General features: G+C 41.9%; 95 protein-coding genes, 1 tRNA gene, 1 other RNA gene and 1 pseudogene (1 of these 98 running past the window's edge). 43 read left to right on the plus strand and 55 right to left on the minus strand.

The window, feature by feature from the left end; genetic code table 11:
- From ABWP91_RS08240 to ABWP91_RS08275, 8 genes are all read left to right on the plus strand, one after another.
- Positions 1-435 carry the final stretch of a fimbria/pilus outer membrane usher protein gene (locus ABWP91_RS08240; RefSeq protein ID WP_353242865.1) on the plus strand. The gene continues 2,055 nt to the left of window position 1, outside the view, so only the last 435 of its 2,490 coding nucleotides appear in the window; its start codon lies beyond the left edge, outside the window; the stop codon is at positions 433-435.
- A gap of 13 nt (positions 436-448) precedes the next feature.
- The gene (locus ABWP91_RS08245) at positions 449-1,177 is read left to right on the plus strand and encodes a fimbrial biogenesis chaperone (protein ID WP_353242866.1); all 729 of its coding nucleotides are present in this window, start codon (positions 449-451) and stop codon (positions 1,175-1,177) included.
- Between the two features lie 28 nt (positions 1,178-1,205).
- The gene (locus tag ABWP91_RS08250; protein ID WP_353242867.1) at positions 1,206-1,556 is read left to right on the plus strand and encodes a hypothetical protein; all 351 of its coding nucleotides are present in this window, start codon (positions 1,206-1,208) and stop codon (positions 1,554-1,556) included.
- Positions 1,549-2,076 carry a fimbrial protein gene (locus tag ABWP91_RS08255; protein WP_353242868.1) on the plus strand — a complete coding sequence of 176 codons (528 nt, stop codon included), beginning with the start codon at positions 1,549-1,551 and terminating at the stop codon, positions 2,074-2,076. The genes ABWP91_RS08250 and ABWP91_RS08255 overlap by 8 nt, the downstream gene beginning before the upstream one ends.
- A gap of 11 nt (positions 2,077-2,087) precedes the next feature.
- A complete protein-coding gene (locus ABWP91_RS08260; protein WP_353242869.1) occupies positions 2,088-2,597 on the plus strand; it encodes a fimbrial protein in 510 nt (169 codons plus the stop codon).
- 14 nt (positions 2,598-2,611) lie between these two features.
- Positions 2,612-3,667 carry an MrpH family fimbial adhesin gene (locus ABWP91_RS08265; RefSeq protein WP_353242870.1) on the plus strand — a complete coding sequence of 352 codons (1,056 nt, stop codon included), beginning with the start codon at positions 2,612-2,614 and terminating at the stop codon, positions 3,665-3,667.
- A 76-nt stretch (positions 3,668-3,743) separates the two neighbouring features.
- On the plus strand, positions 3,744-5,090 hold the full coding sequence (locus ABWP91_RS08270; protein ID WP_353242871.1) for an O-antigen ligase domain-containing protein: 1,347 nt from the start codon (positions 3,744-3,746) through the stop codon (positions 5,088-5,090).
- Between the two features lie 62 nt (positions 5,091-5,152).
- A complete protein-coding gene (locus tag ABWP91_RS08275; protein ID WP_353242872.1) occupies positions 5,153-5,416 on the plus strand; it encodes a helix-turn-helix domain-containing protein in 264 nt (87 codons plus the stop codon).
- Between the two features lie 112 nt (positions 5,417-5,528).
- Here ABWP91_RS08275 and ABWP91_RS08280 read toward each other — a convergent pair whose 3' ends face one another.
- The 3 genes and pseudogenes from ABWP91_RS08280 to ABWP91_RS08290 all read right to left on the minus strand — a co-directional run bounded on the left by ABWP91_RS08280 (position 5,529) and on the right by ABWP91_RS08290 (position 8,675).
- Positions 5,529-6,806: a glycosyltransferase gene (locus ABWP91_RS08280; protein ID WP_353242873.1), complete on the minus strand. Its 1,278-nt coding sequence runs from the start codon at positions 6,804-6,806 to the stop codon at positions 5,529-5,531.
- Positions 6,807-6,842: 36 nt separating this feature from the next.
- Complete coding sequence (locus ABWP91_RS08285) at positions 6,843-7,697, minus strand: TauD/TfdA dioxygenase family protein (protein WP_353242874.1); 855 nt, start codon at positions 7,695-7,697, stop codon at positions 6,843-6,845.
- 25 nt (positions 7,698-7,722) lie between these two features.
- Positions 7,723-8,675, minus strand: a pseudogene (locus ABWP91_RS08290) (L-tyrosine/L-tryptophan isonitrile synthase family protein).
- A gap of 455 nt (positions 8,676-9,130) precedes the next feature.
- On the opposite strand from ABWP91_RS08290, the gene ABWP91_RS08295 reads away from it, so the two are divergent.
- Genes ABWP91_RS08295 through ABWP91_RS08310 form a run of 4 tightly spaced genes read left to right on the plus strand, consistent with a single transcriptional unit; the run spans position 9,131 to position 11,685 of the window.
- The gene (locus tag ABWP91_RS08295) at positions 9,131-9,688 is read left to right on the plus strand and encodes a LemA family protein (RefSeq protein ID WP_353242875.1); all 558 of its coding nucleotides are present in this window, start codon (positions 9,131-9,133) and stop codon (positions 9,686-9,688) included.
- A gap of 20 nt (positions 9,689-9,708) precedes the next feature.
- On the plus strand, positions 9,709-10,749 hold the full coding sequence (locus tag ABWP91_RS08300) for a hypothetical protein (protein ID WP_353242876.1): 1,041 nt from the start codon (positions 9,709-9,711) through the stop codon (positions 10,747-10,749).
- Between the two features lies 1 nt (position 10,750).
- Positions 10,751-11,293: a LemA family protein gene (locus ABWP91_RS08305; protein ID WP_353242877.1), complete on the plus strand. Its 543-nt coding sequence runs from the start codon at positions 10,751-10,753 to the stop codon at positions 11,291-11,293.
- Positions 11,290-11,685 (plus strand): hypothetical protein, encoded by a 396-nt coding sequence (locus tag ABWP91_RS08310; protein WP_353242878.1) that lies wholly within the window; start codon positions 11,290-11,292, stop codon positions 11,683-11,685. The genes ABWP91_RS08305 and ABWP91_RS08310 overlap by 4 nt, the downstream gene beginning before the upstream one ends.
- Before the next feature lie 51 nt (positions 11,686-11,736).
- Here the strand turns inward: ABWP91_RS08310 and ABWP91_RS08315 are convergent, their stop codons facing one another.
- From ABWP91_RS08315 to ABWP91_RS08350, 8 genes are all read right to left on the minus strand, one after another.
- Entirely contained in the window at positions 11,737-12,960 is a 1,224-nt protein-coding gene (locus ABWP91_RS08315; protein WP_353242879.1) for a RhtX/FptX family siderophore transporter, read from the minus strand.
- Position 12,961: 1 nt separating this feature from the next.
- Positions 12,962-14,377, minus strand: a complete 1,416-nt coding sequence (locus tag ABWP91_RS08320) for a PepSY-associated TM helix domain-containing protein (protein ID WP_353242880.1) — start codon at positions 14,375-14,377, stop codon at positions 12,962-12,964.
- A complete protein-coding gene (locus ABWP91_RS08325; RefSeq protein ID WP_353242881.1) occupies positions 14,374-14,625 on the minus strand; it encodes a hypothetical protein in 252 nt (83 codons plus the stop codon). The genes ABWP91_RS08320 and ABWP91_RS08325 overlap by 4 nt, the downstream gene beginning before the upstream one ends.
- Entirely contained in the window at positions 14,625-16,766 is a 2,142-nt protein-coding gene (locus ABWP91_RS08330; protein ID WP_353242882.1) for a TonB-dependent siderophore receptor, read from the minus strand. The genes ABWP91_RS08325 and ABWP91_RS08330 overlap by 1 nt, the downstream gene beginning before the upstream one ends.
- Before the next feature lie 108 nt (positions 16,767-16,874).
- Positions 16,875-17,744, minus strand: coding sequence for a helix-turn-helix transcriptional regulator (locus ABWP91_RS08335; protein ID WP_353242883.1), 870 nt, complete (start codon positions 17,742-17,744; stop codon positions 16,875-16,877).
- A 96-nt stretch (positions 17,745-17,840) separates the two neighbouring features.
- Positions 17,841-19,022 (minus strand): cyanate transporter, encoded by a 1,182-nt coding sequence (locus ABWP91_RS08340; RefSeq protein WP_353242884.1) that lies wholly within the window; start codon positions 19,020-19,022, stop codon positions 17,841-17,843.
- On the minus strand, positions 19,022-19,486 hold the full coding sequence (locus ABWP91_RS08345) for a nucleoside deaminase (RefSeq protein ID WP_353242885.1): 465 nt from the start codon (positions 19,484-19,486) through the stop codon (positions 19,022-19,024). The genes ABWP91_RS08340 and ABWP91_RS08345 overlap by 1 nt, the downstream gene beginning before the upstream one ends.
- On the minus strand, positions 19,486-20,172 hold the full coding sequence (locus tag ABWP91_RS08350; protein WP_353242886.1) for an ankyrin repeat domain-containing protein: 687 nt from the start codon (positions 20,170-20,172) through the stop codon (positions 19,486-19,488). Before ABWP91_RS08350 ends, ABWP91_RS08345 begins: the two co-directional genes overlap by 1 nt.
- Before the next feature lie 84 nt (positions 20,173-20,256).
- Between ABWP91_RS08350 and ABWP91_RS08355 the strand changes: the two genes are divergently transcribed.
- Positions 20,257-21,111, plus strand: a complete 855-nt coding sequence (locus ABWP91_RS08355; RefSeq protein WP_353242887.1) for a LysR substrate-binding domain-containing protein — start codon at positions 20,257-20,259, stop codon at positions 21,109-21,111.
- A gap of 2 nt (positions 21,112-21,113) precedes the next feature.
- Positions 21,114-21,479: a nuclear transport factor 2 family protein gene (locus ABWP91_RS08360; protein ID WP_353242888.1), complete on the plus strand. Its 366-nt coding sequence runs from the start codon at positions 21,114-21,116 to the stop codon at positions 21,477-21,479.
- Between the two features lie 150 nt (positions 21,480-21,629).
- Here ABWP91_RS08360 and fbaA read toward each other — a convergent pair whose 3' ends face one another.
- The 13 genes from fbaA to dnaQ all read right to left on the minus strand — a co-directional run bounded on the left by fbaA (position 21,630) and on the right by dnaQ (position 37,358).
- Entirely contained in the window at positions 21,630-22,706 is a 1,077-nt protein-coding gene (gene fbaA / locus ABWP91_RS08365; protein ID WP_219245785.1) for a class II fructose-bisphosphate aldolase, read from the minus strand.
- 59 nt (positions 22,707-22,765) lie between these two features.
- Positions 22,766-23,929, minus strand: a complete 1,164-nt coding sequence (gene pgk, locus ABWP91_RS08370; RefSeq protein WP_219245784.1) for a phosphoglycerate kinase — start codon at positions 23,927-23,929, stop codon at positions 22,766-22,768.
- A 98-nt stretch (positions 23,930-24,027) separates the two neighbouring features.
- A complete protein-coding gene (epd, locus tag ABWP91_RS08375; protein ID WP_353242889.1) occupies positions 24,028-25,056 on the minus strand; it encodes an erythrose-4-phosphate dehydrogenase in 1,029 nt (342 codons plus the stop codon).
- 316 nt (positions 25,057-25,372) lie between these two features.
- On the minus strand, positions 25,373-27,364 hold the full coding sequence (gene tkt / locus ABWP91_RS08380; RefSeq protein WP_353242890.1) for a transketolase: 1,992 nt from the start codon (positions 27,362-27,364) through the stop codon (positions 25,373-25,375).
- 501 nt (positions 27,365-27,865) lie between these two features.
- Entirely contained in the window at positions 27,866-28,546 is a 681-nt protein-coding gene (locus ABWP91_RS08385; RefSeq protein WP_353242891.1) for an iron-containing redox enzyme family protein, read from the minus strand.
- Between the two features lie 224 nt (positions 28,547-28,770).
- Complete coding sequence (locus tag ABWP91_RS08390) at positions 28,771-29,451, minus strand: fimbria/pilus periplasmic chaperone (RefSeq protein ID WP_502935797.1); 681 nt, start codon at positions 29,449-29,451, stop codon at positions 28,771-28,773.
- Entirely contained in the window at positions 29,438-31,054 is a 1,617-nt protein-coding gene (locus ABWP91_RS08395; RefSeq protein ID WP_353242893.1) for a fimbrial adhesin EcpD family protein, read from the minus strand. The genes ABWP91_RS08390 and ABWP91_RS08395 overlap by 14 nt, the downstream gene beginning before the upstream one ends.
- Before the next feature lie 7 nt (positions 31,055-31,061).
- On the minus strand, positions 31,062-33,560 hold the full coding sequence (locus ABWP91_RS08400) for a TcfC E-set like domain-containing protein (protein WP_353242894.1): 2,499 nt from the start codon (positions 33,558-33,560) through the stop codon (positions 31,062-31,064).
- A 19-nt stretch (positions 33,561-33,579) separates the two neighbouring features.
- On the minus strand, positions 33,580-34,263 hold the full coding sequence (locus ABWP91_RS08405; protein WP_353242895.1) for an EcpB family pilus assembly chaperone: 684 nt from the start codon (positions 34,261-34,263) through the stop codon (positions 33,580-33,582).
- A 91-nt stretch (positions 34,264-34,354) separates the two neighbouring features.
- Complete coding sequence (gene ecpA, locus ABWP91_RS08410) at positions 34,355-34,960, minus strand: common pilus major fimbrillin subunit EcpA (RefSeq protein ID WP_353242896.1); 606 nt, start codon at positions 34,958-34,960, stop codon at positions 34,355-34,357.
- A gap of 120 nt (positions 34,961-35,080) precedes the next feature.
- Positions 35,081-35,404, minus strand: coding sequence for a helix-turn-helix domain-containing protein (locus ABWP91_RS08415; protein ID WP_353242897.1), 324 nt, complete (start codon positions 35,402-35,404; stop codon positions 35,081-35,083).
- A 956-nt stretch (positions 35,405-36,360) separates the two neighbouring features.
- A tRNA-Asp gene (locus tag ABWP91_RS08420) sits at positions 36,361-36,437 on the minus strand.
- A 159-nt stretch (positions 36,438-36,596) separates the two neighbouring features.
- The gene (gene dnaQ / locus ABWP91_RS08425; RefSeq protein ID WP_353242898.1) at positions 36,597-37,358 is read right to left on the minus strand and encodes a DNA polymerase III subunit epsilon; all 762 of its coding nucleotides are present in this window, start codon (positions 37,356-37,358) and stop codon (positions 36,597-36,599) included.
- A 54-nt stretch (positions 37,359-37,412) separates the two neighbouring features.
- Between dnaQ and rnhA the strand changes: the two genes are divergently transcribed.
- Positions 37,413-37,883: a ribonuclease HI gene (rnhA, locus tag ABWP91_RS08430; protein ID WP_206084630.1), complete on the plus strand. Its 471-nt coding sequence runs from the start codon at positions 37,413-37,415 to the stop codon at positions 37,881-37,883.
- Here the strand turns inward: rnhA and ABWP91_RS08435 are convergent.
- Entirely contained in the window at positions 37,880-38,611 is a 732-nt protein-coding gene (locus ABWP91_RS08435) for a class I SAM-dependent methyltransferase (protein ID WP_353242899.1), read from the minus strand. The two genes, rnhA and ABWP91_RS08435, sit on opposite strands and share 4 nt — an antisense overlap.
- A 34-nt stretch (positions 38,612-38,645) precedes the next feature.
- On the opposite strand from ABWP91_RS08435, the gene gloB reads away from it, so the two are divergent.
- From gloB to hha, 4 genes are all read left to right on the plus strand, one after another.
- Complete coding sequence (gene gloB / locus ABWP91_RS08440; RefSeq protein ID WP_353242900.1) at positions 38,646-39,401, plus strand: hydroxyacylglutathione hydrolase; 756 nt, start codon at positions 38,646-38,648, stop codon at positions 39,399-39,401.
- An 80-nt stretch (positions 39,402-39,481) separates the two neighbouring features.
- Positions 39,482-40,855, plus strand: coding sequence for a murein transglycosylase D (gene mltD, locus ABWP91_RS08445; RefSeq protein WP_353242901.1), 1,374 nt, complete (start codon positions 39,482-39,484; stop codon positions 40,853-40,855).
- Between the two features lie 532 nt (positions 40,856-41,387).
- Positions 41,388-41,756: an Hha toxicity modulator TomB gene (gene tomB, locus ABWP91_RS08450; RefSeq protein ID WP_219245770.1), complete on the plus strand. Its 369-nt coding sequence runs from the start codon at positions 41,388-41,390 to the stop codon at positions 41,754-41,756.
- 72 nt (positions 41,757-41,828) lie between these two features.
- Positions 41,829-42,032, plus strand: coding sequence for a hemolysin expression-modulating protein Hha (hha, locus tag ABWP91_RS08455; protein WP_004905417.1), 204 nt, complete (start codon positions 41,829-41,831; stop codon positions 42,030-42,032).
- A 354-nt stretch (positions 42,033-42,386) separates the two neighbouring features.
- On the opposite strand, the gene ffs is transcribed toward hha, so the two are convergent.
- An RNA gene (ffs, locus tag ABWP91_RS08460) (signal recognition particle sRNA small type) lies at positions 42,387-42,483 on the minus strand.
- 153 nt (positions 42,484-42,636) lie between these two features.
- Positions 42,637-43,095 carry a YbaY family lipoprotein gene (locus ABWP91_RS08465; RefSeq protein ID WP_353242902.1) on the minus strand — a complete coding sequence of 153 codons (459 nt, stop codon included), beginning with the start codon at positions 43,093-43,095 and terminating at the stop codon, positions 42,637-42,639.
- Between the two features lie 237 nt (positions 43,096-43,332).
- Between ABWP91_RS08465 and tesB the strand changes: the two genes are divergently transcribed.
- Entirely contained in the window at positions 43,333-44,199 is an 867-nt protein-coding gene (gene tesB, locus ABWP91_RS08470) for an acyl-CoA thioesterase II (protein ID WP_353242903.1), read from the plus strand.
- Positions 44,200-44,335: 136 nt separating this feature from the next.
- Here the strand turns inward: tesB and amtB are convergent, their stop codons facing one another.
- The 5 genes from amtB to ABWP91_RS08495 all read right to left on the minus strand — a co-directional run bounded on the left by amtB (position 44,336) and on the right by ABWP91_RS08495 (position 50,200).
- On the minus strand, positions 44,336-45,640 hold the full coding sequence (amtB, locus tag ABWP91_RS08475; RefSeq protein WP_353242904.1) for an ammonium transporter AmtB: 1,305 nt from the start codon (positions 45,638-45,640) through the stop codon (positions 44,336-44,338).
- Positions 45,627-45,965 (minus strand): P-II family nitrogen regulator, encoded by a 339-nt coding sequence (locus ABWP91_RS08480; protein WP_353242905.1) that lies wholly within the window; start codon positions 45,963-45,965, stop codon positions 45,627-45,629. Before ABWP91_RS08480 ends, amtB begins: the two co-directional genes overlap by 14 nt.
- A 172-nt stretch (positions 45,966-46,137) precedes the next feature.
- On the minus strand, positions 46,138-47,922 hold the full coding sequence (locus tag ABWP91_RS08485; RefSeq protein WP_353242906.1) for a SmdB family multidrug efflux ABC transporter permease/ATP-binding protein: 1,785 nt from the start codon (positions 47,920-47,922) through the stop codon (positions 46,138-46,140).
- A complete protein-coding gene (locus ABWP91_RS08490) occupies positions 47,919-49,664 on the minus strand; it encodes a SmdA family multidrug ABC transporter permease/ATP-binding protein (RefSeq protein WP_353242907.1) in 1,746 nt (581 codons plus the stop codon). The genes ABWP91_RS08485 and ABWP91_RS08490 overlap by 4 nt, the downstream gene beginning before the upstream one ends.
- Before the next feature lie 74 nt (positions 49,665-49,738).
- A complete protein-coding gene (locus ABWP91_RS08495; RefSeq protein ID WP_353242908.1) occupies positions 49,739-50,200 on the minus strand; it encodes an Lrp/AsnC family transcriptional regulator in 462 nt (153 codons plus the stop codon).
- A gap of 276 nt (positions 50,201-50,476) precedes the next feature.
- On the opposite strand from ABWP91_RS08495, the gene queC reads away from it, so the two are divergent.
- The gene (gene queC / locus ABWP91_RS08500; RefSeq protein ID WP_353242909.1) at positions 50,477-51,172 is read left to right on the plus strand and encodes a 7-cyano-7-deazaguanine synthase QueC; all 696 of its coding nucleotides are present in this window, start codon (positions 50,477-50,479) and stop codon (positions 51,170-51,172) included.
- Between the two features lie 55 nt (positions 51,173-51,227).
- Here the strand turns inward: queC and ABWP91_RS08505 are convergent, their stop codons facing one another.
- From ABWP91_RS08505 to bolA, 9 genes are all read right to left on the minus strand, one after another.
- Positions 51,228-51,653, minus strand: coding sequence for an acyl-CoA thioesterase (locus tag ABWP91_RS08505; protein WP_353242910.1), 426 nt, complete (start codon positions 51,651-51,653; stop codon positions 51,228-51,230).
- Between the two features lie 181 nt (positions 51,654-51,834).
- Positions 51,835-52,206, minus strand: coding sequence for a ComEA family DNA-binding protein (locus ABWP91_RS08510; protein WP_353242911.1), 372 nt, complete (start codon positions 52,204-52,206; stop codon positions 51,835-51,837).
- 144 nt (positions 52,207-52,350) lie between these two features.
- Entirely contained in the window at positions 52,351-54,222 is a 1,872-nt protein-coding gene (ppiD, locus tag ABWP91_RS08515; protein ID WP_353242912.1) for a peptidylprolyl isomerase, read from the minus strand.
- Between the two features lie 175 nt (positions 54,223-54,397).
- Positions 54,398-54,673 carry a nucleoid-associated protein HU-beta gene (gene hupB / locus ABWP91_RS08520; RefSeq protein WP_206084605.1) on the minus strand — a complete coding sequence of 92 codons (276 nt, stop codon included), beginning with the start codon at positions 54,671-54,673 and terminating at the stop codon, positions 54,398-54,400.
- A 234-nt stretch (positions 54,674-54,907) separates the two neighbouring features.
- Positions 54,908-57,343 carry an endopeptidase La gene (gene lon, locus ABWP91_RS08525; protein WP_353242913.1) on the minus strand — a complete coding sequence of 812 codons (2,436 nt, stop codon included), beginning with the start codon at positions 57,341-57,343 and terminating at the stop codon, positions 54,908-54,910.
- A 205-nt stretch (positions 57,344-57,548) separates the two neighbouring features.
- Positions 57,549-58,826, minus strand: a complete 1,278-nt coding sequence (gene clpX, locus ABWP91_RS08530; RefSeq protein ID WP_206084603.1) for an ATP-dependent protease ATP-binding subunit ClpX — start codon at positions 58,824-58,826, stop codon at positions 57,549-57,551.
- Positions 58,827-58,945: 119 nt separating this feature from the next.
- Positions 58,946-59,566, minus strand: a complete 621-nt coding sequence (gene clpP, locus ABWP91_RS08535) for an ATP-dependent Clp endopeptidase proteolytic subunit ClpP (protein WP_206084602.1) — start codon at positions 59,564-59,566, stop codon at positions 58,946-58,948.
- Between the two features lie 542 nt (positions 59,567-60,108).
- Complete coding sequence (gene tig, locus ABWP91_RS08540) at positions 60,109-61,413, minus strand: trigger factor (RefSeq protein ID WP_353242914.1); 1,305 nt, start codon at positions 61,411-61,413, stop codon at positions 60,109-60,111.
- Between the two features lie 352 nt (positions 61,414-61,765).
- A complete protein-coding gene (gene bolA / locus ABWP91_RS08545; protein WP_353242915.1) occupies positions 61,766-62,104 on the minus strand; it encodes a transcriptional regulator BolA in 339 nt (112 codons plus the stop codon).
- Between the two features lie 265 nt (positions 62,105-62,369).
- Here bolA and ABWP91_RS08550 point away from each other — a divergent pair, with 265 nt between their 5' ends.
- From ABWP91_RS08550 to ABWP91_RS08590, 9 genes are all read left to right on the plus strand, one after another.
- Positions 62,370-62,951 (plus strand): YajG family lipoprotein, encoded by a 582-nt coding sequence (locus ABWP91_RS08550; RefSeq protein ID WP_353242916.1) that lies wholly within the window; start codon positions 62,370-62,372, stop codon positions 62,949-62,951.
- Positions 62,952-63,073: 122 nt separating this feature from the next.
- Entirely contained in the window at positions 63,074-64,576 is a 1,503-nt protein-coding gene (locus ABWP91_RS08555; RefSeq protein WP_353242917.1) for an AmpG family muropeptide MFS transporter, read from the plus strand.
- A gap of 273 nt (positions 64,577-64,849) precedes the next feature.
- Positions 64,850-65,623: a nucleoside-specific channel-forming Tsx family protein gene (locus ABWP91_RS08560; protein WP_502935800.1), complete on the plus strand. Its 774-nt coding sequence runs from the start codon at positions 64,850-64,852 to the stop codon at positions 65,621-65,623.
- A gap of 437 nt (positions 65,624-66,060) precedes the next feature.
- Positions 66,061-67,011 carry a cytochrome o ubiquinol oxidase subunit II gene (cyoA, locus tag ABWP91_RS08565; RefSeq protein WP_353242919.1) on the plus strand — a complete coding sequence of 317 codons (951 nt, stop codon included), beginning with the start codon at positions 66,061-66,063 and terminating at the stop codon, positions 67,009-67,011.
- Positions 67,012-67,015: 4 nt separating this feature from the next.
- On the plus strand, positions 67,016-69,007 hold the full coding sequence (gene cyoB / locus ABWP91_RS08570; protein WP_353242920.1) for a cytochrome o ubiquinol oxidase subunit I: 1,992 nt from the start codon (positions 67,016-67,018) through the stop codon (positions 69,005-69,007).
- Complete coding sequence (locus ABWP91_RS08575; RefSeq protein WP_219245750.1) at positions 68,997-69,611, plus strand: cytochrome o ubiquinol oxidase subunit III; 615 nt, start codon at positions 68,997-68,999, stop codon at positions 69,609-69,611. The genes cyoB and ABWP91_RS08575 overlap by 11 nt, the downstream gene beginning before the upstream one ends.
- The gene (locus ABWP91_RS08580; RefSeq protein ID WP_206084593.1) at positions 69,612-69,944 is read left to right on the plus strand and encodes a cytochrome o ubiquinol oxidase subunit IV; all 333 of its coding nucleotides are present in this window, start codon (positions 69,612-69,614) and stop codon (positions 69,942-69,944) included.
- A 12-nt stretch (positions 69,945-69,956) separates the two neighbouring features.
- Positions 69,957-70,844: a heme o synthase gene (gene cyoE, locus ABWP91_RS08585; RefSeq protein ID WP_353242921.1), complete on the plus strand. Its 888-nt coding sequence runs from the start codon at positions 69,957-69,959 to the stop codon at positions 70,842-70,844.
- Positions 70,845-71,341: 497 nt separating this feature from the next.
- Entirely contained in the window at positions 71,342-72,703 is a 1,362-nt protein-coding gene (locus ABWP91_RS08590) for an MFS transporter (protein ID WP_353242922.1), read from the plus strand.
- Positions 72,704-72,921: 218 nt separating this feature from the next.
- Here the strand turns inward: ABWP91_RS08590 and ABWP91_RS08595 are convergent, their stop codons facing one another.
- The gene (locus tag ABWP91_RS08595; RefSeq protein ID WP_042846924.1) at positions 72,922-73,413 is read right to left on the minus strand and encodes a YajQ family cyclic di-GMP-binding protein; all 492 of its coding nucleotides are present in this window, start codon (positions 73,411-73,413) and stop codon (positions 72,922-72,924) included.
- Between the two features lie 183 nt (positions 73,414-73,596).
- Here ABWP91_RS08595 and panE point away from each other — a divergent pair, with 183 nt between their 5' ends.
- The 4 genes from panE to ABWP91_RS08615 all read left to right on the plus strand — a co-directional run bounded on the left by panE (position 73,597) and on the right by ABWP91_RS08615 (position 76,037).
- Positions 73,597-74,508 carry a 2-dehydropantoate 2-reductase gene (panE, locus tag ABWP91_RS08600; RefSeq protein ID WP_353242923.1) on the plus strand — a complete coding sequence of 304 codons (912 nt, stop codon included), beginning with the start codon at positions 73,597-73,599 and terminating at the stop codon, positions 74,506-74,508.
- The gene (gene yajL / locus ABWP91_RS08605; protein WP_353242924.1) at positions 74,471-75,070 is read left to right on the plus strand and encodes a protein deglycase YajL; all 600 of its coding nucleotides are present in this window, start codon (positions 74,471-74,473) and stop codon (positions 75,068-75,070) included. Before panE ends, yajL begins: the two co-directional genes overlap by 38 nt.
- A gap of 266 nt (positions 75,071-75,336) precedes the next feature.
- Positions 75,337-75,480, plus strand: coding sequence for a Hok/Gef family protein (locus ABWP91_RS08610; protein WP_219245744.1), 144 nt, complete (start codon positions 75,337-75,339; stop codon positions 75,478-75,480).
- A gap of 413 nt (positions 75,481-75,893) precedes the next feature.
- On the plus strand, positions 75,894-76,037 hold the full coding sequence (locus ABWP91_RS08615; protein WP_219245744.1) for a Hok/Gef family protein: 144 nt from the start codon (positions 75,894-75,896) through the stop codon (positions 76,035-76,037).
- 71 nt (positions 76,038-76,108) lie between these two features.
- Here ABWP91_RS08615 and thiI read toward each other — a convergent pair whose 3' ends face one another.
- The gene (gene thiI / locus ABWP91_RS08620) at positions 76,109-77,560 is read right to left on the minus strand and encodes a tRNA uracil 4-sulfurtransferase ThiI (protein ID WP_353242925.1); all 1,452 of its coding nucleotides are present in this window, start codon (positions 77,558-77,560) and stop codon (positions 76,109-76,111) included.
- 219 nt (positions 77,561-77,779) lie between these two features.
- Here thiI and xseB point away from each other — a divergent pair, with 219 nt between their 5' ends.
- The 4 genes from xseB to caiF all read left to right on the plus strand — a co-directional run bounded on the left by xseB (position 77,780) and on the right by caiF (position 81,983).
- A complete protein-coding gene (gene xseB, locus ABWP91_RS08625; protein WP_219245742.1) occupies positions 77,780-78,031 on the plus strand; it encodes an exodeoxyribonuclease VII small subunit in 252 nt (83 codons plus the stop codon).
- 3 nt (positions 78,032-78,034) lie between these two features.
- The gene (gene ispA, locus ABWP91_RS08630) at positions 78,035-78,952 is read left to right on the plus strand and encodes a (2E,6E)-farnesyl diphosphate synthase (protein WP_353242926.1); all 918 of its coding nucleotides are present in this window, start codon (positions 78,035-78,037) and stop codon (positions 78,950-78,952) included.
- A gap of 234 nt (positions 78,953-79,186) precedes the next feature.
- Positions 79,187-81,052, plus strand: coding sequence for a 1-deoxy-D-xylulose-5-phosphate synthase (dxs, locus tag ABWP91_RS08635; protein WP_353242927.1), 1,866 nt, complete (start codon positions 79,187-79,189; stop codon positions 81,050-81,052).
- Between the two features lie 538 nt (positions 81,053-81,590).
- The gene (gene caiF, locus ABWP91_RS08640; RefSeq protein ID WP_206084583.1) at positions 81,591-81,983 is read left to right on the plus strand and encodes a carnitine metabolism transcriptional regulator CaiF; all 393 of its coding nucleotides are present in this window, start codon (positions 81,591-81,593) and stop codon (positions 81,981-81,983) included.
- Positions 81,984-82,213: 230 nt separating this feature from the next.
- Here the strand turns inward: caiF and caiE are convergent, their stop codons facing one another.
- The 6 genes from caiE to caiT form a co-directional block, all read right to left on the minus strand.
- On the minus strand, positions 82,214-82,807 hold the full coding sequence (gene caiE, locus ABWP91_RS08645; RefSeq protein ID WP_353242928.1) for a carnitine operon protein CaiE: 594 nt from the start codon (positions 82,805-82,807) through the stop codon (positions 82,214-82,216).
- A 23-nt stretch (positions 82,808-82,830) separates the two neighbouring features.
- The gene (caiD, locus tag ABWP91_RS08650; protein WP_206084581.1) at positions 82,831-83,616 is read right to left on the minus strand and encodes a crotonobetainyl-CoA hydratase; all 786 of its coding nucleotides are present in this window, start codon (positions 83,614-83,616) and stop codon (positions 82,831-82,833) included.
- Between the two features lie 85 nt (positions 83,617-83,701).
- Positions 83,702-85,261, minus strand: a complete 1,560-nt coding sequence (caiC, locus tag ABWP91_RS08655; protein WP_353242929.1) for a crotonobetaine/carnitine-CoA ligase — start codon at positions 85,259-85,261, stop codon at positions 83,702-83,704.
- A gap of 72 nt (positions 85,262-85,333) precedes the next feature.
- On the minus strand, positions 85,334-86,554 hold the full coding sequence (gene caiB / locus ABWP91_RS08660; RefSeq protein ID WP_206084579.1) for an L-carnitine CoA-transferase: 1,221 nt from the start codon (positions 86,552-86,554) through the stop codon (positions 85,334-85,336).
- A gap of 72 nt (positions 86,555-86,626) precedes the next feature.
- On the minus strand, positions 86,627-87,769 hold the full coding sequence (caiA, locus tag ABWP91_RS08665; RefSeq protein ID WP_102139025.1) for a crotonobetainyl-CoA dehydrogenase: 1,143 nt from the start codon (positions 87,767-87,769) through the stop codon (positions 86,627-86,629).
- A gap of 34 nt (positions 87,770-87,803) precedes the next feature.
- Complete coding sequence (caiT, locus tag ABWP91_RS08670; protein ID WP_219245734.1) at positions 87,804-89,321, minus strand: L-carnitine/gamma-butyrobetaine antiporter; 1,518 nt, start codon at positions 89,319-89,321, stop codon at positions 87,804-87,806.
- A gap of 503 nt (positions 89,322-89,824) precedes the next feature.
- On the opposite strand from caiT, the gene fixA reads away from it, so the two are divergent.
- The 5 genes from fixA (at position 89,825) to ABWP91_RS08695 (ending at position 94,570) form a co-directional block, all read left to right on the plus strand.
- On the plus strand, positions 89,825-90,595 hold the full coding sequence (gene fixA / locus ABWP91_RS08675) for a putative electron transfer flavoprotein FixA (protein ID WP_353242930.1): 771 nt from the start codon (positions 89,825-89,827) through the stop codon (positions 90,593-90,595).
- Between the two features lie 11 nt (positions 90,596-90,606).
- Positions 90,607-91,548, plus strand: a complete 942-nt coding sequence (locus ABWP91_RS08680; protein ID WP_353242931.1) for an FAD-binding protein — start codon at positions 90,607-90,609, stop codon at positions 91,546-91,548.
- Between the two features lie 52 nt (positions 91,549-91,600).
- A complete protein-coding gene (gene fixC / locus ABWP91_RS08685; RefSeq protein WP_353242932.1) occupies positions 91,601-92,887 on the plus strand; it encodes an FAD-dependent oxidoreductase FixC in 1,287 nt (428 codons plus the stop codon).
- Positions 92,884-93,171 (plus strand): ferredoxin-like protein FixX, encoded by a 288-nt coding sequence (gene fixX, locus ABWP91_RS08690; protein WP_219245730.1) that lies wholly within the window; start codon positions 92,884-92,886, stop codon positions 93,169-93,171. The genes fixC and fixX overlap by 4 nt, the downstream gene beginning before the upstream one ends.
- 73 nt (positions 93,172-93,244) lie before the next feature.
- Positions 93,245-94,570, plus strand: a complete 1,326-nt coding sequence (locus ABWP91_RS08695) for an MFS transporter (RefSeq protein WP_502935798.1) — start codon at positions 93,245-93,247, stop codon at positions 94,568-94,570.
- 69 nt (positions 94,571-94,639) lie between these two features.
- On the opposite strand, the gene pgpA is transcribed toward ABWP91_RS08695, so the two are convergent.
- From pgpA to nrdR, 6 genes are all read right to left on the minus strand, one after another.
- Entirely contained in the window at positions 94,640-95,152 is a 513-nt protein-coding gene (gene pgpA / locus ABWP91_RS08700; protein WP_353242933.1) for a phosphatidylglycerophosphatase A, read from the minus strand.
- Complete coding sequence (gene thiL / locus ABWP91_RS08705; RefSeq protein WP_353242934.1) at positions 95,142-96,134, minus strand: thiamine-phosphate kinase; 993 nt, start codon at positions 96,132-96,134, stop codon at positions 95,142-95,144. Before thiL ends, pgpA begins: the two co-directional genes overlap by 11 nt.
- A gap of 252 nt (positions 96,135-96,386) precedes the next feature.
- Entirely contained in the window at positions 96,387-96,803 is a 417-nt protein-coding gene (nusB, locus tag ABWP91_RS08710) for a transcription antitermination factor NusB (protein ID WP_353242935.1), read from the minus strand.
- Positions 96,804-96,895: 92 nt separating this feature from the next.
- On the minus strand, positions 96,896-97,369 hold the full coding sequence (gene ribH, locus ABWP91_RS08715) for a 6,7-dimethyl-8-ribityllumazine synthase (RefSeq protein ID WP_206084570.1): 474 nt from the start codon (positions 97,367-97,369) through the stop codon (positions 96,896-96,898).
- A 91-nt stretch (positions 97,370-97,460) separates the two neighbouring features.
- Positions 97,461-98,573, minus strand: coding sequence for a bifunctional diaminohydroxyphosphoribosylaminopyrimidine deaminase/5-amino-6-(5-phosphoribosylamino)uracil reductase RibD (gene ribD / locus ABWP91_RS08720; protein WP_353242938.1), 1,113 nt, complete (start codon positions 98,571-98,573; stop codon positions 97,461-97,463).
- A gap of 8 nt (positions 98,574-98,581) precedes the next feature.
- Positions 98,582-99,031 carry a transcriptional regulator NrdR gene (gene nrdR / locus ABWP91_RS08725; RefSeq protein ID WP_206084569.1) on the minus strand — a complete coding sequence of 150 codons (450 nt, stop codon included), beginning with the start codon at positions 99,029-99,031 and terminating at the stop codon, positions 98,582-98,584.
- Positions 99,032-99,345: the final 314 nt, after the last annotated feature.

A 99,345-nucleotide genomic window follows, 5' to 3' on the forward strand; every position in this document is an offset into this window, starting at 1 on the left:
CCGCTCAGTGGTGGCGTGTATCAAACGAACCACTTTGGCCTTGCCGTATTACCGAATGTGAGCAGTTACCGGAAAACCAGCGCATCGATTAATACCAGCAAGTTACCAAAGGATGTGGAAGCGTTAGAGACCGTTGCAGATGCCACACTAACCCGCGGTGCTATTGGCTATCGCAGCCTAAATGTCATTCAAGGTGAAAAAACCTTTGCGCGCTTAAAACTCGCCGATAACAGCTACCCCCCGTTTGGTGCCAGCGTCCGTAATAGCAGCAATATTGAGCTCGGCATTGTCGGCGAACAAGGCATTACATGGATTGTCGGCATTCGAGCCAAAGAATTATTAAATATCTATTGGGGAAACAAACTTCAGTGCAGTGCACACGTTCCTGACGTGATTAACCCTCAGGACGTTTACCCCACTATCATTTGCCGTTAAGAAGAGAACTAAGATGAAATTGAACCGCCCTTTTTTACAGTTGACTACCGCATTGACACTCACGGTCAGCGTCTTGAGCACCGCTCAAGCTGCTGTCACGCTTGACCGTACGCGGATTATTTTTGATGGTAATCAATCCTCTATCAACATTACTATCCGCAATGACAACCCAGAACTGCCTTACTTGGCACAATCATGGTTAGAAAATGCGTCAGAGCAAAAACTCGAAACGGGCCCGATTATTGCCACTCCGCCGATTCAACGTATGGAGCCCAAATCCACCAGCTTAGTGCGTTTAAGTACCGCACCTGACGTGGCGAAATTACCCCAAGACAGAGAATCGCTGTTTTATTACAACCTGCGTGAAATTCCGCCGAAATCATCCGAAGCGGGTGTGTTGCAAATTGCATTACAAAGCCGCGTCAAACTGTTTTATCGCCCAGAAAGTATTGTGGCGCAAAGTAAAACAGATTGGCCGAAACACATCACGCTAACACCTACGGGCACGGGCTACACGTTGAATAACCCCACACCGTTTTATATCACGGTGATTGGGATTGGCAATAGCCAAAAGCAATCGGAAGAGAGTGATTTTGAAGCCATTATGGTGCCACCAAAATCGAACCAAGTCATTAAATCGGTCAAGTTTTCAACCCCTTACCTGACCTATATTAATGATTATGGCGGGAAGCCGTCACTGGCATTCAAGTGCCAAGCGTCACAGTGCCGTGTCACAGAATAAGATATCAAAAATGGATAGGAGCAGGACAATGAAATTAGGTTACTTCGCGCTCTGGGTCTTTGCAATTCCCTCGTTTGCAAAATCCACAGCGCCTGTCACAACGGGCACCGTCTATGTCAACGCACGTATTGTGACTGCGCCTTGTCTACCTGCTATTTCATTGAAATTAAATGAAAACACGTTACTTGCACAGACCTATCAATTGGAAATGAATTTTTCCCGTTGTCGTCAAGTGACACAACAGCACGCTTGGGTTCCTTTTACCTTGAAACTAGGCACGCAAAAATATGTATTCTCACAACCCCAGCGTAATAACGCCTTCGTGTTATCGCTTCCTGCCAATAAAGCGGCTCAACGTTTGGAAATAAATTATGACTAAGTACACAATCTTTTTATTTAGCCTTTTATTCCTTACGGCGAATAGCAGTTTTGCCAACAGCCTCACAGTGTATTTTGAAGGCGTACTCGTGCCGTTGGGCTGTCGCCTCAGTGATGATGATGCACAGAAAAAAATATATCTTTCTGGGCTGCGCTTTTCATCCCTCGAAACCTTAGGGCGCTCTGATATGCAGCCTTTTCAGCTTGATATCGTGGATTGTTCCGAGATGGCATTAAATAAAACCATCAAAATTACCTTAAACACCCAAAACACCGAAGTACACAATGGCATTAACTACCTTAAAACAACCGGTGAGTCCAATGTGTTATTGGCGCTTACGGATAGTAACGGCAAAGAACTCGACCTGAATACCCAAATCGATGTCAGCACCGTCACTGTATCTGGTAAGGGGTCAGTGAATACCCTGTCGTTTGGGGTGTATGCACAAAAGCCCTTTAACGCACGTCTAAAAACGGGTGGGTTTGCCTCGACCGTGACGTTCAACCTGGATTATCAATAAGGCGAATGAACATGAAACTGACACGTTTTATCTTCCCTTTCATGGGGCTATTGATTTCCTTCGGTACTCAAGCCGATGTACTGGTATCACTGTCGGCCAAATTAGTGCGACCACCTTGTGTGTTAACGGCAGAAGATGGTGAAAAAGAACTGTTTATCAATTTCCAAGAAGTCGCCTTAGATAGATTAACGGAAGAAAAACGATCGTTTGGTATTTTGATTAAGCAATGTGAACTGCGTAAAAATTTGCAGGTTTACCTTTCGCCAAGGGAAGGCAATACCCTGACCGTCAATAACGAAACGGTACTGGCGACCTCAATTAATGGGTTGGGTATTCGTTTCTCAGAAGAAAATAAAAGCACGGCATTGAACTTAAATAAATGGGAAAGGATCGCCCCCACCGTCAGTGGAGACACAGGGAAAATCGTTATTCAGTCACAACTGGTGACTAACCAAGCCGTAGAAAACCTGACCGCAGGGCCATTTAGCGCGGCCTTATCGGTGATGGTTGATTACCTGTAATAGTGGGAAACCGTATGAAAATGTTAAGAATTTATTCGCAATTACTTTTATTATTACCCCTGTGTTTAAGCAGCCTACATGCGCAGGCCACCCGCTACTCAGGTGCTGGCGGTGGTTATAAAATGAATTTAGTTTCAAACAATTCGGTTGTTGCGAGTACCCCAACAATTGGCTCAGATAATAATGAATATTTTCTAATTGCCCCTCCCAATAAAACAGGAATTGTTATCGATGACACCAGTTCACAGCCATTTGGCCAAGTTAAATGCACGGTTAACTACCTCGAGGGGAACTACAGTGCAGGGCTCTCTTGGAGCTATGCTTATCACCGTGTATTTGCTTATATGCCAGAAGCTGGGTTTTCACTTAAAGGGTTAACAGCCTATAAAATCAACTCAAATACTTTTTTTACGCTTTATTCCGATAACGGTATCACTAGTGGGTGGCGAAATATTTCAGGGCGCGGATGTTCAAATGAGGAAATGGGGCCATTAGATACTTCTTTCTTTACTGTACATTTTCCATTTGAAGTGAGGGTTTATGTTAAAGATATTCCTGTCGATGGAAAAATTGTTATCCCTAATGCAATGATTGCAGGTTATACCCGTTTATTCCAAGATTATGGTACACCAACTCTTTACGTCCCTGCGGATAAGTCTAGTGTGAAACTAGACCTCACTACATCGGTGGTTAATTACCCCTCAAATTGTCGCTCCAACATTGATAATCTCAATATTGACCATAAAACACTGGATGCCTATGAATTTAACAGTAAGGAAACACGCACCGTGACTTACACTTGTGAACGTGTCCAGCCCGTTAAAATAAAATTAAAATTAGATTATGTCACTGATTCAGATCCAGAAAAACGCGTTCCGCTAAAATCGGGCAATAATACGATTTATTCAGAAGTCACGCTTTATGACGAGCAAACAAATCAAAGTGGTAAAACCATCGAAACAACCATTGATAAAGTCAAAAACATTCGCATTGAGAGCCAGCTTTCGGGCTCAGATGCAGAACCAGGAGACTACAAGGGTAATGCTTGGCTAATCGCTACCTTTATTTAATGCATGGTAATGCACTATGATTATGATATCTCGCTCATTATTTATTGGTATATTTGTTATTTGGCATTTAGCCAGCTTGATTTACATTGATAGCTTAGGAAGTTTACGCCAATCACTTCCACAAAATATCATTAGTTGGCTTGCTATTGCCATGTTGATTTCGACTGTTTCATTTACGGTATTTTATCGAAAAAATAAAATTGTGATTACCGTGCCTGCAATTTGCTTTTTTATTGCGTTAATTTTTTTAGCATTAGGGCTTGCTTATTCAAATGACATAAATAGTGAATTAATTTTTTGGTATTGGTCTGGCATTACCATTGGCGTATTGTTTTATATTACTGGGCTGCAAATAAAAGATAGGTGGCGAGTACAATCGTTTTGTATCTATTGCACGATTGCATTTTCCGCTATTCAAGCATGTTTGACGGGTTACCAGTTTTTTACTCAGCCAGATATTTTTTATTTTGCAACAGATATGCGGTCAAATGGTTTATCGCAACAAATTAATATATTGTCGGTAAGTGTGGCGGCATCATGCTTACTCTCGATGATGACACTTATTTTGTCACAGTTTACCTTAGTAAATTCCAAGTATGAAAATATAAGGGCGATTGTTTTAGGTTGCGCAATCTTTTTATTTACCTTAACACTTGTAACCTTGCAATCCGTCACTACATGGTTAAGTTTTATTGTGGCCATTTTTATATTTGCGTGTCTTTTCTACAAAAAGAACCAGCTAAGGGTAATTGCTAGCTACTTTATTATGGCTGTAGCAATGTTTATTGGTATTTATCTTATCAAGTTATGTCCACAGTTTATCAGTACTGAAGTGATTAACCAGTTTCATTTGAAACAGATGTTACGGTTTTCGGTTACCCTCTTTTTAGAGCAACCTGATGATATATGGGACCCTTCGTTAATCCCTAAAGATGGCTATGGTAGAACGCCGCTCCCATTTTTAAGTTCAGAACAATATATTGTTCCGCATTCACATAATGAGATTTTTCTTTGGATTATGAAAGGTAGCAATATTAATTTAATTTTTATGGCACTACTGATAACGGGGAGCATTTACATTATTTTTCAATCGTTTATTAAATACAAAAAAAACGGTAATGGATACTCATTAGCGATGATTATTGCCATATTTCCCATTGTGATCCATAACAATGTTGAATACCCGTTTCTTTTATCGGTATTACACTGGGGAACTATTATATTATTTTTATCTTTTTCAGATTCCGCATTTTCATTAAAAGAACAATCATTATTTTATATTAACAGGAATTTATCAAAATTATTTAGCATTATGATATCGATTATTGGGCTTAGCGTATTTATTGTAGGGATAGCTTTATTTAACGGAGATAATAATATTTATTCCAATAATGATATCGAATTAACAAGCCTTGAGAGGTAATTAAATATATACCTGCTATCTCTCGCGGATTTGATTCATTATTAATTGATTAGAGTTATATTATGACAAAATACCATACAGACATCTCAAATTCTTATATTGGGCAGAAAATGCGCAAGCGTCGCTTACAAATGGGCTTAACTGGCGACAATTTAGGTAAACAATCGGGGTTAAGCCAACAGCAAATATCCCGTTACGAGCGAGGCGTGCAAAACTTCACAATTCGCCGACTTTGTATATTCGCTAACATTCTACAATGCGATTTAAACTATTTCCTTGAACAAAATTATTCTGAAATAGACTCCACTGTAGATAAGTTCTTTTAATGTTTCTTCAATATGCATGGCTAACATCATTCTAGTTTAGGTGTTAGCCCACATATTCCCCTGAAGTGACCCATAAAGTTGGACACTTCAATATGAGGTTTTTCTTTTTTTATTATACTAAAAGACGATTAACATGCGATGTAATGCTCATTAGTGCATCATAGGATTCACTGTCTTCTTTCATTATTTGTGCTTGTTGGCGCCATAGCGGTGATGAAAGTATCTCAGTTATTGCCTCAAGTAATTGTTTTTCACTTGGCGAATCCGTTTGTAAGCTGATGCCACAACATGCACGAACAACACGAGAAATAGCCTCTAATTTTCCATCGCCAACTCCTGCCATAACCATCGGCACGCCATGACGGATAGCTGAGGTCAATGAACCATATCCACCATTAGTGACGAAAACGGATGCTTTAGGTAACCAATATTCAAAATCAATATATTCAACAATACGTGCGTTAGCAGGAATACCTTTACGCCCAAAAGAAGCACTTCGCCCCCCAGTCACAGCAAGCACACGGACAGGTAAATGTGCTAATGCATTCAAGGTTGGTACAACCAACTGGTTAAAATCAATATTCGCCAGTGTTCCTTGTGTCACTATTACTAAAGGCGCTTTTTCATCAGTCCAATTTATTTTTAGATGATTTTTATCTAGTTTTACAGGTAACATGCCAATAAATTCGACGTGATCTGGTATATCTGGATAGCAAAATTCAAAAGACTGAGTCGATAATTGTAAGTAACAATCCACCCCCTCAATTAATACCTCGTTATGTTCCTTGTTTAGTGGTTTTCCTCCAGACTTAACAATCGCTTGAGAAAATGTCACTCTAACTTGATCAATTAATGCCTGTGTCGCCTCATCCACAAGCTGCTCCCGAGTTAAATCCACAGGTAGTCGTTCTGGAGGTATCTTCGCCCCCCAAAATACGCTATCTTTTGCACGCCATGGGAGTGGAGTAACGCCAATAGCAACAACAGGTATACGCTCCGTAACGGCTTGTTGTAGTAAGGGTAAAGCGGCATAAAATGTATTATCAATAACGAGCAACTCTGCACGATTTTCATTAATTAATTGCATTAATTGCTTGGATAAAATCGAAATAGGCCCTGCAAAAAACTGCATTAAACCTTGTGCCATCTGTTCATTACCTGCGGAGAGTTTGTCTCTCTCAGGGAAAAATTCGCCTAAATGGCGGTAATCCACATCAACTTGCTGATCAAATGCGACAAAATTTGCACCAATCTCTACAGCTAAAGGCTGAAATACTGCGCCACTAAAAATAGTCACTTGATGACGCAACCCAATAAGATGTTTAGCAATAGTTAAAATAGGAAAAATATGCCCTGGCGTAGCAATGGCAGCGAAAACAATTCGGCTCATTTGTGATCCTTTTAGTATTGAATCAACCCATAGAATTTATGGGCAACAAAAATGTGGATTAACATAAATTGGTGAGCTGTGAATATGAACACGTTGAATATGACGAGGTGCTTGAGAAAAAAAAGCGTCACGGCCATGTATTAAGGTAAAATTATCACACATTAATATATCCCCAGCTTCCCATTGATGGGCATAGCAATATTGAGGGTCGTATAACAGCTTATTCAAGTTCTGTTTAAAGTGGTTTTGCTCCCCGACGGCTATTCCACTGAAAGATAACGAATGATGTTCTGAATATTTTTCATCTATTGTTCTCATTGGCTCATTATATCGCATGACCCATTTGTGCCCATTTGGATGTAAACAAATGAGAGGCGAAGTGACCTCGCCACCGTAATGTGTGACCTGTTTTGTTTTATAGGTGATAACCGTATTTTTCCATAATGTGCAAGTGTCATCATTCAATTCATTAATCAGTTTTTCTGTATTAACGAACGTGGTACAGCCCCCTTGGCCTACCATCGGGGCCAATACGCAATGAAAAATTTGAAATTCGGGTACGGTCTCCCGATACATTCCATCCCAATGTAAGGGAATATGGCCATTATCAAGAATATGATCTGAAGGGTTCGCTTGTTCTTGAACATCTAACACTTCACCAAAGGGCCACATCATAATTTCCCCCCATTGTTGAGAATACGCCACCAATTTTTGAGTATTCGCAAAGCCAGATTGAAAATAACGAAGTATCACCAATCCGTGTTCACGCGTTAATTGTCGTAATCGATTAATGGGGAGTACGGAAATATCTTGATATGCCTTATTCGATGTTATCAATAAGCCAAAAGGCTTAATAAGTTCAATTTGGTTGTTAAGGGAATCAATATTCATCTATTTTCTCTATATTTAATAATTCTTAAGCTATTTCAATTTCGTAATGGCTAGGCTGACCAAAAACATCAATAAGCTTTCCATTCATTTTTTGCGCAGTTTCATTCTTCATTAATGTAAATTGACCATTTATATTGACAGCAACACCATGCCAAGGTGTTAGCCAATTATCCTTTGTTGGCATCATATGAATGCCTATTTTTAAACTTTCAGCAGGCTGCGGATGAATAGAAAGGCGGATGGCAGTTGGAAACGAGGCGGATAGAAGTTCGCTCCATGCTTGGCTGCGCTGAATAACAGCAACGGCAAGCTGACGAGCTCGCTTTTGTAGAGCCGTCTTAGAATCTGTGTGATCAGGCAGCAAGCTATCTTCATAAAGAAACCGAGTAATTGCCCTATATAAGGATATCCCACTTTCCGTTTCTTTAAGCTCACATCTTATATCATCAATAGGTCTACCATAAAACTCAATTAATAATTCCCTCAGTTTCTCATAATCGCCGAAAGCATGTATTTCTAACAGATCAGAATCATATAAGTTAAATAATGAAAGATGTGACAAATTCAATTCCCTTAATAAATTAGCCATTTCAATCTGGTAATTATTAACCGAATCATCATCAACACAAATTAGATCACAAAAAACATGCCCATCAGAACAAATGATAATTTCCGCACCTGGCGAATAAATACATTGTATTTTCCGGCAAAGGTCATTCAAAAAAACCAATGATAGTCTCTCTCCCATGTCTGGTTTTTTCCCTATAACTTTCTTTGGGTTAGGCGATTTAAAAGGAAATGCAGGTAAAATAAATACAATTTTCGCCCTTGCTCCACAAAGGCACGAATACGAGGGAGTTGTACCTTTGAAACCATTTCCTCATCAATAAATTGAATACTATCGGTAAAGTATCTACGATATTTCAATAGTTCATCTAAAATTTTTTTTGATATATTTTCCATTTCTAAAAAATGCATAACCATACCTTAACCTAGATATTACTAATTAAAATAGAATCATGTATCAACATTTATGATTAATAATTCCAATAATAGAAAAAGTACATCTAGTTTAATCATTAAAAAATAATTTCATACTTCATAAAAAACAAATAAAGGAATAAAAACTAAATAATAAAATTACATCTATATCTAATAAATTAGAATGAGCATCTCATACACGCCGAATTAGCACGAATGTTTATCAATACTCACCACAAAATGCGTCACTCAGAACCTCGGCTGACGTTTAGTCTTCAAGAGCCCGTTTATCTTTTTAATATGCATTTTAGGTACCCCACTGCTTTAGATGTTTGCCTGCATATCATCAACCCAACAAACTATCCCTTTTCTGATTGCATAATTTATCGCCCTCTTATACGTTTAAGCTCAAATCCTAAACTCGCACCATTTTCTGGTTAAAAGGCTCGAATATGACAATCACCCTTATCGTGGTATTTATTGCGCTATTACTTTTAGTCGGCTGGGGAATTTCTATCTATAACCGCCTAATTAGTACACGTAACCAAGTCAGCAACCAGTTTGCCAATATCGATGTGATTTTAAAGCAGCGAGCAGACCAGATCCCTCAACTTGTCACCATCACTGAAAAAGCGATGGAGCATGAAAAAATATTATTTACCTCATTAAGTGACGCACGCCAAAGCTACTTTAATGCCAAAGGGTTAAATGAAAAAATTACTGCATCGAATGAGATGAGCAGCGCTCTACGCAGTATTATCGCTATCGCAGAAAATTACCCAACGCTAATTTCAGGCGAACAATTTACCCAATTGCAAATCGCCTTAAGTGATGTGGAAAATAAAATAGCTCAACGCCGTGAAGGCTTTAATGACGCAACAACCGAATACAATACGGCAATCCAAATGTTCCCTGACAGCATTATTGCCAATGCATTTCGTTTTACGCAATTACCCTTATTGGAAATTGCCGAGGACGAAAAACAATACCATGGTGTTCAATTCAAATAGCCTTCACTGGGTGAACAAAAATGTATTTTTTATTAGGTGCCGCAGTCGGTGCGTTAATTTTATTTCTTGATAAGCAATTTTCGATAAATAAAAAAGTTACTTGGGGCATCATTCCCTTTTTTAGCATGGCCTGTGGTATGTGGGTGTCTATCTCCCCGACTCAGGGGGATTACCCGAGCATCCTGTATTACGTTGTTGTGATGGTGATTACCTTTTTTGTTTCCCACCATTTGGTTAGGATCACAGAATCGGGTATTCAGGCCTACCAACGGATGCAAAATGAAGGCTCATCGAAATTTGCTGCGTTCGTTAAAGTTGTGGTGGGAACATTATTAGCCACCTGTTTAATGGCAGGCTTTTTTATCGACATGCGTATATTTTTCCTCGCATTTGTCCTCACCTTTGTTTTTAAATTTATTGAAAGCACCCCCACCAAACGTTTTTTAAAATTCCAAAAGAACTTAGCCACCTCAAAAATACGTTCCGTTGCCATAGGGTTAGTGGAAGTTGAAGGGAAGATCACGTCTGGCACAGAAATCAAAAGTGAATTGGGCAATAAAAGCTGCTATGGCTCATTTTATTTTGAATATTCCGTTTCCAAAGATAAAGATGGCAAAAAAAGTTATACGCTGCAAAACAGTAAAAAACGCATGCATCACTTTACGTTGACTGATGACACGGGTTCAATCAACGTTGAGTGTGACCCTGAATATTTTGTCTACCCAGGGTTATCAGCACACATCGACAGAGAAAACGGCAATCGCCGTTATACTGAATATATTTTAGAGCCCAAAACTAATTATTTATTAATCGGTACCGTTGATTCTGATGAGAACGGTAAACCCATTATTATTCGCAAAGCTCCGCATTTATTGCTGGGTGTTTCACCCTCAGATTTCGTAGTCAGTTGGAACAAAGCACGGCCTTTGCGCCGTAATTTAGCGCTCACCGTTATTGCTGCACTTTTACTGATTGGAACGATTATTATCACGCCAATGGATTACCAAAATGGTCAATTACGTATGCATTTCGACCAAATTTCATGGCTAGGTGATGACTAATATGGAAAAAGTTATTTTCTTTCTCATCATCGGGATCGTCGGTTTTATTTTTTTACGTTATTTGGTGAACACTTATAACAACATTATTTTCTTAAGAAATAACTGCTATAAAGCGTTCGCCAATATTGATGTGTTATTAAAAAAACAGGTGGAATTATTGCCTGCGCTGACCCAAGTTGCAGACCAAGCCATGGCGCACGAAAAGCAGCTATTTAGTGAATTAATTCAGAGCCGACAACGCTATCTAGACAATACAAAAATAGAAAGCAAGGTCGATACAGCAAATCACATCGCCCCTAAAATAAAACCATTAATTGCCATTGCGGAGAAATACCCGCAGCTCATCAGTAAATCGGCGCTATTAGAATTGCAAAAACAAGCAAAACTCGTTGAAGACCAAATCGCTGACCGCCGTGAGTTCTTTAACCAAACCGTTACGCTCTACAATACGGATATCCATCTATTCCCCAATCTGATTTTTGCTGTGTTATTTCGCTTTAAGGATATCCCTTTGCTGTATGGTCAACAGGAGTCTACATCATGATTAGCATCCCTTTTTCTTGGCTGGGTTTTACCGATTGGTTATTAAATCAAGAGGCGGGAATTATTATCATGTTTGCCACATTTGGCACTCTGTTTGCGTCTATTGTCAGCTTAATTATTCTCAATGTATTGGGGCTAAAAAAACTGTCAGGCTATGTGGCAGGCTCGTTGTTTTGCTCTGTTTTTATCAGCATGATTGTCATGATCCCTTTAATGTTATTGTTTGGCCTTGAAGAAACCATTAAATTCCAACTAATCTGGCTGGTGATTGTTGGCAGTTGTTTGCTGTTTTTCTTAACCAACCAAAATTATTTAAATAGCTACTTCAATAAAGCCGTAGACAAAGCTAACAATGAAATCAAAAATAAACAGAAAAAATCTAAAAGCAAATAACATACAAAAACAGAGCAAGGCTCTCTTGCTCTGTCCAATTATTTTACAGGTTTAAGCTTGCTCTGTTTCCAAACGTTGCACATAACGATAATGTGAAAACGTCACAAAAAGTGCCACTAAGGCGATTAACGCCCCTAAAATAAAGCCACCTGAATAACCAACCGCAGCCGTCAGCCCAACTAACATCATTGAACTGACGAGTTCACCAATATCCCGCGTACTTTGTACCGCCGTCATGTCTGTTCCTGCTTGGTGATATTGGGATGCAAATTGCATCCCTGCCGTCATAATAGCGACCGATGTCACTCCCGCAGATAATGAGCCAAAAGTAATACACAGTGCAACCATGCTAATGGATACCCCATTAAATGATTGCAACATCCACAATAAAGAGGAAATCAACGCAAACAATAAGCCAAACGAAAAAGCACGCCAAACGCCAATCTTACCAATCAACCATGCCCCTCCGCCGCAGCCAAGCACTAAGGTGACCATACCTCCCGCCATCCCCATCTTGCCGATTTGTGCCAACGACCACCCAGCATCGTTTAAAAACAGTTTCGCTAGCCCAAACCCTGAAACCGCCGTCACCGCAGACAATAAGGTCAACAGTAATAAACGCGTTGCCCCACGGCGCTTAAACGTGTTGAATAAGCTCGCTTTTTCGTCCGAATTTGCGGTTACCACGGTATTTTTTAAAGGACACAACGAGATGAATAATAAGCTGAGTAACGGCACGCAGGCTAATACCCCCAATGCCATATGCTGACCTAAGCTTTCGCTCATGATCATTAAACCGGCTCCGCCAATAAAGAACCCAGCTATCACACCCGCAATCTGCACCGCATTAATTTTTGACAACATCGTGCCACTGACTTGTTCCGCGGCCATTCCGTCTGTTGCAATGTCCTGCGTCGCACTTGCCAGTGAAGCAACAAATAGCAACACCACACAAGGGAGTGCATTTTCAACGGATAAGCCTATTGTGCTCAGCGCAAACATCGCCAGTGTGACAATAATTTGCATGGGAATGATCCAGCTTTTTCGACGGCCAAGCTTTTTACCCCAATGGTTATCCACAAATGATGCCCATAAAAATTTTACCACCCATGGCAAACCCACCAGCGGTAAAAACGCTAATACTTTCAATTCCCCGCCATCATGGCGTAAAAAAGTTGGCAATGCGTCCATCGCAATCCCCATCGGGATCCCTTGGGCAAGGTAAAGCAGGCCGAGCGTCAATACTAACTGTTTATTTTGTAAAAGATCTTTCATATTAACTCCGTACACGTTTTACTGTGCATGACAATGTCTGACAACCGAAAAAACTGATAAGCAGCCCCACTGCGCTACACAACACAGTGAGGTCAATACGTGAAAATGGGGTTAAATGGGAAACCCAAGAAGCAATAAATGCGGCAAATAATAGGCTGGCCGATAACACACAAACCATGGCTAAACTGGCGCGTACATTTTTATACAGCAAACACAGTAGCAAGCAGGCTGCCCAACACAGGAAAAAATAAGAGGATGACAGCAACAAAGGCCACGGAGCCAGTGCAAATAAAAGGCTACTTGCCAATAGCAACCCGCCACAACTCCCCACAATGAAACGCGCTGATAGCGTCTCCATTCGCCGCCAACACCACATGGCCAACCCCGCCGACACTAATATCAAGGCACCGATGCCCCCCATAAAATGCAACGTACTGGCAAGGTTTTCACCTTGAGGCCACCATTGGTATTGCCCATAATGCACAGGCTGGACGGCAATAAAAGCCCTTGTCCACCCGCTTTGCTGGGCAGAATCGCGTATACCGACAAGCTGTTTTGTGGTGCTATCAAATTGGTATTGTTCAAAATTTGCAGTGGAAAGCTGCCCTACACGTACCCCGCCAATAATCCACTTTTCTCCTTGGAACCCAACGGTTTGGGGAATAAAAGACGGTACGATTTCCTCTAACGTCGCAATAACGGATGCCACCGTGCTTTCAGCTACAGCCGTCGGGATTTCTATTGCATCAAACCCGCCCATCAGGTTTTTCATTATCATTTGGGGGGATTCAGGTGCCGCCCTTTGTGCCAATGAAACCGTGCCCAAGGCACCTAATCCAGACAGTGCTCCAGTCAACGCAAAAAGAATCAGCCATGGGTAACACCAAAGCCCCAGCCAACTATGCAAATCATGAAAAAATAACCGTAAACTTGTTCGCCTCGGCAAACGCAGCATCATAGCAATCCGTTTGCGTTGAATGAACCACCCCGTGATCAGCAAAACAGCCAACGCAAAACCAAATAAACTGAGAAAAATACGCCCGGGAAAATCAAGAAAGAGGTTTTTATGCAGTGTGACCAACCACATCGCGGGGGTATTTTGTTCGATTGGCTTACCGGTAATGGCGCTAAAGCTGGAAGCGCACTGCCCCATGCCTTGGCAAAAGGTGATAACAGGGTTATTCCCTTGGGGCAATTGGATCATTTTTGTATCAGGCTGCAAAGCAACTAGCCTATCCATCGGTAATATTTGCCCTGACAATGGTGCGCCATTCCACCATAAGCGCAATGCATCACTGCCTAAACTCCAACAGCCGCTAAATAAAATGATAAATAAAAAAATGCCGAAAAATGCCCCTGCACTACGGTGCAACGCATCTAAACGGTGCGTTAAAGTTAGAGTTTGACGAAGGCTCATATTACGCCTCCTAACATAAATGCCAGTGGTAACGGCCACCAGCTATAGCTGCGTAATAACTCGCGCTGCCAAGATGGCGCTGTTAGGTTGTACACTAATAGCCCCATCGTGACCAAACTGCTAATAAAAACAGCTGCATATAATCGGTTAAGTGGGTCTAATGACGGGTAAAAGCGTGCTATCAGCATCGATAGCACGGCACCGCCCATAATTGTCCCTACAACTGACAAGGCACTCGCTAATTTCATTAAAAATCAGCCTTTAAGGTGAACATCACATTCCGTGGGTCACCATAGCGGTTATTCCATTGTGGGGAGAACAGCCCTGAATAATAGCGACGGTCAAATAAGTTGTTCACGTTCACCGCGGCTGACCATGTTTCATCAATTTGGTAGCCTAGACGCGTATTGAAAATGGCGTAGCCACCTTGGCGTAAGGTCACGTTTCCATTGCTGGTGCTATACGCACTTTGTGCCTGCATACCACCGCCTAAGCTCCACTTACGTTCATCCCAAGGGAGGTCGTAATTTGACCAGACACGTAACATATGGCGAGGCGTCAAGGTGTTGTAAGAATCCCCTTTGTGCTGGCTATCATCACGGTATTTCGTGTCGGTATAGGTATAGCCCACAGATAAGTCCCAGAATGGCGTGATATACCCAATACCTTCAAGTTCAAAGCCTTGGCTACGCACTTTCCCGCCACTAATGAAATAGTTATTAAAGCCGCCCGTTGGGTGCTCAGGGTCAATTTGTGGGTTATTTTTGATATCGATTTGGTAAACAGCGCCCGATAAATTCAAGCTACCATTTAGCAAGGAACCTTTAATTCCCGTCTCTAAGGTTTGGCCTTCAACAGGCTTGAGCATTTTACCGCTCCATGTTTTCCCTGTTTGAGGTTGGTACACGGTGGAGTAGCTGTTGTACCAAGACCATTGCGGTGCAAAGTCCCAAATCACCCCACCATAAGGGGTAATGCGGCCATTTTCTGTGAAATTCGCCGTTGGTGTTTTGACGTCCCACCAGCTATCACGCGCCCCAACAATCACCGTGACAGGCTCAACCACTTTAATGCGGCTCATACCGTATACGCCTTTTTGGGTGGTTTTGGTGGCACCCGCTGAGCTATAGGCACCAATTTTCGGTTTCGGCACACTGTGTGGATCCCAGCGATACACGTTCACAGGGACATTTAACGCAGGGTCGAGACTGGCACTGTATTGTTTTTCACTGGCATGAGAATAGCTCGCGCCGACGATGACATCATGCTTTAAACCCCAAGCATCTACTTTGCCATTCACGCTGGTGTCTAAACTGGTTTGTTCATTACGGAATTTATAAGCACCACCCATCAACATCGCGCCATCACCGGTGACTGGGTCAATGTTCCCCCATGCCCCCGCGTATAAGAGACGTGCGTTAACATGTTGATATTCAGCGTTTAACTTATATTGCCAGTCGTCATTAATCTGGTGCTCAATGCCCGCAAAACTGCGTGAGGTATCCCATTTAAAGCGATCCCAATCCACATCCAAATAGGTTTTACGTGGAAGATGCAAATCACTGCCATCTTTCCCCATCGGTACACCTGCCATATTGGTCACTGAATCAATAGTTTGGAACTGAGCGCCCATACGTAATAATGTGTCTGGGGTGATGTCAATATCGACCGTGCCGTACATCAGGCGAGTTTGTTGGTCAGACACATCATAGAAATAATCTTTATCTTCCCACGCCATGACAAAGCGCCCGCGCACGGAGCCTGAGTCATTGAGCAAGCCGCCCACATCCACTTCACCACGGTAGCGATCCCAGCTGCCCGCACTAAGGCTCAATTTCGCCATGTTCTCTTTCGGAGCGTGTTTACGCACCATATTGACCGTTGCCGCAGGGTTTCCCATGCCATGCAATAAACCATTTGAGCCACGCAAAATTTCCACGCGCTCATACACCGCCATATCTTGAGGTGAGCTTGCCATATTCCCTAAAAGTGCAGGCACACCATCAATTTCGAATGAATCGATTTGGAAACCCCGCACATAATAAGCGGTGGTCAGCTTCACATAAGGCGCACTGGTCACCCCTGTAGCACGTTGCATAACATCATCAAGAGTTTGGAGATTCTGTTTCTCTATTTGCTCTCGGTCTATCACACTCACTGACTGAGCGACTTCGCGTGGCTTAAGTGTCATTTTGCCTAAGGTCGTAACACCAGGCTCGATATAGTCATCATCTGAAGCCGAAGATGCCGTCACTTGAATGGCGTCGTGCTTAGGTTGTACTGTGGGCTCAGCATATGCCATCAAAGACCAACTTGCAGTGGCACACAGTAGCGCACAAGGCGTTAGACGGGGGATCCCAAATGATTTGATGTTAGACACGGACAGCATTTCCTACCCTTAAAAAGTTAAATGATAATTGTTATCAATTTAGCAATTAATGACAGGGGATACTTTCGACCGCCGGAATTTGTCTATGGTTTTCCGGCGAGGTATTTACTATTTTTTAAGTTGATTGGGGGACATACCAAAACGTTTGCGAAATGCGACAGAGAAGTGTGCGGGGGTATAACCCACTTGATAGGCGACTGTTGAAATATTGGCATCATTCAAGCTAAGCAACTGAAACGCAGTTTCTAACCGATATTCCTGCAACCAGCCATAGATGCTATTACCAAATAACTGGCGAAACCCTTGAGTCAATTTGCGGGTATTCAGCCCCAATCGCTTAGCTAATTCATCTAAACTGGGTGGAGACTCCATTTCCTGAATCAATATGTCTTTTGCCATATGCAAGTTATCAATATCCCTTTGCCGCAATGTGGTCAACGAGCGACTGTCTTGGTGAGATAATGAATGATGTAGGCACAATGCTGTAATTTCGGCGACCTTTGCCCCTAAATAGAGCTGACGAACAGCCGAATGGATTGGCTGGCTAAACAGTTGGTGCGTCATTGCTAACACATTGGGCGGTATCGACAAGCGTAATAATTTGGGTTTGTGGGGGTGGTAGCAAGATGTCGGCAATTTGAGTTGTTGCAGCTCTAGCCATTGAGGTGAAATATCAATCATGGTGTACTTCATGGGCTGCTGGCTATAAAACTGGTTATTCAGCTGGTAGCTGTTTGCACTGCTGGATAAAATCAATGAGGGCGAGTTCACATCCACCCGCTGCCCTGCACTGCTGTGGCATGCCATCATACCTTGGTGGATAGCCACAATTTTTAGTCCTGCACTTTGTTCTTCCTCAACCCCTAAATCGCGGTTAATGAAAAACTCCCCTCGGCGAACGCGAATAAACTCCCCAACACAGTGTTCTTCCTGTGTTGAGTGAGCTTGAGCGAATGTTTTTTCGATATGCTGCGACATAGTAGCTCTTGTAAAGTGAACAAATATGCAGCTATCTTGGCAAAAAAACATTAAAATAACAATAATTATCATTCGCAATAAAACAAAAGAGATTTTTTATTTTATTGTGAAGATTTGGCTATATCCTTTCGGGTTTAAACGCAAATAAAGCAGTAATGTCACTACCACAAAAATAACATGCATCCCCCACACCCATGTAAAGCTTTGGCTTAATTGGTGCAACCACGCCGCGAGTAGTGGGCCAAATGCGGCGATAATAAACCCGCCCGCTTGCATTAATGCGGTTAATGCCCCCGCACTAACCGGGTGGGGAATATGATCCAGTGCTGTAATAATGCTAAGCGCAAAACAACCGCCTAACCCAACGCCTAATAATGCTATCCATAAGAAAGGCATTTCGCGAGCAAACAACATTAATCCAATAAACCCGATAGCTTGGCAACTTAGCGTCGCAATAAGCCAGAAACGGCGGTCAATATTATGGGAGGCGAGTACAGGGATCATCAGCGCTGACAAGGCTTGAAACACGGTCAGCATCGCAACAAAAGACCCACTTTGTGCGGCACTCATTCCCTGCTCTTGGAAAAAAGGCGCTAACCACGTTACGACTGTTCCATAACCCGCATTGATTAACCCAAATCCCGCCATCAATAGCCAAGCCCGTGGCTTTTTAAAAAATGCCAATACCGAAACGTGACCAACACTCGTTTTATCCATCGTGCGAATATTTAGTAGGATAGCAATTAACGCAATCAGTGCCGGTAATGCAAGCCATGCCAAAGCACTTTGCCAATGGCCTGTCACACTTTCTAAAATCGGCGTTAGCTGTGCGCCTATCGCACCGCCCGCCATTAACGTCGCAGAATAAAGCCCCGTCATCATGGCCATTTTTTGTGGAAAATGCGTTTTAATAAAACCGGGGAAAACGGCTTGAATATAGGCAGCCCCTGCGCCACACAAAAATGCTGTAAACAGCAATATGTGGCCACTTTCGGCGAAATAGCGCAAAAACGAACCCAAAAATAGCAATAACATCGCCAAAGTAATTCCGCTTCGCTCGCCTATTCGTTGGTTTAATGTGGGCACAGCCAATGCACCAATCCCCATCAATAACATCGGTAATAACGTGAGGAGCGAAATACTTTGGTAGCTCATTCCTGTGGTGTGAATAATATTGTCGATGACAGGGCCGGGACCTGTCATAAAGGGCCGTAAATTCAGCCCAACTAACACAATTGTGACCACTAACGCGAGGGAGTTCGATGCTGCTTTGCCCATTATTCTTGCTGTTCCCACCACATTTGGTACAACGCTGAACGCGGTGCAGCGTTAGGCCTTAACTGCTCAAATTTAAAACCCAATTGCTGCTCAGGCGCCACACGCAGCGCCTTGGCAATCTCCGCGGTTGATAAGCCAAACGGTTCGGCATCTTGGTTTGAATAACCATATACCACACGGGAAATTCCCGCCATACGCATTGCAGCAAGGCACATTGGGCAAGGTTGCCCACTGGCGTAGACAACACATCCATCCAGTTTAACCTGATTCAATGCCTCACCAGCTTGGCGTAATGCCATTAACTCCGCGTGCGCAGTAGGGTCGTGTAATTCAAGCATTTGGTTTACACCCGTCGCCACGACTTTACCTTGGCTAACGACAACAGCGCCAAATGGACGACCACCCGCCTGTACATTTTCTTCCGCAAGGGAAACGGCTTGCTGTAAAAATTGTTTATCCGACATTATTTCGCCCCCGCGTTTTCAAGGATTTCAATCAAATTACAGTAGCCTTTGCTTTTTGCTAACGTTAAAGGTGAAATTCCTGAGCCATCCGCTAAATTCACATCAGCACCGCCATCAATCAACAACGTGACAATCTGCGCGTATTTGTCGCTCCCATCCCCCAAAATAATCGCTTCAATCAGTGCCGTCCACCCTAGGCGATTAATATGGTTTACATCTACGCCTGCATCTATCAACGTTTTGACAGTAGCGATATGGCCACGCTCTGACGCGGGGATCAGCGCAGTACCGCCATAACGGTTGGTACTTTTTAAATCAGCCCCATTTTGCAGGGTTAATAGTAAAATATCTTGCAGCCCACGCGCCCCAGCATAGAGGTACGGTGAGTCTTGCATATTGTCCTTCGCATTCACATCCGCACCACGCTCAATTAAATAGCGCGCCACATCCACACGGTTTTCATGGGTAGCCGCCATTAATGGGGTACGTTGGCGCAAATCCCGTTGTTCAATGTTAGCCCCTTGATCGACTAACGTTTGGACTTGGCGTAAATCCCCTTGCTCAGCCGCACTAACTAGCGTATCAGATTGTGATTTTGCCATTCCTTTCACCATAAATATCAATGAAATTGAAAGAATACCCAGTAAATAAACCAACCACTTAACACCTAACACAGTTGTTTTCATGATTTATCTCCTTCTCTTCTCTTTAATCTACTCAAAAAGTATGCTATTTAGAAATTAAATAACCAAATGATAGGTATTAAATAAATGAATCCGTTGCTCAATTTAGTGCTGTTGAACACCTTTGTTGCCGTTGCCGAAACAGGGAATTTTACGGTGGCTTCGCAACATTTAAATTCAACACAATCAACTTTGAGCCAACAAATTCAGCGGTTAGAAACCTTGGTAGGGCAACCACTGTTTGTTCGAGGTCACCGTATTTTAACCTTAACAGAAACCGGTGAAATCCTACTAAGCTATGCAAAAAACATCCTAGCATTAAACGATACCTTTTTTATGAAGATCACCGGCAGTGCCGTGATCCACACTCTGCGCCTCGGTTTTCCTGAAGATCTGGCATCAGGGCAAGTCACCCCCACCCTCGCTGCTTTTATGCAGGCGAATCCAAATGTGCGATTAGAAGTCACCAGCGGTTTAAGCCGCCAGCTCCATCAACGCTATCAACATGGGGAGCTGGATTTAATTATCGTGAAGCAGAAAAAAGGGGAGTTTAAGAGTGACTACTGTTGGCCGGAGCCACTGTGTTGGCTAACCAGCAATCAGCGCCAATTACGCAATAGCGATTCTGTTCCGCTCATTGTTTTCCCGGAGAATGGGTTATACCGCAATGATATGTTTAAATTATTAGATAACGAACAACGCCCTTGGCACATCACCTATACCTGTTCCAGCCTTGCGGGCATTCAAAGTGCCATTACCGATGGCCTAGGGATAAGCCTGCTCCCTCTGCGTGCTAAATTGCCACAGCACCGTATTTTAACCGAAGACGACGGGTTCCCTGCCGCACAAGAAATGGAAATTGCCATGCACTTTCATAGCAATGCCTCAGATACCCTCGCGGAACTCGCTAAAAAACTGGCACAACAACTGGAGCAACGTTAATCGTGGAAACGTTATTTAATACCTTGATTGAGTTAGAAAAAAAGCTGCACTTTTCCGTCAATCGGCAAAATATCGATTTTCTTCAAGATATCCTGCATCCCGACTTTTTTGAATTTGGCCGTTCTGGTGACACAACGGATAAACCCGATACTTTGGCCTCTTTAATCGATGAAGCAGCAAAAACGATTTATTCCGAAGGCTATCACTGCACATTATTGAGTGAGAGTACGGTATTGATGACATATATGAGTTATGAATTGCATCAGGGAGAAAAAACAAGGCAGACTAATCGCTCGTCTATTTGGTTAAAGAATTCAGCAAATCATTGGCAATTAAGGTTTCATCAGGGGACCCCAGCAGATAATTAATAAAGACATTAACACTCGTCATGCTCTCGTTGAAGTTACTAATTCCCCTATTTTTAAAACTGCCTTCACAGGCTAATGAAACACCATAAAAAAATCCCCCAGCAAGCTACCTCACAGGGGGATTTCAATGCAAAACTTAGTCTGTATTAATTACAGAACATCAACACAGTTCAATTCTTTGAAAGCTTGTTCTAAACGAACAACCATTGAATCTTGTGCTTTACGCAGCCATACACGTGGGTCGTAGTATTTTTTGTTAGGTTTATCCGCACCTTCTGGGTTACCTAACTGACCTTGCAGATAGCCTTCGTTCTTTTTGTAGTACTGTAAAATACCATCCCAAGTTGCCCACTGAGTATCAGTGTCGATGTTCATTTTGATAACACCGTAGCCAACTGCTTCTTTGATTTCAGCAGCACTTGAGCCAGAACCACCGTGGAATACGAAGTCTAAACTGTTATGTGGCAGGTTATATTTTTCTGAAACGTAGTCTTGTGAGTTACGCAGAATTTTTGGTGTTAATTGAACGTTACCTGGTTTATAAACACCGTGAACGTTACCAAAAGAAGCAGCGATAGTGAAACGTGGGCTCACTGCATTCAGTTTTTCGTATGCGTATGCAACGTCTTCTGGTTGAGTATACAGCTCAGAGCTGTCCATACCTGTGTTATCAACACCGTCTTCTTCACCACCAGTACAGCCTAATTCGATTTCCAGCGTCATATCGATTTTAGCCATACGCGCTAAATATTTAGCACAGATTTCGATGTTTTCTTCCAGTGATTCTTCTGACAGGTCAATCATGTGAGAAGAGAACAGTGGTTTGCCGGTTTTCGCATAGTGTTTTTCACCTGCATCTAACAGGCCATCAATCCATGGCAGTAATTTTTTCGCACAGTGGTCAGTATGTAGAATAACTGGCACGCCATAGTGCTCAGCCATTTGATGCACATGATAAGCGCCAGAGATCGCACCTAAAATTGCAGCTTGTTGGCCTTCTGCTTTCAAACCTTTACCTGCGATAAATGCGGCACCGCCGTTTGAAAACTGAACAATAACTGGCGCACGCACTTTCGCGGCCGTTTCGAGTACGGCGTTAATTGAATCCGTACCAACACAGTTCACCGCTGGCAATGCAAAGTTATTTTCTTTGGCAACTGCGAAAACTTTCTGTACATCATCACCCGTGATAACACCCGGTTTAACAAAATCAAAAATTTTAGACATGTGAAAAGGTCCTGTGGTAAACAGGCAGCCTACGCTGCCTGTTGTGTATGAACAATTAATTACGCTTTAGCACGTTCTTCTAGCATCACAACGGCAGGGAGCTTTTTGCCTTCAACGAACTCAAGGAAAGCACCGCCACCCGTAGAGATATATGAAATTTTGTCTGCAATACCGAATAAATCGATAGCGGCTAATGTGTCACCACCACCCGCGATAGAGAATGCATCACTTTCGGCGATAGCTTTTGCAACGATCTCTGTTCCTTTACGGAAGTTAGGGAATTCGAATACACCAACTGGGCCATTCCACAGAATGGTTTTGGCATTTTTCAGGATTTCAGCCAGACGTTCCGCTGATTCATCACCTAAGTCCAGAATTTGTTCGTCGTCTTTGATTTCAGTACTTGATTTCAGCGTCGCTTCTGCGGTTTCAGAGAACTCGGTGGCGACACGGACATCTGTCGGTACTGGAATTTGGCAGTTAGCCAGTAATTTTTTCGCTTCAGGAATTAAGTCAGCTTCATATAATGAACGACCAACATTGTTGCCTTCTGCTGCGATAAAGGTGTTTGCGATACCGCCACCGACAATCAGTTGGTCAGCGATTTTAGACAGTGAATCTAACACAGTCAGTTTTGTGGAGACTTTAGAACCACCGACAATCGCAACCATTGGACGCGCTGGGTTACCCAGTGCTTTGCCTAATGCTTCTAACTCATTGCTTAACAGTGGGCCTGCACACGCAACAGGAGAGAATTTTGCCACGCCATGAGTTGATGCTTGAGCACGGTGAGCCGTACCAAACGCATCCATCACATATACATCACATAATGCAGCGTATTGTTTTGACAGTGTTTCGTCGTCTTTTTTCTCGCCTTTGTTAAAGCGAACGTTTTCCAGAACGACTAACTCGCCAGCGGCAATATCAACGCCATTTAAGTAGTCTTTGACTAAACGAACTGGGTAATCGATTTTATCTGTCAGGTAGTCAACAACAGGTTGCAGTGAAAACTCTTCGTTGTACTCGCCTTCAGTCGGGCGACCGAGGTGAGAAGTGACCATGACTTTAGCGCCTTGCTTTAGAGCAGCTTCGATTGTTGGTAATGAAGCACGGATACGTGCATCAGAAGTAACTTTGCCATCTTTTACAGGAACGTTTAAGTCAGAACGAATAAAAACACGTTTACCCGCTAAGTCTAAATCGGTCATCTTAATTACAGACATGGTGAATCCTCTTGTTGATTCTCTATAAAGTTTCCATCAACTACTGGGCAGAGGCGAAAAGGTTATCATGCCCTGCTGTCTGTCAGTAGCCAATTAGTTTAAACCTGTTCGTCGAAACCGACAGCTGCCATCGCTAGCGTTGTATCTAGCATCCGGTTAGCAAACCCCCATTCGTTATCACACCAAACCAGGGTTTTTATTAAATGTTTTCCGCTAACTCGCGTTTGCGTACCATCTATAATAGCACTGTGTGGATCATGATTAAAATCCATCGAGACTAACGGCAATTCTGTGTAGTCCACTATACCACGAAAATGCCCCTGTGCGGCGCTTCGCAGTTGTTGGTTCACTTTTTCAACACAGACATCGTCATGTACGGTAACACTCAAATCAATCGCTGTCACATTGGTTGTCGGCACACGGACAGAGATAGCTTCAAAACTACCTTTAAACTTCGGAAAAATTCGCGTAATACCCGCCGCTAATTTGGTATCAACCGGAATAATAGATTGGCTGGCAGCACGCGTTCTTCGTAAATCTTTATGATAAGCATCGATAACGGGTTGGTCATTCATTGACGCGTGGATCGTTGTAACGGTCCCCGACTCAATCGTAAATGCTTCATCAAGTAATTTAATAATTGGGATAATGCAGTTCGTGGTGCAAGATGCGTTTGACACGATATTGTCTGAAGCCGTTAAGCTTTCGTGGTTAACGCCATAGACAACTGTGGCATCAAGGTCATCAGTGCCTGGGTGGGAGAATAGCACTTTTTTAGCGCCTGCCGCGATGTGCATTAAGCCATCGTCTCGCGAACCATAAGCACCACTGCAATCAAGGACAATATCAATACCGAGTTCTTTCCACGGTAACCCCGTGATATCGGCTTGGTGAAATAAGCGGATGTTATCATCGCCGACTTGTAAGAGCGAGCCATTCAGTCTTACATCCCACGCAAAGCGCCCATGGCTGGAATCATACTTCAGCAAATGCGCGATACCTTCCGGTTCAGCAAGTTCGTTAATTGCAACGACGACTATCTCTGCCCGACGGCTCGATTCATATAACGCTCTTAAAACGCTTCGACCTATTCGACCAAAGCCATTTATTGCCACCCTGATTGCCATTCCACACCTTGTATCTGAGCAAAATCACACGGTTGCTAAGGATAACTGACTCGCACTCACTCTACTGCTCATTTTAGCTGTTAAACATCAAAAGTGTGCTGTAACCGACACTTTTAAAATATTTTTTCATTGATTTTCATTTCACTGAAACGGTTCAGCTAATCTAGAATTAGATTAAGGGATAAAGTGATAGAACGCAATAGGAAATCATCGATTGGTGCACAAAAAAACAACGCCTAACGATCTGCTAGGCGTTGTTCAGCAAAATAAGATTATGCGGGGCATTCAATACATGAATGCCCCATCATTAACTCACTTATTTCAGAAGCGATTTCGCTGCTTCAACGGCTTTTTCTACCGTGATGCCGAACTCTTTGTACAGTTCTTCCGCTGGCGCAGATTCACCAAAGGTATGCATTCCGATGATAGCACCGTTTAAGCCTGTGTACTTGAACCAGTAATCAGCAATACCCGCTTCGATAGCCACACGAGCGCTAACATTTGCAGGTAAAACAGCTTCGCGGTACGCAGCGTCTTGTTTATCAAATGCATCCGTAGATGGCATTGAAACAACACGAACTTTGCGACCTTCAGCAGTCAGTTGGTCAGCAGCCTTAACCGCTAATTCAACTTCAGAACCTGTTGCGATGAAGATAAGCTCAGGTGTACCTGCGCAATCTTTCAGAACGTAAGCCCCTTTCTCGATATTCGCTAATTGCTCAGCGGTACGAGGTTGTTGCTCTAAGTTCTGGCGAGAGAAAATCAGCGCGCTTGGGCCATCTTTACGCTCAACTGCATATTTCCATGCAACCGCAGACTCAACTTGGTCACACGGACGCCATGTGCTGACGTTTGGTGTCACACGCAGGCTTGCCAGTTGCTCGACCGGTTGGTGAGTTGGGCCATCTTCACCCAGACCGATAGAGTCGTGAGTGTAAACGAAGATGCTGCGAATTTTCATCAGTGCGGCCATACGCACAGCATTACGTGCGTATTCAACGAACATCAGGAAGGTTGCACCGTAAGGAATGAAACCACCATGTAATGCGATACCATTCATGATGGCAGACATACCAAATTCACGAACACCGTAATGGATGTAGTTACCCGCTGGGTCTACGTTCAGTGCTTTAGAACCTGACCACATGGTTAAGTTACTTGGTGCTAAGTCAGCAGAACCGCCCATAAACTCAGGTAATACTTTACCGAAAGCTTCCAGTGCGTTTTGTGATGCTTTACGGCTAGCGATGTTGGCAGGGTTTTGTTGCAATGTTTCAACGAATTTTTTCGCTTCTGCATCAAAGTTTGCCGGTAATTCACCGTTCATACGACGGGTAAACTCAGCCGCTAATTCAGGGAATTTCGCCGTATAAGCTGCAAATTTCTCATCCCACGCTTTTTGTTTCGCTTCGCCCGCTTTACGTGCATTCCAAGCTTCATAGATATCTTGTGGAATTTCGAAAGGACCAAATTTCCAGCCCAGAGCTTCACGTGTTGCTGCAATTTCAGCATCACCTAATGGCGCACCGTGAACAGCTTCAGAACCGGCTTTGTTTGGTGAGCCAAAACCAATGATGGTTTTGCACATAATCAGCGTTGGTTTGTCTGCTTTTTTCGCTTCATTTACCGCAGCATTGATTTGCGATGCATCGTGACCATCGATATCACGAATAACATGCCAGCCATAAGACTCAAAGCGTGCAGCGGTATCATCAGTAAACCAACCTTCAACTTCACCATCGATAGAGATGCCGTTGTCATCATAGAATGCGATCAGTTTATTTAATTTCAGTGTACCCGCTAAAGAACATGCTTCATGCGAGATACCTTCCATCATACAACCATCACCCATGAAGACATAAGTGTGGTGGTCAACAACATCATGGCCAGGACGGTTGAATTGCGCCGCTAATGTGCGTTCTGCAATCGCAAAACCGACTGCGTTTGCAATACCTTGACCTAAAGGACCGGTTGTTGTTTCAACACCTGGAGTATAGCCATATTCTGGGTGGCCCGGTGTTTTAGAGTGTAATTGGCGGAAGTTTTTTAACTCTTCGATAGATAAGTCATAACCAGTGAGGTGCAGCAAGCTATAAATCAGCATTGAACCATGGCCGTTTGACAGTACAAAACGGTCACGATCTGCCCAGTGTGGGTTTGCTGGGTTATGATTCATATGGTCACGCCACAGTACTTCAGCAATATCAGCCATGCCCATTGGCGCGCCAGGATGCCCTGATTTTGCTTTTTGAACCGCATCCATACTTAGAAAGCGGATAGCATTAGCAAGGGTTTTACGAGTCGTCATCAGTATACTCCAGGTAGGATAAAAACGTACTTAAACCAATTTTTACAACGCAATACGGATAGTGCTACTTTGATTTCGCCACAACGAAAAACGTCAATTTGCCGATGTAGCGCGATTGAAAGTAACCCAATTCTACCCATACCGCAATATTTGCTATGTTCATGGCAGCAGATCGCGAATAAATTGAACTGCCGCAAAGCTGAATCCATTCCATTGCGCAAAATATCCCTTAAGGCTTACATTTTTGCGCAAGTGACTAACCTTATTAAACCTGAGTTCACTGTCTGGGATCAAGGTGATTTATGCATCTAGCACATTTAGCTGCCACATTAGTGATAATTGGCAAACTTTTAAACAAAAAAGTGCTTCAATATGCCCGAGTATTTTTGTTTTGATTTAAGTAGAAACACACACTCCCTTCTAATGACGGGTCAATGAGCACAAAAAAGGTGCCGTTATTGCACCTTTTTTAATATAAAATTTTAGAGAGTTCCCCTCAGGTCACGACAAACTGTAATAAAAACTCGTATAGGCATTCGTTAGCAAATGGCTACCAAATTTAATTCCGTCTTTAATTAAATATTGAACCTCTGGTTCAAGCCAGTTTTCATTAACAACTTTCAAAAAATCTTCCGCATGCTCAATATCAATTTCTTTATGCAATCCATAATGGGTAATTTGGCTCTCCTCTAGCCAGCCCTGCTCCTTGATTGCCTCATAAATCAGAGTTGACGCGTCAACAAATGTACGCTCAATACCCGCATATACGGCTGATGCAAAACGGTAATCTGAGAATGAAGAAACACTACGAATCGTTTCGTTAAACACACGCGCATTCAACGGCGGCTGGTGAATGTTAACTTTGCTAGGGTCACCACCGAGACGAGAAATTAACGTTAAGATCGTATTCCCATGAACATTTTCTTTAATGCCTTGCCCATGTTCTTCCCAAAGATTTTCTACAATGGCAATACGCGGTATTGCATCAGGAACATTCGCGATAATTTGAGCCATTGGGCGACTAAAGAAAAAAACCATTGTTGCGAACTCATTTTGAGTTTCTACAAATTGCTCTTGAGACAACTCACCAGCACATAAAGCTTTAAAATAAGGAGTTTCAGATAAATTTAAGGCATTGATCGTCGATTCTAAATAATTTTTCAACTCACTATTTAATGCCATAATTATTTTTCCTCTAATTTACCAGATAAAGAAAAGCAGCCTTATTAAGTTCCAATGAGAACCTAATAATTAGATGAAAATTAATTCTCACATAATTCGCATGTCATACATTAAAACGAAGAATATTAGTCATTATTAAAAAGAGAGGCGTAGCATGAATTGAAAAAAAAACCAGTAACAATAAGTATTACTGGCTAATCATATAATATGAAATTTTAAACAGGCTAATCGCAGTTGCCTATAGAATGGTATTTATTAAAGATAACAATGTACTTACGGCTTTTTTTCTTTAAAGCTGCATTGCGAAATTCTTGCTGGGGCAAAAGGTGAAGAACCAATGGCTGCTCGTCATCACTCACCTCGCAATTTTCGTGAACTAATACCCTAAAATAGGTATTCCCCGTATTTTTTAATACGCCCGCATTTGCATCCATGGCATATTGGAAATCAATATTTTTCGGTCTAACCACAAAGTAGGTTTCTAAACTCACCGTGGGGTAAAATAACGATTGTTGATTCAAAGCTGGATCCGTATCCACATCCAACGCCGTTTCGCTAATCACAATCTTATAATAACGCTCTTTATCATCCTCTTTACCGCGATAAAAAATCTTAAAATACTCTTGTTCCCCGGGTAATAAGATTTTTTTTAAGGGAGTAAAAATAATTTCGCCCTCTTCAATTGGCTTCCCCTGCTCATTATTATCTGGTTTATCTATTTGATAGGCGCTAAATGTATATAAATTCACCTTTTTTGTATCATTGATATAAGATTTTGAGAAAAAGCTTTTACTTGGTTCAAGTGCTGAAATATCCGAGCTTAAATACAACGCCTGCGCTTTACCAAAGAATAATAATATCACCCCAAATAATATGAGCTCGTAAAATCGCTTATAGATGCACATCAGGTCCCGTCCAAATCGCCTTCACAACGACAGTTCCACTAGCCGATACCGTTCCTAACCAATCAATGCCATCCAAAGTAAACAACGAATTCGATTCATTCATTGGGAAGCGTAAATCTAAATAAGTCCGATAAAATGACCCTAAGTCTTGGTTAGGTATATCCCACGGCGTTTCTGCCCATAAGGCATTATTCATTGATATTTCCGTACCATCACAGCTTGAGCGGTAAGATTCTTCAGAACCTGACGCATTTTTAAATGACAGATAAGCCGAGAATGGCACGCGAAATTTGTCATCGTCAGAGCTGAACAAGCAAAAATTTTGCCCGCTGACATTAACGGTTGGGCCTTCGACCCTCGCCGTAATAGAATCAGCCTGCCGAGGGCCACTGGTCGTCACAATATAATTAAACTCAATCGGCGGTTCTTCAGGGCCAATTTTACCTGTCTTTGACGGGTTTGGAATATAATCCGCGGGCACAATACTGATGCTATAATCCCGAGGCTTTATCACTAATTGATTTGACGGTGTAAATTCATAGTACCCTGATTGTGGGGCAGCCGCAGGGTTAGTAAACGAAAAGGTAAAAAAGTCTTGGCTATTGGTAAAATCCACATTATTGGTTATTAACTGCTTAAAAAACGTATTGGAAAAAAAGATAGAAACATACTGATTCGAACTTTTAAAATACGTATTGGCAGCATAGGTTGAATTATAATTACGCCAAATATTCGAACCGTCATCAGGCCCAATTTTTATTGATGCCCCCGCAACAGTAAATGGGATCAGGGTTGAGTTAACTTTTAAGCTCAATAGCACATTAGCAAAAACATCCCCAGATGTTTCATGCTTCACCACTTGGCAAATCAAACCATTCACATTAGCGACAATGCCAATTCGGCAAAATTGCTCCCCCGGCCCTAAGCTTGGGTTCCCATTACTGTCAATGTAAACCTCTTGCATTGCCCCAGTAGAGCTGAGCTTAATATGGGCAGATTTAGTAATCGTAAATTCGTGGGATGCAATAATTCGCCCGCCGACACTTTGGCAGCTTTCCCCTTTCGCTGGGTCATAATCCAAGTCGGTCATGCATGCACGGTAGCTATATGTTTCAACCGCACCAACAGCCATCTGCCTAAAATATTGATAGGTTGATTCGCTAAAAATACCTCGCGCATATGCCCCTTCTCCCAATGTATTATCCTGCACAATTTTATATGCGCCATTTCGACCAACATATTGTGCAGGCCAATACCCCGTATCACGGTTGCAATAATTACGCATACAGCGGTTGCCGATAAATGGGCCATCAATAGGCGAGTTTTCAAACCAAATATCCACATTCTGATTTGCTCGAATCGAAGTATTGGTGTAGCCCATATAGCCTAAACTTTCTTGGCTTTTTGCTGAATAACGGGAAAATTTATTCGCGCCTGTAAAGCGAGGGTCTAACGACCTCGGCGTGACAAAATATTCATCATCCACGCCATTCTCAACAAAAACAATGGAATTACTTAGTGCAACGGCACCCGCCGCTGAACTGAATAACATACTGAAAATAATGCTACTAAGAGAAAAAAAAGAAATTGGTTTAATCATCATAAAATTCTCATTGCCTCAATGCGACTGTGCGCTGCGGGTCACAAGTCACATCACCCAGCCACAATGCGCCGCGAGCACCCTCTAAATTTAAATCAGCTTCGCAAATGGTTTGCTCATCTTCTTGTAACAATGAAATAACCGGATAACGCACATCCACATCCATTGAAAATTCACCATTGTGGTCTGTTTTGGTTCGACCAATATGATTGCGAATAGACGCATATTTAATAAATTCACCATTAGGCGATTTTAAACGGCCAAATACCGTCACTAACTGCCTAACTTCGGGTTTATATATAGCAATATTCCCAGGGTATAAAGTGACTGACTTATTTCGCCCAGACACAATGTCAAAACTGTCTTTAGACTTCGCATCATTCATTAATTGGATGTCGTAATCTGAATAAGGCGATAAAGGGATAAACGTATTTGTTCCGCTAATCGGGTAACTTTGCCCATTAACACGTGCAGTCATACTCCCTGCCCCATAAATATCCGAATTAATGATGACGCCCGACTTCCCTTGTTGCCCGCTTGGCATAATAGTGCCATCGCTATAAGCTAACGAACCGCGAGACGTAAAGTTACCATTTAACCTTTGGTTATCAGGGCGATTAACCGTCAGCATCCCTGAGTTGTATTTTGTCTCATAGGAGGCATAACCCATCGTTGAGAAATCAGATTCCCCATTATTTTTATCGCGGACCAATTTAGAAACAGATCCACCAATATCGGTAATCACCGAATCTTCAAAGCGTTTATTCGCGTAAATATTGGCTTTCATATTGCCATTACTTGACGATAGGCCGGTACTCAACCAAGTCGATAACGGCAATGAAAAATCAAGGCTAATAAATTTTTCATTGATACTTTTTTGGTCATCATAGTGGTAACGTTGAACGCCCGTTCTTAAACCAACTGTGCCATAGCGGCCTGAAAATAAGGTATTTGAATACTCATAGTTAATTGAGTCACTACCAATACGTTTATCTGTTGTGCTGCTAATGGTAAATGATCCAGCGCGGTCAACCACCTTATCAAGGTTCAACGTTGCACCATAAGAATAGCTATTTGAATCATAAACTGGCAGGTCACCTTTGATGATGGCTTTTTCTTTTGAAGCCCAAATAGAACCATAGCCATCTGGTACGCTGGTAGATACTGTAGCAATATTCCTAAAGCTGCCATGGTTCTCAACCATGCCTTGCCAAGAAATAGAAATATATTGATTTAATGAAAGATTAATACTGCTTTCATTAATTAAAAAATTGTCATAACTGTAGTTCGACATTTGAACATTTAACCCAGACAACACAGGGAAGCTTTTTGCAACAGACGCTCCCAACAAATAACTTTTTTCTAGTGGTTGACGGTCAGCTTGTTTCCCTCTGACATAACGTTTTTTATCAAAGTCGATATATCCGCCATAAACTTCCCAGTTAAGCTTGTCAAAATCAGCACCACCTGAACTAAATGACTTATTAATTGTTTGTCGCTGCGAAGTCACAATATTGCCATCAACAACGGTTTCAATCGTGACGTCATAAATACCAAAGGGCAAAATACTGGTATCCACCTCATAACTCCCCATTGGAAAGTTTTGGATATTGAGTAATTTTTCATCACGGTAAATACGCACTTCACCCGGACTATTTAAAAAAACATAAATCGGAGTCAGGGAGTATTTTTTGTTAACGACAACACTTGAAGCATTATTACCAATAGATGCCGCATATATTTTACTGCGATTTAAAGTGGTTAAACTCGCTATAGACTGTAAGTTCCACGTACTCATTAACCCAATGGCAAAGCGTAGGCCAGCAAAGTCACGCTCATACATCGCACGGTAAAGCTCAATATCAGAATTCGATTTCCCAATACTGTATGCCGATGCGTTTATGTTTATATGGTGCTCAGCAATCGCAAATAATGTATCTAAGTTAAAATAGCTACTTGATGAGTTTTTCCCTTTTTTTACCTGACTTTCAAAAACCCCTAAATCATAGTTCGCAACCGTCGAAAACGCATCAACAGAAGAATCACCCAATGAAAACTGCCTAATTTTTTCATTTGGCGCAATGGCCTCTTTATCAACATCCAGAGATAAATTAAACGACGCAATATTCAATTGCAGTACGGCATTTTTATCAATATTGATGTTATTAAGCTCATTAAAGAAAGCATCTTTTTTCTGCTCTAAATTTTCAATCAGCAAGGGCTGTATTCTTGGGCCTTTATTTGCATCGATAAAATGAATATTGGCAAGTTTAATCTTTCCCTGTTCTATTATTATGATGGCATCTGCAATTTTACCTTCACTCTGGTTTTTTTTATCATCTGATTTTAAACGCAAAAATACAGGAACAGACATTCCTTCTTCTAAAGCCAAGACAAAAGCTGGAGGAATAATATACCCACCAATTTTAACTCGTTTAATATCTTTAGCAGAAAGAGTGCTTGAAAAAATAAAGCTCATTATTGATAAAGCGATAACACTTTTACGCATAATTAAGACCCAATCCTAATTATTTGACAACAATAAACTCCCCTTTGTGCCAAATACCAATACTTGTTTTTTTATTGTTTATATCAACCAACTGAAGGTTAACCGCTAAATTAGGTAGGAGATAATAACGCTCACGACAAACACCTTCTGCGCCATATTTTAACTTTTCAGTTAAACAAGGACCTGATGCGACAACGCGAAAAGAACTATTTCCTAAATTAGCCACTTTATTTTTTTCATAGTTATATTTGAAATTTTCAATCCTTGGTGCAATAACTAAAATCGTACTTATTGTTGCTGATGTTGTTGCAGAAGCTGATTTAGTACTTTTCGTCATTCCACTTTCACTAATTGGATCATCTGTCCAGTTTAACCGATAATAACGTTCCTGCTCGTCTTTTGGGCCTTGATAGATAATTTTAAAAATATCCTTTGATTTACCTGGCAGTATAATATTCGCTGGTGTTGACAGTATTTCGTTAGGATCGTTAATAGGAATAACCTTCCCACCTTCAAGTGGAGAATCAATTTTTTCAATACTTAAATTAACTAATCTTGCTGCATCAACAGTATTTTCAATTTCTTTTGCTAAGGTTTCTTCACCTGAAGAAATAATTTCCGTAATATTACCAACATTAACAGCCAAACTATTTTTTAGTGGTAGCATTGATAATAAAATGACTGCAAATGTAATTTTATTCATTATAAAAACTCAAATAGAAAACGATAAAGATCAACATCCTTATATTCTCTTTATCGTAATATAAGATTTATTATTTAACTCATGGAGCAGTTTATGGAGTAACGAAAGTGCCTTCCCAGTTTGCAGTAAACTGAACTTTCACGTCACCATCCCAAACACCATCAGCTAAATCTTTAAATTCAGCGGTTGCGCCTGCGGCTTTAGCATTAGCAATAACGAAAGTGAACTCACCACGGTCAGTTGAACGGTCTGAACCATCCCAAATACCTTCTGCGGCTAAGTTATCTAAACCTGAAGTAATACCTTGCGCAACATCAATTAGTGTTGTGTCAGCAGTGGTATCTAAGTCAGTACCATTCCATTTAACACCCACTTCTAATGTCGAATCATCAGTGGTTCTTGCTAACGTGTTTGCAATGATTTTTGACGTTAATTTAAAATCAGTTGCACCTGATTGGCCTTGAATAGCAACATCAAATGCGCCATTTTGTTGGTTAAAGCTTTTTTGACCTTCCGCATAATTAAAGGTTAAGCTTTTCAGAGGGGTAACAACTAACATACTTGTCGTATCTTTAATTGCAGTCGCTTGCCACGTAGCTGTCGCTTGAGCAGTACGCGTATCCGCGTTTGCAACGGTAGCAAAAGAAGCAGCAATAACCCCAGATAATAATACAGATGCCATTTTTTTATTAAACATATTGTTCTCTCTAATTAATATTAAAAATATAACAAATAGAAAATTACATAGTATAAAAAACACTTAACTGTGTTTTTTATAAAATATAATCTGACCACCTTTAAAGTTTATTTAATATAGTTATTGTTCTTTGCTAGAAACGAAATCCATTAAATACCGACTTAATGTATAGTTTTCTTTTTTATCCATTTCATTTTTTAACTTATTCTCATTCTCTTTTTCATTTTGAACAAAGAGAATGAGATCCACCCAACTTTTATCGAGAAAAGTTAATAGTTGGTGTAATTGATCAAGTGTTAATGGCGTTTTTCCTGTTTCATAACGAGAAATCTGTTGCTGACTTACGTGCATTAACTTTGCTAACTGCTTGCCGGTTAGATTTTTTTCTCGTCTGGACTTTCTCAAGAAAAAACCAGCATAATAACTTAACTTATTTGATTCCATAAGCATTTCCAAAACTTTCCCAACGGTGAAATAAAACGAATAACTCGATAAAAACGATTATTAATATATTTATGTTACTAGCTAAATAATTCAAAACTTAATTATTCGTAACTAATTTGTTCTTAATAATATAAATGGATACAAAATCGTGTAAAAATGTTTAAAGCTATTAAAAATGGATTAATCCATAGCCAAATTCTATCTAAATATTTTTCTCGCAACATTTACCCGGCCAAAAATGATAAAAAACACGTAATCAGAGTATTGAATTAAGAAGTAACTATGTGATTAATAGATTAATTTTAAATGTTAAAATAATGTTTTTAATATACGAAAAATAAGTTATAGCTATAATTACTTATTTTTTGAAATATATATTATGGACACCTAATTTAATAGGTATTTTCATTTTGTTACAAATTGGCATGAAGTGTATTATTTGGGCAGGAATTTAACACCAAATACGAGTATTAAGGTTTTTCACCTGAATAATATTCGATATCTAGTGTTAAGATCGAGTACACCAAGCTTATCCTTGGGGAAGAGAAATTGTACTCTTTGCTTTTCAACTTTTCAAAGCATTATAAAAATACCAACAATGGCTAAAATAACATTTCCAAATGAAATAGTTCATCAATGATATAAAAAAAAATGCATTTTTGATCGTCACAATAGCGCATAAAAAAACATCTAATTCCCGCTATTATATTAATAATGAAATAAAATGAGTTACTGTTCGAAATCAAAAATAGGCGCCTTACTAGCAGTATGCGTTGTAAAATCGTCATATACAAAAACAATAAACGCATTTTATGCGTATACCGCCTATTCATTACGATATGAATCAGTGAAATAAAATGTATCCAGGAGACAGGTATCGGTGATGAAACTGAGTGACTAGCACAAATAAAAGCCATAAAAAAAGCCCCGAGCAAATTGCTCAGGGCTTCAATATTTGGCGGAACGGACGGGACTCGAACCCGCGACCCCCTGCGTGACAGGCAGGTATTCTAACCAACTGAACTACCGCTCCGAATGTTCCCTGTTGGGAACGCATGCATATTACGAAGACTTCATTATGCAGTCAATACTTTTTCTTGAAAAATCGTGCAGTTGAACAGTTTTTAGCCTTAAAGTGATGTAATAACTAATGCTTTCTTTATTAAGCTTATTTATTTCAAATCAACCACACTTAATGCAAGTTTTCTTCTTCTTCATCTGACTGCCGCCACAGGCAAGGTTTCCCACCTTTCTTATCAACAATATCAAGGCGGGCTTCATGGGCAATAAGTTCTTCGTCGGAAGCATACAACACCTTTAAACCACTTGATGGGCGCTCAATACGCTGAATTTCATACGCTTGCTCATTATTTGCTGATTCGGCATCCATCGAAAATGATAACGATGTTTGCCCACCCGTCATCGCAAGATACACATCCGACAAGATTTCAGCATCGAGTAACGCGCCATGCAGCATACGTTTAGAGTTATCAATTAAATATCGGTCACATAAAGCATCCAAGTTATTTCGTTTACCTGGAAACAACTTGCGCGCTAACACTAAGCTATCAGTGATAGTACAAAAATCAGCGGTTGGTGGAATACCTTTATTGAGCTTACGAAATTCATAGTCCATAAAGCCAATATCGAAGGGAGCGTTATGAATAACGAGCTCTGCGCCACGAATAAATTCAAGGAACTCATCGGCAATGTCTGCAAATACAGGTTTATCCTGTAAAAATTCATCACTGATCCCATGCACTTCAAATGCTTCGGGGTCGACTAAACGGTTAGGTTTGATATACACATGAAAATTACGGCCAGTTAAGCGCCGATTAATCACTTCAACTGCACCAATTTCAATAATGTTATGGCCTTCATAATGAACACCAAGCTTGTTCATACCTGTGGTTTCAGTATCGAGGACAATTTGTCGGGTTATCGCCGTGCTCATAATGGTATTTTGTGTCAAACTAGAGGTGAATGAATAATATAGAGTGTACCAGAAATGACAAAGCAGGTAGAAATTTTCACGGACGGTTCCTGTTTAGGTAACCCTGGTCCTGGAGGATACGGTGTTGTCCTTCGTTATCAACAACATGAAAAAACACTTAGCGATGGCTATTTTATGACGACCAATAATCGCATGGAACTGCTTGCCGCTATTGTCGCGCTTGAATCCCTTAAAAGACCGTGCGACATCATCTTAACAACCGATAGCCAATATGTTCGCCAAGGTATTACTCAGTGGATCCATGGCTGGAAACGCAAGCAATGGCGAAAAGCAGACAAATCCCCTGTGGTTAATGTCGATTTATGGAAGCGTCTCGATGAGGCAATCCAGCCTCATACCATTGATTGGCGCTGGGTTAAAGGCCATGCAGGTCATCCTGAAAATGAGAAATGTGATGAGCTTGCACGTGAAGCCGCTTCGTCTCCAACCAAAGAAGATACAGGTTACCAACCCGCCAAAGACTAATCGCACACCTTTTCAGTGCGCTTACTTAACTCCTTTGCCGCGCCTAGTGCCGTCCCAATTTTTACTTTTGGCTGTTTAAATTTTAGCGGTGTTGGCGTGAGCGGGTAGGTCCGTTTTCGCGCCACGATGACACTCAGCACACCAATTCCACCACAATTTTTATTGACCCGCCGCTGCGGGCTCATCCAAGGAATGACATGGCAATTCCGATGATATAGAACCTCATAATTTAATAAGCTCAGCCAATCAAATACCCTAACCGACGGAAAGAAACGGCTACAATAAGGCTGTTTTTTACGTAAAACAGGAACCAACTTCGCTAACCCTGCAAGGCTAAATGGATTAAACCCCGAAATAACTAACCATCCATCATCCATTAATACCCGATCAACCTCTCTCAATAACCAATGCGGATCGTGGCTATAAGCTAAACAATGTGATACTAAACAGGCATCAATCGACTTTGCAGTAAAGGGTAAGGCATCGGGTTGCGCAATAAGGTTAAAGCGGGGATCATTCTCCCCCACATTAAACTGATGGGAGATTAAACATTCTTCGGTATGGATTTCAGTGCTTAAATGCCCTAACTTAAGGAGATGAAAACCAAACATTTTCGGCCACCAAGGGCGAAGCTGGTTTTCCAGTGCTTGCCGATATTGTTCGCCAAAAGGAATATCAGACCAACTAACGGGCATTTGAATTTTTTTATCAATACGCGCAGGTTTCATGAAATCCCCCTATTAAACAGTTTTTGAGGTCATTATGGAGTTAATCCGAGTCCCCGCTTTAAATGATAACTATATTTGGGTTTTAGCGGATAACCAAAAGCAGTGTATCATCGTTGATCCTGCTGAGGCAGAGCCTGTGCTCGAAATAATCACCCAGAAGCATTTAACCCCTGTGGCTATCTTACTTACTCACCACCATAATGATCATACCGGTGGTGTGGAAGAAATTTTAAGCAAATTTACAACGTTACCTGTATTTGGCTCAAAAGAAACCGCCGATAAAGGCGCAACTGAATTAGTTGAAGAAGGCGGCAATGTTGTCATCAATCAATTCAACTTCCGTGTAATCTCTTTATCTGGGCATACGACTAACCATATTGGTTTCTATCAAGCACCTTATTTATTCTGTGGTGATACTTTATTTTCGGCAGGTTGTGGCCGCATTTTTGAAGGTACGCCTGAACAAATGTATCAATCTATTCAAAAAATTGCTGTGCTACCCGATGACACCCTCGTTTGCTGTGCCCACGAATATACCTTATCAAACTTAAAATTTGCTCATCACATTTGGCCTGAAAATGAAGCAATTACACAATATTTACAAAAAATAACGCAAATGCGTGACAAAAATCAACCTACAGTTCCTACTACATTGAAAATAGAGAAAAAAATAAATATTTTTCTTCAATGCGATAATCAACAATTACAGAGAAAATTGCAAATTAATATGCAAAATCCGCCTTTAAGGGCCGTTTTTACCCTGTTACGTCAATTAAAAGACCAATATTGAAGTTTATTGATTGTCATCTCGGGGTGGGATAAGTATTATTGTTCGACTTTTAAACATTAAAATGAAGAACAATAGAAAAAATGAAGATAATCGCGACGCTTATCGCCATTGTTCTGCTGGCTGGATGCCAAACTGCCCCAAAAAAAGTTAAGCAGAATAAACCCACAGTAAATCATACAATTGAAACCATTGCTTCACATAACCAAGCGGCTAGCCGACAACAATCTAAAGTTGATTATGATTTATGGGGCTATATTAGTGATGAATTAAAAATGGATATCCCTGATAACCCACAAATTAGGGAAATGGCCAACAGTTATATGAATAAACAAAGTTTTGTCTACGATGTGGCATTAAGGGCTGAGCCTTATATGTACCTCATCGTAGACGAAATTAATGAACGTAACCTCCCCATGGAGTTAGCCTTAATTCCAATTATTGAAAGTTCTTTTAATCCAAAAGCGACCTCTCCTGCACAAGCGGCGGGTTTGTGGCAAATTGTGCCAATTACAGCCCGTTCATATGGGTTAAAACAAACACAGTGGGTTGACGAACGCCGAGATGTTCTTTCATCCACTAATGCAGCATTTGATTTACTTGAGAACCTAAATGTAATGTTCGGTCATGATTGGGAACTCACCTTAGCGGCATATAATTGCGGTGAAGGCTGCGTACAAAACGCGATTAAAAAGAACGAAGCAGCAGGCCTACCAACTGATTTTTGGTCATTATCATTACCGAAAGAAACCAAGCAGTATGTGCCTAAAATTTTAGCGCTGAGTAAGGTGTTAAAAAATCCAGAGCAGTACCAAGTAAATTTACCGACAAGCAATAAAAACAGAGCACTAACACAAGTGGATGTTGGCCAGCAAATTACTTTATCCCAAGCAGCAGAGCTGGCAGGGTTAACGGTTGAGTCTGTCAAAACCTATAATTCAGGTTACACCCGTGGAATTACATCCCCCACAGGGCCACACTATATTATGTTACCCACCGCAAAAGCGGAGCAATTCAAAACCTCATTGACAGACCAAGAGGTGCTAGAAACGATCCGCCTTGCAGCAGTGCAAAACCAACAAACTAAAGCAATAGCGCAACCAACAGCCATTTCAACGGCTCGCCAAAATCGCGCCAAGATCACCACATATAAAGTTCGTAAAGGTGAATCTATTGCCAGTATTGCTAAAAAATTCAATACGACAGCAAAAAACATTCAACAGCTAAATGGCCTAAAAACAGCCAGCGTGATTAAACCCGGCCAAACCCTCAAAGTTACAGGTGTAACCCCAGCCGCTAATATCCGTAAAAGCACAGTATACAAAGTTCGCAAAGGTGATTCTTATTACAGCATTGCAAAACGCCATGGTATCAAGCTTAATGATTTAATGACTTGGAACTCTGGTGTGAAAATGGCAGATCTGAAACCTGGAGTTACCTTAAATCTCTATCTCTAAGTTGCAACCTAATTTAAAAACCTTTACTTCCTATCGTGAAGGTTTTTAAATATTTAAATATCTTATCTCATTAGTTAAATAAAATTATTTAAATACCCTAAATGGAGTAATACTTTTTGTTCCGTGCTTTGTATGAATTTTTATCTCTGATTGCATTAAAATACACTGAGCACTTAAACGATTTAAATATACTATAAAATTGTGTTTAGTCAGAACATACCGTAAAAGCTCCCTCACAGCCTCCCACGAAAGTAGAAAAAAGTAGTTAATAGAGGGTGACTTATGTGATAATAATGATATTATTATATCTAACCTAAAGCGGTTCTTACTGCTAGTCTGTATTTGAATATCACTTATGTTAATAGTATAAACTTTCAGGCATTCAATGTTTTTATAATAATTTTATATTATTCAATATATTAACAACCTATGTTTTCATATTGAACACAAGTGCTTTTAATTCGTTATTATGGCTGTTTTATTGATATAAAAAGATACATAGCAAAAGTCAGATTCGCCTGCGGAGGTGATTATGGATGAATACTCACCCAAAAGACATGATATAGCAGAACTTAAATACTTATGTAATAGTCTGAATCGAGACGCTATTTTAAGTTTACAACAAACAAATACACATTGGATTAATGACTTAAGCTCTGAGCAGAGTGCAGCGCTTAATGAGCTCATAGAGCATATCGCCGCATTCGTTTGGCGATTTAAAATCAAATATCCAAAAGAAAATCTTGTTATCTCATTAATCGAAGAGTATCTCGATGAGACTTACGATTTATTTGGAAGCCCAATCATCACATTGAGTGAAATTATTGATTGGGAAACGATGAATCAAAATCTTGTCGCTGTGCTGGATGACGATCTAAAATGTCTAACCAGCAAAACTTAAGACTTTATTTATCTTTAGTCTAACTATCACATTGTATATTACCGAGTTATTTCTCATAAAAGAAAGGGCGTTATGACCAAATCTGATTATCTGATGCGTTTAAGAAAATGCACAACAATTGAAACACTTGAGCGAGTGATTGAAAAAAATAAGTATGAATTATCTGATGATGAGCTGGAACTGTTTTACTCAGCAGCAGACCACCGTCTCGCTGAACTAACAATGAATAAGCTCTACGATAAAATCCCTGCTTCTGTTTGGAAATTTGTTAGATAATATTTTATAAACACGCACAGATAGTAAATGGTTATAGCCGGTAACCACATTTATCGGCTGAACTCATTATCACTCAAGCACAATTATTGGCATTATTTTAATGCTAATACCCTCTTTTACCGTTTATTTCTTACCTTAAGCTTAAACCTCGTCCCACTTTAACAATTAATGCGTTTTTTTAACTTTTTGCTATTTATATATTAGGCATTATTTAAAAAAATAAAATCCAATTTAACATTTATCTAAATTTAAATGTTAAATAAGTTAGACGTAAATTATTACGTTATCAGTAATGGATTTAATGCTTTTAAATAATATTAAAGGATGAATCAAGAAAGGAATTTTGGGTGGGAGCCCTGCCAGCGACATCCCGGCACACACGACCCCTGCTATGGCTGCTTCCTTCCGGACCTGACCAAGTTAACAAGTTAGCGTTGCGGGAGAACCAACAGAGCCCCCATTGAATGCTTCTCTCGAAGCAAGGGCATTATGCTCGATAGTCGCTTAAATAGCAAGAATGCTGCGGCTAAGTGCTGATTTATTACACAAATCAGGCAATGTATCCCCTAAATAGTCAAAACATTAGGTTGTCGTTAAAATAGTGCTAATTTGCAGGCACCATTAATAATTCAACATTTTTGGTTACGCCGTTATTAATCACTTCAACCACAGAATCTGTGATATAGAGTAGCTTACCATCGACATTAACCGTTGCATTCACAGTCAATTTACCTTCTGGCCTTACTTCATTCTTATGATACGTTAACTCAAAAGGTATCGTCGGGCGATTATTCAGCGAGTCGTAATATTTTTGAGACAAAATGAGCGCGGGTAAATCCGCAATAGAAGTATCTGCTAATGTGACGGTCACAATCGCCCCCGAGGGGATAACAGAACTCTGCACAATCACAACACGCCCTTCGATTTTTCCTGAATCAACAGTTTGGTTGTTATGGCTCGCTTTACTATTCAACATTTTTTCACTTGGCTTTGTGCTATTCCCTTCACAGCCGATTAAAGAAAAAACAAATAGTAAGCTGATAAAGTAGCGTAAAAACATCATAGTTATTACCTATAAGACAATGTTTTTTAAAACATTTTAAAAAATTGAAATTAGAGAGTCTTTTTTTGATATGGGAATTGAAAAAAGTATAACTAATTTGAATCAAATAATAAAATAATATTTCAAATTGTAACCATAAGTAAGTGTAAATTTACCATACACAATCTACCTACCTATTTTGGTAAAATAATGGGAAAATACTGGTATCTCATTATTTTTAACTGTATTAAGGTAATTATGAGCCCAGAATTACAGAACTTAATTAGCCTCATCGAGCTAGAAAAAATAGAAGAAGGCATTTTCAGAGGGCAAAGCGAAGACCTTGGTTTGCCACAAGTTTTTGGTGGCCAAGTAGTTGGGCAAGCTATGTATGCAGCCGAACAAACACTCCCTGAAGATCGCTTTATTAACTCTTTTCACAGTTATTTTTTGCGTCCTGGTGATAGCTCTCGCCCTATAGTGTACGACGTGGAGATTTTACGTGATGGTGGGAGTTTTAGTGCGCGACGTATCAGTGCCATCCAAAATGGCAAACCTATTTTTTTTATGACTGCGTCATTTCAGACCCAAGAAGAAGGCTACTCGCATCAAAATTTAATGCCTGACGTTCCACCACCGTCTCAATTAATTTCTCAAGATGATATTGTGCAAGCGTTGGCCAATAAATTACCCGAAGCTGTCAAAAAATATGCATTGAGGCCTAACCCTTTCGAATTTAGACCCGTGGAATTCTATAGTCCATTCGATGCTCCACCTCAAGAACCCTTCCGCTATATCTGGTTTAAAGCGAAAGGGCAATTACCGAATATACCGTCACTACACCATTATTTATTAGGCTATGCTTCTGACTATAATTTCTTACCTGCGGCTTTACAGCCCCATGGTCGTGGTTTTATGGAAAGAGACTTACAAGTTGCCACCATTGATCACTCAATGTGGTTTCATCGCCCTTTTAAAATTGATGATTGGTTACTTTATGCCGTCGAAAGCCCGTCAGCATCAGGTGGAAGGGGTTTTGTGAAAGGGCAAATCTATAATCCTCAAGGTGACCTTGTTGCAACTGCCGTGCAAGAAGGTGTTATACGCCAGAGACAACCACGCTAGGCAACATTCTTGAGACGTAAGTGATTACTCACTTATTCGGCTAAAAAGGTAATGGCAGCGTCATGCATACTGCCATTATCAATTTGAATAGAACACAGCTTTATCCTGAATTCATAAGTAGAAAAACGTGATGGCCTTAGTTATAAGCACTTTCACCGTGGGAAGTAATGTCCAAACCTTCTCTTTCCTTTTCAACACCAATTCTTAGCCCTGATGTCTTAGCTGCAACCATAAAGGCAATAAACGCAACAACAGCGGTCCATACAACACAGACTAAGATGCTAAATGCTTGGATGCCAACTTGTTTTAGCATTGTGATACCTTCCGCGAAACCACTTCCACCTAATGCACTTGAAGTGAACACCCCCGTCAGCAAACAGCCTAAAATACCACAGACACCATGAACGCCAAAAACGTCACAAACATCATCAACTTTCAGCTTACGTTTCAGTATTACCACGCCCCATAAACCTGCAATCCCTGAAAGCAACCCAATGATCAATGCACCGCCTACGCCAACGGTTCCTGCCGCAGGCGTCACACCGACAAGACCTGCTAAACAACCTGAGCAAGCGCCTAATAAGGAAGGCTTTTCTCTAAAAATCCACTCTGCTAATGTCCATGATAAAATCGCGCCAGACGCCGCAGCAACGGTGTTCACAAAAGCTAAAGCCGCAATACCATCTGCGCTTCCCGCAGACCCTGCATTGAAGCCAAACCAACCAATAAACAAAATGGATGTTCCCATAAATACCATCGGTAAGTTATGGGGTTTAATCGCCTCTTTCCCTAAGCCTGTACGATGACCAAGTAAGTAAGCGCCAACTAAACCCGCAACTGCCGCATTAATATGTACCACAGTTCCTCCCGCAAAATCCAATGCACCGTCTTGCGAAAGAATACCGCCGCCCCACACCATGTGCGCCATGGGCAAATAAGCAAAAGTAGTCCAAATAACAGTAAAAATTAAAACGGCTGAAAATTTGATCCGCTCACCTAAAGCACCGACCACCAACGCCACGGTTAAACAGGCAAATGCGCCTTGAAATGCCACATGGACAAACTGCGGGATCGTGGCAGATAAGCTTTCCACCGTAATACCGTTTAACATAACTAGGCTAAATCCCCCAAAAAAGGCATTCCCTTCACTGAACGCTAAACTGTATCCATAAATAATCCAAATAACAGAAACTAACGCTAAAATCACAGTCGTCTGCGCCATGAGTGAAAGGACGTTTTTACTTCTTAATAACCCGCCATAAAACAACGCAATCCCTGGGACAATCATGAAGATCACCAAGGCCGTCGCTATCATCATAAAAGCATTGTCTGCTTTATCTAGTCCCCCTTGCGAAGCCAAAACGCTCATTGGAAAACCACCCACTGCTACTAATGTGTATTGAAACCATTTACGCATCGTCGTTCTCCTAAAGTGCTTCATCTTGTTTTTCGCCAGTACGAATTCGTACGGCTTGCTCTAATGGCAAAATAAATATTTTCCCATCACCAACTTGGCCGGTATGCGCTTTTTTCTCTACCGTTTCAATCACTAGCTCGACTAGCTCATCAGGAACAGCAATCTCCATTCTCACTTTAGGTAAAAAATCGACAGTATACTCTGCCCCCCTGTACAGTTCTGCATGCCCCTTTTGCCTACCAAACCCACGTACTTCTGTTATGGTCATTCCTTGAATGCCAATTTCAGATAGCGCTTCACGCACTTCATCTAACTTAAATGGTTTAATGATTACGATGATATATTTCATTTTTACTCCTATAAGTCATGCTAGTAACGACTCACTCTCGATGAGCTGCACTAACTTAAGAGCAAAACCCATGCCAAAAAATATTTATCGTTTAAATTCAATTAGAAACCACAAAATAAAAAACCACTCAAAAGAGTGGTTTTCAGGTGTGCATTATAATAGTGCAGAATAATTAGCTAGGAACTGCCTCAACCTCAGCATCACAACGGGCATTTAAGGACTCACCAACCTGTTGCAACTGGTACATTTGGTAATAACGCCCTTTTTGTTGTAAAAGATGCGAGTGAGTGCCTTTCTCAACAATTGCACCGCGATGTAGCACAATCACTTCGTCAGCATCAACGATGGTTGATAAACGGTGTGCAATGACCACTAATGTTGTATTTTCACGAATAACACGCAGCGCCTTTTGAATCGCTTGCTCTGTACCTGAATCGATATTAGCGGTGGCTTCGTCTAAAATGAGGATTTTAGGCGTCACCACTAATACCCTCGCCATTGCCAATAACTGTCGCTGCCCAACCGATAATGTATTACCTTGCTCACCAAGTACCGTATCTAAGCCATCAGGAAGCTGACGAACTAAGCCCGCAAGCTGCACAGTTTCCAGCACTTCCCATACTTTGTCTTGGCTGACATCACGCCCTAACGCCACATTATCAAAAAATGAAGATGCTAATACGACAGGGTCTTGTTGAACCATCGCAATTCCATTACGTAACGCTTGGTGCGATAACGTATGCAAATCACGGCCATCAAGCAATATTTCACCTTCTTGCCACGGGTAATACCCCATAATCAAGTTAGCAATCGTGCTTTTACCGCTACCCGTATGACCAACCAACGCAATAAAATGGTTATTCGGCACATGCAGGTTAATATCCTTCACGACTAATTTGTCGTCACGGTAGGCAAAAGAAACGTGATTAATGGTGATTGAGCCGCCTTGTAATGGTGCAATACTTTCGCCGTACCCTTGCTGTGGGCTATCCATTAATTCAAAAACACGCTCGCCAGAAACCACCGCCTGCTGCAACATTGATTGCTGTGAGGTTAATTCAATCAGTGGCTCATTTAATCGACCTAAATAATTGATAAAGGCGTATAACACCCCGACACCAATGGTTGTAGTCCCTTCAACCCCAAATAGAAATAGCAATCCACACAAAATAGAGGCAGAAAACAAACTCAGTAATGGACGTAACAACAAGCCATCCAACTTTAAGGCTTTCATTCTTGCTAGGTAGTGATTTTGGCTCACATCCTGCATTTTTGCGCCAAACCGAGCTTGCTGCAAAAATTGTTGGATTACCGTCATGCCGTTAATCACTTCGTTAAATCCGTTATTAATATCCGCAAGATATGAACGAACTCGTCGAATAATCGGTGTACTTAAGCGCTGATAAGCAATCATCACAACAAGTACCGCAGGGAAAATCATGACGGCAACAGATGCCATTCGCCATTCAAGGGAAAACATTGCCACTAACATGGCACAAATCAGTGCTAAGCTACGAAATACGGTGGGAACAACCATAACAAATAGGTCTTTGATCACCTCAGTATCATTGGTGACGCGAGAAATTAGCTGCCCAACTGGTTGTTTATCAAATGCACTTAATGGCTGCCTAAGCGCTGCATTCATCACGTCAGTTCGCAAGTTTTGCACCACACCAACAGCTGCCTTATTAAATAAAATAATTTGATAATAATGAAGTAGTGCAGCAATTACTTGTAGCAATATGAAGCCAACAGCCATGTATAAGGTCAATGGCATGATGATTTCTTTTTTAGCGACCATATTATCAATAAAATAGCTAACGAGCAGGGGCCCACTGACCTCCGCGATTGCCGCTAGCCATAACATGCCGATGGCGATCCCCATCGTGCTACGATAAGCCTTTCCATAAGAAAGAAGCCGTTTCAGCGCAGGCCAAAGTGGTTTTTTCTGGCTCATAGTTCACCATCCAAAGCCGCTTCAATCTGTTGATAATGGTACATATCTTTATACCAGCCCGACTGACCTATGAGGGACTCATGCTCACCTTGAGCCGTAATTGTTCCTTGGGATAGCACTAAAATGTTGTCAGCTTCCACTAAGGCAGATAAACGATGCGCACTAATAATGAGTGTTCGTCCTTGTCGCCAGCGGCTTAAATTCTGCAAAATAGTAAATTCTGTCTGCCCATCTACTGCGGAAAGGGAATCATCCAATACCAGTATTTCGGCATTTTGCAAAATCGCCCGCGCAATGGAAATACGTTGTTTTTGCCCGCCTGAAAGCATCACGCCCCGCTCACCCACTTGTGTGTCGTAACCTTCTGGCAAACGTAAGATATCATCATGCACACAGGCAATTCGTGCCGCTTCTTCAATTTCAATTTGCGTGGCACCTGGCCTGCCAAGAGCTATGTTTCCTGCCACAGTATCTGAAAACAAGAAAGGAGATTGGTTCACAATCGATAACCTTGCACGCCATTCATCTAATTTGATTTCAGGTAACGGCAAACCTTGATAGCAAATACGTCCTTCCGTCACATCAAATTGGCGCTGTAATAATGTTAATAACGTGGATTTCCCTGAACCAGTCGGCCCACAGATTCCTAAAAACTGCCCTGGTTTTAAATTGAATTGTACGTTGTGCAATGAGGTTCGAGCTGTTTCTGGGTAGCTAAAAGCGGTAATATTCACACTCAATTCACCTTTTTCGGGTTGCAATGAATGTGAGCCGTCGTTAATCACCAGAGGCTCATTTAATAAACTTAAAATTCGGCTATAAGCGGCACTACCCCGCTCAACAATATTAAACATCCAAGCCAATGCTAACATCGGCCAAATCATTAACCCTAAATACATAATGAAGCTGGTTAACTCACCTAATGTTAGCGTTCCTTCTAAAACCATCCAGCTGCCACCCGCTATGGCAAGTAGATTCGCCATACCTATTGCCATAAATATGGTTGGGTCAAAACGCGCATCAATTTTTGCGACATGCATATTACGGCGGCCAGCTTCGGTTGCCACTTGCTCAAACTGGTTAGATTGATGGTCTTCAAGGCCAAAAGCTTTGATCATACGAATGCTGGTTAAGCTTTCTTGTGCATGGTTATTTAATGATGAAAATGCACCTTGGGCATGCTTAAACCGATGGTGAAGCTGGTCCCCGTAGCGTTTGATGACGACTGCCATAATTGGCATTGGGATCAACGCCAGTAAGGTCAGTTGCCAACTTATTTCAACACTCATCATAATTAAGACAGCGCATCCCATAACCAGCGAATCAACTAACGTTAATACCCCTTCACCCGCTGCAAATACGACACGGTCAACATCATTTGTCGTGCGTGCGATCAAATCCCCTGTACGGTATTTCAGGTAAAACGCTTGGTTTTGCAGGCTTAATTGACGATAGAACTTCTGGCGTAATTGAACGGCTAATTTATAAGAGGCACCAAATAGCCAAAGCCGCCAAACATATCGCAAGCCATAGACAATTAATGCAATGAACAACATTAGCAGGACATAGTTGACCAACTGGCTTCTCTGCATGGTTTCTTTGCTAACCCCATCAACCACTACCCCAACGATGCGAGGCGGAATGAGCTGCAAGATAGCAATGACAATCAAAAAGCAAACAGCGCCAAGATAGCGCCGCCATTCACTTAAAAAATACCATTTGAGTTGTGAAAATAATCGCACGTATTACTGCCTTGAATAATGTTAATTAGTTTATACGCTTTAAGCTGCCTTATATCGCCTTTTCTACTGACAATCTAATCAGGGATCGGTAAAACAGTTGTGTATTTAATTTTTTCCATCGCAAAACTTGAAGTCACATCAATTAAGCCATGCACGCCATTAACCAGTTTTTTATAGAAAAGGTCATAGGATTTCATATCATGTACCTCAACTTGCATCAGGTAATCATACTCCCCCGCCATACGGTAAAACATCAGTACCTCTGGCATCTGACTAACAAATGACACAAATTGCTCATACCATTCACTATTATGGTGCTGTGTTTTTATCGTTACGATAACTGTCAGGCCTAAACCAAGCTTTTCGCCATCAAGCAGCGTGACTCGTCCGCGGATATACCCGTCATCCTCAAGGCGTTTTAGGCGCTTCCAACAGGGCGTAGAGGTTAAATTAACCGCTTCGGCGAGCGTATTGAGGGATAAGCTACTGTCATTTTGCAATAAACAAAGTAACTTTTTGTCTATTTTATCTAGCATAATTGCTCTCTTGGCTTAGCTGTGAATGCTTTTGTTATGTTTTTAGTATTGGAAACCTTATTATGCAAAACACCATCAGTTAAAAACAATAATAATGTCACCAATTCGCTTTATTATAGAATAATTTTATACAAATTAAAGAATAATAGAATAAATAACACACTAAATGGATTAAACCTGTAAAAATAAGTCTGTTAATTGTGTTATCACCTCGCTAACATAGAAAACTGAAATCTCGTTTTCTTGAATGACATGAATTATCACCAAGGAGTGACTATGAAACGCGCCGTTGTCGTCTTTAGTGGCGGACAAGACTCAACAACTTGTCTGATCCAAGCCTTAGAAAATTATGATGAGGTGCATTGTGTCACCTTCGATTATGGGCAACGACATCGTCAAGAGATTGAAGTTGCACAGAAACTTAGTGCATCATTAGGTGTAGCAGCTCATAAAGTTTTAGATGTCACATTACTCAATGAGTTAGCGGTTAGCAGTTTGACGCGAGACAACATCCCTGTTCCTGGTTTTGAAGAAAGTGAGGCAAGTGGCTTACCAAGTACCTTTGTACCTGGGCGCAATATCTTATTTCTGACCCTAGCGGCAATCTATGCTTATCAGGTCCAAGCAGAGGCGGTGATCACTGGCGTATGTGAAACCGATTTTTCAGGTTACCCAGATTGCCGAGATGAGTTTGTTAAAGCACTTAACCACGCTGTCAGTCTTGGTTTAGCAAAAGATATTCGCTTTGAAACGCCCCTTATGTGGTTAAATAAAGCCCAAACATGGGCGCTAGCTGACAGTTATGGTCACCTAAATACCATCAGAGAACAGACGCTGACTTGTTATAATGGTATCCAAGGGGATGGTTGCGGTGAATGTGCAGCCTGCCATTTAAGAAGCAATGGTTTAAATGAATACTTAAGCCAAAAAGAAGCTGTTATGAATTCATTAAGGCAGCTACAAACCAAATAAATATCACCATCCCATCAGCCTACTTAATAAACAATATTAAGTAGGCTTCACTTCACTAGCTAATAAAATCATCCACCACCGAGTTAAATGATTCCAGCTTCTCACGCAATTCTTCATCAATCACAATGGCTTTATTGGTTAGGTTGTCAATAAATACGAATGTCACATAAGCATCCGAAACGACCTCTGATTGTCCAGCTTTATTACGAATGATTTGTTGATAACATACTGCACTTTTAGAACCGATTTTATCCATGCGTGTCACAACAGTGAGTTCGTCTCCCAATAAAACTCCCTGAATATAGTTCACATTGATATTTACGGCAGCCATGGTCAAATTGCTTTGTATTGCCCAACTAATAAAGTTGCGTTTATTCATCCACTCCCAGCGGTCTGCTTCGTAGAACTCTAAATAGCGTGCATTGTTCACATGCTGGAATACATCAATGTGATAACCATGAACTTTAATCTTTGTTGTCATAACTACTCCGACCAGTTTATTTTCTGATAACATAAAAATAACAAATGTACGGAAAATATGCTGAATAAATGTCACGAATAAGACTTAGCTCTCAAATTATTTACCACCAAATAATAAATATGATTAATAAGTAGCCATAACATAAGTTACTCCCCAATCATTTGAATGAGGAGCTGTGTTATTAAAGCATCAGTTTATTTTTATTTTTCTCTAAAAATGCAGGGCCAATCCCTTGTACTTCCAAAATATTTTCAATGGAATTAAACGCACCATACTTTTCCCGATACTCAACAATTGCTTTTGCTTTTTGTTTTCCTATTCCATTCAATTTTTCAGCGAGTTCTTCCGCACTGGCGTGATTAATACTCACTTTGCCCGATTGGTTAATATCGGTGCCTTTTGTGTTTTCAGTAGCCTCGGTTTGTTGAGAGAGTGTTGTGGCAGGTTTTTCTGCTGTATTTTTTTTCGCCCATGTTAAAGGTGATAATCCCCCCAATAAAAATAAGCATAATGTTGTGACTAAACTACGCTGAACAATTGTTTTCCATGACATGATATTTCTCCTTTGTGTGTAGAAACATCACAGTGCCAGAGAAAAATTATTGGCGCATTTAGCGAAAAATAAAAATGCGAAAGGCCACCCAGAGGTGGCCTTTTAATAGCATGCTTACAACTTAAGTTGCGAAGCTACTCGCAATTATTCAAGGTTCAGCACTTCTATTTTTGCGTTTTCACGTAAGTTAAGCATCAGCGCTTCATTCACAGCTGAGCTCATTACACCTTGGTATTCACGAGATAACTGTTTCAGTTCATCTTCTGTTGGTTGACCTAAAGTGACTTTATCCAGTTGAATAACCACGTAGTTATCAGACTCATCACGTGCAATTGAGTACGCAGGCTTACCATCAACAGGTTGAGCCATTTCCATTGCAGCGTTAATCGTCGCAGTTTGTGGCATTAAACGAGAAACAGTTTGCACGCCAGCAAATTTAACACCCGCTGTATTCAGGGCCTCTTCACCTTTACCTGCTTTCAAGTCAACCAGTAGCTTATCTGCAGTTGCTTTGAGTTCTGCATCTGCTTTTTGGCGCTTAACAAGTGCTTCAATAGCAGGTTTAACTGTTTCAAACGGCTCTGTGCTTTCTGGTTTATATTCTGTCACCCGGACAACAAATGCACGGTCGCCTTCAACGTTAATCACGTCGGAGTTAATCCCTTTAGAACCGTTTTTATCAACCAGACGGTCGCTAAAGACTTCATTGATAACTTTAGGGAAGTTCAGAGCCGCTGGTGGATTGTTACGATCAAACCAATCTGTTGTTACGGCTTTTAAGCCAGAAACAGATTCAACTGAAACTAATGATTCCATATCACTCGTAGCAGCTTCACTGACTTTCTGTTGTAAGTCATAGAACTGTTTGATGTTTTTATCTTGAAGCAAGCTAACTTTTATTGTTTCAACAACGTCTTCAAACGGTTTTGTTGATTCTGGCTTAATATCATCTAAACGAAAAACAACATAGTTATCCTGTGCTTTAACAGGTGCCGAAAGTTGGCCTTTTTCTGTTAAATTTGCAGTAATAATCTCACTCGGCGTTGAAGCCGCTTCCATCCAGCCAATCAAGCCTTTGTTACCCGCACTGAATTTATCAGTCGATTTTTCAGCGGCTAGCGTTGCAAAGTCTGCACCTGCTTTGATTTCATTGATGATGTCGTTCGCTTCTTTTTCAGAAGCCACTTGAATCATACTGTATTGTTTTTGCTCTGCCTGAGTATAGTTTTTCAGGTTTTGCTCATAATACGTTTTCACTTCTTCATCAGAAACCGTAGCTTCTGGCATAGATGCTGCGTCCATTTCAACATAGCTCACCTGGACTTTTTCAGGTGAGATAAAGCTATTTTGGTTAGCATCGTAATACGCTTTTAGCTCTTCTTCAGAGACCGTTTGCTTCGCTTGAATGTCAGCTAAGGACAAGGTTGCAGTGCGAATTTCACGCTCTTGCATAAATAATTCAGCGTAAGCTTTCACTTCTGATGGCAAAGCGAAGTCCGTCCCAGTGAAGGCTTTACCTAACTGAGCACGTGTTAAATCTTGGCGAATTTGCGCCGCGAAGCTGTCCGCATTGATGTTGTAACGGCTTAAGATTTCACGATATTTATCGCTATCAAACCGACCATCAGTTTGGAAGATTGGCATAGAGAAAATGGATTGCTCAATCTGCTGATCGCTTGCTGAGAGATTCAGTTCATTAGCATATTGATTAATCAATTCATTGTTAATCAAATTATCAAGCGCTTGGCGACGCAGCAAATTCATGCTTTCTTCGTTGCTAGCCACTTCAGAGAATTTGTCTCCCAAGTAGTCTTGCAATGATTGGCGTTCCTGCTGAAAAGCCTGCTGTAACTGTTCCCTGCTAATTGGCTGCCCATTAACTTCTGCTGCTTTGTTGGCACTATTGCCACCTAAGCCGCCCATCATAACGCCTGTCAGCACGAATGACAGCATAATGAGCCCTAGCAAAATTTTAATAAAAGGACTGTTCGCCTTCGTGCGTAGATTTTCCATCATAAAAAGGCTTAACTCCGCTTTGTTGAATTCAATTTCCTAATAATACGCTAATCTTAACTCAGAAAGAAAAAAAAGCGCACCATTTCCATGGTGCGCTTATATATTAGCTGATTAAAGGCATTCCGTCAGTTTGAGTTTTCGCAAAAATGCAAGAAAGACAAACTAAAATACTTAATTAGCTATTAACAGCGTCTTTAAGACCCTTGCCTGGACGGAAAGCTGGAACTTTCGCCGCAGCGATTTTAATCTCTTTGCCCGTTTGTGGGTTACGGCCTGTACGTGCTGCACGCTCACGAACAGTGAAATTACCAAAGCCAACTAAAGCAACATCGTCTCCTTTACTTAAAGAACTCGTTACAGTAGCAACGAACGCGTCAACAACGCGGCCTGCCGCAGCTTTAGAAATATTCGCATCAGAAGCGATTTGATCAATCAGTTGAGCTTTATTCACTCTTATCATCCCCATTATTAGTTGGACTATAAATCACCAAATTAACTATAGCAGCTAGCTTCTATTCGTACAGTTAATTAATGATTTAGCCGTTATATCAATCCTGATTACCAATGGCAAGAGAACAGATTGCATACAAACAATTATCAGAATCATCGTTAAATTAGCGATGAAAAAAAAGGCTGACAAGCCCTAAATTAGCTGTCAGCCTTACTTTTATACAAACTTCTTGATTCAGCTCACTCTTTTCGCTTTCTTTTTAACAACCTCAGCCCCAAAAGGCGGGTTAACTAAAGCTAAAGAAAGAACTTCTTCAATAGTTTTTACTGGATGGATTTCCAAATCAGCGATCACATTTTGAGGAATTTCCTCTAAGTCACGCTCGTTCTCTTTAGGGATTAATACGGTTTTTATTCCGCCGCGGTGTGCAGCTAATAATTTTTCCTTTAATCCACCAATTGGGAAAACTAACCCTCTTAATGTGATTTCACCCGTCATTGCTACGTCTGCGCGAACTGGGTTACCTGTTAAACAAGAAACCAGTGCCGTTGACATCGCAATACCTGCACTTGGGCCATCTTTGGGTGTTGCGCCTTCAGGAACATGAACGTGGATATCGCGCTTTTCATAGAAATCGCTGTTAATACCCAGTTTTTCAGCACGAGCTCTCACCACGGTTAATGCCGTTTGGATTGACTCTTGCATTACTTCACCTAAAGAACCCGTGTAAGTTAGCTTACCTTTACCTGGCACACACGCTGTTTCGATAGTCAGTAAGTCGCCACCCACTTCAGTCCACGCCAAACCAGTCACTTGACCGACACGATTTTCAGTGTCTGCTTGGCCGTAGTCGAAGCGACGAACACCTAGATAATCTTTTAAGTTATCTGCGTTAATTTCGATGTGCTTAAGTTTTTTATCCATTAATAATGCTTTAACGGCTTTACGGCACAATTTCGAAATTTCACGCTCTAAACCACGCACACCTGCTTCACGTGTGTAGTAACGAATAATGCTCATTAATGCACTATCATCGATGGTCAACTCGCCTTTTTTCAAGGCATTACGTTCAATTTGTTTCGATAATAAATGCTTTTTAGCAATATTCAATTTTTCATCTTCGGTATAACCTGAAAGACGAATGACTTCCATACGGTCTAGCAGTGGCGCAGGAATATTCATCGAGTTTGACGTTGCAACAAACATAACGTCAGACAAGTCGTAGTCCACTTCTAAATAGTGGTCGTTAAACGCAATGTTTTGTTCTGGATCAAGCACTTCTAACAATGCTGATGCAGGGTCACCGCGCATATCTGAAGACATTTTGTCTATTTCATCCAACAGGAACAGTGGGTTTTTCACCCCAACTTTTGCCATTTTCTGGATAAGTTTACCCGGCATTGAACCAATATAGGTACGACGGTGACCGCGGATTTCCGCTTCATCACGTACACCACCTAATGCCATACGGGTGTATTGGCGACCCGTTGCCTTCGCAATAGATTGACCCAGAGAGGTTTTACCAACCCCCGGAGGCCCTACCAAGCAAAGAATTGGCCCTTTGATTTTACTGACACGGCTTTGTACTGCCAGATACTCTAAAATACGGTCTTTAACACGCTCAAGGCCGTAATGATCGGTATCCAGCACTTCTTGTGCTTTCACTAAGTCTTTTTTGACTTTGCTACGCGCATGCCATGGTACTTGCACCATCCAGTCGATATAACTACGGACAACCGTGGCTTCTGCCGACATTGGAGACATCATTTTCAGCTTCTGCAATTCTGCTTCTGCTTTTTCTTGTGCCTCTTTTGGCATTTTCGCTTCTTCGATTTTACGTTTCAGCGATTCATATTCGTCTGGCGCATCGTCCATTTCACCCAGCTCTTTTTGAATGGCTTTCATTTGCTCATTCAAATAGTACTCACGCTGGCTTTTTTCCATCTGTTTTTTAACGCGATTACGGATGCGTTTTTCCACTTGCAGTAATTCAGTTTCTGATTCCATCATTGCCATCAGGAATTCAACACGTTCAGCAATATTTGCCATTTCAAGAACGCGCTGTTTATCCGCTAGTTTCAGCGGCATATGAGATGCAATGGTGTCTGCAAGTTTATCAAGCTGGTCTTGTTCGATAGCGTGCAATGCAGTCAGCACTTCCGGTGGAATTTTTTTGTTGAGCTTAATATAGCTCTCAAACTGACTCACAATCGTGCGATACAGCACTTCATTTTCTTTTTCATCAAGAATTGATGATGGAGTTCCCGCTGTGGTTTCGTCGTAAACAGCACCTTCAGCGTGTTTATCTTGTTCAGATACTAAATACTCAGCTTGCGCGAGGAAATACTCGCCGTTATCCGTCAAGCTAGTAATACGCGCACGTCTTAAACCTTCAACCAAAACTTTCACGGTGCCGTCTGGCAGTTTTAGCATCTGAATAACAGATGCGACCGTACCAACAGCAAATAAATCATTCACCCCAGGCTCATCAGTCGAGGCTTCTTTTTGCGCAACCAGCATCACTTGTTTGTCATGATCCATCGCTGCTTCCAGACTGTGAATGGATTTTTCACGTCCAACAAACAGTGGGATCACCATATGTGGGTATACCACTACATCACGCAGAGGCAATACTGGTATTTCAATGCGTTCGGAACGCTCTGGATTCATAAAGCTCTCTCTTCGTTTAGCTTACGCTAGTTTAAGGGTTTCTTTCTCTCGCTTAAAATTTCTCTCAAAAACAAGGAAACCACACCTCAGAATATAAACTATATGGGGACAAGATTTTAGCATTCAATGGCTAGTTAAACATAAAAAACAAAATGAGGGATATCCCTCATTTCGTTTGATTATTTCTTGAACGCTTTCTTAAAGATTAGTTATCGCCTGAAGCTTGAGCATCCGGCTTGCTATAGATCAACAAAGGCTCTGATTGTTCGTTAATCACATTTTCATCAACGACAACTTTTTCGACATCCGTCATAGAAGGGAGGTCATACATGGTATTTAACAGCGCGGCTTCAACAATTGAACGCAAACCACGAGCACCCGTTTTACGTGCCATCGCTTTTTTCGCAATTGCTTTTAATGCTTCTTCACGGAACTCAAGTTCAGTTCCTTCAAGGCTAAACAACGCTTGGTATTGTTTAGTTAACGCATTTTTCGGCTCTTGTAAAATTTGAATCAGCGCTTCTTCGCTCAGCTCAGTCAAGGTCGCAACCACTGGCAAACGACCAATAAACTCAGGGATTAACCCGAATTTAATTAAATCTTCTGGCTCAGCTTGCGTGAGCAATTCGCCTTCTGTTGCTTTATCTGACTCACCTTTAACTTCAGCAGCGAAACCAATACCTGAACGGGTATTTAGACGCTGGCCAATCACTTTATCTAGGCCTGCAAATGCACCACCACAAATAAACAGAATTTTTGAGGTATCTACCTGTAAAAATTCTTGTTGTGGGTGTTTACGCCCACCTTGTGGAGGAACAGCCGCAACCGTACCTTCGATAAGTTTCAAAAGTGCTTGCTGCACACCTTCACCCGACACATCACGGGTAATAGATGGGTTATCAGATTTACGAGAAATTTTATCAATTTCATCGATATACACGATACCGCGTTGTGCTTTCTCTACGTCGTAATCACATTTTTGCAGTAATTTTTGGATGATGTTTTCAACGTCTTCCCCAACATAACCTGCTTCGGTCAATGTGGTGGCATCTGCCATCGTAAATGGCACATCCAAATAACGTGCTAAGGTTTCAGCTAGCAGGGTTTTACCGCTACCCGTTGGACCGATTAACAGGATATTACTTTTACCTAATTCAACACCATCACTGGTTTTATCGCCATTACGCAAGCGCTTGTAATGGTTATAAACCGCAACCGCCAAGACTTTTTTCGCTTTTTCTTGGCCGATGACATAATCATCAAGGTGCTGCCTAATTTCATGTGGCGTAGGCAATTCACTGCGCTCACGATGTGGCGCAAGTTCTTTAATTTCTTCACGGATGATATCGAGACATAAGTCTACGCATTCATCACAAATATAGACTGACGGACCGGCAATCAGCTTACGTACTTCGTGCTGACTTTTTCCGCAGAAAGAACAGTAAAGCAGTTTGCCCGTTCCCTCTTTGCGTTTCTCTGTCATCAGTTGACCTCACTTTTATCCATATTGCCTTGTTTTTGTTTAACTAAAAACGGTGAACACAGCAACGATTTTCTTAAAATAGTTTATGGTATGAATTAATTATACCAAAAGTTAACCAATTAACGGCTACTATAAATTTGGTCGACTAAACCGTACTCTTTCGCTTCATTTGCTGACAAGAAACGGTCGCGCTCAGTGTCACGACTAATTTCTTCAATGGACTTCCCAGTGTGGTGAGCCATGAGTTCATTCATGCGTGTTTTCACTTTTAAGATTTCTTGCGCGTGGATTTCGATATCCGTCGCTTGGCCTTGGTATCCACCTAACGGTTGGTGAATCATCACACGAGAATTTGGCAAGCAAAAACGCTTACCTTTTGTACCAGCTGTCAACAAAAATGCACCCATAGAGCATGCTTGCCCCATACAAATGGTACTAACATCTGGCTTAATAAATTGCATGGTATCATAAATAGACATACCTGCCGTAATCACACCACCCGGTGAGTTGATATACAGCTGGATATCTTTTTCAGGGTTTTCTGCTTCAAGGAATAACATTTGAGCGACAATTAAGTTCGCCATATGGTCTTCCACTTGACCCGTCAGGAAAATAATACGTTCTTTTAATAGACGTGAATAAATATCATATGAGCGCTCGCCTCGAGAGGTTTGCTCAATAACCATTGGCACAAGAGCCATTTGGGATGCTAACTGTTCCTGACCGCCAAAATGTGACATCGAAATCTCCTATTAAAAACTTTCTGGTGCTTGCGCCTAATTTGCTATCTACTAACCATCATATTGAGCAAAAAGAATGTGGCATAACAAAGTGTTTTAAAAATACCTCTATCGGCAAGCTTGCACGATCTGCTTATTTCTCTATTTTAGCCTATATTGGCTGATTACAGGTGAAATAAGAAAAAAATGCAGCAAACTGTGCTGAAGTCAATAAGACCCTCTTTTAACGAGTTTAACACAAGCCTGTTTACTTACACGGTATTATCCCATTAGAAAACCATAACTGATTTTCAAAAGTGACGAAATAACTCTTTTGGTTGAATTCGTCTATTTCTATGATATTTGCTCTTCAAAATAGTTCAAATCGCAAGCGAAACTGAATACATACTAATTGAAGTGTTAGGGATATAATTAGGGTTTAAATGTGATTTTCAAGGTCACCCTATCTTAATTCACAAAAAAGTCGTTATTTAAAAGCTTTAATTGCAAAAAAACCCGTAGTAGAACACCACGGGTTTTTATTTTGTACAGCAAGAAATAAATTAACCAGCTTGAACTTGGTTCATCAGCTCAGTAAAATTAGTTTCTTTTTCAGTGACTTTAGCAACAGCCAGAACAGTTTCAACCGCTTGTTCTTCTAATGCTAAGTTACGAACGCTGTTCATCAGCTCTTCGTTTTTGCTGTAGTATTCGATAACTTCAGCTGGATCTTCGTATGCAGATGCCATTTCTTCGATCAGCGTTTTAACACGATCTTCGTCAGCTTTCAGTTCGTTTTTATTGATCACTTCACCTAACAGTAGACCGATAACAACGCGACGTTTTGCTTGTTCTTCAAACAGTTCACGTGGTAATTCCATCGCTTGCTGTTCGTTGCCACCAAAACGTTGTGCCGCTTGACGACGCAGAACATCGATTTCACCATCAATAACCGCAACTGGAACTTCGATATCGTTCGCTTTGATCAGACCATCAAGAACTTGCGCTTTAACACGGTTACGAATGGCATTTTTCAGCTCACGTTCCATGTTTTTACGTACTTCAGCACGCAGACCGTCTAAAGTACCATCAGCGATACCGAAACGCTTGATGAATTCTTCAGTAAATTCTGGCAGTTCACGTTGTTCTACTTTCTTCAGAACGATAGCGAATTTTGCTGCTTTACCTTTCAGGTTTTCAGCGTGGTAATCTTCTGGGAAGTTAACTTCGATATCGAATTCTTCACCTGCTTTGTGGCCAACAACGCCTTCTTCAAAGCCAGGGATCATACGGCCTTCGCCCATAACCAGTGCGAAGTCTTCAGCTTTACCGCCTTCGAACTCTTCGCCGTCGATAGAACCTGTGAAGTTGATAGTGATGCGTGAATCAGCTGCTGCTGCTGCGTCAACTTCTTTCCACTCTGCTTGTTGTTTACGCAGAGTATCTAACATGTTTTCCAGGTCTTCGTCTTTAACTGAAACCGCTGGTTTTTCAACTTCGATAGTGTCTAAACCGGTTAATTCGATTTCTGGGTAAACTTCAAACTCAACAGCGTAAACGAAATCTTTACCGTCTTCGATTTGCTCTGGCTTATAGCTAGGCGCACCCGCTGGGTTGATTTTGTTTTCAATGATTGCGTTGATGAAGTTACGTTGCATCACATCGCCCAGAACGTCTTGCATAACAGACGCGCCGTAACGCTGTTTAACGATGTTCATTGGTACTTTCCCTTTACGGAAACCATCAACACGTACTTTCTTAGCAACGCTAACCAGCTCGCTATTTATTGCTTTTTCAATATCAGTGGCAGGAACGGTGATTGTTACACGACGCCCAAGGCCTTGAGTCGTTTCAACAGAAACTTGCATCTTCTTACCTCAAAATAAATCTTAGTGATCGGTCTACTCCAGAGTTATGCCATTAAGCAATTAATGGCGTTCTCCCTTCCAGAACCGGGGGCGTTACTTTCGTAACGGTCAATCCCTGATATCAGAAGCGTCCCGAAACCTTACTGAAAATTAGACGCAGCATTATACCGATGACAGCGCCCTGAGTCGAGAAAAGCAGAGAAAAGAAGCGATTTTTCCTCTTTATTTGTGACTTTTCTGACTAAAATTTTTATTTCTTCACAAAAAATGAAGAAAAAATACCCAGCAAACCCATTTTGAGTTTGAAGGATAATGCCAGCAATGACGAATAAAGGTCAATTGGCAATACAAATTAACGGTTAACACCACCCACACCGCGACAAGCAGGCGATTTTAACGCAGTATCCGCCAACTCATCCCATTCTTTTTGGGTGTAAGTGTGTAGAGCAAGAGCATGAATGCCACCCGCTAATTCGTCTGCTAAAATAGCATAAATTTCACGGTGACGGCCAAGCATTCGTTTATTTTCAAATTTATCAGTGACTAAGATGACTTTGAAATGACTTTCTGAGCCAGGTAAGACATTGTGTTGATGGCTTTCATTAATGACATCCAAATGACTTGGTTCAAAAGCATCTTGTAATTTTTGGTTCACGCGAGACTGCATACTTTGTGATGCATTGGCGACCATAAAATACTCCTTTATTAGCGACCCACTCTAGTATTGATAAGTGCAGTAAACTATATTGCACATCTCGATTATTGCTATCTTCTTATTATAGAGATACTCGATAATAACCTGACAATGTTATGATATTGGCACGTTAGTGCGAATTTTTTCAAAAACTGTTGTCTAATAGTTCAGGATAATTTAGCCACTGGATTTTACATCGTGTGGCGGCTACCCGCACCATAACGAAACATTTTCAATTAGGAAAGATGAACTGGAAAAAATTATGTTAAGAAAACTGTGTTTTCCACTTTTTGCGTTGTTTCTACTTGCTGGATGTACAACTAGCAGCAACACGCTCTCACTTGAGCCAAAAATTGCTTTACCGGCTAAAAACCCGACACTGAATGCCACCTCAATTAGTGTGAGCAGTGTAGACAACCGCACCAACAAATCATTAGCGGAAGTCAATCGTAATGGTAGCCTAGTGGTGCTTAACCCATCTCGTGATCCGCGCTATTTGATGCAAGAAGCTGTTGAAAAACAGATGGCTGCCCGTGGTTTTATGGTTACATCACCTGCCAACGTTAATTTAGTCGTTCAATTAAACAAATTAGACACTAAAGTCGCTGAGGGTAGCCTGCGCCATAATATTACGGTGAACTCTAGCGTAAGTATTACGGCAACTGCGCCAAATGGCTCAACAAAAACGCGTTCATTCACCCGAAACTTCAATACCCAAGAATTGTTAGCGGCGAATAATGCAAAAATCGAAGCAGCAATTAACAGTGCATTAGCTGATTTAATTGCCGATATGGCATCTGACCAAGAAATCACCGATTTTATCAGACAAAATTCACGCTATTAAGCGAGCGAGTACCCTAATTTAGTATTAAGCTATCCAAGTTAACTCTTGGATAGCGTTGCGCGGTCAATACCTCTACAGCGCTATGTATTGCAGCAAAAATCACCTTAGGCTTAGAGGGAATAATGCCTCGTTTCACACTACCGAATAATATTACCTTAATCCTTTTAGGCTTCGTCTCGGGCTTACCTTTAGCGTTGACTGCTGGGACATTGCAAGCTTGGTTAACCGTTGAAAACGTTGATATCAAAACGATTGGCTTCTTTTCCTTAGTCGGCCAAGCTTATGTTTTGAAGTTTTTGTGGTCGCCCATGATGGACCGCTATACGCCGCCGTTTCTCGGGCGCCGCAGAGGCTGGCTGTTAACCACTCAAATTCTCCTGATCATCAGTATCGCAGCAATGGGGTTTATGAACCCGTCTGAACATCTGTGGTATCTCGCCGCATTAGCTGTCACTGTTGCCTTTTGCTCTGCATCTCAAGATATTGTGTTTGATGCCTATAAAACGGATTTATTGACTGCTGAAGAACGGGGAATTGGGGCGGCAACCTCAGTGATGGGGTACCGGATCAGTATGCTAGTTTCTGGAGGATTAGCCCTCTGGCTTGCAGATAAATTCCTGACATGGAAACAGCTTTACCTTGTTATGGCGGGATTAATGATTATCGGTGTTGTCGCCACGCTATTGGCTAAAGAACCCGAAGAAAACAGCGCGCCGCCTACCTCATTAAGAAAAGCGATTTATGACCCGTTAGCGGAGTTTTTCAGCCGTAATAACGCATGGCTCGTCTTATTATTATTGGTATTTTATAAATTAGGTGATGCCTTTGTGATGGCGCTCAATACCAACTTTTTACTGAATGCACTGGGCTTTAGCCTTAGTGAAGTTGGTACAGTGAATAAAACCGTCGGAATGGCAGCCACCATTATTGGTGCTCTATTGGGCGGTTATCTAATGAAAAACATGAGCTTATTTAAGGCTCTGTTTCTTTTTGGCTTGCTCCAAGGTGGGTCAAATATTGGGTATTGGTTCCTCGCCGTCACGCCGCCTAATATCATGACGATGGGTTCCATTATTTTCCTTGAGAATATTTTTTCAGGAATGGGCACAGCGGCGTTTGTCGCACTCTTAATGACGCTGTGTAATAAATCCTTATCAGCAACGCAATTTGCGCTTCTTTCCGCACTTTCAGCAGTAGGACGGGTGTACATTGGCCCCGTAGCCAGTATTTTCGTTAGTAACTATGGCTGGCCACTGTTTTATTTGATCTCCATTGGCGTTGCCATTCCGGGAATTTTACTGTTATTAGCCTGTCGAAGTTCTTTGCTCTACACGCAAGCGACAGGGTTGTTCCAGCGCCGTGAACTATACGCAAATGGCTATCGCTTTGCCGTTTATGCCCTACTCGCCGCGGTGATTTGCCTTGCGATTTGGCTGCTTTCTCTATTGGCATTTTCTTTTAGTGGAATGAAAGTATATCTCTTCACCACACAGATTGAATTTTGGTTAGCTATCCCAAGTTATCAAAATATCCTATTTAATACTGGCATTAGCATCGGTGCTATCAGTTTAATTATCGGTGGTAGTTTAGATTTCCTCGCTGTTCGCAAAACCGTCAAGCAATAACTGATTTTCCTTTCACCTTTACTTATCTACTTAGCTGATTCCCTAAAACTAACTTATTAGTTTAGGGAATCTGATCATTCTAGAAAAATAACCCTCTAGCACAAAACACATCAAAATCACTTTTTGATCGTGATTGCGATCACTCATTCAATGAAAAATATTTCTTAATTGCAATTTTAAAGCCTAATATATCACATGTTAGAGACTGGTTAGATAACACGTTAACGAATAGTGCACTACTCAACCCCATTAATTAATTAACGAAAATAATCTATTATGAAAAAACTCTTTTGTATTGCCGCCTTAGCTTCTGTGGCAGGTACGGCATATTCTGATGATCTTTTAGGCTATAAAAATGGTTTTGCTGATATCAATATTAACTATTTAGATTGGTCTCACCGTACTGAGACCAAAACGGAGAAAACGACGCGTAAGAAAGACTTTGCCTACATTGAATTAGAGGGTGGTGCTAATTTTAATTGGGGTGAGCTTTACGGCTTCTTTGATGTAGAAAACCCGCTCCATACACAACATACTGATTCAGGGCGTAATAAACGCTACACCATCAAAACAACAGGTCGCTTCTATTTAGGTGATACAGGCTTTAATCTGTACGGCCACGTTTACGGCACATGGTCATTACCAGGAACGAAATATGGTGGTAATTTTCATGATGTAAACACATTATATGGCATCGGTTATAACACGGCTTTTGGCGATTTGTGGTTTAAGCCTTTTATCGCCCTAAACTATACTGATCAAACATTCTATTCAGGTAATAATGGTTATACCGCAGGGTGGGTCGCTGGATATAATTTCAGCGCATTTGAAGAAAATTTTATGATAACCAACTGGCATGAAATGGAATTTGCACGTAATAAGCGCTACAACGGCGGTAAGCGAAATGGTATTAATGGTGCCATGGCTTTTTGGTGGAATGCGACACCACATTTAGCTGCGGGTATCCAATATCGCTATGCTGACAATAAATTAGGCGATACTTTTTATCAAGACGCAATCATTTATACATTAAAGTATACCTTCTAAAAGTGCTCTAATGCGTTATTGAAAATTGTATCGCAATTTAATATTTCTCTTTTTAAATCAAATCAGTAATAATTTTTCTTAACAATTTTGCCGATAAAGTGACTCAAATGGCTTTATCGGCAAGAAAAAACGTAATTACCCTTACCATATTGCTTATCATTCATATCAGTTTTGTCATTTTTTCACTTCTTTTGTATATATTTTCCTTTGAAAAATTACTAAGATAATTTAGTATTAAAGGGCTTTTATCAAAATATACTTATAATCCGTATCAATTTTAACTTTTTCTTTAAAAGCTCTTTACATGTGATCATATTAACATAAAGAGCTAACAATTCCGTTTCTTTGCCTTACAATCATTTACACTCGCATAACCTTACCGTAAAATGCCCGCACTGATGAAACGACAATTAGAATCTTGTCATTTGGGGTCGTGGATGAGACTTATGAACTACAAAAAAAGTATCGGAGCAATCTCACTAGTTGTAGCAGCCTTATTATTAGGCGGTTGTGATATGGTGTTGATGGATCCAAAAGGCGCCGTAGGCGTAAAACAAAAAGAGCTAATTCTTATTGCAATTGGCTTAATGCTGCTTGTTGTTATTCCTGTTATTTTTATGACGATTATCTTCGCCAGAAAATATCGTGAATCCAACACGTCTGCTACATACCGTCCAAACTGGGCTCACTCAAATAAAATTGAGTTAGTCTGCTGGACTGTTCCTATCATCATTATCATCATTCTGGGTGCTATCACTTGGAAGACAACACATGAGCTGGACCCGTATCAGCCATTAGTGAGTGATCAGGAACCTGTCACAATCGAAGTTATTTCGGCTGACTGGAAATGGATCTTTATCTATCCAGAGCAAGGTATTGCTACAGTTAACGAAATCGCATTCCCTACCGGTGTGCCAGTTAACTTCAAAATCACGTCTGATTCGGTGATGAACTCGTTCTTCATTCCATCTTTAGGTGGCCAAATCTACGCGATGGCGGGTATGCAAACTAAACTTCACTTAATCGCCAATGAACCAGGCACCTATAAAGGCTTCTCTGCAAGCTACAGTGGCCAAGGCTTCTCTGATATGAAGTTCAATGCGATTGCAACCCCTGACCGCCAAGGCTTTGATGAGTGGGTACAAAAGGTAAAAGCGTCTCCTAAGACAATGGATACAATGCAGGCATTCGACGAAGTCGCTAAGCCAAGCACAAATGTTCCTGTTACCTACTTCTCTAGCGTGAAACCTAACCTTTATAACGACATCGTTCTGAAGTTTGGTCATGAGCACCATAAAGGTCACGCTCCTGTAGAAACCAAAGAAGAATCTACAGGTCATTCTATGCATATGAGCCATAACGCTCATGCAGCAGGCGCTGAGGAATAAGGGCATGTTCGGAAAATTAACACTAGATGCAGTTCCGCTCCATGAGCCGATCATCGTTGTCACACTGATTGCTATTGTCCTTGGTGGGCTTGGCTTAGTCGGTTTGATCTCCTATTTCGGTAAATGGAAATGGCTGTGGAAAGAGTGGTTAACCTCGGTTGACCATAAAAAAATTGGTGTCATGTACATCATTGTTGCGATGGTCATGTTGTTCCGTGGCTTCGCGGATGCTGTCATGATGCGTGGTCAGCAAGTTCTTGCTTCTGCTGGCCAAGAGGGCTTCTTAAACCCTCATCACTATGACCAAATCTTTACCGCACACGGCGTTATCATGATTTTCTTCATGGCAACCCCATTTGTTGTCGGTCTGATGAACCTCGTTGTACCTCTGCAAATTGGTGCACGTGACGTTGCCTTCCCATTCCTTAACTCATTGAGCTTCTGGTTCTTTGTAGTCGGTGTTGTCTTAATCAACATCTCTTTAGGGGTAGGTGAGTTCGCACAAACAGGTTGGTTAGCATATCCACCATTATCGGGCTTGGAGTACAATCCAGGGGTCGGGGTCGATTACTGGCTCTGGAGTCTCCAGATATCCGGTATTGGTACGTTATTAACAGGGGTTAACTTCATTGCCACGATTATCCGTATGCGTACGCCGGGTATGTCGATGATGAAAATGCCTGTATTCAGCTGGGCTGCGTTATGTACTAACGTATTGATTGTTGCTGCGTTCCCTATTTTAACCGTCACTCTGACGCTTCTGACGTTAGACCGTTATTTAGGTACCCATTTCTTCACTAACGATATGGGCGGCAACATGATGATGTATATCAACCTGATTTGGGCATGGGGTCACCCTGAGGTGTATATCCTTGTTCTGCCAGTGTTCGGTGTATTCTCTGAAGTCGCAGCAACCTTCTCGAAAAAACGTTTATTCGGTTATACCTCATTAGTTTGGGCGACAATCGTTATCACCGTTATGTCCTTCATCGTATGGCTGCACCACTTCTTTACGATGGGTTCTGGCGCGAACGTGAACGCCTTCTTCGGTATCGCCACTATGATCATCGCAATCCCAACAGGGGTTAAGATCTTCAACTGGCTGTTTACGATGTACCAAGGCCGCATCGAGTTTAAATCGCCGATGCTGTGGACTATCGGTTTCATCATCACCTTCTCTGTAGGTGGTATGACGGGTGTTCTGTTAGCCGTACCAGGTGCGAACTTCGTTCTGCACAACAGCTTATTCCTGATTGCTCACTTCCATAACGTTATCATTGGTGGTGTGGTATTCGGATGTTTCGCTGGTATGACTTACTGGTTCCCGAAAGCTTACGGCTTTACGCTGAATGAGAAATGGGGTGTCCGTGCATTCTGGTTCTGGATCATCGGTTTCTTCTTAGCATTCATGCCATTATATATTCTGGGCTTTATGGGTATGACCCGTCGTTTAAGCCAGAATATTGACCCTGCTTATCACTCAATGTTAGTTGCGGCTGCATTCGGTGCTGCGTTAATCGCAATCGGTATTGCATGCCAAGTTATCCAAATCATTGTGAGTATTCGTGACCGTAATGAAAACCGTGATTTAACGGGAGATCCATGGGGTGGACGTACTCTTGAGTGGGCAACTTCTTCACCACCACCATTCTATAACTTTGCGATTGAGCCACACGTTCAAACTCGTGATGCTTGGTGGGATCTGAAAGAAAAAGGGCTTGCTCATAAGAAACCAACTTCATATGAAGAAATTCATATGCCGAAAAATACCGGCGCTGGCGTTATCATCGCAGCATTTAGCTTGGTTTTAGGTTTCGCAATGATCTGGCACATCTGGTGGCTCGCAATCGTTGGTTTCGGTGGAATGATCGTCACTTGGATTGCAAAAAGCTTCGACGAAGATGTTGATTACTACGTACCTGTGGCTGAAATCGAAGAAATCGAGAATAAGCACTTTGAAGAATTACGTAAGGCAGGTGTGAACGATGTCAACTAATACAATGACTAACCAAAATATCGCCCATGCAGAGCATGGGCACCACGATGCAGGTGGCACTAAAGTATTCGGTTTCTGGCTCTATATCATGAGCGACTTGATTCTGTTTGCTTGTTTGTTTGCAACCTATGTTGTTTTGGCCGATGGAACTGCTGGCGGTCCTGCTGGTAAAGATATCTTCAGTCTGAAGTTCGTATTAGGCGAAACCTTCTTACTGTTAGTGAGTAGTATTACCTACGGCTTCGCAATGATTGCGATGCATAAAGGAAAAATCGCGGCGGTTAACTTATGGTTGTTCGCGACATTCTTGTTAGGCCTTGGCTTCGTTATTATGGAAGTCTATGAGTTCCACGAACTGATCGCTGAAGGCTTTGGCCCTGACCGTAGTGGTTTCTTATCTGGCTTCTTTGCACTGGTTGCAACGCACGGTCTGCACGTTTCTGCGGGTCTGATCTGGATTGTCATCATGATGATTCAAGTCACTCGTCGCGGTCTGACTGATGTTAACAAAACGCGTTTGAACTGCCTGAGCCTGTTCTGGCACTTCTTAGATGTGGTTTGGATCTGTGTATTTACCGTTGTTTATCTTCTGGGGGCTATTTAAATGAGTCATGCAAAAGATGCTCACACTGGAGCAAGCCACGGTAGCGTTAAGACATACCTGATTGGCTTTATTCTGTCAGTCATCCTAACGGTTATCCCGTTCTGGATGGTGATGGAAGGCACAGCGACGACGTCAACAATCCTTTGGACTGTTGTGGGTATGGCAGTCGTGCAAATCTTCGTTCACTTAGTATGTTTCTTACATATGAATACCTCATCTGATGAGCGTTGGAACTTGGTTGCATTTCTGTTCACCATGCTTATTGTCGGCATCGTTGTTGTCGGCTCGCTGTGGATTATGTACAACCTGAACATCAATATGATGCTCGACTAAAGAGTTGCCGATATGTTTAAGCAATACCTGCAAGTGACCAAACCAGGAATTATATTCGGAAACTTGATTTCTGTGATCGGCGGTTTTCTCTTGGCTTCAAAAGGGTCAATTGACTACCCGCTGTTCGTTGCGACTTTGCTGGGTGTATCACTGGTCGTGGCTTCTGGTTGTGTTTTTAACAACTACATCGACCGTGATATCGACCGTATCATGGAAAGAACTAAGAATCGCCCTTTAGTTAAAGGGCTGATTGACCCGAAAGTTAGCCTGATTTACGCCGCTGCATTAGGTATTGCTGGTATGGTGCTGCTACTTGTAGCAGCCAATGCCTTGGCAATGCTACTTGCAGTCATTGGTTTCATTGTTTATGTGGGCATTTATAGCCTGTATATGAAACGTAAGTCAGTCTATGGCACGCTAATTGGCAGCCTGTCTGGCGCAGCACCACCGGTTATCGGTTACTGCGCTGTCACAAATGAATTTGATACTGGGGCTCTTATCCTGTTATTAATTTTCAGTTTGTGGCAGATGCCTCACTCGTATGCCATTGCCATTTTCCGCTTTAAGGATTACAAAGCCGCTAATATTCCTGTATTACCGGTGATTAAAGGAATTTCTGTCGCTAAGACACATATCTTCCTGTATATCCTTGCGTTTATGGTTGCAACGTTAATGTTAGCTATCAGCGGATACGCGGGCTATAAGTATTTGGTCGTAGGTGCAGCAGTTAGCTTGTGGTGGCTGGGTATGGCGATTTCAGGTTTCAAAACCGAAAACGATGACCGAGTCTGGGCAAGAAAACTATTCATTTTCTCAATCGTAGCAATTACTGCATTGAGTGTAATGATGTCTGTTGATCCTACAGTTTCAAGCGATACTGTTATAGCTCTCGTCAGATAACCTATCTATTCTCTGATGGTAACAATGTCTAAACGGCGGGCTTTCCCCGCCGTTTTTATTTGTCTCTAATTGCTTTTACAACTCACTTTTACGTATTCTGCCTATCCTTATGAATCTATTTTATGGTTAAATAGCCCCTTGCTATTATAAGCTAGATATAAAATGCACCATTAAAAGCTACAACTCATTGAATTTAAAAATTAAAGTGAAATATCTTCCCATAAAAATTCAAAATAGTTCGAGTTGTAGCAAGGCGGCAAACGAAGATATTTTAGGGATGACCCTAAGTAGCTAAGAGAAGCCAACACAGCTACAGCTCCAATTACTAGCAATTGGATTTAAATAATTTTGCTACAACATAAAATGAATTTATTCAAAATAGTTCGAGTTGTAGCAAGGCGGCAAAGTGAGGACATCACAGGGAGCATACATAAGTATGTGACCTGTGTGGCCGAACGAAGCCAACACAGCTACAGCTTGAAATATGACGAATAAAAATGAACGATAACAAAATGACATCCGCAGAGCTAAGATCCACATGGGGACTAGGTTCTGTGTTCTCCTTGCGAATGCTTGGCATGTTTATGGTCTTACCCATTTTGACCAGCTACGGAATGCACTTACAAGGGGCAAATGAGTTTTTAGTGGGCGTTGCCATTGGTATTTATGGCCTTAGCCAAGCACTTTTTCAGATCCCTTTTGGTTTGATGTCAGACAAAATCGGTCGTAAGCCACTCATTGTTATTGGCTTAATCATTTTTATTATAGGTAGTATCGTTGCGGCGCTCAGTGACTCCATTTGGGGCATTATTATTGGCCGCGCATTGCAAGGCGCAGGTGCGATATCCGCAGCGGTAATGGCGTTACTGTCTGATTTAACTCGTGAACAAAACCGTACCAAGGCAATGGCATTTTTAGGTATAAGCTTTGGGCTAACTTTTGCGATCGCACTTGTTTTAGGGCCTATCATTACCCATCTAATTGGGTTAAATGGGCTATTTTGGGGAATTGCCCTGCTTGCCGTTGGCGCGATTGCACTCACTATGTTTGTTGTGCCAAACACCAACACCCATGTATTGAACCGTGAATCCGCCTTTGTGAAAGGCAATTTAAAAACCGTTTTAGCCCAGCCTCAATTATTAAAATTAAATATCGGTATTTTATGCCTGCATACTTTGCTGATGTCGAGCTTTGTTGCCCTGCCCCTTATCATGACAAAAGCGGGCTTTCTCGCCCAAGATCACTGGAAAGCCTATTTAGTCACTATGCTAATTTCCTTTGTGGCTGTTTTGCCTTTTATTATCTACGCAGAAAAATACCGCAAAATGAAGCAAGTCTTCCTGTTCTGTATCGCGCTATTGGCAGTTGCAGAAATTACATTGTGGTTCTCTGGTAGCCAGTTATGGGTCATCATCCTTGGCTTACAGATATTTTTTATTGGCTTCAATATTATGGAAGCCATTTTGCCATCGTTGATTAGCAAGGAAGCACCCGCGGGCTATAAAGGAACTGCAATGGGGGTTTATTCCACCAGCCAATTTTTAGGTGTTGCCCTTGGGGGCATTGTCGGTGGGTGGTTATATAACTTCGAAGGGGCAGATACCGTCTTTATTGGTGGGTTGATCCTGACAATCCTTTGGTTTGTCGTTAGTTTAACCATGAAACAGCCGCCATACGTCAGCAGCATTCGCATCGAACTGCCTGCACACCTGAAAAATACTCAGGCGCTGGAGCAAAAGCTACGAGCTCAAAATGGCGTCATGGAAGCCTTGGTTGTCGATGAAGAACTCAGTGTCTACGTTAAAGTTGATCGAAAAATCATTAATCGCGAGCAACTTGAAGCCATTATTCAGCAGTAAAAAAATAGGCCTATAAAATTGTAGGCCTGAGGTTGTTGACAAAGCAGGATAAAAGCGTGGTTTTTCCTGCATTGTATTATCAGCCGAAAATCAATAGATTGATTTTCCTAGCTTATTTTCAAAACCTATCCAACCTGTGGCCAAACCTAATCTGTTTGTCTACAGTCTGAGGCCTGCAAAATGCAGGCCTATTTTTATTGATAACTTACTCGCCGTGATTAATCACGGAAGTTATTAAATTGGAAAGGCTGACCTAAATTTCCGCCACGAACTAACGCCATGACTGATTGCAAGTCATCACGCGCTTTGCCTGTCACACGCACTTGATCGCCCTGAATTTGCGCTTGAACTTTCAGCTTACTGTCTTTGATTAACTTAATAATTTTTTTAGCAATTGCCGCATCGATACCCTGTTTGAACGTCACTTCAACACTGTAGGTTTTCCCGCTATGAACAATATCGTCAGGAACATTTAGCACCGCGCCATCAATACCGCGCTTGGCCATTTTTTCTCTTAAAATATCAACCAGTTGAAGAACTTGGAAATCAGATTCACTGGTAATTTTCACTGATTCATTTTTATCGTTCAACTCAAAGCTCGCTTCGACATTTTTAAAGTCCCAGCGGCTTGTTAACTCGCGCTGCGCATTTTCGACCGCATTACGCACTTCATTCATTTCAACTTCAGACACAATATCAAATGATGGCATTGTTCAGACCTCTAAGGATATTTTTTGTTACGTGCATAATAACGTTTTTAGCCACTGTACTTCAAGTTATCAGGGTATAAGCCCTTCCCTACGCTATAATTACCCCACACTAAGGTATATACTGGTTAGATAGCCAATGTCAGAGATGACAAGGTGTTAGAGCACATATTTCAGAGGGACACTATGAAAATAACCCTGATCGGTTGTGGTGCTATCGGTAAGCTGTGGCTTGCTGCACTCACCTTACAAGGCCATGATACTCAAGGCTGGCTGCGTGTGGCTCAGCCTGATTTGTTTGTCGATGTGAATGAGCCTGATGGACGTACTTTTCGCGAACTCATTCCCTGTAATAATATCAATCACCTACAAACCAGTGAGCTGGTGATTATCTGCTTAAAAGCATGGCAAGTTTCCGATGCCTTATTACCTCTACTTGGCAACATTCCCGAAAAAACACCGATTTTACTACTCCATAATGGAATGGGGACAATAGAAGAACTGGCTCCTTTACGACACCCTATTTTAGCTGGTGTGACAACCCATGCCGCTTGGCAAGAAAACAACCAAGTATTTCATGTCGCTCACGGAATGACACACATTGGGGCGATCAATTCACAGGCACAAACCTATTACCCTATTGCAGATGTTCTGCATGAAGCACTTCCTGATGTCGCTTGGCACAATCAAATTTTGACGACATGTTGGCGAAAACTGATCGCTAATTGCGCTATCAACCCGTTAACTGTGGAACACGATTGCAAGAATGGCGAGTTAGTACACCATACTGAACAAATTTTACGGATCATTGATGAAATCTGCCACGTTATGGCTGCAGAAGGGTTACACACCGATAAAACAGAACTGACTGAGTATATTGATGGCATTATTGAAAATACCGCCAATAACTACTCGTCCATGTTGCAAGATATTCGCAATAATCGCCGCACTGAAATTGATTACATCACAGGCTTTTTAATCAAACAAGCCAGAGCTCATGGCCTAAGCACTCCTGAAAATGACCGTTTATATCATTTAGTCAAAAATAGAGAACAACAATATGACGACTTCCGTTCTAATTTGCATCACCCATGGTAGTGAGGAAATTGAAACTGTCACTACCGCGGATTTATTAGTCAGAGCAGGCATTCAAGTCACTCTTGCCAGTGCCAATGAAGATGGTTCCCTGCAAATTACAGCTTCACGCGGTATGAAACTCATCGCAGATACCTCACTTATTAAGGTTGCAGATGAGCCTTTTGATGCCATCGTCCTTCCGGGTGGCATTCAAGGTGATGAAACATTTCGTGATAGCCCATTAGTAGTCGAAAAAGTACGCCGCATGCACCTTGATGGTAAAATTGTTGCGGCTATCTGCGCTGCCCCGGCTGTCGTTTTAGAATATCACCAGCTATTTCCACTAGGAAATATGACGGGTTACCCAACGATGAAAAACCAAATTCCAGCCGAAAAGTGGGTAGACCGCCGCGTTTACTTTGATGAACGAGTCAATTTGCTGACAAGCCAAGGGCCCGCTACGTCCTTTGATTTTGCTTTGAAGCTTATCGAATTATTAGTCGGTCGAGAAACGGCAGGAAGGGTTGCTGGACAGCTAGTTTTACCGAATGGAATTAACGATTATTTGGAAGATAAACTCTAGACTCATACCTGCCATGAATAAATGGCCAATAACCAATTAACACACTGAATTAAAAGAATTTATTTTACAAATAATGACAAGAAAAGCCTTTGACGCTCACGGCTTTTTGTTATGATTGCGACGGGTGCTTGGATCATTTTTGGTTCAAGCATGAGCAAGAGCCAAAAAGATAAAAGCCCCGAATTTAGATGTTAATCTTAATCCGAGGCAGTCTCAAAAACCAAACAGTTTGATTCTGTCTCCTTTTAGAAAAGGAGTCAAGAGGAATGGCCAAATTTGCCCTTGTAGGGTTAATTACCGTGTGTCTTACGGTATTGAGTTTTTCAGGCATGATGCAAGAAAGGTTATGTTCGTTAAGCATCAGTAGCGGAAACACTCTGGTTCAAGCTACTTTATCGTGCGGTAAGTAGTCTTGTGGGGGAGTTATCTCCCCCATATTTCTCTTTGATTGGTTTTGGATGATACAAGCACCCTACCTTATTTATCACTCATATGGCATACCACTATCATTGGTTTTTCCCAATAGAATTAACGATTATTTGGAAGATAAACTCTAGACTCATACCTGCCATAAATAAATGGTCAATAACCAATTAACACACTGAATTAAAAGAATTTATTTTACAAATAATGACAAGAAAAGCCTTTGACGCTCACGGCTTTTTGTTATGATTGCGACGGGTGCTTGGATCATTTTTGGTTCAAGCATGAGCAAGAGCCAAAAAGATAAAAGCCCCGAATTTAGATGTTAATCTTAATCCGAGGCAGTCTCAAAAACCAAACAGTTTGATTCTGTCTCCTTTTAGAAAAGGAGTCAAGAGGAATGGCCAAATTTGCCCTTGTAGGGTTAATTACCGTGTGTCTTACGGTATTGAGTTTTTCAGGCATGATGCAAGAAAGGTTATGTTCGTTAAGCATCAGTAGCGGAAACACTCTGGTTCAAGCTACTTTATCGTGCGGTAAGTAGTCTTGTGGGGGAGTTATCTCCCCCATATTTCTCTTTGATTGGTTTTGGATGATACAAGCACCCTGTCTTACTTATGGGCGGTAGACCTTAATATTATCAAACCCTTGTTCTTTGAGGTACAACGCCTGTAAACGGCTCATCACTCCACGGTCACAATATAATAGATAGGTTTTATCTTTGGGTAAGTCACCAAATTGTGTGCTGAGTTTGTAGAATGGAATATGTTTGATTTCCATACCTTCAACTTTCAAAGGCTTATCTTCGAACTCATCGATAGAGCGGATATCCACAATCACTTCATTTTCAGTTGAAAGCTCACTGACCATTTCAATCTCAGGAACTTTCTCTAGGCTTTCTTGCGCGATTTGGCGAATATCAATATTTTGAGCCTGCTCAACAACAGACTCTAGAATACCAAAGTCAAAGTTTTCTTCTTCCGCTTCGATGCGCGCTTTTACTGCTTTCACCGTTGGGCTTTTCGAAATCACACCACAATATTCTGGCATGGTTTTCGCAAAATCTTCGGTACCAATTTGGCGAGCCAATTTGATAATGTGTTCTTTATCATGGGATATCAGCGGCCTTAATACTAAGGTATCAGACGCATTATCAATCAAACGTAGGTTTGTTAAGGTTTGGCTGGAAACTTGCCCAAGCGCTTCACCCGTCACAATCGCTTGTACGCCATAACGCTCTGCGACTTTCGATGCCGCACGCACCATCATGCGTTTTAATACGACCCCCATTTGGCCATCGTCGATTTTTTCTAAAATTTCCGCGACAACGGGTTCAAAATTAACGGCAATAAAGCGAACTTTATGAGAGCTACCAAAGCGGTTCCATAAATAGTGAGCAATTTGTTTCACACCAATTTCATGGGCTGCACCCCCTAAATTGAAGAAACAGTAATGCACACGGCAACCACGGCGCATTAACATGTAGCTAGAAACGCCAGAGTCAAAACCGCCTGAAATCAATGATAAAACGTCTTCTTGAGTCCCAATAGGGAAGCCACCGATCCCTTCAATGCGTGCTTTAACTAAGATGAGTTTGTCATCTTCAATTTCTAAATGCACCGTGGTATCTGGGTCTTTAAGCTTCACTTTCGCAGAAGCAATGTGTTGATTTAACCCGCCACCAATGTAGCGTTCCGCTTCAATAGAGGAAAACTCGTGCTTACCGCGACGCTTTACACGCACGCAGAACGTTTTATTTTCTAATGATGGGCCATAAGCTTCATGGGCCATTTCAAAGATATGGTGCAAACTGGTAAACGGTTTTTCTTCGACTTCAAGAATATGGTGAATACCGGGAATACGGCCCAGCATGTCACAAATTTCGTCATGCTTCGTTTCCCCTTTCACACGCACTTCTATGTTATCCCAATTACGGACAACCGAAATTTCTTCGCCAAGTGACTTAAGCACGTTACGAATATTGCTGGTCAAAATTTTAATAAAACGTAGCCTAACAGTTTGGCTTTTAATGGTAATTTCTGGGAATAACTTAATGATAAACTTCATAATAGCTGCATGTTCATGGTTGTTGGGGCAAACGAATGTATCTAACAGTGACACATCTGCACGTTACCAATTGTCAATAAAGAGGCGTATTATAACACTATCTTGCGGACTGAATCTAAAAACACCAATAATAAATTGTAACCATAGCAAGACTGCGTTAGTCTGCTAAATATTTAAAATACCCCAAATATATTGATTTAACATTAGTGGCTAAACAACATGGCTAAAGAAAAATCTCAGCAAGTTCCAACGGTTAGTTTCGAAAATTCACTTCAAGAGCTGGAGCAAATTGTTGCTCGCCTCGAATCAGGCTCTCTTCCATTAGAAGATGCACTCAACGAATTCGAGCGTGGTGTTCAAATCGCCAAACAAGGTCAAAAAGTCCTACAACAAGCCGAGCAGCGCGTACAAATCTTGCTTAGCGATGATGAAAATAAACCTCTTGCCGATTTTTCACCTGAAACTGAATAAATTATGTCTGAACAACTTCCAGATAGCTTCGCGCTGCAACAAAAATACGCCTACGACAGAGTTAACCAATACCTATTAGATACGCTAAATTCACTCCCATTTGCCGAACTGCCGTTGGCCAATGCCATGCGTTACGGCGCATTATTAGGTGGAAAGCGTTTACGCCCCTTTTTAACTTACGCAGTCGGTTCCATGTTAGGTGTCAGTGAAGAAAACCTTGATGCACCTGCATCAGCGGTTGAATGTATTCATGCTTATTCATTAATTCATGATGATTTACCCGCTATGGATGATGATGATTTACGTCGCGGCCAGCCAACTTGCCATATCAAGTATGGTGAAGGTAATGCCGTTTTAGCGGGCGATGCCTTGCAAACCCTAGCATTTCAATTACTTGCATCAGCAAAAATGCCTGATGTCTCGGACAAAGACCGTATTGCAATGATAGCTGAACTCGCATATGCCAGTGGTCTTGCGGGGATGTGTGGCGGGCAAGCCCTTGATCTAGATGCAGAAGGCAAACGTGTTGACCTTGCTTCGTTAGAGCGTATTCATCAACATAAAACTGGCGCGCTGATTCGTGCAGCTATTCGCCTTGGGGCATATGCCGCGGGCGATAAAGGCCATCGATTATTACCGACCTTAGATAAATACGCCGAATCCATTGGTCTTGCCTTTCAAGTACAAGACGATATCCTAGACGTCATTGGTGACAGTGCAGTAACAGGCAAGCGCCAAGGCGCTGATGCCGAACATGAAAAAAGTACTTACCCATCTCTACTTGGCCTTGAAGCCGCACAGAAAAAAGCGCGTGAGCTATATCATGATGCGATAGACGCTTTAGAGACGATCCAATCCCATGGGTATAATATAGATATGCTAAGTGCTTTAGCTAATTTTATTATTGAGCGTAAAAGCTGACAATATGCTTTGCCTTTAGGCATTAAGAAGACTGATAATTACGGCATTGATTACCCGACGTAGTTTAAGCTGTAAAACGGGCTTTACCTTAAATATTTGATGTGACAGGTCAGAGGCTAATAGAACAAATCGCGAAACATCGGCTTTTATGTCTGGTTAGCGTAAGAAAATACAGCCCCTTACTGTCGCTGAAAATAGGACAGGTATTTTTGATTAATTATAAGTGAGCACCTAATGAGTATTGATATCGCTAAATATCCAACGCTAGCATTGGCAGAGACGCCAGATGAGCTTCGTCTGCTGCCCAAAGAAAGCTTGCCTAAGCTTTGTGATGAACTCAGACAATTTTTACTGAGTAGCGTGGGTCGCTCTAGCGGTCACTTTGCCTCTGGCCTTGGTGCAGTAGAGCTGACTGTTGCCTTGCATTATGTCTATAAAACACCGTTTGATAACCTAGTTTGGGACGTAGGCCACCAAGCGTATCCCCACAAAATATTAACGGGACGCCGTGACCGCATTGATACTATTCGCCAAAAAAATGGTTTACATCCATTCCCTTGGCGTGGTGAAAGTGAGTATGACATTTTAAGCGTTGGCCATTCCTCAACATCCATTAGTGCCGGTTTAGGTATGGCCATTGCGGCAGAAAAAGAAAAACAAAACCGTAAAACTGTGTGTGTGATTGGCGATGGTGCAATCACGGCGGGTATGGCATTTGAAGCCATGAACCACGCGGGGGATGCCGCTCCTGACATGTTGGTGATCCTCAACGACAATGAAATGTCGATTTCTGAAAATGTCGGCGCGCTAAATAACCATTTGGCTCACCTGCTTTCTGGCAAGCTGTACACCACATTGCGTGAAAGTGGCAAAAAAGTGTTTTCTAACATGCCACCAATTAAAGAATTACTGAAAAAAACCGAAGAACACATCAAAGGTATGGTGGTTCCCGGTACAATGTTTGAAGAGCTTGGCTTCAATTATATCGGCCCTGTCGATGGGCATGATGTTGTAGCGCTCACCCAAACATTGAAAAATATGCGCGACTTAAAAGGGCCTCAATTCCTGCATATCATGACGAAAAAAGGTCGTGGTTATGAGCCTGCGGAAAAAGACCCTATTAGCTGGCATGCTGTGCCTAAATTTGACCCAAGCACCTTTACGTTACCGAAAAGCAAAGAAACGGGCCCAACATTCTCCAAAATTTTTGGTGATTGGCTGTGTGAAGAAGCAAAAAATGATGACAAATTGATGGCTATCACGCCAGCTATGCGTGAAGGCTCTGGTATGGTGCGTTTTTCAAAAGAATTCCCAGACCAATATTTCGACGTCGCAATTGCTGAGCAACACGCAGTCACCTTTGCCGCAGGTTTGGCGATTGGTGGTTATAAACCAATTGTGGCCATCTACTCAACATTCTTACAACGTGGTTATGACCAAGTCATTCACGATGTAGCGATTCAAAAAGTCCCTGTAATGTTTGCAATTGATCGCGCGGGGATCGTGGGTGCTGATGGGCAAACTCACCAAGGGTCTTTTGATATTTCATTCCTACGCTGCATACCAACTATGGTTATCATGGCTCCTAGTGATGAAAACGAGTGCCGCCAGATGCTACACACTGGCTACCACTATAACGATGGCCCAAGTGCTATTCGTTACCCTCGTGGTACGGGTACTGGGGCAGAGCTCCAGCCTTTAGTACCACTGCCAATAGGTAAAGGTGTTGTCCGTCGCCAAGGTGAAAAGGTTGCTATTCTGTGTTTCGGTACTTTACTCACTCACGCGCTTGAAGCCGCTGAGGCATTAAATGCAACGGTTGTTGATATGCGCTTTGTAAAACCATTAGATGAAGCATTGATCCTCGAAATGGCAAATAGCCATGATGTGCTAGTAACACTCGAAGAAAATGCCATCATGGGTGGTGCAGGCAGTGGCGTGAATGAATTCTTAATGCATGAAAAGAAAATGATCCCTGTATTAAACCTTGGCCTACCAGACTACTTTATTTCTCAAGGTAGCCAAGAAGAGCTGATTGCTGACCTTGGATTAGATGCCAAAGGCATTGTAAATTCAATCACAAGCTACCTGAATAAATAACTTTTTATTGAATGAGAGTCATTATTTTACGTAATGACTCTCATTTCTTGAATACAAAAAATTGAGTAATAAATTAATTTGTTATAAAAATAGTTATTTTAAATAACAACTTTCACATGTTTTTCTTAATTTAATATCATCAATTTTAATAATAAAACCAAATATAATCAGCTTATAAACAACAATGTTTATCTCTTTACCCAAAAATAGAATATAAACAATATTATTGCCTTGAATGTAAATTTCAAAAATAAACACATGCAAAATATATTTAAATCTATTATTATGAACCATGTCACTGTATGACTGCGCAATTTAGGCTCTGACTTATACTCGTTTATAAATTCCTTAGCTATTTCAAAGTAAAGCGAAATAAATTAATAACGACTATACTATATTAACAATTTTAACCAGGCTTTAATAATTAATTATTTTTCTTTAATTTGTTCTTGAAAAATAAATAACATTATTCCAACTACAATTTACATATAGTTTCTCTTTATTTATTCAATTTTAATAATTAGATTTGGGAGCGCTTATGTGTGGACAATATATTAACGAACCCCTGTATTTATCCATAGCACATTGGGTAATGAAACAAGGTCGTTGGACAACCGCCAGAGAAATATCTAACAATTTCGATATTCCGCATCCTAATGCTGTCAATATTGTTTCTTATATTCTATCGGATGTGGCTGAGATCCAATGTGAAGTTAAAATGATCCCAAATAAACTATCGGGTCGTGGGTGCCAATGCCAGCGTTTAATTAAAGTGAGTAAAATTGATAACCAACTTTATTCTCGTTTAAGAAACCACCAATCGGAAAAAGTGACCATTGATTCCCCCGTAAAAGCGGCCTCAATGCCACCTAGTGAACTGAATAGAGAACAGAAATGGCAATGGATGTTATCCAAAGCACAGCGCCGCTAGTTAATGTGTTATATCAATAAAAAACGCGAGTTTTTAAACCCGCGTGAGGTTGTTGACAAAGCAGGATAAAAACGTGGTTTTTCCTGCTTTGTGTTATCAGCCGAAAATCAAGGAGTTGATTTTTCTTGTCTATTTTCAAAACCAATCCAACCTGCAGCCAAACCTAATCGGTTTGGCTGCAGTCTGACGCAGGTTTTTAAACCCGCGTTTTTTTTATTTCCGACCAATACTTATTGCCCTTTAGGCTTCACGTCTGTGGTACCAAATAATTTCGGCCGATTAGTCTCAATTTCAGTGAGGGGCTTAGTCTCTTCGAGTCCAATAAGATAGCGACCAGCAAGGTCCTGATACTCTTTGGTATTTAGCTGCTTCCAATGCAACTCCTCATCCCTAACCTGACGAAGAAATCGTGCAGGGCTTCCGACTAGCATCTGCCGTGGTTCGCCTTGAAAGCCAGCTTTAACAAAACTCATCGCAGCGACAATGCTTTCTTCACCAATCACTGCGCCATCCATAATGACGCTATTCATTCCGACTAAAGCATCACGGCCAATGATACATCCGTGTAAAATAGCGCCATGACCAATATGCCCGCACTCCTGCACAATGGTTTCCACATCACTGTAACCGTGCATAATGCAACAATCTTGAATATTAGCGCCTTTTTCAATTACCAAACGCCCATAGTCCCCTCGAAGTGAAGCATTCGGCCCAACAAATACCCCTTCCTTGATAATCACATCACCAATCACAACCGCGGAAGGATGTACATACGCTGTTGGGTGAATCACGGGCCTTACGCCTTCAAATGAATAGAAGCTCACAATTAACCTCTCAGATGGCTAGGTTAGCGGCCTTTCCAGCTTGGTGAGCGTTTTTCTGCAAACGCTAACGGCCCTTCTGTCGCATCTTCCGAATGTAAAACCGCTGGGTAGTTGGTTAGTACCCCACTACGCATCAGTTTATAACCCTCTTCTACTGTCAGTTCCCCAGTCGCACGGAAAATTTCTTTTAATGCCGCAACCGCTAATGGTGCGCTTTGCGTGATTTGCTCCGCCAGCTCACGGGCTCTATCCATCAATTTTTCAATGGGCACCACGTCATTCGCAACCCCCCAACGCAATGCTTCTTGGGCATCCATGCGTCTACCTGTCATCACCATTTCATTGACAATAGGTGCGGGTACAATTTTCGGCAGGCGTAAAACACCGCCACTGTCTGGGACAATCCCTAATTGGGCTTCTGGCAGCGCAAAACTGGCATTTTCTGAACAAATAATCATATCTGCCGCCAATGCGAGCTCAAAACCACCACCAAATGCATAACCGTTAACCGCCGCAATCACCGGTTTATTCAGATTAAAAATCTCGGTTAATCCTGCAAAACCACCAGGGCCAAAGTCCGCATCAGGGGCTTCACCTTCCGCAGCAGATTTTAGATCCCACCCCGCAGAAAAGAAACGCTCTCCTGCGCCAGTAATAATCGCAACTCTTAAGGATGGGTCGTCCCGAAAGTTAAGAAAAACTTCGCCCATTTTGAAACTGGTTTTTGCATCTATCGCATTCGCTTTAGGCCTATCGAGTACGATTTCCAAAATGGAGCCATTACGGGTAATTTTTAATGATTCGCTCATAGTGCAATCCTTTAGTCATCATAGGGTGGCAGCTCTGTTTTGAGTCATAAACAAAGCTGCACTCAGAATTAATAGAATGATCAGATTATTGCAGATGCTTTTTCAGTACTTTCCCAGAACAATTTCGCGGCAAATCTTTGCGCACTTCAACACAGGTAGGCACTTTGAATTTCGCCATTTGTTTTTCACAAAAGGCAAAAAACTCTTCCTGTGTTAAAGTTTCCCCTTCCTCCAGCACAATAAACGCTTTAATGGCTTCGTCGCGTATATCATCCGCAACACCAATGACTGCCACATCCACGATGGCAGGGTGCGAGGCAATGATATTTTCGATTTCACTGCAAGAAACATTCTCACCACCGCGTTTGATCATGTTGCTGCTTCTATCGACAAAATAGAAAAAGCCGTCTTCATCTTGGTACGCAAAGTCCCCTGTGTGCATCCACCCTGCGTTATCAAAGGTTTTTGCCGTCACTTCTGGGTTGTTGTAATACTCTTTGAATAGCGTTTTCCCACGTTCGCCTTTAACACACAATTCGCCAACCACGCCACTTTCGACGGGTTGATTATTTTTATCTCGAATTTGCGCTTGGTAACAAAAACCTGGACGACCAATGGACGGCCAACGGCGGATATCGCCCGGTCTGTCTCCAATTAGCCCCACAATCGTTTCAGTCATACCATAAGAGGTCAAAAAGCGTTTTATGCCAAAACGCGCCATAAACTGCTCTTTTTCTTCATCGCTTAAATTGAGATAAAACATCGCTTCTCGCAGGCAATGATCTTTTTCGTTATCCGCCAGCGGTTGGCTTAATAACGTTCGGATCATCATTGGGATCAGCTCGGTGACGGTGGCACGGTGCCTGACAACTTGCTGCCAAAAACGGCGCGCACTGTATTTTTCGATTAAGACAAACGTGGCACCTACAGAAAAAGCTGCCATCGATGCCGTACACTGGCAGTCAATGTGAAAAGCGGGCATCACGGTTAAATACACATCATCGTCACGTAATGCGTTTTGCCATGAAGAGTAATAACCCGCAAAACGTAAGTTATAGTGAGTGATAATCACCCCTTTGGGTTTTGAGGTTGTCCCTGAGGTAAATAAAATTTCTGCTGTATCGCTCACACTCAGTTCCACAATTTGTGTGAGTTCGATAGGTTGATGCGCCTGTTCTGATAAAAAGTTTGAAATACCGTCTTGTTGTGGGACGGGTTCATCTGCAATTAAAAAAATATGCTCAAGGCAAGTGCTTTCATCCGCTAAAACACGTTGATAAATATCTAAAAACGGCGTGCAGGTCACCACCATACGCGGTTGGCAGTTCTGCATAATCCACGCACTTTCGTTATATTTATACCGTGCATTGATGGGCACCATAATTGCGCCGATTTTCGCTAAACCAAACCAGCAAAAGAAAAATTCAGGGCAATTATCCAGATGTAAGGCAACTTTATCTCCTTTTTGAATGCCATAGGCTAAAAAGAGATTTGCTGTGCGATTAATTTGCGTATTCATATCTAAATAGCTGAATTCGCGAATATTTCCATCACAAGACTCAAAGATAAGCGCCTTATTGTCTTGGTGAGTCAACGCAAGGTCGTCCCACATTTGACGCAAATTTTGTCTACCGATTACATCCATTAATTGTTTTCCCTCTATTTCCCCAATGAACATTCAGGCCAACAGGAAAGATTGACCTGAATAATCATTTAATTACTCAACAATTTTGGCTAGCCCTTTATCGACCAGCTCCCGAATATCATTTTCGTTGTAGCCAATGTTTTTTAGTATTTCAGTGGTATCCATACCGTGAGATGGCATACCACGCCAAATTTGCCCTGGATTGTTTTTGAATTTAGGCATCACATTTGGGCCACGACAGGTTTCGCCATCCATGGTTTGCCAACTGGTGATAGATTCACGGGCAATATATTGTGGGTTAGTTTCTAACTCAGGAATGGTTAACACTTTGGCGCTTGCAATATTTAGCTCGGCTAACCTTGCAAGTACCTCTTCGATGGAACGTGCGCCTAACCACTCATCTAGTTTTTCTTCAACGAGTGGCCCATATGGGCATTCCACACGGTGAATGAGCTGTGTGCCTTCTGGAATTTCAGGTGTACCCAACAAATGCGCTAGGCCAATATCTTTGAAAATTTCTTGGATTTGTGTGATACCGACAATTTCCATGACAATATAGCCGTCATTACAGCTATACAGGCCGCAACCTGCGTAATACGGGTCTTTCCCTTTGGTCATACGTGGGCAAACTTCACCCCCATTGAAATAATCCATCATGAAGTATTGCCCCATACGCAGCATGACCTCATACATTGCCACATCGATGCTTTCCCCTTTCCCTGTTTCGCGCGCTTTATATAACGCCGCTAATGCCGCGGTTGTGGCGGTCATGCCAGAGAAATAGTCTGCCGTGTATGGGAACGCTGGCATTGGTTGGTCTTTATCACCGTTTTGAATGAGGTAGCCACTGAAGGCTTGAGCGATGGTGTTATATGCAGCAAGGTTGGTATATTGCGGATCGCCATACTGACCAAAGCCCGATAAGTGAGCGATAACCAATTTCGGATTGTGCTCCCACAGCACTTCATCCGTGATCCCACGGCGAGCAAATGCAGGGCCTTTACTTGCCTCAATAAATATATCCGTCGTTTCCATCAACTTGAGAAATGCTTCTCGTCCTTCATCCTTAAAGATGTTCAATGAGAGCGCCCGTAAATTACGTCGCGAAAGCTGCGGGTAATTTGGCTGGACACGGATAGTGTCAGCCCATGCCACGTTCTCAATCCAAATAACTTCTGCGCCCCATTCCGCAAACATTTGTCCCGCGAATGGGCCTGCAATTTCAATTCCTGAAAATACGACTTTAACCCCGGAAAGCGGGCCAAATTCAGGCATAGGTAAATGCGCTGCCATGTTCGATTCTCCTGTGAAACTCGGTTGACCCTCTAACTTTGGTTAAAGGGCCAATCCACGACGGTTACGTCATTAGCGGTACTGTTTCAGTACACTGCGGCCTAGTGTCAGTATTTGCATTTCATCTGAACCACCCGATACGCGGTCAACACGCAGGTCGCGCCAGAAACGTGCGATCCGATGTTCACCCGCGATACCAACGCCACCCAGTACTTGCATCGCAGAGTCCACCACTTCGAATGCGGCATTTGCACAGAAGTATTTACACATAGCTGCATCACCTGAGGTGATCAGCCCGTTATCACTCTTCCATGCAGTTTCGTATAACATGTTGCGCATTGAATTGAGCTTGATCGCCATATGTGCAAATTTTTCTTGAATTAATTGGTAACGACCAATTGCTTCACCAAATTGAACACGTTGGTTGGCATAACGCGCCGCATCTTCAAATGCACACATTGCTGTACCGTAGTTAGTCAGCGCCACCAAGAAACGCTCGTGGTCAAACTCTTCTTTTACGCGGTTAAAGCCGTTTCCTTCGCGACCGAACATGTCTTTTTCATCCAGTTCGACGTTATCAAAGGTAATTTCACAGCAGCTATCCATACGCAGACCGAGTTTCTCAAGTTTGTTGACCTTGATACCCGGTTTGCTCATATCCAAGAACCACTCTGTAAAGACTGGTTTATCCGGTGAGTCTGCATCGCGGCTCATCACCACAATGTATGGGGTGTAAGCACTACTAGTGATAAAACATTTGCTTCCGTTCAGGTAAACTTTACCGTTACGGCGCTGATAAGTGGTTTGCAGGCTACCCACGTCAGAACCCGCGCCCGGCTCCGTAATTGCCGAGTTCCACATTTGTTTCCCTGTGCCGCGGAACGCCATGATTTTATCAATCTGTTCTTGAGTCCCTTCACGAAGCACGGTATTGAAACCACCTGGCAGTTGATACAGCACGTATGTTGGCGCACCTAAACGCCCCAGCTCCATCCACACCGCAGCAACGGTGATAAAGCCTGCATCTAAGCCACCATGCTCTTCTGGGATCAGCAGGTTATCAATTTCCATATCCGCTAACGCTTTGACAAAACGTTCAGGATATTGGCTGTCACGGTCACATTGTGCGAAGTAGCTTTCCCAGTTTTCACTGGCCATCAGTTCACGGATCCCTGCGACAAACAGTTCCTGCTCATCATTCAATCTAAAATCCATATCAATAACCTCTTAAATGTTGTTTCTGAGTAAATTAGTCATCTTTCCAATGCACTTTGGCATCTTTAATAAACGAGAGCGTTACCATAATGTTGACGAAAAAAAGTGGGCATCCTCCGGCAATTATCGCTGTTTGAATTGGTTTCAATCCGCCGAGTGCCAGTAAAACAATGCCGATGACACCCACTAAGACAGACCAACCGATGCGCACTAACAATGGCGGCTCTTCACCGTCTTTCACTGCGCGACAAGTCGACATAGCGAGGGTGTAGGAACAGGCATTAATCAGTGTCACAGTGGCGATAAAGCAGAGGATGAAGAAGCCCCAAATTGTTACAGTGCTCAAAGGTAAGGCAGCCCATGTCTCAATGATGGCGCGTGGAACGCCAAACTCATCAATCAGTTTTGGAATGTTAATAATGTTTTGGTCAACAAGTTGCAGTGTATTACTGCCTAAAATCGTCCAAATTAGCGTGGTACCTGCGGTCAGACCCGCAACCATACCAATACACAGTTCACGAACAGTACGACCTTTAGAGATACGTGCGAGGAAAATACACATTTGGATAGCGTAGATAACCCACCAAGCCCAATAGAATACTGTCCAGCCTTGTGGGAAACCGCTTTTACCGACCGCATCTGTATAGAACAGCATGCGCGGCATATACATCATTAATACCCCGATAGAATCGGTAAAGTAGTTAACGATAAAACTGGCACCGCCGACAATGAACACCCACCCAAGCATTAAGAAGCTCAAGTAGCTACGCACATCACTGGCAATTTTCACCCCTTTTTGCAGACCGAATGCCACACAAATTGCGTTCAAAATGATCCAGCAGAAAATAATGATCGCATCAAGTTGTAAGGTGTGAGGAATACCGAACAAATACTGAATACACTCAGTGACTAGCGGTGTTGCTAACCCTAAGCTGGTACCCATTGCTAGAATTAACGCGACTAAATAGAAGTTATCAACGATTGTTCCGAACCAACCATTAACATGCTTTTCACCCACCAGCGGTACTAATGTGCTACTTGGGCGGATAACATCCATTTTACGTACAAAGAAGAAGTAACCAAAAGCGACAGTTAAGAAGCTATAAGTTGCCCACGGTAACGGCCCCCAATGGAATAAGCTATAGGCCAGCCCAATACTTTTCGCCTGAGTAGAATAAGGTGCAAATTCAAAAGGTGGTGTTGAAATATAATAATAAATTTCAATAGACCCCCAGAAAAGCACCGCTGCCGATGTACACGAAGCGAACATCATGAAAATCCAGCTCGCACGGCTAAATTCAGGCTTCTCTTCCCCTAGGCGTTTTTTAGCGTATGGTCCTAAAATCAACCAAAACCAGCCACCAAACATCACGACCATATACCATTCAAATGCCCAGCCCCACACGTTTGTCACGTAGCTAAACACTTGGTTGATCACTTCATTCGAAGCATCAAGGTCACGGACGGTTAACCAACACAATAGTCCAACAATGATCAATGGAGGAAAAAACACTTTAGGTTCTATCCCACCTTTTTTATTTTCTTTGCTCATAGTTCGATCCCGATTTATTATTTAATACATAAGTTTTAAAATAGATATTATTCTCAATACCTCACCACTTATTTATTATTTAATTCCCATAAATTTAATTAATTATTAATCCAATCACTATTCAAATCATGTCGGCTCGTCATTAACAATTCTGTTATTAAGGTCACAATATTATTCGTGATAAATATTTGTTACTATTTTTTCGTATTTTTATTATCAAAATAACCAATTAATACAAACAGATAAAATATAGTGTAACGACAATGTTATTAAATACCTTCAGTATTGGTGATTAGGGTAGCAGTATTGAACATTCCGTCGCTAAGTTGATGATTTTTACAATATTGGTGAGTAAGGTAGCAGTATGAATATTTAAAACGCGTTTAATTTCAAGTTTTCAATATTGGTGACCTAGGTTTTATTTTTAAATATCCAGTTCATGATAATTATATAATCCGAAACCAAAACGGATCATATTTATTAAATATATTTTAGGAGATGTAATGAATATTATTACATGCTATAAATCTGTTCCAGATGAACAAGATATTATTATTAATAGCTCAGATGGCTCTTTAGACTTTTCCCGTGCGGATACCAAAATTAGTCAATATGATTTAAATGCCATCGAAGCGGCTAATCAAATTAAAGCGCAACAACCCGATAGCAAAATCACAGCATTAAGTATTGGTGGCAAAGTACTGACCAACATGAAAGGCCGTAAAGACGTATTATCCCGCGGCCCAGATGAATTAGTCGTAGTTATTGACGACCAATTCGAACATGCCCTTCCTCATCAAAGTGCGATCGCCCTTGGTGCAGCGGCACAGAAAATAGGTTTTGACTTAATCATTTGTGGTGACGGCTCTGCTGACCTCAATGCGCAGCAAGTCAGCATTCTACTGGGTGAAAGCCTGCAAGTCCCTGCCATTAATGGCGTGAAGAAAATTGTTTCTCTTGGGGCAGATAACATTGTCGTTGAGCGCGAACTTGAAGATGAAATTGAAACATTATCGCTTCCGCTGCCGGCCATTATTGCGGTGACCTCCGATATTAACGTCCCTGTTATTCCGTCTATGAAAGCAATTTTAGGCGCTGCGAAAAAACCCGTTCAAGCTTGGGGCATTGCAGATATTGCCCTCGCAGATGTCGCCGCTTTATCGGCTCAATCGATTGCAGCACCAAAGCAAAAAGTGCGTCAACGCATCATTATTGAAGGTGATGGCGACGACCAAATTGCACAATTTGCTGAACATTTAAGAAAAATCATTTAATCGGAGGCGTCATGAGCAAATTATCAACCGTTTGGGTATTTAGTGATATGGCTTCCCGTCTACCCGAACTGATTGGCGGAGCACTCACCCTCGGTGAGCAAGTAAATGTATTAGCGTTAGATGAAACACAAAGTTCCCAAGCATTTCAATTGGGTGCAACACAAGTCTTTCAATTAACGGGCAAACCTGATGACCGTATTTTAGAAGACTACGCTGACACCATCGTTGCGACCATCAAACAACATGGCGACAAAGGTCTGTTGCTACTACCGAATACACGTCGTGGAAAATTACTGGCTGCTCGTTTAGGGGCAAGGCTACAAGCCGCTGTATCGAATGATGCGGCATCGATTACGGTCGAAGCTGACAAAGCGGTTATTAAACATATGGTTTATGGCGGTTTAGCTTTTGGTCAAGAAACCTTAAATAGCATATTTTCCATTGCAACCGTTACCACCGGCACCTTTGAAGCAGCTGCAAGTGATGCATCACGTAGCGATGCTGCTCAAATTGCACAATGGGTCGAACCAAAACAATCTGTTGTACGTACCTCGGTTCAGAAAAAAGCAGGCAACTCCGTGGAATTAGACAAAGCTCGCCTTGTGGTGAGTGTCGGCCGTGGTATTGGTAGCCAAGAGAATATTGCCATTGCCAAAACTCTTGCAGATGCCATTGGCGCTGAAATCGCCTGTTCTCGTCCTGTCGCTGAAAACGAAAAATGGATGGAACACGAGCGCTACGTTGGAATTTCTAACCTGATGCTCAAACCTGAACTTTACCTTGCTGTCGGTATTTCAGGGCAAATCCAGCATATGGTCGGGGCAAATGGCGCACAAACTATCGTCGCCATCAACAAAGATAAAAACGCGCCAATCTTCCAATTTGCAGACTATGGAATTGTCGGTGATTTATTCAAAATTCTGCCTGCTTTAACGCAGCAATTGGCGAAATAAGCCTATCGCAGTGGGGCATTGGCTCCACTGTTTTGTAAGATTTGGAGAAACTATGTCCGATGATATTTTTGATGCAATCATTGTTGGCGCAGGCCTAGCGGGTTCTGTCGCTGCACTGGTGCTTGCCCGTGAAGGTGCGCAAGTTCTCCTAATTGAAAGAGGAAACTACGCAGGCGGGAAAAACGTTACAGGTGGGCGAATGTATGCCCACAGTTTAGAACGCATTATTCCTGGATTCACCCAAGAAGCACCTATCGAACGTATGATCACCCGTGAAAGACTGTCATTTATGACCGATACAGGTGCCGTCACTGTCGACTTCCAAAATAGTGCAGAGCAAAAGCCTGATGAAACGTCTTGGTCTGTTTTACGCGGTAAACTCGACCCATGGCTTGTAGAACAAGCAGAAAATGCGGGAGCGCAATGCATTACAGGCATTCGTGTTGATAAACTGGTAGAACGAGATGGCAAAATCGTTGGTGTCGAAGCGGATGGCGATGTACTTGAAGCCAAAGTTGTCATTTTGGCTGATGGGGTAAACTCACTGCTCGCTGAGCAAATTGGCATGACAAAGCGTGTGAGTGCTGAACATGTCGCCGTTGGGGTTAAAGAGTTAATCGAACTCCCTAAAGATGTTTTATGTAACCGCTTCAATATTAAAGACAATGAAGGTGTTGCATGGCTGTTTGCGGGGTCACCAACTGATGGGCTAATGGGCGGTGGGTTCTTATATACCAATGAGGACACGGTTTCTTTAGGCTTGGTTTGTGGTCTGCATCATATCAAAGATGCCAAAAAATCCGTTCCACAAATGTTAGAAGATTTTAAACAGCACCCAGCCGTCGCCCCGTTAATTGAAGGCGGCAAAATGATTGAATACGCTGCACACGTTGTACCAGAAGCGGGCTTAAAAATGCAGTCGGAACTTGTCCGTGATGGCGTGTTAATTGCGGGTGATGCCGCGGGTATGTGTATGAATCTTGGCTTTACCATTCGCGGCATGGATTTAGCGGTTGCTTCTGGAGAAGCCGCAGCCAAAACCGTACTTAACGCAATGAAAAAAGAAGATTTTAGCAAACAAGGGTTAAGTGAATACCTCACATTGTTAAATGAAGGGCCACTTCGGGACATGAAAATGTACCAAAAAATGCCTGAATTCTTAGATAACCCACGCATGTTTACGGCTTACCCTGAAATGGCGGTAGGGATTGCGAAAAAGCTGTTTACCATCTCAGATGAAGCGCCGGTTCCACTGCGTAAAACCATGGTGCAACATGCGAAAAAAGTGGGCTTCATGAATTTAATCAAGGATGGAATTAAAGGAGTGAGAGCAATATGAGCCAGCCAGTTAACGTGGACGTCAAACTTGGCATTAATAAATTTAATGTCGATGAAGAAAACCCACATATCGTCATCAAAGAGCACCCAGATATGCAAGTGCTCGACACTTTAACAAAGGCCTGCCCCGCAGGTTTATATAAAAAACAAGAAGATGGCTCAGTTCGTTTTGACTATGCCGGATGCCTTGAGTGCGGTACCTGCCGTATTTTAGGTTTAGAGGGTGCACTCGAAAAGTGGGAATACCCACGCGGCACTTTCGGCATTGAATTTCGTTACGGCTGATTAGCATTACTCTCGAAGTTTCAAAAGCTTCGAGAGCTTTATTGCGTATTTTACGCTGACACTGGGATACATAATGAAACCGAAAAGTTTTGATGATATTCAATTCTCCTCCGTGCATCGGCGGATCATGCTATGGGGCAGCGGCGGGCCTTTTCTTGATGGTTATGTATTGGTCCTGATCGGTGTCGCACTAGAACAACTCACCCCAGTACTCAACTTAACCAGCGAATGGATAGGCTTACTGGGTGCAGCAACCCTTGCAGGGTTATTTATCGGTACATCGCTCTTTGGCTATATATGCGACCAAGTCGGTCGGCGCAAAATGTTCCTCATTGATATTGTGGCAATCGGCGTCATTTCTGTCGCGACTATGTTTGTTTCCACGCCATTACAGCTACTTCTTATGCGCTTTTTGATTGGTATCGTGATTGGTGCAGACTACCCAATCGCCACTTCAATGATCACCGAATTTTCTAACACCAAGCAACGGGCATTTGCCGTCGGCTTTATTGCAGCAATGTGGTACGTGGGTGCAACTTGTGCCAACCTTGTGGGTTATGCATTGTACGATATTGAAGGTGGCTGGCGCTGGATGTTAGGCAGTGCGGTGATCCCCTGCATCGTTATTTTGATTGGTCGCTTTGACTTGCCAGAATCTCCACTGTGGTTGATACGCAAAGGACGAATTAAAGAATGCGAAAAAATGATGGAAAAGCTATTCGGGCAACCGGTTGTGTTTGAAGCGGAAGAACAGAAAAAAACCCATTTTCTGCAATTATTCACCAAGCGCCATTTTTCTTTTGTTATGTTCACCGCGATTATTTGGACTTGCCAAGTAATCCCAATGTTCGCCATCTACACCTTTGGCCCGCAAATTGTTGGGCAACTCGGTTGGGATCAAGGTAAAAACGCCGCGCTCGGTAATGTCGTGATCAGCCTATTTTTTATGTTAGGCTGCGTCCCTGCGATGTATTGGCTCAATAAAATGGGCAGACGCCCCTTACTTATTGGCAGCTTTGCCATTATGACACTTGCACTGGCGATCCTTGGGCTATTCTCCAACCTTGGGATATGTCTGGTGATCATTATGTTTGGGATCTACGCCTTTTTCTCTGGAGGGCCAGGGATCTTGCAATGGCTGTACCCAAACGAGCTGTTCCCAACCGATATCCGAGCTTCTGCTGTTGGCGTGATCATGTCGATTAGCCGTATCGGAACTATTTTTTCTACGTGGGCTCTGCCTGTATTTATCAGTGAATATGGTATTAGCAATGTGGTATTAATGGGGGCGGGCGTGTCGTTATTAGGCTTAGTCGTTTCGATACTGTTTGCGCCAGAAACCAAAGGATTAACGTTAGCACAAACATCAATAATGGGGATAAGTCGTCGAAAAAAATAATATTTTAAACATGTTAACAAGCAAAAAAGAAAGGCCATCGATTGATGGCCTTTCTCATTCTACTCATAATCATAAAAAGGAGAGCAGATTAAACGTAACACATAACCAAACCGTGATATAAGCAAAAATTGCCGCGATGATATCATCGATCATAATGCCAAAACCGCCACCGACTTTCCGATCAAAAATACGGATCGGCCAAGGCTTCCACATGTCGTAAATACGGAAAATAAAGAAAGCGGTGATAACCCATTCAAAATCAACCACAGGGATCGCCATTAACGTGATCCACATACCGATAAATTCATCCCAGACAATACTGCCGTGGTCATGGATCTTCATATCATCGGAGGTACGTTGGCAAATCATACAGCCAATCCAGAAGCCGGCGACAATCACCACCCATAAACTCCAAACGGGTAAGCCTGACATCAATAGCCAGAATGGGATTGCAGCGAGTGAACCCATTGTGCCAGGCACAATAGGCGATAATCCACTGCCAAAACCCGTAGCAAGTAAGTGCCACGGATTACGCATGTTTAACCGTTTTTTGGCTTCTGCTTTTTCTTGGCTAGTCGCCATAGACACCTTCCGAAACAAAGTGATCGAAACCTTTAAGGTTTACATCAACTTCTTGGTTATTGCAAAAGTAGCTAATCCCTTCGGACTGTGGTTTGATCTGCCCAATGCAGGTAAAACCAGACCCTGTATGCGCTAGTGCCATTTCTAACGCACCACGATTTATTTCAGGCACCGTGAAGCACAGTTCATAATCTTCACCGCCACTGAGCGACCATAAACGCCCTTGCTCTACGCTACAGCTTTGCTTTAGTGCTTCCGATTGTGGCAACGAATCTAAGTTGATCCGCGCACCGCAGCCACTGGCTTTCAAAATATGGTTTAAATCGGAAACCAAGCCATCAGAAATATCAATCGCTGAAGAGGCTAAATTACGTAAGGCTTGCCCTTGTAAAATACGAGGCTGAGGACGCAAATGGCGTGCAACTAACCACGCTTTATCTTCTGTGTTCGAGACATGCAGCCTATCTTGCAAAATAGCGAGGCCCGCCGCGCTATCCCCCAATGTACCCGTCACATAAATCCAATCACCATTACGCGCACCAGAACGGGACATCGCTTTGCCAACAGGCACTAAACCGTGCACAGTATACGTTAAGCTCATTGGCCCACGCGTCGTATCACCGCCAATTAATTGCATTCCATAATAATTTAACTGTTCGAACAAGCTATCACTAAAGGACTGCAACCATTCACAATCTACACAAGGCAGTGTAATGGCTAAAGAAACCCAAGCAGGATCAGCCCCCATTGCAGCAAGGTCACTTAAATTAGAGGCTAATGATTTGTACGCAAGGTCAGCGGGAGAAATCGTAGGTAGGAAATGAATACCGGAAACAAGAGTATCAGTACTCACAGCAAGTTGCTGTTTTTCCGGGATGGTCATCAACGCACAGTCATCGCCAATACCGATATTCACATCACGTCGGTTAGTGGTTTGACGGTTAAAGTAACGTGCGATGAGGTCAAATTCGCCATATGACATGGTAGATTTTCCGTTTTCGCTATCTCTATTTTCGTTTTAAACGAAATAAATAATTTATACTCTGAATAATTCAAGCTACAAATAGGCGGCAAATTATTGCCCTACCTAGAGTCGACTAAAACCCGCATCTAAGGACATTTTAGCCAATACACCTGTAACTTAAAGTATGACGAGCCTATAAGTACAAAGGTAGACTGGAACCCAGCCTACCTCTCGACTACTGTAGTGTTACAGGAGGGAACCCTGATATTATTATTTTTTACGGCGAACCGCAGGTGCCGCTTTGTCTAATACACCGTTAACGAATTTATGGCTATCTTCTGCACCAAAAACTTTCGCTAATTCAATACCTTCATTAATTGCAACTTTATAAGGTACATCTTCACGGAAACTTAATTCAAACATGGAGATACGTAAAATCGCTTTTTCTACCTGACCCAGCTCTTCGAGTTGACGAGATAAATAAGGCGCCATCAGTTGGTCAAGCTTGATTGCATTAGTCGCAACGCCTGATAACAGTTCACGAAAATAGTTTACGTCAACGTCTGACATGTCCTGTTCAGCAATAAACTCATATTCGACTTCAGCAATTGGATTGCCAGATAATTGCCATGAATAAATGGCCTGTACAGCACACTCACGAGCGCGGCGACGAGCAGCAGGTTTCACAAGATTCCCCTTAAATTTAAAAACTATACACAAAACAATTTTGCCGCATGGAGATTGACACTCTCATCATGCGACATTCTATTATTTGTGTATTATTTGCCTTTGATGGCTTTAATTACATTAATCATTTCAAGTGCCGTTAATGCAGCCTCAGCACCTTTGTTACCCGCTTTAGTACCCGCACGTTCGATAGCTTGCTCGATATTTTCAGTGGTTAATACACCGAAAGTTACAGGCACTTCGCTATTCATTGCAACGTGGGACAGACCGGAGCTGCACTCACCTGCAACATATTCAAAGTGAGCAGTACCACCACGGATAACCGTACCTAATGCGATAACAGCATCATATTTTTTGGTTTCAACCAGCGCTTTCGCGGTTAATGGCAATTCATAGGCACCTGGCACCCAAACGATAGTAATGTTGTCGTTTGAAACCTGACCGATGCGCTCTAACGCATCAACAGCACCTTCCAGCAGACTATCATTAATAAAGTTGTTAAAACGAGCAATAGCGATAGCAACACGCGCTTTTGGCGCAGCAACAACACCTTTAATTACGTTCATAGTCTTCCTCTAATATTAATTATAACCCGCGGGGCGCGGATTTTATCACATTCTTTCGTTTATCGTATGCGCGAATTTCAAAAAAACGCAGTTACCAGACAGGACGCAGCCTGACACGCAGGTCATCACCGACTTTCGTCACATCTGTAAATTCAAATCTTGGCGCATCCACCAAGGCATTTAATGCAGGGAAATCAACCAAACTACGTGCATTGTTGCCCAGTAATTTAGGGGCAATATACACAATCAGTTCATCAACAATACCCAGTTTGAGCAGCGAGCCTGCCAATTTAGCCCCCGCTTCTACCCAGATACTATTGACGTTACGTTTCGCCAGTTGCATCATCAAAATAACCAGATCAGTGCCGTTATCATCAGCAGGAATAGCAATTTGCTCAACCTTCCCTTGCCATGATGCGCTTGCATCTGGGTTTGCACGAACTAACCAACACTCACCATCAAGCTGAGTAACTTTATGGTCAGCTGTCACACGGTTGTGATTATCCAGTACAATGCGAATTGGCTGGCGTACTTGGCTTTCTGGATAAACGTGTTGGATATCCGCAGGGAGCTCGTTCCAACGCACCGTTAGTGATGGGTCATCCGCAATCACTGTGCTACTGGTGCTTAGAATAGCGCTGGCCTGCGCACGAAATTCTTGGACATCTTTGCGTGCCGCAGCACTGGTGATCCACTTGCTTTCACCTGACGCTAGTGCGGTCTTGCCATCCAGTGAGGCGGCAAGTTTTAACTGAATATATGGGAAGCCCGTACGCATCCGTTTTAAGAAACCGCGGTTTGCCACTTCAGCTTCGTCTAATAAAACATTGCTGCGAGTTTCAATTCCCGCTTGAGACAACATGTACAGACCTCGACCAGCAACTTGCGGATTAGGGTCTTGCATCGCCGCAACAACACGGCTCACGCCTGCGTTAATCAACGCTTCTGCGCAAGGTGGTGTGCGCCCATGGTGGCTGCAAGGCTCAAGGGTGACATATGCCGTTGCCCCTTTCGCTTTCTCACCCGCCATTCGTAGTGCATGCACTTCTGCATGGGGTTCACCCGCTTTTTGGTGGTAGCCTTCACCCACAATTTCGCCATCACGCACAATCACACACCCGACATTCGGGTTCGGTGACGTGGTAAATCGGCCGAGATGCGCCAATTCAAAGGCACGCGCCATGTAAATGTTATCTTGTTCAATCATTGGTGCTAATCCTGTAATTTCGCGATTTCTTCGCCAAATTCACGCACATCTTCAAAACTACGGTAAACCGAGGCAAAACGGATATACGCCACTTTATCGAGCTTTTTCAGCTCGTCCATCACCAAACTACCAATGAGTTTTGACGGAACTTCACGTTCCCCCGTTGCACGGAGTTGGGACTTAATGGAAATAATGGCTTGCTCAATATCATCAGAGCTAACAGGGCGTTTTTCCAACGCTTTTTGCATACCGCGATTGAGTTTTTCTTCATCAAACGGCTCACGCACTTCATCACTTTTAATGACTCGAGGCATGACAAGTTCCGCCACTTCAAACGTGGTAAAACGTTCATGGCAAAGTAAACATTGGCGGCGTCTACGGACTTGAGCACCTTCACCAACCAGACGCGAGTCGATGACTTTCGTATCTACAGCTGAGCAAAATGGGCAATGCATAGCGTTTCCTGAGTCCTATTTACGGAGGGATAGTTTACCCTACTATGTAAAAAAAGACACCTTAGAAGATGGTCCTCACTCTTCATATTTCGCACGGTAGGGGTGTTGGCTTCGTGGATTAACCCGAGTCACATACTCATGTATGCTCCTCGGGATTAATCACACTTGCCGCCTACCTACCACACGAACTATTTTGAGTTATTTGGAGTATTGATTGGCTTAACGCTTCATACCGCTTAATACCTCGCACTATAGGATATTGGCTTCGTGGATTAACCCGAGTCACATACTCATGTATGCTCCTCGGGATTAAT

It is taken from the genome of Providencia sp. (assembly GCF_040396775.1).
Classification (GTDB): Bacteria; Pseudomonadota; Gammaproteobacteria; order Enterobacterales; family Enterobacteriaceae; genus Providencia.

Coding starts and splice junctions, on each gene's coding strand:
- ABWP91_RS08245 (WP_353242866.1), top strand. CDS start 449: ATGAAATTGAACCGCCCTTTTTTACAGTTGACTACCGCATTGACACTC.
- ABWP91_RS08250 (WP_353242867.1), top strand. CDS start 1,206: ATGAAATTAGGTTACTTCGCGCTCTGGGTCTTTGCAATTCCCTCGTTT.
- ABWP91_RS08255 (WP_353242868.1), top strand. CDS start 1,549: ATGACTAAGTACACAATCTTTTTATTTAGCCTTTTATTCCTTACGGCG.
- ABWP91_RS08260 (WP_353242869.1), top strand. CDS start 2,088: ATGAAACTGACACGTTTTATCTTCCCTTTCATGGGGCTATTGATTTCC.
- ABWP91_RS08265 (WP_353242870.1), top strand. CDS start 2,612: ATGAAAATGTTAAGAATTTATTCGCAATTACTTTTATTATTACCCCTG.
- ABWP91_RS08275 (WP_353242872.1), top strand. CDS start 5,153: ATGACAAAATACCATACAGACATCTCAAATTCTTATATTGGGCAGAAA.
- ABWP91_RS08280 (WP_353242873.1), bottom strand. CDS start 6,806: ATGAGCCGAATTGTTTTCGCTGCCATTGCTACGCCAGGGCATATTTTT.
- ABWP91_RS08285 (WP_353242874.1), bottom strand. CDS start 7,697: ATGAATATTGATTCCCTTAACAACCAAATTGAACTTATTAAGCCTTTT.
- ABWP91_RS08295 (WP_353242875.1), top strand. CDS start 9,131: ATGACAATCACCCTTATCGTGGTATTTATTGCGCTATTACTTTTAGTC.
- ABWP91_RS08300 (WP_353242876.1), top strand. CDS start 9,709: ATGTATTTTTTATTAGGTGCCGCAGTCGGTGCGTTAATTTTATTTCTT.
- ABWP91_RS08305 (WP_353242877.1), top strand. CDS start 10,751: ATGGAAAAAGTTATTTTCTTTCTCATCATCGGGATCGTCGGTTTTATT.
- ABWP91_RS08310 (WP_353242878.1), top strand. CDS start 11,290: ATGATTAGCATCCCTTTTTCTTGGCTGGGTTTTACCGATTGGTTATTA.
- ABWP91_RS08315 (WP_353242879.1), bottom strand. CDS start 12,960: ATGAAAGATCTTTTACAAAATAAACAGTTAGTATTGACGCTCGGCCTG.
- ABWP91_RS08320 (WP_353242880.1), bottom strand. CDS start 14,377: ATGAGCCTTCGTCAAACTCTAACTTTAACGCACCGTTTAGATGCGTTG.
- ABWP91_RS08325 (WP_353242881.1), bottom strand. CDS start 14,625: ATGAAATTAGCGAGTGCCTTGTCAGTTGTAGGGACAATTATGGGCGGT.
- ABWP91_RS08330 (WP_353242882.1), bottom strand. CDS start 16,766: ATGCTGTCCGTGTCTAACATCAAATCATTTGGGATCCCCCGTCTAACG.
- ABWP91_RS08335 (WP_353242883.1), bottom strand. CDS start 17,744: ATGTCGCAGCATATCGAAAAAACATTCGCTCAAGCTCACTCAACACAG.
- ABWP91_RS08340 (WP_353242884.1), bottom strand. CDS start 19,022: ATGGGCAAAGCAGCATCGAACTCCCTCGCGTTAGTGGTCACAATTGTG.
- ABWP91_RS08345 (WP_353242885.1), bottom strand. CDS start 19,486: ATGTCGGATAAACAATTTTTACAGCAAGCCGTTTCCCTTGCGGAAGAA.
- ABWP91_RS08350 (WP_353242886.1), bottom strand. CDS start 20,172: ATGAAAACAACTGTGTTAGGTGTTAAGTGGTTGGTTTATTTACTGGGT.
- ABWP91_RS08355 (WP_353242887.1), top strand. CDS start 20,257: ATGAATCCGTTGCTCAATTTAGTGCTGTTGAACACCTTTGTTGCCGTT.
- fbaA (WP_219245785.1), bottom strand. CDS start 22,706: ATGTCTAAAATTTTTGATTTTGTTAAACCGGGTGTTATCACGGGTGAT.
- pgk (WP_219245784.1), bottom strand. CDS start 23,929: ATGTCTGTAATTAAGATGACCGATTTAGACTTAGCGGGTAAACGTGTT.
- epd (WP_353242889.1), bottom strand. CDS start 25,056: ATGGCAATCAGGGTGGCAATAAATGGCTTTGGTCGAATAGGTCGAAGC.
- tkt (WP_353242890.1), bottom strand. CDS start 27,364: ATGACGACTCGTAAAACCCTTGCTAATGCTATCCGCTTTCTAAGTATG.
- ABWP91_RS08385 (WP_353242891.1), bottom strand. CDS start 28,546: ATGGCATTAAATAGTGAGTTGAAAAATTATTTAGAATCGACGATCAAT.
- ABWP91_RS08390 (WP_502935797.1), bottom strand. CDS start 29,451: ATGTGCATCTATAAGCGATTTTACGAGCTCATATTATTTGGGGTGATA.
- ABWP91_RS08395 (WP_353242893.1), bottom strand. CDS start 31,054: ATGATGATTAAACCAATTTCTTTTTTTTCTCTTAGTAGCATTATTTTC.
- ABWP91_RS08400 (WP_353242894.1), bottom strand. CDS start 33,560: ATGCGTAAAAGTGTTATCGCTTTATCAATAATGAGCTTTATTTTTTCA.
- ABWP91_RS08405 (WP_353242895.1), bottom strand. CDS start 34,263: ATGAATAAAATTACATTTGCAGTCATTTTATTATCAATGCTACCACTA.
- ecpA (WP_353242896.1), bottom strand. CDS start 34,960: ATGTTTAATAAAAAAATGGCATCTGTATTATTATCTGGGGTTATTGCT.
- ABWP91_RS08415 (WP_353242897.1), bottom strand. CDS start 35,404: ATGGAATCAAATAAGTTAAGTTATTATGCTGGTTTTTTCTTGAGAAAG.
- dnaQ (WP_353242898.1), bottom strand. CDS start 37,358: ATGAGCACGGCGATAACCCGACAAATTGTCCTCGATACTGAAACCACA.
- rnhA (WP_206084630.1), top strand. CDS start 37,413: ATGACAAAGCAGGTAGAAATTTTCACGGACGGTTCCTGTTTAGGTAAC.
- ABWP91_RS08435 (WP_353242899.1), bottom strand. CDS start 38,611: ATGAAACCTGCGCGTATTGATAAAAAAATTCAAATGCCCGTTAGTTGG.
- gloB (WP_353242900.1), top strand. CDS start 38,646: ATGGAGTTAATCCGAGTCCCCGCTTTAAATGATAACTATATTTGGGTT.
- mltD (WP_353242901.1), top strand. CDS start 39,482: ATGAAGATAATCGCGACGCTTATCGCCATTGTTCTGCTGGCTGGATGC.
- tomB (WP_219245770.1), top strand. CDS start 41,388: ATGGATGAATACTCACCCAAAAGACATGATATAGCAGAACTTAAATAC.
- hha (WP_004905417.1), top strand. CDS start 41,829: ATGACCAAATCTGATTATCTGATGCGTTTAAGAAAATGCACAACAATT.
- ABWP91_RS08465 (WP_353242902.1), bottom strand. CDS start 43,095: ATGATGTTTTTACGCTACTTTATCAGCTTACTATTTGTTTTTTCTTTA.
- tesB (WP_353242903.1), top strand. CDS start 43,333: ATGAGCCCAGAATTACAGAACTTAATTAGCCTCATCGAGCTAGAAAAA.
- amtB (WP_353242904.1), bottom strand. CDS start 45,640: ATGAAGCACTTTAGGAGAACGACGATGCGTAAATGGTTTCAATACACA.
- ABWP91_RS08480 (WP_353242905.1), bottom strand. CDS start 45,965: ATGAAATATATCATCGTAATCATTAAACCATTTAAGTTAGATGAAGTG.
- ABWP91_RS08485 (WP_353242906.1), bottom strand. CDS start 47,922: ATGAGCCAGAAAAAACCACTTTGGCCTGCGCTGAAACGGCTTCTTTCT.
- ABWP91_RS08495 (WP_353242908.1), bottom strand. CDS start 50,200: ATGCTAGATAAAATAGACAAAAAGTTACTTTGTTTATTGCAAAATGAC.
- queC (WP_353242909.1), top strand. CDS start 50,477: ATGAAACGCGCCGTTGTCGTCTTTAGTGGCGGACAAGACTCAACAACT.
- ABWP91_RS08505 (WP_353242910.1), bottom strand. CDS start 51,653: ATGACAACAAAGATTAAAGTTCATGGTTATCACATTGATGTATTCCAG.
- ABWP91_RS08510 (WP_353242911.1), bottom strand. CDS start 52,206: ATGTCATGGAAAACAATTGTTCAGCGTAGTTTAGTCACAACATTATGC.
- ppiD (WP_353242912.1), bottom strand. CDS start 54,222: ATGATGGAAAATCTACGCACGAAGGCGAACAGTCCTTTTATTAAAATT.
- lon (WP_353242913.1), bottom strand. CDS start 57,343: ATGAATCCAGAGCGTTCCGAACGCATTGAAATACCAGTATTGCCTCTG.
- clpX (WP_206084603.1), bottom strand. CDS start 58,826: ATGACAGAGAAACGCAAAGAGGGAACGGGCAAACTGCTTTACTGTTCT.
- clpP (WP_206084602.1), bottom strand. CDS start 59,566: ATGTCACATTTTGGCGGTCAGGAACAGTTAGCATCCCAAATGGCTCTT.
- tig (WP_353242914.1), bottom strand. CDS start 61,413: ATGCAAGTTTCTGTTGAAACGACTCAAGGCCTTGGGCGTCGTGTAACA.
- bolA (WP_353242915.1), bottom strand. CDS start 62,104: ATGGTCGCCAATGCATCACAAAGTATGCAGTCTCGCGTGAACCAAAAA.
- ABWP91_RS08550 (WP_353242916.1), top strand. CDS start 62,370: ATGTTAAGAAAACTGTGTTTTCCACTTTTTGCGTTGTTTCTACTTGCT.
- ABWP91_RS08555 (WP_353242917.1), top strand. CDS start 63,074: ATGCCTCGTTTCACACTACCGAATAATATTACCTTAATCCTTTTAGGC.
- cyoA (WP_353242919.1), top strand. CDS start 66,061: ATGAGACTTATGAACTACAAAAAAAGTATCGGAGCAATCTCACTAGTT.
- cyoB (WP_353242920.1), top strand. CDS start 67,016: ATGTTCGGAAAATTAACACTAGATGCAGTTCCGCTCCATGAGCCGATC.
- ABWP91_RS08575 (WP_219245750.1), top strand. CDS start 68,997: ATGTCAACTAATACAATGACTAACCAAAATATCGCCCATGCAGAGCAT.
- ABWP91_RS08580 (WP_206084593.1), top strand. CDS start 69,612: ATGAGTCATGCAAAAGATGCTCACACTGGAGCAAGCCACGGTAGCGTT.
- cyoE (WP_353242921.1), top strand. CDS start 69,957: ATGTTTAAGCAATACCTGCAAGTGACCAAACCAGGAATTATATTCGGA.
- ABWP91_RS08590 (WP_353242922.1), top strand. CDS start 71,342: ATGAACGATAACAAAATGACATCCGCAGAGCTAAGATCCACATGGGGA.
- ABWP91_RS08595 (WP_042846924.1), bottom strand. CDS start 73,413: ATGCCATCATTTGATATTGTGTCTGAAGTTGAAATGAATGAAGTGCGT.
- panE (WP_353242923.1), top strand. CDS start 73,597: ATGAAAATAACCCTGATCGGTTGTGGTGCTATCGGTAAGCTGTGGCTT.
- yajL (WP_353242924.1), top strand. CDS start 74,471: ATGACGACTTCCGTTCTAATTTGCATCACCCATGGTAGTGAGGAAATT.
- ABWP91_RS08610 (WP_219245744.1), top strand. CDS start 75,337: ATGGCCAAATTTGCCCTTGTAGGGTTAATTACCGTGTGTCTTACGGTA.
- ABWP91_RS08615 (WP_219245744.1), top strand. CDS start 75,894: ATGGCCAAATTTGCCCTTGTAGGGTTAATTACCGTGTGTCTTACGGTA.
- thiI (WP_353242925.1), bottom strand. CDS start 77,560: ATGAAGTTTATCATTAAGTTATTCCCAGAAATTACCATTAAAAGCCAA.
- xseB (WP_219245742.1), top strand. CDS start 77,780: ATGGCTAAAGAAAAATCTCAGCAAGTTCCAACGGTTAGTTTCGAAAAT.
- ispA (WP_353242926.1), top strand. CDS start 78,035: ATGTCTGAACAACTTCCAGATAGCTTCGCGCTGCAACAAAAATACGCC.
- dxs (WP_353242927.1), top strand. CDS start 79,187: ATGAGTATTGATATCGCTAAATATCCAACGCTAGCATTGGCAGAGACG.
- caiF (WP_206084583.1), top strand. CDS start 81,591: ATGTGTGGACAATATATTAACGAACCCCTGTATTTATCCATAGCACAT.
- caiD (WP_206084581.1), bottom strand. CDS start 83,616: ATGAGCGAATCATTAAAAATTACCCGTAATGGCTCCATTTTGGAAATC.
- caiC (WP_353242929.1), bottom strand. CDS start 85,261: ATGGATGTAATCGGTAGACAAAATTTGCGTCAAATGTGGGACGACCTT.
- caiB (WP_206084579.1), bottom strand. CDS start 86,554: ATGGCAGCGCATTTACCTATGCCTGAATTTGGCCCGCTTTCCGGGGTT.
- caiA (WP_102139025.1), bottom strand. CDS start 87,769: ATGGATTTTAGATTGAATGATGAGCAGGAACTGTTTGTCGCAGGGATC.
- caiT (WP_219245734.1), bottom strand. CDS start 89,321: ATGAGCAAAGAAAATAAAAAAGGTGGGATAGAACCTAAAGTGTTTTTT.
- fixA (WP_353242930.1), top strand. CDS start 89,825: ATGAATATTATTACATGCTATAAATCTGTTCCAGATGAACAAGATATT.
- ABWP91_RS08680 (WP_353242931.1), top strand. CDS start 90,607: ATGAGCAAATTATCAACCGTTTGGGTATTTAGTGATATGGCTTCCCGT.
- fixC (WP_353242932.1), top strand. CDS start 91,601: ATGTCCGATGATATTTTTGATGCAATCATTGTTGGCGCAGGCCTAGCG.
- fixX (WP_219245730.1), top strand. CDS start 92,884: ATGAGCCAGCCAGTTAACGTGGACGTCAAACTTGGCATTAATAAATTT.
- ABWP91_RS08695 (WP_502935798.1), top strand. CDS start 93,245: ATGAAACCGAAAAGTTTTGATGATATTCAATTCTCCTCCGTGCATCGG.
- pgpA (WP_353242933.1), bottom strand. CDS start 95,152: ATGGCGACTAGCCAAGAAAAAGCAGAAGCCAAAAAACGGTTAAACATG.
- thiL (WP_353242934.1), bottom strand. CDS start 96,134: ATGTCATATGGCGAATTTGACCTCATCGCACGTTACTTTAACCGTCAA.
- ribH (WP_206084570.1), bottom strand. CDS start 97,369: ATGAACGTAATTAAAGGTGTTGTTGCTGCGCCAAAAGCGCGTGTTGCT.
- nrdR (WP_206084569.1), bottom strand. CDS start 99,031: ATGCATTGCCCATTTTGCTCAGCTGTAGATACGAAAGTCATCGACTCG.